At 34.4% G+C, this 87638-nt stretch carries 78 protein-coding genes, 1 tRNA gene and 4 pseudogenes; 51 read left to right on the forward strand and 32 right to left on the reverse strand.

Annotation, left to right across the window (positions count from 1 at the left end):
• Positions 1-328: 328 nt before the first annotated feature.
• Positions 329-772 carry a DUF6389 family protein gene (locus Q0K76_RS07115; protein WP_294613545.1) on the reverse strand — a complete coding sequence of 148 codons (444 nt, stop codon included), beginning with the start codon at positions 770-772 and terminating at the stop codon, positions 329-331.
• Between the two features lie 1135 nt (positions 773-1907).
• On the opposite strand from Q0K76_RS07115, the gene Q0K76_RS07120 reads away from it, so the two are divergent.
• From Q0K76_RS07120 to Q0K76_RS07170, 11 genes are all read left to right on the forward strand, one after another.
• Positions 1908-3074 (forward strand): EmrA/EmrK family multidrug efflux transporter periplasmic adaptor subunit, encoded by a 1167-nt coding sequence (locus Q0K76_RS07120; RefSeq protein ID WP_294613547.1) that lies wholly within the window; start codon positions 1908-1910, stop codon positions 3072-3074.
• Between the two features lie 3 nt (positions 3075-3077).
• On the forward strand, positions 3078-4586 hold the full coding sequence (locus tag Q0K76_RS07125; RefSeq protein WP_294613550.1) for a DHA2 family efflux MFS transporter permease subunit: 1509 nt from the start codon (positions 3078-3080) through the stop codon (positions 4584-4586).
• A gap of 683 nt (positions 4587-5269) precedes the next feature.
• Positions 5270-6883 (forward strand): ABC transporter substrate-binding protein, encoded by a 1614-nt coding sequence (locus Q0K76_RS07130; RefSeq protein ID WP_294613553.1) that lies wholly within the window; start codon positions 5270-5272, stop codon positions 6881-6883.
• 149 nt (positions 6884-7032) lie between these two features.
• On the forward strand, positions 7033-8049 hold the full coding sequence (dppB, locus tag Q0K76_RS07135; RefSeq protein ID WP_294613558.1) for a dipeptide ABC transporter permease DppB: 1017 nt from the start codon (positions 7033-7035) through the stop codon (positions 8047-8049).
• A gap of 14 nt (positions 8050-8063) precedes the next feature.
• Positions 8064-8987 carry a dipeptide ABC transporter permease DppC gene (gene dppC / locus Q0K76_RS07140; protein ID WP_294613561.1) on the forward strand — a complete coding sequence of 308 codons (924 nt, stop codon included), beginning with the start codon at positions 8064-8066 and terminating at the stop codon, positions 8985-8987.
• Between the two features lie 13 nt (positions 8988-9000).
• A complete protein-coding gene (dppD, locus tag Q0K76_RS07145) occupies positions 9001-9978 on the forward strand; it encodes a dipeptide ABC transporter ATP-binding protein (RefSeq protein ID WP_294613564.1) in 978 nt (325 codons plus the stop codon).
• On the forward strand, positions 9968-10981 hold the full coding sequence (locus Q0K76_RS07150) for a peptide ABC transporter ATP-binding protein (RefSeq protein WP_294613567.1): 1014 nt from the start codon (positions 9968-9970) through the stop codon (positions 10979-10981). The genes dppD and Q0K76_RS07150 overlap by 11 nt, the downstream gene beginning before the upstream one ends.
• A gap of 275 nt (positions 10982-11256) precedes the next feature.
• A complete protein-coding gene (locus tag Q0K76_RS07155; RefSeq protein WP_294613570.1) occupies positions 11257-12534 on the forward strand; it encodes an MFS transporter in 1278 nt (425 codons plus the stop codon).
• A 12-nt stretch (positions 12535-12546) separates the two neighbouring features.
• Entirely contained in the window at positions 12547-13413 is an 867-nt protein-coding gene (pdxY, locus tag Q0K76_RS07160) for a pyridoxal kinase PdxY (protein WP_294613573.1), read from the forward strand.
• A 179-nt stretch (positions 13414-13592) separates the two neighbouring features.
• On the forward strand, positions 13593-14588 hold the full coding sequence (locus tag Q0K76_RS07165) for a hypothetical protein (protein WP_294613576.1): 996 nt from the start codon (positions 13593-13595) through the stop codon (positions 14586-14588).
• A 617-nt stretch (positions 14589-15205) separates the two neighbouring features.
• On the forward strand, positions 15206-17104 hold the full coding sequence (locus Q0K76_RS07170) for a hypothetical protein (protein WP_294613579.1): 1899 nt from the start codon (positions 15206-15208) through the stop codon (positions 17102-17104).
• A gap of 36 nt (positions 17105-17140) precedes the next feature.
• Here the strand turns inward: Q0K76_RS07170 and Q0K76_RS07175 are convergent, their stop codons facing one another.
• The 4 genes from Q0K76_RS07175 to Q0K76_RS07190 form a co-directional block, all read right to left on the reverse strand.
• On the reverse strand, positions 17141-17836 hold the full coding sequence (locus Q0K76_RS07175; protein WP_294613582.1) for a JAB domain-containing protein: 696 nt from the start codon (positions 17834-17836) through the stop codon (positions 17141-17143).
• A 252-nt stretch (positions 17837-18088) separates the two neighbouring features.
• On the reverse strand, positions 18089-18529 hold the full coding sequence (locus Q0K76_RS07180) for a hypothetical protein (protein ID WP_294613584.1): 441 nt from the start codon (positions 18527-18529) through the stop codon (positions 18089-18091).
• Positions 18516-19349 carry a PAAR domain-containing protein gene (locus Q0K76_RS07185; RefSeq protein WP_294613587.1) on the reverse strand — a complete coding sequence of 278 codons (834 nt, stop codon included), beginning with the start codon at positions 19347-19349 and terminating at the stop codon, positions 18516-18518. The genes Q0K76_RS07180 and Q0K76_RS07185 overlap by 14 nt, the downstream gene beginning before the upstream one ends.
• A 178-nt stretch (positions 19350-19527) precedes the next feature.
• Positions 19528-19965: a hypothetical protein gene (locus Q0K76_RS07190; protein ID WP_294613590.1), complete on the reverse strand. Its 438-nt coding sequence runs from the start codon at positions 19963-19965 to the stop codon at positions 19528-19530.
• A 254-nt stretch (positions 19966-20219) separates the two neighbouring features.
• On the opposite strand from Q0K76_RS07190, the gene Q0K76_RS07195 reads away from it, so the two are divergent.
• Complete coding sequence (locus tag Q0K76_RS07195; protein ID WP_294613593.1) at positions 20220-20915, forward strand: hypothetical protein; 696 nt, start codon at positions 20220-20222, stop codon at positions 20913-20915.
• Between the two features lie 230 nt (positions 20916-21145).
• Here Q0K76_RS07195 and Q0K76_RS07200 read toward each other — a convergent pair whose 3' ends face one another.
• Positions 21146-21979 (reverse strand): enhanced serine sensitivity protein SseB, encoded by an 834-nt coding sequence (locus Q0K76_RS07200; RefSeq protein ID WP_294613596.1) that lies wholly within the window; start codon positions 21977-21979, stop codon positions 21146-21148.
• 290 nt (positions 21980-22269) lie between these two features.
• Positions 22270-23667 carry an RtcB family protein gene (locus tag Q0K76_RS07205; RefSeq protein ID WP_294613599.1) on the reverse strand — a complete coding sequence of 466 codons (1398 nt, stop codon included), beginning with the start codon at positions 23665-23667 and terminating at the stop codon, positions 22270-22272.
• A 366-nt stretch (positions 23668-24033) separates the two neighbouring features.
• Between Q0K76_RS07205 and Q0K76_RS07210 the strand changes: the two genes are divergently transcribed.
• Positions 24034-24723: a DUF6882 domain-containing protein gene (locus Q0K76_RS07210; protein ID WP_294613601.1), complete on the forward strand. Its 690-nt coding sequence runs from the start codon at positions 24034-24036 to the stop codon at positions 24721-24723.
• A gap of 56 nt (positions 24724-24779) precedes the next feature.
• Here Q0K76_RS07210 and rtcR read toward each other — a convergent pair whose 3' ends face one another.
• Complete coding sequence (rtcR, locus tag Q0K76_RS07215; protein WP_294613604.1) at positions 24780-26393, reverse strand: RNA repair transcriptional activator RtcR; 1614 nt, start codon at positions 26391-26393, stop codon at positions 24780-24782.
• A 314-nt stretch (positions 26394-26707) separates the two neighbouring features.
• Here rtcR and Q0K76_RS07220 point away from each other — a divergent pair.
• From Q0K76_RS07220 to Q0K76_RS07240, 5 genes and pseudogenes are all read left to right on the forward strand, one after another.
• Positions 26708-26783 (forward strand) — tRNA-Pro (locus Q0K76_RS07220).
• 872 nt (positions 26784-27655) lie between these two features.
• Positions 27656-28642 (forward strand): annotated as a pseudogene (locus Q0K76_RS13040) (slipin family protein); the annotation flags it as partial.
• Positions 28643-28695: 53 nt separating this feature from the next.
• Entirely contained in the window at positions 28696-29922 is a 1227-nt protein-coding gene (locus Q0K76_RS07230) for an RtcB family protein (RefSeq protein WP_294613608.1), read from the forward strand.
• A gap of 43 nt (positions 29923-29965) precedes the next feature.
• The gene (locus tag Q0K76_RS07235; RefSeq protein WP_294613611.1) at positions 29966-30424 is read left to right on the forward strand and encodes a hypothetical protein; all 459 of its coding nucleotides are present in this window, start codon (positions 29966-29968) and stop codon (positions 30422-30424) included.
• A 56-nt stretch (positions 30425-30480) separates the two neighbouring features.
• Positions 30481-32091, forward strand: a complete 1611-nt coding sequence (locus Q0K76_RS07240) for a hypothetical protein (protein ID WP_294613615.1) — start codon at positions 30481-30483, stop codon at positions 32089-32091.
• 266 nt (positions 32092-32357) lie between these two features.
• On the opposite strand, the gene vsr is transcribed toward Q0K76_RS07240, so the two are convergent.
• Genes vsr through Q0K76_RS07255 form a run of 3 tightly spaced genes read right to left on the reverse strand, consistent with a single transcriptional unit; the run spans position 32358 to position 35706 of the window.
• On the reverse strand, positions 32358-32828 hold the full coding sequence (vsr, locus tag Q0K76_RS07245) for a DNA mismatch endonuclease Vsr (protein ID WP_294613618.1): 471 nt from the start codon (positions 32826-32828) through the stop codon (positions 32358-32360).
• Between the two features lie 16 nt (positions 32829-32844).
• On the reverse strand, positions 32845-34119 hold the full coding sequence (locus Q0K76_RS07250; protein ID WP_294613621.1) for an LlaJI family restriction endonuclease: 1275 nt from the start codon (positions 34117-34119) through the stop codon (positions 32845-32847).
• Positions 34120-34146: 27 nt separating this feature from the next.
• Entirely contained in the window at positions 34147-35706 is a 1560-nt protein-coding gene (locus Q0K76_RS07255; RefSeq protein WP_294613624.1) for an AAA family ATPase, read from the reverse strand.
• Positions 35707-35823: 117 nt separating this feature from the next.
• On the opposite strand from Q0K76_RS07255, the gene dcm reads away from it, so the two are divergent.
• Entirely contained in the window at positions 35824-37188 is a 1365-nt protein-coding gene (gene dcm, locus Q0K76_RS07260) for a DNA (cytosine-5-)-methyltransferase (protein ID WP_294613627.1), read from the forward strand.
• A 232-nt stretch (positions 37189-37420) separates the two neighbouring features.
• Here the strand turns inward: dcm and Q0K76_RS07265 are convergent, their stop codons facing one another.
• Entirely contained in the window at positions 37421-38128 is a 708-nt protein-coding gene (locus Q0K76_RS07265; protein ID WP_294613630.1) for a JAB domain-containing protein, read from the reverse strand.
• Positions 38129-38349: 221 nt separating this feature from the next.
• Positions 38350-38910, reverse strand: a complete 561-nt coding sequence (locus Q0K76_RS07270) for a hypothetical protein (RefSeq protein WP_294613633.1) — start codon at positions 38908-38910, stop codon at positions 38350-38352.
• A gap of 635 nt (positions 38911-39545) precedes the next feature.
• Between Q0K76_RS07270 and Q0K76_RS07275 the strand changes: the two genes are divergently transcribed.
• The 5 genes from Q0K76_RS07275 to Q0K76_RS07295 all read left to right on the forward strand — a co-directional run bounded on the left by Q0K76_RS07275 (position 39546) and on the right by Q0K76_RS07295 (position 45309).
• Positions 39546-40400, forward strand: coding sequence for an RNA ligase family protein (locus Q0K76_RS07275; RefSeq protein WP_294613636.1), 855 nt, complete (start codon positions 39546-39548; stop codon positions 40398-40400).
• A 3-nt stretch (positions 40401-40403) separates the two neighbouring features.
• Entirely contained in the window at positions 40404-41552 is a 1149-nt protein-coding gene (locus tag Q0K76_RS07280) for an AAA family ATPase (protein ID WP_294613639.1), read from the forward strand.
• Positions 41553-41682: 130 nt separating this feature from the next.
• Positions 41683-42855, forward strand: a complete 1173-nt coding sequence (locus Q0K76_RS07285) for an efflux RND transporter periplasmic adaptor subunit (RefSeq protein WP_294613641.1) — start codon at positions 41683-41685, stop codon at positions 42853-42855.
• Positions 42856-42863: 8 nt separating this feature from the next.
• Positions 42864-44387: a DHA2 family efflux MFS transporter permease subunit gene (locus tag Q0K76_RS07290; protein ID WP_363322430.1), complete on the forward strand. Its 1524-nt coding sequence runs from the start codon at positions 42864-42866 to the stop codon at positions 44385-44387.
• Between the two features lie 106 nt (positions 44388-44493).
• A complete protein-coding gene (locus Q0K76_RS07295) occupies positions 44494-45309 on the forward strand; it encodes a helix-turn-helix domain-containing protein (protein ID WP_294613647.1) in 816 nt (271 codons plus the stop codon).
• Positions 45310-45367: 58 nt separating this feature from the next.
• On the opposite strand, the gene treC is transcribed toward Q0K76_RS07295, so the two are convergent.
• From treC to treR, 3 genes are all read right to left on the reverse strand, one after another.
• Positions 45368-47041: an alpha,alpha-phosphotrehalase gene (treC, locus tag Q0K76_RS07300; RefSeq protein ID WP_294613650.1), complete on the reverse strand. Its 1674-nt coding sequence runs from the start codon at positions 47039-47041 to the stop codon at positions 45368-45370.
• An 80-nt stretch (positions 47042-47121) separates the two neighbouring features.
• Positions 47122-48546 (reverse strand): PTS trehalose transporter subunit IIBC, encoded by a 1425-nt coding sequence (treB, locus tag Q0K76_RS07305; RefSeq protein ID WP_294613652.1) that lies wholly within the window; start codon positions 48544-48546, stop codon positions 47122-47124.
• A 185-nt stretch (positions 48547-48731) separates the two neighbouring features.
• Positions 48732-49694, reverse strand: coding sequence for a trehalose operon repressor TreR (treR, locus tag Q0K76_RS07310; RefSeq protein ID WP_294613655.1), 963 nt, complete (start codon positions 49692-49694; stop codon positions 48732-48734).
• 354 nt (positions 49695-50048) lie between these two features.
• Here treR and Q0K76_RS07315 point away from each other — a divergent pair, with 354 nt between their 5' ends.
• The gene (locus Q0K76_RS07315; RefSeq protein WP_294613658.1) at positions 50049-50570 is read left to right on the forward strand and encodes a hypothetical protein; all 522 of its coding nucleotides are present in this window, start codon (positions 50049-50051) and stop codon (positions 50568-50570) included.
• Positions 50571-50653: 83 nt separating this feature from the next.
• On the opposite strand, the gene Q0K76_RS07320 is transcribed toward Q0K76_RS07315, so the two are convergent.
• Positions 50654-50989: a helix-turn-helix domain-containing protein gene (locus Q0K76_RS07320; protein ID WP_294613661.1), complete on the reverse strand. Its 336-nt coding sequence runs from the start codon at positions 50987-50989 to the stop codon at positions 50654-50656.
• A gap of 187 nt (positions 50990-51176) precedes the next feature.
• Here Q0K76_RS07320 and Q0K76_RS07325 point away from each other — a divergent pair, with 187 nt between their 5' ends.
• Complete coding sequence (locus Q0K76_RS07325; protein ID WP_294613664.1) at positions 51177-51812, forward strand: NAD(P)-dependent oxidoreductase; 636 nt, start codon at positions 51177-51179, stop codon at positions 51810-51812.
• A 288-nt stretch (positions 51813-52100) separates the two neighbouring features.
• Here Q0K76_RS07325 and flhA read toward each other — a convergent pair whose 3' ends face one another.
• The 5 genes from flhA to flgA form a co-directional block, all read right to left on the reverse strand.
• Positions 52101-54188, reverse strand: coding sequence for a flagellar biosynthesis protein FlhA (gene flhA, locus Q0K76_RS07330; RefSeq protein WP_294613667.1), 2088 nt, complete (start codon positions 54186-54188; stop codon positions 52101-52103).
• Between the two features lie 4 nt (positions 54189-54192).
• A complete protein-coding gene (flhB, locus tag Q0K76_RS07335) occupies positions 54193-55335 on the reverse strand; it encodes a flagellar biosynthesis protein FlhB (RefSeq protein WP_294613669.1) in 1143 nt (380 codons plus the stop codon).
• A gap of 145 nt (positions 55336-55480) precedes the next feature.
• Positions 55481-55915, reverse strand: coding sequence for a flagellar export chaperone FlgN (gene flgN, locus Q0K76_RS07340; RefSeq protein ID WP_294613672.1), 435 nt, complete (start codon positions 55913-55915; stop codon positions 55481-55483).
• Between the two features lie 33 nt (positions 55916-55948).
• Positions 55949-56254 carry a flagellar biosynthesis anti-sigma factor FlgM gene (gene flgM, locus Q0K76_RS07345; RefSeq protein WP_294613675.1) on the reverse strand — a complete coding sequence of 102 codons (306 nt, stop codon included), beginning with the start codon at positions 56252-56254 and terminating at the stop codon, positions 55949-55951.
• 76 nt (positions 56255-56330) lie between these two features.
• A complete protein-coding gene (flgA, locus tag Q0K76_RS07350) occupies positions 56331-57005 on the reverse strand; it encodes a flagellar basal body P-ring formation chaperone FlgA (RefSeq protein ID WP_294613678.1) in 675 nt (224 codons plus the stop codon).
• 155 nt (positions 57006-57160) lie between these two features.
• Here flgA and flgB point away from each other — a divergent pair, with 155 nt between their 5' ends.
• Genes flgB through flgJ form a run of 9 tightly spaced genes read left to right on the forward strand, consistent with a single transcriptional unit; the run spans position 57161 to position 64411 of the window.
• Positions 57161-57571, forward strand: coding sequence for a flagellar basal body rod protein FlgB (flgB, locus tag Q0K76_RS07355; RefSeq protein WP_294613681.1), 411 nt, complete (start codon positions 57161-57163; stop codon positions 57569-57571).
• Between the two features lie 6 nt (positions 57572-57577).
• Positions 57578-57985, forward strand: coding sequence for a flagellar basal body rod protein FlgC (gene flgC / locus Q0K76_RS07360; protein WP_294613684.1), 408 nt, complete (start codon positions 57578-57580; stop codon positions 57983-57985).
• Positions 57986-57997: 12 nt separating this feature from the next.
• Complete coding sequence (flgD, locus tag Q0K76_RS07365) at positions 57998-58717, forward strand: flagellar hook assembly protein FlgD (protein ID WP_294613687.1); 720 nt, start codon at positions 57998-58000, stop codon at positions 58715-58717.
• Between the two features lie 16 nt (positions 58718-58733).
• Positions 58734-59945, forward strand: a complete 1212-nt coding sequence (gene flgE / locus Q0K76_RS07370; RefSeq protein WP_294613690.1) for a flagellar hook protein FlgE — start codon at positions 58734-58736, stop codon at positions 59943-59945.
• Between the two features lie 15 nt (positions 59946-59960).
• A complete protein-coding gene (locus Q0K76_RS07375; RefSeq protein ID WP_294613693.1) occupies positions 59961-60716 on the forward strand; it encodes a flagellar basal body rod protein FlgF in 756 nt (251 codons plus the stop codon).
• Positions 60717-60729: 13 nt separating this feature from the next.
• Positions 60730-61512 (forward strand): flagellar basal-body rod protein FlgG, encoded by a 783-nt coding sequence (gene flgG, locus Q0K76_RS07380; RefSeq protein WP_294613696.1) that lies wholly within the window; start codon positions 60730-60732, stop codon positions 61510-61512.
• Positions 61513-61525: 13 nt separating this feature from the next.
• Positions 61526-62212 carry a flagellar basal body L-ring protein FlgH gene (locus Q0K76_RS07385; RefSeq protein ID WP_363322431.1) on the forward strand — a complete coding sequence of 229 codons (687 nt, stop codon included), beginning with the start codon at positions 61526-61528 and terminating at the stop codon, positions 62210-62212.
• A 54-nt stretch (positions 62213-62266) separates the two neighbouring features.
• The gene (locus Q0K76_RS07390) at positions 62267-63334 is read left to right on the forward strand and encodes a flagellar basal body P-ring protein FlgI (RefSeq protein WP_363322432.1); all 1068 of its coding nucleotides are present in this window, start codon (positions 62267-62269) and stop codon (positions 63332-63334) included.
• A gap of 18 nt (positions 63335-63352) precedes the next feature.
• Positions 63353-64411 (forward strand): flagellar assembly peptidoglycan hydrolase FlgJ, encoded by a 1059-nt coding sequence (gene flgJ / locus Q0K76_RS07395; protein WP_294613705.1) that lies wholly within the window; start codon positions 63353-63355, stop codon positions 64409-64411.
• A 929-nt stretch (positions 64412-65340) separates the two neighbouring features.
• On the opposite strand, the gene flgL is transcribed toward flgJ, so the two are convergent.
• The 8 genes and pseudogenes from flgL to Q0K76_RS07435 form a co-directional block, all read right to left on the reverse strand.
• Positions 65341-66258, reverse strand: coding sequence for a flagellar hook-associated protein FlgL (gene flgL / locus Q0K76_RS07400; protein ID WP_294613707.1), 918 nt, complete (start codon positions 66256-66258; stop codon positions 65341-65343).
• Positions 66259-66272: 14 nt separating this feature from the next.
• Positions 66273-67922 (reverse strand): flagellar hook-associated protein FlgK, encoded by a 1650-nt coding sequence (gene flgK, locus Q0K76_RS07405; protein WP_294613709.1) that lies wholly within the window; start codon positions 67920-67922, stop codon positions 66273-66275.
• Positions 67923-68105: 183 nt separating this feature from the next.
• Positions 68106-68999, reverse strand: coding sequence for a flagellar motor protein MotB (gene motB, locus Q0K76_RS07410; RefSeq protein WP_294613711.1), 894 nt, complete (start codon positions 68997-68999; stop codon positions 68106-68108).
• The gene (motA, locus tag Q0K76_RS07415) at positions 68996-69907 is read right to left on the reverse strand and encodes a flagellar motor stator protein MotA (RefSeq protein ID WP_294613713.1); all 912 of its coding nucleotides are present in this window, start codon (positions 69905-69907) and stop codon (positions 68996-68998) included. The genes motB and motA overlap by 4 nt, the downstream gene beginning before the upstream one ends.
• A gap of 127 nt (positions 69908-70034) precedes the next feature.
• Positions 70035-70541, reverse strand: a pseudogene (flhC, locus tag Q0K76_RS07420) (flagellar transcriptional regulator FlhC); the annotation flags it as partial.
• A 51-nt stretch (positions 70542-70592) separates the two neighbouring features.
• Positions 70593-70922 (reverse strand): flagellar transcriptional regulator FlhD, encoded by a 330-nt coding sequence (gene flhD, locus Q0K76_RS07425; RefSeq protein ID WP_294613717.1) that lies wholly within the window; start codon positions 70920-70922, stop codon positions 70593-70595.
• A 142-nt stretch (positions 70923-71064) separates the two neighbouring features.
• A complete protein-coding gene (locus Q0K76_RS07430) occupies positions 71065-71778 on the reverse strand; it encodes an RNA polymerase sigma factor FliA (protein ID WP_294613719.1) in 714 nt (237 codons plus the stop codon).
• A 192-nt stretch (positions 71779-71970) separates the two neighbouring features.
• Entirely contained in the window at positions 71971-72798 is an 828-nt protein-coding gene (locus tag Q0K76_RS07435; protein WP_294613721.1) for a flagellin, read from the reverse strand.
• A 403-nt stretch (positions 72799-73201) separates the two neighbouring features.
• Here Q0K76_RS07435 and fliD point away from each other — a divergent pair, with 403 nt between their 5' ends.
• The 3 genes from fliD to Q0K76_RS07450 are packed head-to-tail and all read left to right on the forward strand — an operon-like array spanning position 73202 to position 75419.
• Positions 73202-74653, forward strand: coding sequence for a flagellar filament capping protein FliD (gene fliD / locus Q0K76_RS07440; RefSeq protein ID WP_294613723.1), 1452 nt, complete (start codon positions 73202-73204; stop codon positions 74651-74653).
• A 9-nt stretch (positions 74654-74662) separates the two neighbouring features.
• Positions 74663-75040: a flagellar export chaperone FliS gene (gene fliS, locus Q0K76_RS07445; protein ID WP_294613725.1), complete on the forward strand. Its 378-nt coding sequence runs from the start codon at positions 74663-74665 to the stop codon at positions 75038-75040.
• Between the two features lie 31 nt (positions 75041-75071).
• Positions 75072-75419, forward strand: coding sequence for a hypothetical protein (locus Q0K76_RS07450; RefSeq protein WP_294613727.1), 348 nt, complete (start codon positions 75072-75074; stop codon positions 75417-75419).
• Positions 75420-75546: 127 nt separating this feature from the next.
• On the opposite strand, the pseudogene fliE (Q0K76_RS07455) reads toward Q0K76_RS07450, so the two are convergent.
• Positions 75547-75738, reverse strand: a pseudogene (gene fliE / locus Q0K76_RS07455) (flagellar hook-basal body complex protein FliE); the annotation flags it as partial.
• 100 nt (positions 75739-75838) lie between these two features.
• A pseudogene (fliE, locus tag Q0K76_RS07460) lies at positions 75839-76081 on the reverse strand (flagellar hook-basal body complex protein FliE); the annotation flags it as partial.
• Positions 76082-76341: 260 nt separating this feature from the next.
• Here fliE (Q0K76_RS07460) and fliF point away from each other — a divergent pair.
• From fliF to fliR, 13 genes are all read left to right on the forward strand, one after another.
• Entirely contained in the window at positions 76342-78171 is a 1830-nt protein-coding gene (gene fliF, locus Q0K76_RS07465) for a flagellar basal-body MS-ring/collar protein FliF (protein WP_294613734.1), read from the forward strand.
• Positions 78168-79169, forward strand: coding sequence for a flagellar motor switch protein FliG (gene fliG, locus Q0K76_RS07470; protein WP_294613736.1), 1002 nt, complete (start codon positions 78168-78170; stop codon positions 79167-79169). Before fliF ends, fliG begins: the two co-directional genes overlap by 4 nt.
• Complete coding sequence (locus tag Q0K76_RS07475) at positions 79162-79920, forward strand: flagellar assembly protein FliH (protein ID WP_294613739.1); 759 nt, start codon at positions 79162-79164, stop codon at positions 79918-79920. Before fliG ends, Q0K76_RS07475 begins: the two co-directional genes overlap by 8 nt.
• Before the next feature lie 31 nt (positions 79921-79951).
• Positions 79952-81295, forward strand: a complete 1344-nt coding sequence (gene fliI, locus Q0K76_RS07480) for a flagellar protein export ATPase FliI (protein WP_363322433.1) — start codon at positions 79952-79954, stop codon at positions 81293-81295.
• A gap of 8 nt (positions 81296-81303) precedes the next feature.
• Positions 81304-81768, forward strand: coding sequence for a flagellar export protein FliJ (gene fliJ / locus Q0K76_RS07485; protein WP_294613743.1), 465 nt, complete (start codon positions 81304-81306; stop codon positions 81766-81768).
• Positions 81758-82969, forward strand: coding sequence for a flagellar hook-length control protein FliK (locus Q0K76_RS07490; protein ID WP_294613745.1), 1212 nt, complete (start codon positions 81758-81760; stop codon positions 82967-82969). Before fliJ ends, Q0K76_RS07490 begins: the two co-directional genes overlap by 11 nt.
• A gap of 301 nt (positions 82970-83270) precedes the next feature.
• The gene (locus Q0K76_RS07495) at positions 83271-83753 is read left to right on the forward strand and encodes a flagellar basal body-associated FliL family protein (protein ID WP_294613747.1); all 483 of its coding nucleotides are present in this window, start codon (positions 83271-83273) and stop codon (positions 83751-83753) included.
• Positions 83754-83758: 5 nt separating this feature from the next.
• The gene (gene fliM, locus Q0K76_RS07500; RefSeq protein WP_294613749.1) at positions 83759-84802 is read left to right on the forward strand and encodes a flagellar motor switch protein FliM; all 1044 of its coding nucleotides are present in this window, start codon (positions 83759-83761) and stop codon (positions 84800-84802) included.
• Complete coding sequence (gene fliN, locus Q0K76_RS07505; RefSeq protein WP_363322429.1) at positions 84795-85175, forward strand: flagellar motor switch protein FliN; 381 nt, start codon at positions 84795-84797, stop codon at positions 85173-85175. Before fliM ends, fliN begins: the two co-directional genes overlap by 8 nt.
• On the forward strand, positions 85175-85615 hold the full coding sequence (gene fliO, locus Q0K76_RS07510; protein WP_294613751.1) for a flagellar biosynthetic protein FliO: 441 nt from the start codon (positions 85175-85177) through the stop codon (positions 85613-85615). Before fliN ends, fliO begins: the two co-directional genes overlap by 1 nt.
• Before the next feature lie 24 nt (positions 85616-85639).
• Positions 85640-86362, forward strand: coding sequence for a flagellar type III secretion system pore protein FliP (gene fliP, locus Q0K76_RS07515; RefSeq protein ID WP_363322434.1), 723 nt, complete (start codon positions 85640-85642; stop codon positions 86360-86362).
• Positions 86363-86370: 8 nt separating this feature from the next.
• Positions 86371-86640, forward strand: a complete 270-nt coding sequence (fliQ, locus tag Q0K76_RS07520) for a flagellar biosynthesis protein FliQ (RefSeq protein ID WP_294613755.1) — start codon at positions 86371-86373, stop codon at positions 86638-86640.
• Between the two features lie 11 nt (positions 86641-86651).
• Positions 86652-87446, forward strand: coding sequence for a flagellar biosynthetic protein FliR (fliR, locus tag Q0K76_RS07525; protein WP_294613758.1), 795 nt, complete (start codon positions 86652-86654; stop codon positions 87444-87446).
• Positions 87447-87638: the final 192 nt, after the last annotated feature.

Genomic DNA, 87638 nt, shown 5'->3' on the forward strand with positions numbered 1-87638 from the left:
TTTTTATTGTCACCATTATTTTAGTTAAGATTCGCACTTAGTACTTGAATTCAAGCAGGTTGATATTTGTTATAGTTTAGGTTAGGTGCAGCTACTGAGTTTTAAATCATCAATCTCTCAGTGTTCATTACCAATCACCAAATTTTAAAGCCTGCTTCCAGCAGGTTTTTTTATGCTTAAAGCCTTTTCAAATAAGCCTTGCAATGAGTTTTTCTTATCAAATGATTTCAACCAAAATCAACCCAAATCAAGTTAAAAAATGGATATAAAAGTGGATACATTTGGTTCGATAATGGTGTGTATTCTTAAATTGCCTTTTGAGATTTATTCAGCAAATCAAGGGGACAATCCCTTCGGGTTTAGAGCACTCTTCTCCAAATGCATATGCCGGAATGCCTAGCCCCCCTGACAAATTCCATATCTGTTTAAGCCAGTCAATGCTAACTTCAACAATTAGATCATTGACTGAAAATGGAGTTTCATAAGGATCAAATAAAGGTACTTCTGGTTGTAATTTATTCTCAATAAATTTCACATCAAAAAGTTCACGATACGGTTCTATAGCTTTATTGAGCACGTATAGATCTGGTCCGATAAGGTGAATCATGATAGAAAACATACCCTCTTCATCCTGAGTCGGATGAATACCAACTTCAACCGATCTAGCTTTTTCGGGTAGAATAGGTTTAATACTATTAATCTTAGCAATAGCATCTTGCGTATGCATATTAAGGATACTTTGTAGTATTGTCGTATATTCAGTTTTCGTCATAACTTATTTCTCTTAAGTTAGTCGACCCTGCTTTATATTTGATAAATTACGGGGTTTTTAATGTCTGCTTCTTGTTTGAAGATTTACATAATATAGCTCATAAACGACATGATTGTCCGCTTAAATTTGAGCTAATATAATTAACTTGTACCAACTGCGACCGTATTTTACAAGCCTTGTTGATTAATTCTTTAATCTTTTTGTGTTAGATATTAGATATATTAATTTTATATTAGTTAAAAATTCTTGAGTTTTTAGCTGGATATAAGTGCTTTTTTATCTTATATTCAGAGATTAAATTTGGGATACAACCTCGGATACATCATCTACCTAAAATCCCCCCAACTTGATAACTTCAATACTTAACTCGTATTTTCGATTCTTCATCCATTATTAATCACCAAATTCTAAGGCCTGCTTCAACCAATTTTATGTCTAAAGCTTTTTTGGTAATAATTGTTGGACTAATTCGTCAAGTACGCTTGCAATTCATCAAATAATCGGACATTCTTGGTAGGTAAGTAAGTTACCTTTCAAATTTTGGAGATTATTTGCATCCAAATTGTTGCGTTTACTATCACTTAACATATCGTTAACTTGACAAATATTGACGGGTTAATTAAATTGTCGCCTCCATAATTTTTTTGAATTGAAGATTATGTATGACACCTCAGAAATTATTGCCAAACGGGGCATTTGAGGTCAATTGCTGCATTTTGCCAATAACTGTAAAGATAAAATCATTGATCAAAATGCCATGCCTTATGGACTGACATCCGCGTAGTATAAAACATTACTTCATATTGTTTTTAGAAATTTGATAACACCGATGGCACTTAGTCATGCATTACCTATTGATAATGCAGCAATAAGGCGTTGGCTCGATCGTAGAACAACCAGGGTTTTTAATTCACATCCGAGGTAAATAAGATAGACGGCAAATTAACATCATATTAACTCAACAAGGTGAACAAATAAGTAAAAAATCCTCCCAATTTTGGTCAATGCTTTAATCAATTAACCAGCCAATTAAGTCATGTAGAAATAATGCAATTACAAGCATTGCTTAAAAAAATGTTACTCACTAACGGCTATTTAGCCAACAACTTTGAACATAACAATATAGATGAACTAAATGACAACAGCACAAATAAAAGATAAACAAAAAATGACACAACAACGCAAAAAAACGCTCACTATTTTACTGGTGATTATTTTATTAAGTGGTTTAATCATCCTCGCGTGGTATTGGTTTTATGGACGATGGTATGAAAGCACTGACGATGCTTATGTAAATGGTAATATTGTGCAAATCACGCCGTTGATTGACGGTTCAGTAGTGAGTATAACTGCCGATGATGGTGATTTGGTAAAGCAAGGGCAACTCCTTGTGGCACTCGATCCTAATGATACCGAGATAGCGCTGCAACAAGCTAAAGCTAATTTAGCTAATAGTGTAAGAAAAGTACGGAGCTTATATCGCACAGTAGATAGCTATCAAGCGCAGCTTAATAGTAGTCAAGCAACCTTAGAGAAGGCGGAACAAGATTATGAACGCCGTAAAAAACTGATTGCACAAGGTGCCATATCTCATGAAGAGCTAACACATTCACGGGCGACACTCCAAGAAGCGCAGGCTAATTTTAATAGCATCTTACAACAACTGCAAAGTAATAAGGTGTTAATTGATAATACCAAGATTGACACCCATCCTGATATTCTTACCGCATCGGCGCAACTAGAACAGGCTTACTTAAACTGGTTAAGAAGTGATTTAATTGCGCCAGTTTCAGGTTATATCGCTAAACGTTCCGTTCAAGTTGGGCAACATGTCGAAAAAAGTAAACCGTTAATGGCGGTTATCCCACTTGATCAAGTATGGGTTGAAGCCAATTTTAAAGAAACCCAATTGCAATATATGCGTATTGGCCAACCGGTTACTTTAAAAGCCGATATCTATAGTGATGTGGTATATCACGGCAAAATTGCAAGTTTAGGTGCGGGTACAGGCAGTGCTTTTGCTTTACTTCCGGCTCAAAATGCCACGGGTAATTGGATTAAAATAGTACAACGCGTGCCAGTTAAAATCCAATTAGATCCTAAAGAACTGCAACAGCATCCGCTACGAATAGGCTTATCAATGGATGTAAAAGTTGATTTACACAACCAAGATGGAGCGGTTTTGGCACAGCAATCACCTGCTACACCGGTATTTTCAACCGACATTTATCATCAACAACTGGTTGCAGCCAAAAACATGATTAAGCAGATTATTGCCCAAAACGCAAATACAGATAAATAAACAATGATGAATTCACAACAAGCTTTATTTAGACCCGCGAACCTTGTTTTAGCCACAATTGCTATTTCGCTCGCCAGCTTTATGCAAGTGCTTGATACCACAATCGCGAATGTGGCATTACCCACTATTGCAGGAAATCTGGGCGTTAGTTCTGAACAAGGAACCTGGGTTATTACCTCGTTTGCGGTATGTAATGCCATCACTCTCCCACTTACTGGCTGGTTATCAAGACGAGTCGGCGAAGTTAAATTATTTATTGGTGTGGTACTGCTATTTGTTATTACTTCTTTCTTATGTGGTATTGCTACCAGTATGACAGAATTGATTGTTTTTCGTTGCATGCAAGGTGCTGTAGCGGGGCCACTCTATCCAATTGCACAATCTCTTTTATTAGCCATTTATCCCCCCGCTAAGCGAGGTATGGCACTGGCTATTTTAAGTATTGTCACCGTTGTTGCCCCTGTTGCCGGGCCAATATTGGGTGGTTGGATTTCGTATAATTATACTTGGCCATGGATATTTTTTATCAATATCCCCTTTGGTCTTTTTGCAGCTGTTTTTGCTTATCAACAGATGAAAGCTAAACCACAAATAACTTCGCGTTTACCCATTGATTATATTGGATTAATCAGTTTGGTAATTGGTGTTGGCGCGCTACAAATTGTGTTAGATAAAGGTAATGATCTGGATTGGTTTGAATCAAACTTTATTATATTTGGTTCTGTAATTGCCGTTATTGGTATTGCATTTTTTATCATTTGGGAATTAACCGATGTAAACCCTATTGTTAACTTAAAACTGTTTATTAATAGAAACTTTAGTATTGGTTGTTTTTTATTGATATGTGGTTATTCTGGCTTTTTTGGTATTAACTTGCTGTTACCGCAATGGTTGCAAACTCAAATGGGTTATACCGCCACTTGGGCAGGCTTGGCTGCAGCTCCGATTGGTTTTATTCCTATTTTATTAACGCCTTTTTTAGGGCGCTACGCACATTATTTTGATATGCGTTTATTGGCTAGTTTAGCGTTTATCGCCATTGGTATTAGTTGCTTTATGCGAGCGGGATTTAACACGCAAGTCAATTATCAGCATATCGCTTTTGTTCAGCTCTTTATGGGGCTTGGCGTGGCACTATTTTTTATGCCGGTAATGTCTATTATTTTATCCAATATTAAGCAGCATCAAATTGCTGAAGCCTCAGGCTTAGCGGCTTTTTTACGTACCTTAGGCGGTAGCTTTTCAGCGTCATTAACCTCATGGATTTGGACGAGGAATGCCAGTTTACATCATGCTTATCTTAGCGAAAGCATAACGCCTTATGATCCAACCACACAATATGCCCTAAATCAATTAGGTGGGCAATCAGTTGAAAGCTACGCAAAATTAGAAAATATAGTGAATACTCAAGCCTATATGTTATCAACCATTGATTATTTTAACATGCTAGGTATTGCTTTTATTCTGCTCATTATTGTTGCTTGGTTAGCATCACCAAGACAAAAACAATAGTGAACTTAACTTGCTTTTTTGCATTTTTATAAAGGCTACTACCATGCACTTTGCTAAAGAGTTGAGTGCATGATGATTATCAAAATTTAAGACCTGCTTTTAGCAGGTTTTTTTATGTCTAAAACTATCTATCTTGTTGTACAACGCAATAAAGTTTAACTGAAATCAACCATAATCAAGCAAAAAAGCTAATTTTACATGATTAATTTGATGATTATTTTATCTACACTAATTATAATACATTCTTTAAAAATCAATTAGTAAGTGACAAATACTGTAATAAGTTGAGATTCATACCTTAACTCAAAGAACATATAAGTATGTTCTTTTTTAACATTTTCGTTAATATGGATTTATGAATTAAAAGTGGCGTAATTTTTGCATATTTATCTGTTACATCGTACTTAACTGTTGTTATACTCATGTTAAGTTATGTTCAAAAAAATGGAATGTTATTGTAAATTCCTATGCCATAGCGTAGTTTTATTTATGGTGCATTTTTGCACTATATTTGTGCGATAGATGGTAAAAATATAGATTTAATCAAGGTAAAAGTTAATTGTTGTAAAAATTTAGATGTTTACTAAATCTGTCTTTTGAAAAATATCAGAAATACGACGTTCTCAGCTTTGTTTAAGTGTTACAAAATAGGTTTAATACAATTAAATAATTGGGGTGATTTTATGAGTAATCTAAGGAAATATAAACGTAAATTCTTGTTGGGCGCAGGGCTGGCAACTATGCTCGCTAGTGCACAACTTCATGCTGCAGGGACGCTAGTTTATTGTGCAGAGGCTTCACCTGAAACATTTAATCCACAGTTAGTGACAAGTGGTATTTCAATGGATGCGGGTGCAGTGCCTGTATATAATCGTTTGGTGGAATTTAAATTAGGTACTACTGAAATCGAACCTGCTTTAGCTAAATCTTGGGATATCAGCCCAGATGGGTTAACTTATACTTTCCATTTACGTGATGATGTTAAATGGCATGATAATAAAGAATTTAAACCAACACGCAATTTAAATGCTGATGATGTTCTTTTTACATTTATGCGACAAAAGGATAAAAATCATCCGTACAACAAAGTTTCTGGTGGTCAATATGTTTACTTTGATAGTATGGGATTACCAGATTTAATTAAAGAGATTAGAAAGGTTGATGATCATACGGTCGTATTTGAGTTGAGCAAACCAGAAGCGCCTTTCTTAGCTGATTTAGCAATGTCCTTCGCTTCAATTTTATCAGCTGAATATGCTGATGCCATGCTTAAAAATGGTACCCCCGAAAAGGTTGATTTAGTTCCTGTTGGTACTGGTCCGTTTACTTTTGTTCAATATCAAAAAGATTCAAGAATCCTTTATAAAGCAAATCCAGATTATTTTGGCCCTAAAGCTAAACTTGATCGTCTAGTTTTTTCAATTACGCCAGATGCTGCAATTCGTTATGCTAAGTTACAAAAGGGAGAATGTCATGCTATGCCATATCCAAATGTAGCAGATGTTGAACGAATGAAATCAGACAATAATATTGTTGTTCAAGAAATGGCAGGCGTGAACATTGGTTATTTAGCCTACAATATGGATAAGCCACCACTAGATAATTTAAAAGTTCGTCAAGCATTAAATTTGGCAGTGAACAAAGATGCAATTATTAAAGCGGTTTTCCAAGGTGCTGCTGAACCAGCTAAAAACTTCATTCCACCATCAATGTGGGGTTATAACGATGAAGTAAAAGATTACCCTTACGATCCAGCACAAGCAAAAGAATTATTAAAATCAGCAGGTTTAGATAAAGGGTTTACTATCAATTTATGGGCAATGCCAGTACAACGTCCATATAATCCAAATGCACGTCGTATGGCTGAAATGATTCAAGCGGATTGGGCTAAAATTGGTGTAACTGCTAAAATTGTTACTTATGAATGGGGCGAGTATTTATCTCGTATTCGTAATGGTGAACATGATGCAGTGTTAATGGGATGGTCCGGAGATAATGGCGATCCTGATAACTTTTATTCTGTTTTGATGAGTTGCGATGCGGTTAAATCAGGTCAAAACTATTCACATTGGTGTTATAAACCATTCGATGATTTATTACAACAAGCTCGAATTGAACCAAATCATGGAAAACGGGTTGAGCTCTATAAACAAGCACAAGTTGAGATGCATGACCAAGCACCTGCATTAATGATTGCTCACTCAATGGTTTATATGCCAGTACGTAAAGAGGTTAAAAACTATATTATGGATCCTTTAGCGTTACATAACTTTAACCAAGTTTCTATTGAAAAATAGCATTTCTAGTGATTAACCATACAATGTGTGGTTAATCACGGCGTTGGGTTTAACTGAATTTAGTATCATAAATATCTTATTTTAATAACAACATAAATTTTATCTATTTTATAAACTATAATTTAGAAGCAATACTTAAGAGCCACTACATGTTTCAATTTATTTTAAAGCGGTTAGGCGTACTTATTCCGACTTTTATTTGTATTACACTGCTGACTTTTATTTTTGTTCATCTTATTCCGGGTGATCCCATTACCGTTCTTGCTGGAGAGCGAGGTCTATCGCCAGAACGTCATGCCGAATTAATGACTCAATTAGGCTTAGATAAGCCGCTGTATGAGCAATATTTTCAATACATTATTGGAATGTTGCATGGTGATTTAGGGATTTCTTTTAAAAGCCAAATCCCGGTATGGGATGAATTTGTTCCCCGATTTAAAGCAACTTTTGAACTCGGATTTTGTGCGATGCTGTTTGCCATTAGTTTCGGGATCCCCATCGGGGTTCTCGCAGCAGTGAAACGCGGTTCAATATTTGATCACACAGCAATAGGCCTGTCTTTAACGGGTTATTCCATGCCAATTTTTTGGTGGGGAATGATGCTCATTATGTTAGTCTCTGTCCACTTAAATTTAACCCCAGTATCAGGTCGTGTTAGTGACATGCTTTTTTTAGATGACAGTCAACCTTTAACCGGATTTATGTTAATTGATACTTTTTTATGGGGTGAAAAGGAAGATTTTATTGATGCTGTTAGCCACTTAATTTTACCGTCAATTGTATTAGGTACTATCCCATTAGCAGTAATAGTGCGCATGACTCGCTCTTCTATGTTAGAAGTATTGAGTGAAGACTATATCCGAACGGCACGAGCTAAAGGCGTTAGCAGAATACGGATTGTCCTTATCCATGCATTACGTAATGCTATGATTCCGGTGATTACTGTCATCGGATTACAAGTTGGTTCAATGCTTGCAGGTGCAATACTGACCGAAACCGTCTTTTCATGGCCCGGGATTGGGCGTTGGTTAATCGAAGCGCTACAACGTCGAGATTACCCTGTTGTGCAAAGTGGCGTGTTAATTGTTGCAGGCATGATTATTTTGGTGAATTTATTGGTTGATATGTTGTACGGCGTTATCAATCCCCGTATTAGACATAAATAAGAGTGTGTTTACAGATGAATAAACAGGTTATTACTGAAGCAACCAATACGCAAGAAACCAGTACGGTTGCCCCTAAACCATTAACGCCTATGCGTGAGTTCTGGTTTTATTTTTCACAAAATAAAGGTGCGGTTGTTGGTTTAGCCTTTATTGTTATTGTGGTATTACTGGCTATTTTTGCTAATTTTGTTGCGCCACATTTACCTTCTGAACAATTTAGGGAAGCATTATTAGCGCCACCAGTTTGGATGGATGGTGGCAGTTGGCAATTTATATTAGGGACAGATGATGTAGGGCGAGATATCTTATCCAGACTCATTTATGGTGCTCGTTTGTCTTTATTAGTTGGTTGTTTGGTTGTTATTATCTCACTGATTTTAGGGATTACATTGGGTTTGATAGCAGGTTATGTAGGCGGTTTTTTAGACAACATAATTATGCGTGCTGTTGATATCATGCTTGCCTTACCCAGTTTATTACTTGCTCTGGTTTTAGTTGCAATATTTGGCCCGTCTATTGTTAATGCCTCAATAGCATTAGCTTTTGTTGCGTTACCACACTATGTCCGCTTAACTCGCGGCGCAACACTTGCTGAAATTAATAAAGATTATGTTATTGCTTCCAGAGTTGCTGGGGCTGGCGCCTTACGGCAGATGTTTATCAATATTTTACCAAACTGTTTAGCACCATTAATTGTTCAAGCTTCATTAGGATTTTCCAATGCAATATTAGACATGGCTGCATTAGGTTTTTTAGGCATGGGGGCTCAGCCACCAACACCAGAATGGGGAACCATGCTTGCTGATGTATTGCAATTTGCTCAATCAGCATGGTGGGTTGTTACCTTTCCTGGCTTAGTCATTTTAATGACAGTATTAGCCTTTAACTTAATGGGCGATGGTTTGCGAGATGCGCTTGATCCTAAATTGAAACAGTAATGGAGATTTAATTATGGCATTATTAGAAGTAAAAGAATTATCTGTTCAATTTTGTGGATTTAAAGCGGTAGATCACATTAGTTATGATGTTGAACAAGGACAAGTTGTTGGCATTGTTGGTGAATCAGGTTCAGGAAAATCAGTGAGTTCATTAGCCATAATGGGATTAATTGATTTTCCCGGTAAAGTCAGTGCAAATGCATTACATTTTGATGGCAAAGATTTGCAACAGATCTCAACCAAAATGCGGCGTAAAATCGTGGGTGCTGATGTCGCAATGATCTTTCAAGATCCAATGACTAGCTTAAATCCATGTTTTACCATAGGTTACCAAATCATTGAAACCTTGAAAATCCACCAAGGCGGTAGCAAAAAAGCACTCAAAGCCAGAGCGATTGAATTGCTTAAATTAGTAGGTATTCCTGATGCAGAAAATCGATTAAACGTTTATCCGCATCAGTTATCTGGCGGCATGAGCCAACGTGTCATGATCGCAATAGCAATTGCATGTAACCCAAAACTCTTAATTGCTGATGAACCAACAACCGCACTAGACGTAACAATTCAAGGGCAAATTATCGAGTTATTGCTTGAGTTACAACGTAAAAATAATATGGCCTTAGTGCTTATTACTCATGACTTAGCATTAGTGTCAGAGGCTGCACAAAAAATTATTGTAATGTATGCTGGGCAGGTCGTTGAAATAGGTGATGCTGAAATTATCTTTAAAATACCATTACACCCTTACACACAAGCATTATTACGCTCGTTGCCTGAATTTACTCAAGATAAAGCGCGGTTAGCATCATTATCGGGTGTCGTTCCGGGCAAATATGATAGGCCAACGGGGTGTTTACTCAATCCTCGTTGTCCTTATGCTACCGAACGTTGTTATACCGAGGAACCTGCATTAATTCATTATTCTGCAACTAGGCAAGTAAAATGTCATTATCCATTATCGAGCGAAGGGATACCACAGTATGAACAATAATATGGCAAACAATATTGGAAATAACGAATTACTGCTTGATGCCCGCAATTTGACCAAATATTATCCTGTTAAAACGGGTTTTTTTGCTGAACCAAAACAAGTTAAAGCCGTTGATGGGGTATCTTTTACATTAGGTAAAGCCAAAACGTTGGCAATTGTTGGTGAATCAGGCTGTGGTAAATCCTCATTAGCAAGATTATTGACCATGATTGAAAAGCCTACATCGGGGGAACTTTATTTTAAGGATCAAAATTTATTAGATGATGATCCACAAGCACAAAAATTGCGTCGTCAAAAAATCCAAATCGTTTTCCAAAATCCATATTCATCATTGAATCCACGCAAAAAAATTGGTTCTATTTTGGAAGAACCACTTATTATTAATACTGATTTAACAGCTAGTGACCGTAAAGCAAAAGTACTATCAATGATGCAAAAAGTGGGATTAAAAGAAGAGTTTTATAACCGTTATCCACATATGTTTTCGGGTGGGCAACGTCAACGTATTGCTATTGCAAGGGGATTAATGCTTGATCCTGAAATAGTGGTTGCTGATGAACCTGTTTCAGCATTAGATGTTTCTGTACGTGCACAAGTGCTAAATTTAATGATGGATCTACAACAAGAACTCGGTTTATCATATATTTTTATTTCTCATGATCTTTCAGTTGTTGAGCATATTGCTGATGACGTAATGGTGATGTATTTAGGTCGTTGTGTAGAACAAGGGCGGAAAGATGAAATCTATCACAATCCTAAACATCCATACACTCAGGCTCTATTATCCGCCACACCAAGATTAAATCCAGATCTTAGGCGAGATAGAATTAAATTAGAAGGGGAGTTACCAAGCCCGCTTAATCCTCCTTTGGGTTGTGCGTTTAATGCTCGGTGCCGTTTGGCTTTTCCACGTTGTACCATTGAACAACCTCAGCTTATTAATCATAACGAACATAAAATTGCGTGTTTCTGTGTAGAGGGGAATCATAACAGCGCAAGCTAATCTCTTATTCTTTTACGAATAAAGGTTAGTAAGGTAGTGGTATGTTTTATCATCTAATGCTTACTAGTTAGGTATAAAATGATAAAACATACCTCATAACGCTTTGTCATTATTATCAATTAAGTTGGTTCTATCTAAAATATCAGTACACCCCAACCCTTTTTATATAATTTTACTTCTCTTTGCAGTTAACAAATTGTGATATTGGTTGTTTTATGTTAGTTTCGTACTCCTTACTCACATAGAATACTTATTGGTTTAACCAAGGTTTGTTTATGTCTAATTCATCGGCTAAAAAAGTGGCTTTTGCTGCTTTTATTGGTACCACCATTGAGTGGTATGATTTTTATATCTATGCGTTGGCATCGGTATTGATTTTTGGGCAACTATTTTTCCCTGCGGATAATGAATTCGTGCAAATTTTAGGGGCTTTTGCTACCTTTGCGGTTGGTTTTTTATCGCGTCCTTTCGGCGCCTTGTTATTTGGGCATATTGGTGACCGTTTAGGGCGTAAAAAATCGCTGATTATTACCTTATTATTAATGGGGATTGCCACTACTTGTGTGGGATTATTACCGTCTTACCAAGAAGCGGGTATACTCGCGCCCATATTATTGGTAGCCTTGCGCATTTTACAAGGTGTTGCCGTTGGTGGTGAGTGGGGCGGTGCCGTCTTGATGGCCAATGAACATGCGCCAAAAGGCTTGAAAAATTTCTTTTCATCGTTTGCCCAGTGGGGCAGCCCGGCCGGAAATATTTTAGCCTTACTGGTTTTTTCTTATATCATTCGCTTACCCATTGCGGAGCTAATTAATAGTGGCTATTGGCGCATTCCTTTTTTAGCCAGTTTTATTCTGTTAATTATTGGTATTATTGCCAGAGTGACCTTAACTGAATCGCCTGTGTTTGTTGAATCATGCAAACAACAAGCAAACTTAAAGCAAGAATCTGCTCCAATTATTGAAGTCTTTAAGCGAGCCACACCGCTATTAATTTTATCGATTGGTGCCAATGTGCTGTCATTTAGTGGGATTTTTTCCAATACCTTAATGATAGGTTATACCACGCTGGCATTGGGTGTTGAGAAAGGCATGATTGTTGATGCGCTATTTTGGATTGCCATTGTCCATTTTGTTGCACAACCTTTTATCTCCTATTTTGCTGAAAAATACTCGGCAACACGCTTTTTAATTTGCTCTGCCATCTTGGCGATGGCATCGGTATTCTTATTATTCCCGATTATTCAGCAAGGCACAAAAACTAGTTTTATTATTGGTATTTCGTTAAATGTGATCTGTTACAGCGGCTTTTATGGTGTGATAGCGGGATATTTAAGCCGAATTTTCCCTACCCGAATGCGTTATACTGGGCTGTCAATGAGTTATCAAGGCTGTGCGGCGATTTTTGGTAGTCTAATCCCAATGATTGGTGGCTATATTATTTTTGCATACCAAACTTTTTGGTTACCGTTGGCCTTGTTTTATTGTGGTTTAGCACTGATATCAATTATCTGCATCTATCTTTTAAGTCACTATCACTATTATGATGAGTAATAAGGCAACTATATGAAAACCGTTTTATCCATTCAATCGAATGTTGTTTATGGTTATGCTGGTAATAAAGTATCGACACTGGCGATGCAATTACAAGGTGTCGAAGTGATGCCGATCCATACCGTGCAGTTATCAAGTAATACGGTGTATCCGGATTATGATGGCATTGTGCTGGGTGCTCAGCAAATCACTAGAATCGTCAATAGTTTAGAAAAAATTGGCGTATTGTCATCCATTGACGCCATTATTTCGGGGTATATCGGCCTTGCCGAACAGGGTGAAGAGATCCTTGAAGCGGTAAAAAAGATTAAATATTATAATCCTAATGCTATTTATGTTTGCGATCCGGTTATGGGCGGCGACATCAATAAAGGCAGTTCACTACCGCAAAATATTATTGATTTTTTCACTAAGCAAGCAATCAAACATGCTGACTACATCACGCCTAATTTATTAGAGTTACAAATATTATCAAATCTTGAAATCAAGACTTTTAACGATGTGCTTAAAGCCATAAAGATACTGCAAAACCAGCCGATTCAAGCCATATTAGTTAAAAATTTACTGCATGCTGGTAAAACAACTGAGTTATTTGAAATGATATTAGCCACGCCATCGCAAAGCTATCATCTGGCTCGACCATTGTATGACTTTCCACACCGTCCATTGGGGGTGGGGGATTTAATTTGTAGCCTGTTTACTGCGCATTTAGTTAATGGACAATCCCAATTAACCGCCTTTGAACTAGCCGCCAACGCCGCCAATCACGTCCTGGACATCACCAAACAACAAAATGCCCGAGAACTAGCGATTATTGACGCGCAAAAGTGGATCAAAAATCCTGATTTGCAGTATCGGGGCACGGAGTTGGTGTTGTAGGACTGAGATATTTAGAGGTGTTTACTTGTAATCCAATTTAGCCAAATACTTTTATAAGCAACAATATTTATCTGTTTTGTGCAAAAAATATAGTTTTTTATGGTTAGTTTAGTTAAGCGTTTTTATATGTAATTAAAGCTAATATAGTGCAACGAAAAATAAACTGAAAGGAAAAAACAATGAAAAAGTCATATAAATTAAAAGATTATATTTTAAAATATCCTGTTCTATTTTGGGTAGTAGCTCTAACCTATATTGTAAGCGTAATTATTCTTACTGTATGCAAGCGAGATGTTGAGGCTCTCTATTTTATTGTTTCTTATGCCATTATAGGTATAGTGTTTACAATTTATTATTTATTTTTTGCGAGTAAAGAACAGAAAGACTTTACAAAAAATTGGTTTAAAATTGTATTTATACCAACGAAAAAAATCTCCTCTCCAAAAACATTACATCGAATATTAACTTTATCTGGTTGGGGAGCTATATTTTGTATTTTAGCTTCCCTTTCATATTTATTTAAATTACCTGGGTTCTCTAGTTTAGTATTTTTTATATTACAAATTTTAGTAACTATACCGATATTAATAATTTATATAGGTAAAGAAAGAATTAATTCTTTTATTGATAAAATTAAATTTGGTACTTTTTTGGGAGTCATATTAAGTTTTACATATCTAGTAATAGATTTCATTAGTAAAACTCGTGGACGAAGTTTTGTCACCAATACAATATCGGTTTTACCTGAGCAAGTTCCTACTATAACACAAGGTTTACAATGGTTTTGCTTCATTTTAATAGCAAGTACAGCTTTACTTTTTATAGTCATTTTTTTGGTAGATTTAGTAAAAAATAAAAAACTTTTAAATAAAATATCTTTTATAACTTATTTTCTTGTATGTATAAGTGCTGTTTTACCTTGTCATTTAATTATTTTCAATGCAATAGTTATTATTGATGTAGTTATTTCTAAAACCTATGATGCAGATACAGTACTTTATTTTAAATGTGATAACAAGATTATAAAAAACGTGCCTAACGATACAGCCAGATATTTGAAAGTTGATGAACAAGAATTTCGAGCATTTTATTTTGAAAAAGATAAAAGTAATATTCAAATGACAACTTATTTTTGTAATGGCTCAGATTATATTAAGGTTGATATTCATAAATAATATTAAAAATAAACCGTCATTTTATAACCATAAATACTGAAATATTAATAATTAATTTTCAGTATTTATGATAGGTATATTACAAACTATATTAATTAAGAATATTATGCATGCCGGTAAACAACTGAGTTATTTGAAATAATATTAGCCACGTCATCGCAAAGCTATCATCTGGCTCGACTATTGTATGATTTTCCACATCGTCTATTGGGCGTGGGGGATTTAATTTGTAGCCTATTTACTGCGTATTTAGTTAATTGACAATTCCAATTAACCTCTTTTGAACTAGCCGCCAACGCCGTCAATCACATCCTCGACATTACCAAACAACAAAATGCCCGAGAACTAGCGATTATTGACGCTCAGCAGTGGATTAAAAGCCTGATTTGAAGTATCGGGGGGGGGACGGGAGTTGTTGATCATAATAAGCTGGTTAAGGTAGTGCACTAATTATGGCAATTGGTATGTAAAGGGATGAATTGTTTCTTTTTCATTCTATTAATGTATCTATTTTATTTAGTAATTCATATAAAATCTTATATAATTTATTTAATTAAACAGCATACATGTTATGTCGCTTTATAACTAGTTTATTAATTTAGTACGGAGGTTAAAGCATGGAACAAAAGGTCAAAAATAAAATTAAAGAAGCATTTGATTCATTGTTAAGAGCTGATTATTTATCTCTTGATAAAGTGAATGAGTTGACGGAGTTGAGTGATTATTATGTAGATATTTTTAATACCACTGCTAGTATTCTTCAAAAACAAGATAGTTATATATCTGGTAGGAGAGGGACAGGAAAAACTACAGCTCTTTTAAAAGGATATTACGAATGTTTAAAATCGCTTAAAAATAATTCTGATTTTTTAGAAAGAAAAATTTTACCTATATACATTGATCTTAGTAGCTGTGGTGATTTATTTGATAGTGACAATATTGAATTGTTTGAAGTTCATTTTGTAAGGCAAATTATCGATTCTTTAAAAAGACAACTTGAATCTTTTTATGACGAAAAAACACTTTTAGTTTTCAAAAAGGACAATCCAGCATTAGATGACCTTGAGTATATCGAAAAAATGCTTATTAATGGCAATTTGTTGTCACGCTCAAGAGATGAAAATATTACCTCTAAAAGTGCAACATCTGACACAAATTCATTTCAAGCAAACCTCTCCTTAAAAGATTTAAATATTTCTGGTAAAGCCGGCCAAAATAATTTGAATGAGTATAGTAAAACTTATATTCAAACTAGAGGTGTTAATGTTCAAGAATTTTTGAACAAAATTAATGATATTTTGAAAAAATCTAAGATAGATTATACATATCTATTTCTTGATGAATTCTCCGATCTAAATTCAGAATATCAAGCTAAATTTTCAAGACTTTTAAAAAGTTTTCTTGGTTCTAAAACAAATTTATTTATAAAAATAGGTGTCATTACAGATAGATTTGATTTTGGTGATAAAATCATAATTGGACGAGATATTTTCCCTATTCCACTTGACCTCAATGAACATGTTGAACGTTTAGGAGGATTGTCAATTGCATTAAAAAAATTGGAAGAAACAATCCCACTTTTGATTCAAAAACGATTAGATGCTTATCTTCCCCAAATTACATTTGATAGTCTTTTAAAGGGTAATAAGACAGAAATTATTGCTCGTATTGCCAGAGAGTCAATAGGAGTAACAAGAACTGTAGGAATGATTCTTCAAAATGCTTGGAAACAAGCTGAGAGTATTGATTGTAAAATAGGGCTTAATGAAATTAATTATGGAATACGTTCAGCTAGAAGAACATATCAGAAACAATATGAAGGTGCTCTTAAAAGAGGATTGATACCAGGATTTTACAACGACTTATGGAATGCCCTTACAGCAAAAGCTATTAAGGAAAAAGAAAAAAACCCGACCAGACCTGCAAGTCACATGTTAATTGATCCCAATAGAAAAGAATATTTTAATGTATTTAAAGAAAATTTTTTAATTCACCTATTAGAAGAAGGGCGTTCTTCAAAGTATGGTGGTAATTATAATTTATATGCTTTTGATTTTGATATCTGTTTAGACCTTAATATCAAATATGCAGAAAATAAAGATGAATATACTGCAATAAGATTCGTTTATGATACAGTTTTAGCAGACTATGATAGTTATTTTACCAGTACAAAACTAAAAAGTTATAAATGCCCAATATGTAATGCTATATATGCAGAACAAGATGTAGCTAAAGCAAAAGTAAAACGATGTTTTGAAGATGACAGTGTATTAGACGAAATTGTTCATCAATCATTTGAAATTGTTCAAGGTAATTTCGCGGAAGTAGAGGTCAAAATTTTAGGATTAATAGCTACTTTAAAACCAGATGAAGCAATGACAGCTGTAGAAATTGCCGATTCAGTTGGTTGTACAAGACAGAAAGTATCTGCTTGGTGCTCACGAGTCTTAGCTCCCAAAAAACAAATATTTATTAAAAAAGGTGATAAAAATTATTATTATGGCGAAGAAGAATAATTAACTCTCAGAAATAGAGAGCTCAAGAACTTTTAATTAGCTCTCTTTCCCCAATATCTTATTAACTTTTCTTACAGATATATCCATAATCTTAGCAATATCCTCAACCGAAACCCCTTTTTCCAACAATGCATTAATCAGTATTTTCTTTTCAGTCTCAGCTTTTTCTTTTATTTCTTTTGCTTTTTGTTGAGCCGTTTTCGTCTTATCCCTTTCAACCGCTAACTTCTCTTTAGCAATCAGTTTTTCTTCCCTGCGAATGCGTTCGATAACTTGGTACGTCGGGACGTATTTTAGGCTTTGTTCTAACTCGTCCATAAGCTTAGTACCACGAAAGCTGATATAGGTTTTTGGGGTGATAATGAGGTGGTCGACAAGGTCGATATTTAAAATGCGTCCAACTTGAATTAATCTGTCAGTGATATCTTTATCTGCTTCGGACGGAGTCAGCGATCCTGAAGGATGATTGTGAACTAAAATCACGCGTGAGGCGTTTTTCATCACTGCAACACGAAACACATTCATCGGTTCAACATCGACCGATTTAAACGTACCAAGCGCAATGAGTTCAATATACAGGATATAACCCGCTTGATTCATACCAATCATCCACAGGTGTTCCTTTTCTTGGTCGATCTTGTTTTCACGCAATAATACGCGCTGCATAATATTGTAAACATCATCCGTACCTTCAATATAGCGTTTGTCGTGTTTGGTCAGTTTAATATCCATCTTGTTACCTTATAAAATCGCCCGAAAAATAATATAGCATATTCTGTTTAGGCTTGGCAGTTGTTAATCAAAACGGATAATAGACGTTGATAACTATTTATTGATTTAATAACCATAAATTATTTAATATCAACAAGCTAACTTGAGGAATTATACTTATATAAAAATCGTTAGACGGGTTTTAGTTGGTAAGGTTTGGGCATTCTTCCTGGTGAGTTTATCGGTTTTTTATACCTGGCGAAGGGGCATAATTTATTGTTGCTTCAACGCAATCTTATTCCTTAGTTTTTGCATCGCAATAATCGAGTAATGACAACATAATAAAATTGCCGGATATATTATAAAATTGAGGGTTACCGCTGATGTGATACCCAACAATCCCATAATAAGATCTAGATTAAAAACCACTTTTTTAGTATCTTCCATAACTAATATTGAGACAATAAGTGGCATTGGGGGAATTATAATACCAATTGGCACGCCTAAAATGACTAATCCGAGTGGTCGTTTTATTTTATTTAAAAGAAAGATTGAAATCAGAATAAAACAGAAATAACACAAACCATAACATATCAAATAATATAATTCTGGTGTACGATGTTTTGCGATAATCGCTCGATAACACCACTCATAACTTAGATAGGCACCTATCAAATTAAATAACAATATAATCAATAAGTTAATTATTTTCATTAGGTTGTCCTTTTTTGTCTTCAATCTCTTTGACCGCTTCTTCCAAAGAGCCTGGCTTATAATAAAGTTCTTGTAGACCATATTCATCTAGAACAGATGAAACGGCATATGCGCAATATGGTAAATAAAAAGGAGCAATTGCATAATTACCATTAATAATTCTTTTTTCAATATTAAGCGCTTGATCTCGTGTTAAAGTAATTTCGCGTTGAGAAACGTAATCGCCAGCTTTTGCATGGTATTTTACAAACTCTGCTATTGAAAAAGGAATACTACCATCATCATAAAAAGCTTCCGCTTGTCCTCGATATTGCCGCATATAATCCCCATTGGGATCAAAAATTAAAGGTGTCTTGCCTTTAATATGAATGTATAGTGCAGAATGAGTACCATATCCTAAAATGTCATTTCTTACAGTAAATAAATATGCTTCTACTTCTTGTTGAGTATCTTTTACGGCTTTATTATTTAAATTATTATACATTTCATTTTTTACCGAGGTATGTGTCATATTGATAAAATTGCTGTTTTCTTTTTCCACATCAACAAAAATAGTACTTTTAGTTGCTATAATTTTATTACAACCTACCGGAGAACATCGACATGCAACAATACAACCGTCATAAGCAGCTGGTTTACCAGCAACAATATAATTATAAGTACCCTCAATAATTTTCCCGACACTTTCACATTTAGGACAGGACACATAATCGCCTATACAAGCTATACCTTGATTTGCGCAAAAACCTTGACTCGATGCTGAAATGACTCTGCCACCAGTAGTGGTATAATCACCAAGAATAGCTACCTGTTTACTCATAACAACATCTTGTTTAATATTGATTCAATTTCTTTTATGTTATATGAAACAGATAAAAAACAAGCTAGTTTGAGTGATTGCACTTATATAAAAATCGTTAGACGGGTTTTAGTTGGTAAGGTTTGGGGATTATTCTCGGTGAGTTTATCGGGTTTTTATATTTGGTGAGGTTCACTATTTATTCTTGCTTCAACGCAATCTTACTCCTTAGTTTTTGTATCGCAATAATTGAGTAATGACAACACAATAACACTGCCGGATATATTATAAAATTGAGGGTAGTAAGTGATGATAAAAACAAAAAAATAATAATAGTGAGAAAAATATTATTATGCATTTGTAAAAATGCGATAGGATGGAATAGGAGTGGACCAATAATTGAAAACACAAAGCTAATTAAAATACCAACACGCACACCTAAGAAGATTAATGCAAATGGTTGTTTTATTCTATTTAAAATAAAAATGGAGATGAGAATAAAACAGAAATAAAGCAAACCATAATATGTTATAGGCACCCCTTTTTCTCTGGGAATCCATTGATAATTGTAGCACAAACTTAGTAATGTCCCTATCAAATTAAATAGCAATACAATCAATAAATTAATGATTTTCATTGAGTTTTCCTTTTTTGTCTTCAATCTCTTTGACCACATTTTTAGAAAATTAGGTCAAAAATCAGGTCTGTATATGCCATATCTATCTCAAATTGATGAAATCGGATTTTGGTTTTATAGGTAAAGCAGTCTTTTCCAAGAAACTTGCTGATTTGCTGATTAATTCTACGCTAAAAATTCCAACGGTTCACGTTTTAGGTTATAATGTTTGTTAAAATTATTCAGGAGTCTATGCCGTTATAAGGAGTGTAACGATGTATCATGCTATTTTACCTAGTGAGCAACATCCTGCTGCCGAGCGATTTTTAGTGCTGCTGCCGGCGCTAGTTGAAACCAGTCCATTATGTCGCCGCCTTAAGCCGTTTTCATTACTGATTGATATTGCCCCATTCACCTTAACCGCTCAGCCCCACAGTTTTATTGCTGCTCAGTTCGACCTGTCACCGCGAGCAGCTCGCCGGCGGGATAATGTTATTCGGCAATTGCTGGCACAGCATGAACCTGAACTTTATCAAGCGGTACTCGACCTTGCACAAACCGTCCCTGACGAGGTTAGTCAGCAATCACAAGCATTTAAGTCATGGCTGACGGAGCTACTTAGTACATCGGTTATGCCTTGTGATTATTGTGGATCACTTAGCACTGTGCGTATTGGTCACCGCCTTAACTTTCGGTGCCGTAGCTGCCGACGGACGTTTAATCCGCTAAAAAAATATCAACTGCATCAGTTATCTCATTGCGAGTTGTGGTTGCCTTTTGTTGATTTATTGCTACAAGGCGAGACCTGTAAAACCGCTAACCAGCAATTGGGGATTAATACTGATACCGCCGCTAAATGGCAATCCTATTTTTTATGGATAATGGAGCAACAAGGATTTGCCCTGTTGGCGAATTATTGCCGAGTAAAGCGACGTCAACGTTGCCGGCAAATCTGGTTAGACAGGCATTAAGATTGGAGCAATGTCTTTACCTGCCGATGGTTAACACATTAAGCCATGTCACCTTTATCATTAATCTGTTGTAAAAATTATTCAGGAATCTATACCGTTTAGAGTTTGATTTTAAGGTGTTTGTTTTTCATTGCGTGTTATTTATCAATAAAACGCAATAATAAAATCATCTTGAATAATATTTAAATTGATTAATAAACCATAAGTTAAATAAGTACTAACCATATAAATTATTTGCCAAATAAGCGATTAAAAAAGCCTTTATTTTTCTTTTGGTAAAACGGTTTTTCTCCTTTAATGGCTTCTTGCCCAAAAGTGGTATCGGCTGGAATAAAATCAATAAATTTATCTTTAACGTGATACGGTTTAATAACTTCGCCCAATTCATTAAATATGGTTTTAGGATCAATGCCTTTATTTATATCCAGCACGATTAAAAAACTTTGTTGTTCGTTTTGAATCAGTAATCTCAAATAGGCACAGTTAACTTCAGCTTTAGTTTGTAAATATTTGTTGATTGTATCAACTAATTGGTGAGGATATTCTTTTGGGGTACCGATGAGGACTTTAGTACCTTCAGGAATAGAAACTTCGTTTTCTGTCAAAGTCGAGGCCGAACTATTGTTTGCTAGGATGGTTTCTAACATGGCGCGGTTAATTTGCATTCCTTTGCCAAAAGGATTAATAACAATACCATTACATTGTTCAGAGTCGTTTAGTAATGATTGATAATCGGTTAGATCTACTACTAAAGTTTGTTGATTTTCGTTGTTTTGCCATTTCCTTAACTCTTCCCAATCTGTAAATGCGGGAAAGAAGTTTTCATTATCAACATTAGTGATTGTAACAAATGAAAGGGTTGTGCCTTGTTGCAAGGTTATGCTGTTGTCATCATTCCTTTCAACATTGTCGGGTATTTGCATCATGATTGGCGCTAATAATTTAGCTTCTTTTAATTGTTCAAAAAGGTATTTTTGTTTTTCTACTGTTGGTTGTTGATCAAATGACTGCCATGCATCTATTAGTTTTGGGTTTGTTACTGGTTGGTTAATATCAAAACTCATAATTCATTCCTTATAATTTAAACATACCGGTATTTTGTTATGTAATAATCGTCTATTTTCTCACATTTTAATATTGTGTAATGTAGTTATTTTAAATTCAGTTAGTGTAAAGTTGATGTCCTTATTTTAGATATTGATATGCTTTAATTAACCTATTGGTTTATAAATAATATTGATGAAGATTATCAATAGACAAGATACCATTTTTATCTATCATTTTTTGATTAGGTATTCAATTAGGCATATCTAAATAACAGCACTAGCTTTGGCCGGTGCTGTTATCATTAACATTAACACTTAAATGTAATCCAAGGTTTGAGTTTTACAACCGATTGAATCAGATTCGCATTTTCTTGTGCTTTAATTACTGGGGTAATGGGTTTATAGGCTGCGGGTGCTTCTTCGCGCATACGTTCTTCTTTTAAAGTGATGCATTGCCATGGTAACTTAGCCTGATTTGATTCGGCTTTTTGGTTACGCATCGTTTGCCTTCTTTCTGCCCGTCCAGCACCATGCGAGCATGACCATAACCAATCAGGATTACCTTTACCCATTGCGAGATAAGAATAATCGCCCATTGAACCAGGAATTAAAGCGATTTGATCCGCGTAAGCTGGCGTTGCCCCTTTACGATGAATATGCATACCTTGCTCCGGTAAAATAATATTATGCGAAATATCAACCACTAATTGGCTATTATCTTGATGAAAGAGAGTTGATAACGATTTACGTATCAATTCGGTAATAACAATCCGATTAATCCAAGCATAACGCGCTGCAACGCCCATTGCTTGTAAATAATTTTCAGCATTATCATCCGCTAAACCAAATAGACCTGATTGAGGATATTTGTGGTCTGCTGGCCATAACGCTTTGGCTTTATCTTGCCAGCGTTTACCAATATAAAAACCGACATCACGCGATCCGGTATGGATCATCACCACAATTGCTTCCTTGTGTAATCCCATTTGATAAGCTAAATGCCGATCTAAAATTTCATCAACAATTTGTAACTCAACAAAATGGTTACCCGAACCTACTGTACCTAAGCTTGCCGGGCGGATAATGTCCCGCTTTTCAAAAAAAGCTTCGGGTGCATATTTGCTATCGGCTGTAATTAATTGATGACCAGATATTTTATCGAGCTCTGCTCGTAATCGCTCATAATTAACGCTATTCCATAAGCCTTGCTGTGGTAATGCTGTTAACCATGCTGCAATACCTTCATCAAATAAAGCATGAAAAGAGGTTGGGGTAACAGGCACATCACGTTCATCTTGCAATAATACCGATTTTAAATGCGCTATAATCGCGGCTTTTTGTTCACTAACTTGCTCATAGCTTAAACCAGTAGTAAAAAGTCGCATACCACAATTAATATCAGTACCAATTGCCGCAGGGATAATTAAATCTGGCGTTGTTGCAACAATACTGCCAACCGGCGCAATTGCACCGGGATGAAAATCCGGCGTAGCCCTTGCTGCGCAGACTTTACCTTGACTATTGGGCATGTTAACTGAAGCAAAATTCAGTAGTTGTTCAACAGCTTTTTCCTCTAATGGTAAAGGATTGGGTAATAAAACCTGAGCTGTGGTATTTTCTTTATTTAAAGTATAAACATCATCATTAAAATGACTTTCAATCCCGAGTCGGGATAAACGTTTTTGTAAACGGGTAAATGTAGACATAATCGCCACCTAGAAAACAATAAAAAGCTGTCTCCTCAAATTGAGAAGATAATTACTGTTTTCCTGCAGCAGCACTATTCAGGAAAGCGGCGGTATTGTATACAAGAGTTTATTGAATGTAAAGGATCAATAAATATTGTGTTTTAGACTAAATATCCCGTTTTTCAAAGAAACGATAATCATATGGAAATAAATCAGCACGCTTTTCGCTTTTTCAGCACTTATGTTTATTGTGTTATTTAAATAATTATTCATAAACAAGTTTAGTTATATTGGAACATATAGAAATATAAGTAATATAATATTTTTTATATGGGTGTTAAACTAAAAACACAAAAATTAAAGATGAAAATATAAGGAATGATGATGGGAATACAACAAGTTATGATAACACCATGCAAATCTGAACAAGAATTGTTAGAGCGTTTTGGCTGTTATGGTTTTGAAAAACAATTTACTTTCTATGATGTAATTGGTGATAGTAATTGGCAAATTGATATCGATCAAGGTGTTATTCATTTTGATGAAGATATTACCTTTTCAATTCAATTATTAGGTAGCTTTTCTTTATCTTCTGAAACATGGCTTTGGTCTTGGAATAATGAAGCATCGCAGTTACCCACACCAGTTATTGAGCAAGCATTGAGTTTAAAACACTATGGTGAAGAAAATAACATAGACTTATTCACGGTTGGTCAATTTGTTGCTACAGAGGCAGATTTATATAAAATAGGTGCAATTGCTGCTGGAATGTTTGATACAAATGGGTTTTATCTTGCTGATTTTGGTCAAGGAATTGCATTGGTGACGGTAAAAAGAGATCATATTGATCACAACACACGTAATCAAACGCAAATTTGTGAAACGTTTTCGGAATTTATTGCCAACTTTGATGTTAATCATTACCAGGCTCTTAAATACTATTTGATTGCAAAAGATTATCAAATTGAACCAAGCGATTTAACTGATCATAGCACACTTGTTGCGATAAAAGGGCAAGAACGTATTGTGGCTCAATTTGATCAACAATCTCGCTTAATCAGTTTAAATGGATAAATACGGTTATCAGTAAAATCTTTCCTGTTACTCATTTGATTTTACTGATAAATTTATCAAGGCTTATTAATCATCTCCCAACTTAATCCAAACTTAGCTAGATATTTTTTTAATCTATCGGCATCGTTACTGCGTTGTTTTTTGGTTCTTGATACGGCAAACAGTTGCCTACCAGCTTCAGATAGTGTTGGGTGTTTTCGACACACTTCGAGTACCTTTTCTAACTGATAACGATCAAATTCATCTATTTCGTTTGGGATTAACTCATCATAAATTTCGTTTTGATGCCAGTTCTGTTTAAGGCGTTTAATCTCTTGTTCGACTTGCCCAAAGCTAATATTGCCTTGGGGAGCAAGTGTTGCCATGCGAGTGATTGAGGCAGTGAGTTCCCGAAAATTGCCTTGCCATACTGCCTCATTGGCAGTGGCAAATTGTAAATAGGCCTTGCGTGACTCTTGATTAAAGCGTGGCATTAGGCCGTATTCTTTGGCATAACGCGCCAGTTCATAATCAATATTGGGTTCGATATCTTCTTTACGTTCAGCCAGTCCGGGTAATTTGTAACTCCATAAATTAATTCTCGCAAACAGATCTTCTCTAAATTCCCCTCGGTTGATTGCCAATTTAAGATCTTTATTGGTGCCAGCGATGAGTTGAAAATCACTTTGTATTGGGGCGTCACTACCAAATGGGTAAAACTGCTTTTCTTCAATGGCTTTTAATAGCATAGCTTGCTCATCAAGGCCAAGTTCACCGATTTCATCTAAAAACAGTAACCCTCCATCAGCACTTTTTAACAGACCGGTGCGAGCCAAATTAGCGCCAGTAAATGCGCCTTTAACATGACCAAATAGCGTCGACATGGCACTATCACCACGTAAGGTGGCACAATTTATTTCGACAAATTGACCGTTAATTTGATGATGACTTTGCTTAAGTAAATAAATTTGTTTGGCCAAAAATGATTTTCCGGCGCCGGTTGGACCACATAATAAAATAGGTGCATGCGACCTGCTTGCCACTTGCTCAATTTCAGCAATCATCTGATTAAATTGTTGATTGCGCGTTGCGATACCTGATTTTAAAAGGTCAGTTGCTTGATCAGCATATTGTTGAAAACGGGTCAGAATTTTATCATAACGATGTAAATTTAAATCGATAATATTCATTTTACCGCATGGCGTTAGCGCGATGAGATCCTTCTCTTTTAAATCTAGATTTTCATCGGCGAGTTCTTTTTTGGGTGGTGGTGACATTTGCAATAATTTAGCTGGGTAGTAGCGTGATTCAGCCAATAAAAACCAACAAATCTGTGCAACATGGGTACCGGTGGTGATATGCAAATAATACTCTTCTTGCTCAGGATTGAAGGTGTAATTTTTGGCAATATCAAACAGACAAGTATAAACTTGTTCAAAATCCCAAGGATCTTCAATGTTCACCGCTATGGGGCGTACTTCGGTTTGCGGTGATAACATTTTAATATCTTTAATGATTTCGCAAAGCAGATGATAATCGTTTTGATAATAGAGTAGCTCTAACCGAGTAAATGGTGTATTAGGTTGATGACATAAATCAATAGTCGGTCGCCATTGTCGCCAACGCCTTTTCCCTTTGCCGCGTTGATCCAGTACATTACCTAAAAAACCAAAAACTATATTCTTTTTCATTGCTTTATAAATATTTATAAATAAATAGATAAAATTATAAAAAATAAACAATTAAAAAGCCATCATCAATCTAACTCAATAACCAAATTATTTTTTATTCATATATAAATCAAATAATTATGTTTTTATTTTGATGTTTTTTATTTATTGGCACGCTTTTCGCAATATTTATTATACCTAAGCAAACAGATGCTGTTTTTTATAACAGCAAGGTGCATAGCGAATACTTTATGAATTTATCATGAGGATAAAAGTTCTGAAGATTATCAACATGTATGCCTTAACGTGTGATTAGGTTGCTGTGTAAAAGCATTTTTTGAATAGTTCATCAGGTAGAACAATCGACACGGGATCGATATGTAGTAGGTTCGAGTCCTACTTCAAAAACCAATAAATAAAAAGAAGCAATAAACACAGTCAGTGACCGTGTTGGATAAGTGAAGAGTAAAAAGCAGTCGCACTTCAAACTTATCCACCAGTTTAAACCGGTTAACTTGTTAAGTTATTTGAACTTAGCAAGGTAAAAAAACTGGATTATAGGCAGAATGTTAAATACCAATAAGCGTTGCGTTATTTGTCTTATTGCTTTTAACCTTCCCCCTACGATTTCGTTACTTAGCCCGTTTTAATTGTGCTAAATACGGTTGCTGATTGTGCTAGAAAGGAAAAGTAAAATGATAAAAACAATTAAAGTTAAAAAAAATGAGATCGCGGTACTGTATAAAAATAATGAAATTGAAAAAGTATTAACCGCGGGTATACACCGAATATTTAATCCATTAAATACTATTGGTTACCAATTGATAAATTTAGCATCGCCAAAAATTGAAGTTAATATGGCCGAACAGTTAATCAACTTCTATCCGGAAATCATTAACCAACATTGCTATTTAGTGGATGTGGCAGAAAACGAAATAGCCTTACGTTATGAAGAACAAAAGTTGGTGGAAGTGATTTTACCAGCCACTAAATGCCTATATTGGAAAAGTTACAAAGCGCACGCGATTAAAAAAGTGGCTCTACAACAGGGTTATGCATTGCCAACTGATATCGCGCAAGAATTGATAGAAGCTAAAAATAGTAATAACGCCATTGTAAATATTGAAAAATTGATACTACATTATTTTATACATGAGCAAATTGGTACCTTATTTGTGGATAATCAATTGATACAGATTATTGCACCAGAATCGATAGTCGGTTATTGCCAATTTAAACATACTATTGTATTAGGTAAATTTAACTTACGGGAAAACCACATTGATGAGCGTATTGCTGATGCGATTGAACAGCGTATACCAGAACAACTGACCCAGTTTTGTTTACAGATGGAAGTCGGTGCCAATCAGGCTGGTCTACGTTATGAAAACGATCTATTGGTCGAAATATTGTCACCAGGGACGAAACGCCTTTATTGGCAAAATAGCCATAAACAACATATGGTTACGGTTGATTTAAACCAAGGTTATACGTTAAGTGGTGAGATTGTTCAACAGTTACTACAACCAAAATTACGCCAAAAAGAAGTGGTTGGTGATAACAGTATATTGATTGCCCAAGTACCAGCGTACCATGTTGGCGTATTAAAAGTGAATGGTCACATTGAGCAACTATTAACCGCTGGAATCACTGCCTATTGGCGTTTTAACCGTGAAATATCGGTTGATATAGTCGATACTCGGCTACAAGCATTAGACGTTGCAGGACAAGAGATCTTAACCAAAGATAAAGTAAGCTTACGGATAAACTTAGTCGCCAATTGGCACTATACTAACGTATTAACCGCCTTTGAAAAAACGGCATGTCCAGCGGAGTTATTATATCGTGAATTACAGTTTGGATTACGTGAAGCCATTGGTACACGGACACTTGATGAGTTATTGGAGAATAAAAATATCATCGATGAAGTGGTGACCAAACATATTAAAGAACGTTTACAAGGCTTTGGTTTAGAAACGGTGTCACTTGGCGTAAAAGATATTATTTTACCAGGCGATATGAAAGCAATCTTATCGCAAGTTGTTGAGGCTGAAAAATCAGCTCAAGCAAATGTGATTCGCCGTCGGGAAGAAACATCCGCTACGCGCTCATTATTGAACACCGCCAAAGTGATGGAAAATAATCCAGTCGCATTACGTTTAAAAGAGATGGAAACCTTAGAACGTATCGCTGAACGTATCGATAAAATCTCGGTTGTGGGTGGACTTGATCAAGTGTTACATGGTCTAGTAAATATTCAAGCAAAATAGAAATAACAACCCGTGTAGATTAAATCTGCACGGGATTAAAAAGGAAAATAGAAATGATTCAGTATGAAGTATTAAAAACCGAAAATTCATTACCGGTAAAAATGTGGACAAAAGGTGTGCCGGTAGAGCCTGAAGCTAAAGAGCAATTATTAAAAACAGCGCAGTTGCCTTTTATTTTTAGTCATATTGCAGTTATGCCAGATGTTCATGTTGGTAAAGGTTCAACTATTGGTAGTGTGATTCCAACTATTGGCGCCATTATCCCTGCTGCGGTTGGGGTGGATATTGGATGCGGTATGATGGCAGTACAAACTTCATTAACGGCTAATGAGTTACCGCAAAATCTGGCACCATTACGCTTAGCAATTGAAAAAGCCGTACCAAATGGCTTAAGTCCAAAAGGTTCGAGCCGTGATAAAGGTAGCTGGCAAAATCCGCCTTCAATTGTTGAGCAATATTGGCAGCAACTTTTACCAGGTTTTGAAAAATTAACTGAAAAATATCCGCGGTTTTTAAATACTAATAACTACCGTCACTTAGGTACATTAGGAACCGGAAACCATTTTATTGAAATCTGTTTAGATGAAAATCAAATGGTATGGATCATGTTACATAGTGGATCGCGCGGAATTGGTAATGCTATTGGGGAATTCTTCATTAAAACCGCGAAACAAGAGATGGAAAAATACTTTATTGATACTTATTTACCAAGTAAAGATTTAGCCTACTTTGTTGAAGGAACCGAGCATTTTAATGATTACCTTATGGCGGTGAATTGGGCGCAAGAGTTTGCGCGTTTAAACCGTGAAGCAATGATGCATAACACCATTACCGCACTACGTAGTGTCATTGATGTGCCATTTGAAACTCATTTGCAAGCAGTAAACTGCCACCATAACTATGTGCAAAAAGAACATCACTTTGGGCATAATGTGTTTATCACCCGCAAAGGTGCGGTATCAGCGCGTAAAGGCGAATTAGGGATTATTCCTGGTTCAATGGGCGCTAAAAGTTTTATTGTGCGTGGACTGGGTAATGAAGAGAGTTTCTGCTCTTGTTCGCACGGTGCAGGGCGAGTAATGAGCCGAACCGCGGCGAAAAAACAATTTACTGTTGAAGATCAAATCAAAGCCACTGCGCATGTTGAATGCCGTAAAGATGCCAACGTGATTGACGAAATCCCAATGGCGTATAAAGATATTGATGCCGTTATGGCTGCGCAAAATGAACTGGTCGAGATCATGCATCAATTACGGCAAGTGGTGTGTGTAAAAGGCTAAAATTTATCGAGGAGCAATCCTCGATATTGATGGAGATTAAGGTATGCTAAATCTTGATTGCATAAATGGATATCTAACTGCAATACGTTGTTTAAATGCTGGGCTTAACCATTATTGTGATTATTCAATGAACTTACTGGATAATAAAGGGAATTTTACTGACACCTTAACCCATCACTTTCAATCCATTACCGATGGGCAAGGACAATGTTTCGACACTAAGTTATGGCAGATAAACCCCAAACCGATCACGATTGATGAATTTATACAGCAAATTGATAAATGGTTTTTTAAGCAAAACTATTCGCCAACCTTACATAAAGAAAACAATAATTGGGGCGTTTCAGGTTTTATTGATATATTGTCCCCCTTAGAATTAAATAAATGTTATCTATACGAAATCGAAACAACCCCACCAATATGGTATGCAACACAATGGTGTGATTTATTGTTGGTTTATCAAAATGACCATTATTTATTGCATTTTGATTTAGATGACTAAGTATTAACATAACAGTATTAACATAAAATATAAAAATAATAATGAAAGGAAAACAAATGAAAAATTGGATAAAAAACTTCTTTACTGACAAAAAAGCTGTTCATCAGGATAATGAACCGTTCCCAATTGTATGGGATAATTCATTGATAAGTATCTATCAGTTTTTACTGCCTTATAAAGATGCAGATAAACTACCTGAAACAGCCCAAACACTTCCTGATGAATCATCTAATGATTCAGAATTAAAATGGGCGGCAGGCGCGATGGATGGGGTCATGAATCATCATGGCGGCGCACCATCTGAGCAAAATTGTGTTGAACAAATTATAGCATTGCTTACAACCATATCGGCACAACCAAATAAACACGATATCGAACAACTTTATACTTTAATCAAAACGCAAGGAACCCTAAGTTTTATTGATGATTTAAACGATGCAATAATCAAAATTGAAGTTGATTTTGATAAGTTATATAAATTTATCTATTGGTTAGCGACTAATAGCCCTGATCGTGAAATCGTTAAATTTAGTATTGCCGTATTAGGCCGTTTTACTGCCGAACAGACAGAATTATTTCTGTTGTTGGGTATGCATGAGGAGTTTACGTTGTTTTCGGCTGTGGCTTTACAAAATACGTTATCTTCACCTGAAGAAGTTGAAAGTGCCTTACTTACCTTAGCCAAAAAAGTCCATAGCTGGGGGCGCATTCATTTAGTTGAGCGATTAGCAAGAAACCCATCTCAGGAGGTAAAAAACTGGTTACTAAGGGAAGGCTATCGAAATAGTGTGATGTATGAATACCTTGCTTATACCTGCGCAACCGCAGGCGAATTAAACCAGGTTTTAGAACATGATGTTGATGATCTGCCTTTACTCATTTGCATTGGGGATATTTTAGAAGCGCTAATAATGGGTGGACCAGCTGAAGATATGCATGATTATAATGAAGGTGCTACCGTTTGTTTAAATTATGTAAAACAATTAGTTAAACTACCGTCATTAGTTGATTTCTCTATTTTAAGCTCAGTACTGATTATTCGTGATTTTGTTAACAATATGGATGATGAAAGCTACCCGAATTGGGATGAAAAGACAAAAAACGAAATCATTGCAAAAGCGAATGACTTTATCCAACAAGATAAATGGTTAGCATTGGTTAAACAAGATTTAGTGACGTCTGATAGCAGTAAATTTTGGTTAGCAGCTGATCTCTACACCCAATTAGGCTTTGATGCATGGGATGCCCGTTTTGATCATCAAAAAAATCATCATAGTGACCAGTGGTTTTACCTGATGAAAACTGATGATAGATCTCGAATTGAACAAGTTATTACATTAGCAAAACAGCAAAATGATTTTTCATTAATAGCAACCGGGCCAGCGTTAGAACTTGGATTGGGTATGGAATATCAAGTGCATAGTGTATTGGATTTTATTTTGCAAGAACTTGATCGATTTCCGGGCATTGGTGAAGATTTAATATTAATTGGTTTAAACAGCCCAGTGATACGAAATCGAAATATGGCATTGAACGCTATTGAAGGTTGGGATCGGCAAATTTGGTCAACTGAACTCAAAAATGAGCTCAAAAAGTTAGCCAAAATTGAACCGAATGAAGAAATAAAACAACGCGTGATTGCGTTATTAAACGACCAAAATTCTTAAGGAAAATAGTTGGGGCATTGAGCGTTTACAACGATTTACACCAAATCGCCAAATACTCAATGCGCTATGATTGCATTCAACGCCGCCAATCACGTCCTGGACATCACCAAACAACAAAATGCCCGAGAGCTAGCGATTATTGACGCTAAAAATTGACTAATAAATATGCGAGTAATAATTATAAAATTAAATTCATAAATAATATTTGTAAAGTCAAAGATTTTTGAAATTTAATCCGGAGATATTTTGGGGATATTTGAGTAAATTTATCTGAAACTTTTCAGTCCATCGGTATCAATTTCAGCATTTTTTGTATGAGAGCATAACCATTCTTCAATCCTGTCTATAAGTTGTTCATCTGTTAATTTAAATTTTCCTCTTAAAGCACATTCCCAAATAATTAATATTTTCCAGCCTAACTTAGCTAATTCTTGTATATTTTTTGTATCACGTTTGCAATTATCATTAATTTTATTAAGCCAAAATTCAGATTTTGTTTTGGGTAATTTAAATTGATTACAGTCATGTTTATGCCAAAAGCAGCCATGAGCAAAAATAATAGCTTTATATTGCTCAATAACGAAATCGGGTTTTCCTGGTAATTCTTTGATTTGAACATCAAAAGGAATGTCTAAGTTTTTTAATAAATTGTTAATGCGAATCTCAATAAAGGTATTTTCTTTCTTTATTGCTTGCATATTTTTACGTCTAATCTCTTTAGAATGGACATCAACCATTAAAATTTATCTCTGTTTACTTATCTGACAATAAAATAGTTCTTAGGTTATCAAGATATTGATTATTAACATAAGCTTTAATAACATCTACAGGATTTAAATAAACGCATTTTATATGTGGAAATACCTTTAATATTTCTGATTGTGCAATTTGCTTGTGATTAAATTCTATGTGTGAAAAAGTATTATGAGTTCCGGGGAAAATAAAGATATTATCTATTTTAATTAAATTTCGATGCACTAACTGTACTGCATTAAGGTAGCAAATCTGTTTAAGTATATCACCCAAAGCAGGAAGCGATTCGCTGTTATTATCTTTAGCATCATAGTATTTTGCATCAATAACTGCGCCAGTTAGTAATTTATCATCTTTGATGAAAATATCTAATTTCATTCCTGGTCTTTTAATATCTGATAAATGATTAGTTGTATGCTTATAAACAGGAAATGGAAGCCGATTATCATTAGCTTGATTTGTTCCTCTTAATACAACGCGTAGCATATTTTCCCAAAGTTGTTCAAACTTTTTAATTCCTAAAACAAGTATAGTTGATGCAGTACCTGGCTCTTGACTTAAAAAAGTAATAAGGTTTTTTAGTAATTTTATTTCTCGATCTGAATAAGCTTGATTTAATTCTTTATTTAAAATGTAAATTTTTTCTTCGATGGTTAAAGTGGACTTTTCAAATTTAGCTAAATCAGGGGCAATTAATAAACCTACTTTTTTGTTCAACCACCAGCTTAAACTGTGATCTAATTTATGTACTATTTCTGCGTGAATTTTAGAAATTTCATGGGTATGAAAACTTGTAAATTTATAGCCATAATATTCAAGATAAAATGGAGTATGAGAATGTATAAAAATAGGAAGTTCTTTTTGAAATGTCCTTTTCCAGTTTATTTTACCTGCATTAATTAATTCTTTTTTAGATACTTTTTTGTACAAACCATAAGTTTGGTAATCGGAAAGTAGCTCTTTGGCAAGAGTAAGATAACACAAACCAACTTCAATGTTTTCTTCATCATCTGATGTTATGTGGGATTTATTTTGTGTTGCATACCGCTCTAGCATAGACATTAATAAACAAGCAAATTCCATTTTATTTATTTGGGAATAATCAGAACTTCTTGGAATAAACATATACACGGTGTCATAATTTATTATCATGCCACAAAAAGAAACATTATTGCTATTTTTTGCAGTAAACAAACCGCGTTGATTTATTTCTTTTCTTAAAACTGATGGTAAGTCAGAAATATCATCTCGATCAGTAATAAATTCAAATTTCATTGTAATTGTCAAAATATATTTTTATAACTAGAACAATTTTTGTTGTAATTCAGGACAAAATATATCATTTTTTTCTTGAAAACACTTAATAAGTTGCCCAAATGTTCTTATGCCTGAATCAAAAATGATTGTTTTGGCTTGATGTCTCAATAAATCATCCCATAAGTAAATAAAAAGCTTATTAGTTAAGCCTTTTTCATTTATTTCATTAGTTGATAAAAAAAATGGTCCAAGATGACGATCTTCCGGAATATTAAATTCTGACAAGCGTTCATTAATTTCTGTTGCTAATTTTCTCCAGGTAACACCAAATGTTTGATTATTATTTGGAATATTGATAATTTTATCTGATGCTTTATCCATATTGATTTGAATATATTCAAATTCCCAACGTCTTTTAAATGCAGTATCTAAAGGCATAACAGCTTGGTCACTACTGTTCATGGTAGCCAGAATAGATAAATTACCTGGCATTTGTAATTTAACTTTATTATCAGGATAACCACCAATTTGATTTATCAAATACTCCACTAAGCTTTGATCTGCCGATTCAATTTCGTAATAACCAACCCCATTTTCATCTCTGTCAAGAAGTTGAAATATTTCACCAAATACCATTGCTGCTTGAGCTCGGTTAATTTCTTCAATAACCAAATAATGGTGTATTTGAGGATTTTTCAATGCATTAACATAGGATTGAATAAACGGACCTGGCATGAAATGATAGCTACATTCATTATTATCATTCATCGTTGGTTTAAGCATGCCTAAAAAATCGCTATATTGAGTGTCAGCATGAAAAACAGTATGTATGCAATTTCCACCTTTAGTTAATTGATCTATTTGGTAACTTTTTCCAGTTCCGGGGGCACCATAAAAAATGATATTACGTCCAATATCAATTTCATTTTTATCAATTAAATTCTTTAGTGCCTCTTTGAGCTCAGGATTTAGGCAAATTTTCACAATCTCGTATATTTTATCTGAGCTGGCATGTATAACATTCATAGCACACAACAAGGCAGATTGAATAACATCACTTCTATTTAACTTTTTACCCTTAGATATTTTTGTTGATTTTATCCACCATTTAGGATTAGAAATGAAATAACTTAAATATTTTCTATCATTGTCATTTAAGCTATTAAACTCTTTATTGATATCATCAACCCAATCATTTGCTTCAGGTAGATTTTCCCAATTTTCACAAGGTAGTTTTCCTAAAAATTTATCTTTATTATTTTTATCTTCTGGAGTTAATTGTTTATTTTTAGAAATATTATTTATGATATTATCAAACTCGTTTTTATATTTTTCTAATTCTTCAAGAAAAGGGGCAAAAGCATATGCATAATAGAGGCAGGTTGTAGAGAAATTAGCTCGAAGGTTCTCATTGTTAGTATAGATAATAGAGTAATCATTAATACATAAATGTGTTTCCTTTTTATTAGTTTGTTTAAAATATTCTGTAGCATGCTTATTGAGCAGGGCTTTAAATAATTGATCTAATCTAATTTCTTTGTAGTTTGGGAGCGTACTCCATTTTTGTTGGCATTCCAGAATAACTTTATTAAGATCTTTTAACATATTTCATCTATCCCATTTTTACAGCAAAATATTGACTGTTTAAATATCCAGTGCTATTATCCGGGAATAAAACGGATAACTCACTTTTTAATTAATATTGTACTAGGATACCTACATATGAATGAAATTTCATCATTTATTGAACAAAAGCGAATGAAAATAGGACTAACCCGAAAAGATTTTGCCCGATTATTAGGTATGAATGAAAATGGAGAGAGAACCGTACGAGGTTGGGAAAAAGGTGAGCACACACCGTCTAAAGCAACTTTAGAATTGATTAGCCAATTACATGATAATTGCCCTTTTAAACAAAAAGAGTCGACTGTTCAAAAATTTACGTTTATTGACTTGTTTGCTGGGATAGGTGGTATACGGTTGCCATTTCAGGAACTAGGTGGAAAATGTTTGTTTACTTCAGAATGGGATAAGTTTGCTCAAAAAACTTACACTGCTAATTTTGGTGAGGTACCGAGTGGAGACATAACTAAAATAGCTGCAAAAGCCATTCCTGATCATGATATTTTATTAGCAGGTTTTCCTTGTCAGGCTTTTTCTCAGGCGGGATTAAGAAAAGGATTTAATGACACCAGAGGCACAATGTTTTTCGAAATTCAAAAGATTCTGGTTGAAAAAAGGCCGAAAGCATTTTTACTTGAGAATGTTAAACAACTAAAAGGCCATAATAAAGGTAACACATTAAAAACAATATTAAATATTTTAGAAGGTAATAATATCGGCCATATTCCTGATGATATCCCGTTGTCTGAGGAGGCGAAAGAAGCCTTATCGAGTAAATTGAATTATCAGGTTTTTTATAAAGTATTGCGAGCAGCTGATTTTGGAATACCACAAAATAGAGAAAGAATTTTCATTGTTGGTTTTGACCGGGATTATTTTGATCATATTGATTTTAATAATTTATTTAAATGGCCGCAACCTCCGTGTATTCCAACAAAGCTAGGAGACATTCTTCAAACTGATAATGAACTTGATGATAAATATACTATTTCTGAAAAACTATGGGATGGTCATCAACGAAGAAAAAAAGAACATGCCCAAAAAGGTAATGGATTTGGTTATAGTTTATTTAATTCAAACAGTGAATATACTAATACTCTAAGTGCTCGTTATTATAAAGATGGTAGTGAAATTTTAATTGACCAATCAGACTTAGGAAAAAGGCCTCGTAAATTAACACCGAGAGAATGTGCCAGATTACAAGGTTTTCCGGATAATTATATTATTAACGCTGTATCTGACGGCCAAATGTACAAACAGTTTGGAAATTCTGTTACCGTTCCTGTTGTGAGAGCTGTAGCAAAGCAACTATTAGCAGCGTTTACCTTAGCAAATCAGATGAAAGATTCTGAAGTTTTTACATCTGACCACTTAAAAGGTTTAGTTGATTCAGCGATAAAAAATAAAAATTGGACTGAGGCAGAGTTAGTTTTTAATAAAATTAAATTGCTCCATTCTTATTAAGAAAATGATTAGCATAATAATAACAACCGCACCAATCTAATTGGTACGGTTTTTACTTTATAGTTATCCTTTGAATGTAATCAAAAATTTAAATTTGACAAGGATTAACGAATCAATTTGGTGATTACAATACGATTAATCCAGGCATAAAGTGTGGTAGTAATATCTATTGTTTGTAAATAGACTTGATCTTTACTCTTTATTAAATAATTCTGATTTAGGTAGTTTTTTATTAGTTGTGTTGCTTGCCTAAAATCCTCTCAACTTTCTTCGGTGTGATTTCCATTATTTTAGCAATAGTTTCGATATCAACACCTTTATTAAGTAGTGCATTTGCTAATGCTTTGGCTTGTGCTAGTGCTGCTTCTTTTTGTGCTTTTTCCGCTTTTGCTTTGTCTTTAGCAGTTTTTGTTTTATCCCTCTCTACCGCTAACTTCTCTTTAGCAATTTGCTTTTCTTCCCGGCGGATGCGTTCAACTACTTGATAGGTCGGGACGTATTTTAGGCTTTGTTCGAGTTCTTCCATGAGTTTGATGCAAGCAAAGCTGATATAGGTTTTTGGGGTGATAATGAGGTGGTCGACAAGGTCGATATTTAAAATACGGCCGACTTGAATTAATCTGTCGGTGATATCTTTATCGGCATCTGACGGAGTCAGCGATCCTGACGGATGATTGTGAACTAAAATCACGCGTGAGGCGTTTTTCATTACCGCAACACGAAATACATTCATTGGCTCAACATCGACCGATTTATAGGTGCCAAGTGCAATGAGTTCAATATACAGGATATAACCAGCTTGATTCATACCAATCATCCAAAGGTGTTCCTTTTCTTGGTCGATCTTGTTTTCACGCAATAACACACGTTGCATAATGTTATACACATCATCCGTACCTTCGATATAGCGTTTGTCGTGCTTGGCTAGTTTAATATCCATCTTATTACCTTATAAAATCACTCGAAAAATAATATAGCATATTCTGTTTAGGCTGGGCAGTTGTTAAACAAACAATTCCGCAAGCTGACTTTTAGGTTGTATTGTTTGTTAAAATTATTCAGGAATCTATGCCGTTTAAATTATTGATTAAGATTTTTGTTAATTAAAACTGGTGATACAAATTGATAAATAATATTTAATTTAATTGATTCATTTAGTCGTTATTCTAAACGTCGCCAAATTGTCACATCACTTGAGGTTGCAATAGCAATAAATCTGCCATCCCATGAGAATCCATAACAAAGAACATGGTCAGAAAAAATACGACAACAGTTAGTTTGCAAATGTTCAATAAGAACTGATTTTCCGTTAGGGCAAAAATAAATATCATTTATAGGCCATTGTAAAGACGTTAATTCAAGGCATTCCCTATATTGATTACAAGTCGGTAAACCACCGCCATTCAAACCGGCAATCATAATAATTTCACTGGCAAGACAACCAATTCCTTGGCTAGTTAAATTAATCGCATCATACCAATCGCCATATTCGTCATAATCACGGGCTATTTTTTCGCCGTTAGAACAATTAACCAGGCTACGTCCACTATGCGAAATAATTAGTAATTGATTAGTAATTTTAGAAAAACCAATATCTGTTAAACCACCTACAGCTAAGGTTGTTACTTTTTTCCAATCTGGTGGATTTTCGTTATGAGGGATGTTATTTAATAAAATAGCTAAACGGCGGCGATTCTCATCTTGAATTTTAGTTAGATCCATAATTATTTTAATCTCTTAGGTAAAAAACAAAAACAACAGATAGGGCTAATATTGTTATTTTACTTTTTTGGTTATCAGGAATTATAATCGTAGCATTATTACTATAATAAAGACATGATTGAAAATGGAACAGCGAATAAAACAAAAACTCACCGAACTTGAACAATAATAATTGAAACCGCATCACTAACCTCAACATTACCCGAACAACCTGATTCAGATAAAGTTTTACGGATATTGGTTAATATGCGAAAGTCATTATATGGTTAATTTTTGTTGTAATTATTTTTCAAAAAAAGAAGTAGTCAATTAATTCTAACTTTATAAATACCATCAACGTTTTTAATTTAATTGGCAGATCGTTTTTTAATACCATGCGATGGTTGTTAAAATCTATCTCGTTAACTTTATACTTGACAATTTATAATCAACCCATAATAATGGCGCCGATTTTTTAAACATATAACTTTTAATGAGGTGGCAAAATGCCTGTAACTTACTTTTTATCTTAACGCCGACACGGTGATCTTCTATATTTCTTTTATGCTTATGTTTATTAAGCATGCTTAATTCCTCTCAATCTATAGATTTCTTTACCTTGTCGGTTTTCCTTTATTTTTTATGGAGAAAACATTATGACAACGGGATTATATACTCAAAATTTACAATTAATTAAATACCCACGAACACCACATTTACAAGGTTCTCGCTTGCAACCGGGTGATAGCGAACAAGGTCAGTTAGCTTATAAACAGTTAGCGAGTCAATATATTGTGGTTGAGGAAAAACTTGATGGGGCAAACTGTGCTATTAGCTTTTCTGCTGGTGGTGAATTGTTACTGCAATCAAGAGGACACTACTTAATGGGTGGTGGGCGAGAACGCCAGTTCAACTTGTTGAAGCACTGGGCAAAAGCACATGAACATTGGTTGTTAGATCATTTACAAGATCGCTATATTATGTATGGTGAATGGTTACATAAAAAGCACTCAATTTTTTATGATGCTTTACCACACTATTTTTGTGAGTTCGATATTTGGGATCGGCAACAACAGTGTTTTTTATCGACTCAAGCGCGACATGCTTTATTAGTTGACGGCCCGATATTATCGGTCCCTGTTTTATATGCAGGCATAGCGCCAGCCAAACAGAGTGATTTACTGGCATTAGTGACCTACTCTTTAGCTAAAAGTACCACATGGAAAAGCTGTTTTGAGCAAATTATCCAACGTGAAAAACTCGATCTAACTAAAGCATGGAAACAATGCGATAAATCTGATTTGATGGAAGGGTTATACCTCAAAATAGAAACAGATGAACATACAGTTGGACGACTAAAATGGGTTAGGCAAGATTTTGTGCAAGCAATTTTGGACGCGGGTCAGCATCATGCTGAGCAGCCATTTATTCCAAATCAATTAACCAGTGGGGCTGATATTTACTCGCCTACATTGATAGTCAATTGGAATAAATTAAATATAAGGGAATAACGTATGAATTATCAAGATTTAAAACAACTTGTTGTACACAGTATAGCACAAGATGATTTTAACCAATGGTTAACGGTTATTCCTGAACTTAACGCGCTTACAACCACGCCACAAGATCCGCTTTATCATGGTGAAGGTGATGTGTGGACGCATACCCAAATGGTATTAAGGGCGTTAATAAGCCAAACAGAATTTTCACAGCTAACTGAAGATGAACAGTTTGTGTTATTTATGACCGCGTTATTACATGATATTGCCAAACCAGAAACAACCGTAATTGATTCTGTAACGAGTAAAATAAGTCAACCACGGCATGCAAAAAAAGGTGAAATTCGTAGCCGAGTGCTTCTGTGGCGAATGGGGGTGCCATTTGTATTAAGAGAACAGATATGTCGCATTATTTGTGAGCACCAAGTTCCTTTTTTTGCCTTAGCTGAACTCAAACAAAATATGACGCCAGCGTTTTTAGTGCATCGGTTATCTTGGCAATTACCGATTTGGATGCTTTGTATGCAAGCGAAAGCAGATATACAAGGACGAATTTGTGCTGATAATAATAGACTGTTGGATGAAGTAGAATTATTCAAACAATTTGCTCAGGAAGAAGGGTGTCTACATCAACCAAGAGTTTTTGCTGATAATTATACTCGCGTTCAGTACTTTCGTGGTGCGAATGTATTGCCCGATTATACGTTGTATCCGCAAAGTGGCGCGAATGTGATTATGATGGCGGGATTACCCGCTGCGGGTAAAAATACTTGGGTAAGTGAGCATTATCCATTATTACCTGTTGCATCTTATGATGATGCAAGAATTGCGCTTAAATTAAAGCACGGTGAAAATGAAGGAAAGGTTATTCAATATGTATTAAAGCAAGTTAAACAGTGGTTAGGCGCTAAACAAGATTTTGTTTGGAATGCGACGCACTTATCACACGATATACGTCAAAAGGCTTTAGATTTATTGTATGCTTATCATGCCAATGTGAAAATTGTGTACATTGAACAACCCGAAAAAGAACTTTATCGTCGGAATACTAAACGAGATACCAGTTTAACTAATAAAAAGCTTCAGTCAATGTTCAATAAATGGGAAATCCCACAACAAACAGAAGCGAATCAAGTTAGCTATATCATTAATCAGGGCGAATAAATATCGCCCTTTACTGTCTATTGTATTAATCTAAAATCAGGTTAGCTACTTTATTCAAGACAAAGTCACTTATCTATCTAATACTACTGTTTAATCTCATTAATCATGTTGCAGTAAGATGGGTAAAAGTATGGATAGAGAAATAGATTCGTCACAGTTGCCAATTACACGTAGAAAGAAGCTGATTATATTAACGCTATTATTTATTTTATTCGCTTTGGCTTATGGTGTTTATTGGTTTATGTTTTGTCGATTTTCTGAGTCTACTGATAATGCCTATGTGATGGGTAATCAAATCCCGGTTGATGTGCAAATAAATGGTCGAATATTGGCGATTAATGTTGATGATAACGATTTTATTGAGCAAAATGCTGTGATAGCAACGATTGATGCTATTGATGCAGAAAATGATTTTGGTTATGCCAAAAATGCGTTAATCAAAGCGATTAGAGAGATGCATCAAATTCAGATCACAAATGAAAAACTCTCAGCCAGCATTCAGTTAAAACAAGTCACGTTAGACAAACTTAAGCAAGATCTTGAACGTCGAGAGAATCTTTGGTCACGAAAGATGATTTCACAAGAAGAGATTATTCATGCAAGGCAAGATGTCGATATTGCAATCAATGATTTAAATATATCTCAGCATGAATTAGCAATTAATAATGCATTACTAATGCAAACGCCGTTATTAAAACAACCCAGTATTCAACAAGCAATATTTAAGTTAAAGCAAGCGTGGCTTAATTTAAAACGAACCAAAATCACTGCACCAGTAACAGGGTATGTCGCAAGGCGAAGTGTCCAAGTTGGCACACAAGTGACCAAAGGGGAGCGATTAATGGCTATTGTTCCATTGGATCAAATATGGGTAGAAGCAAATTTCAAAGAGGTACAGTTAAACGATATTCGTATCGGTCAGCTGGTTACCTTAGAAAGTGATTACTATGGTGAAAAAGTTAAGTTTAAAGGAAAGATAAGTGGCATTGCGATGGGAACCGGTAGCGCTTTTTCATTACTACCAGCACAAAATGCGACAGGCAATTGGATCAAAGTGATTCAACGTTTACCGGTACGGATTGAATTAGACAAAGCGCAAATTAAACAATTCCCATTACGTATAGGCTTATCAATGCATGTTAATGTGGATACACATGATACTACGGGAAAACTTTTGACCGATATTCCGGCTAAGACGATAAAATATCAAACGGATTCACTTTCCTTTGATGAAAGTGAATTTGCGCAACTCATTGATGATATTGTAAAAACCAATTTTTACGCGACACAGGTTGTTCAATAATGCAGAGCATGCCGTCATTATCACCTCTAACCGGTATCAGATTTATCCTACTGATTATTTTATTAGCGGTTATTGCGTTTTTACAGATTTTGGATTTAACGATTACTAATGTGGCGTTATCTACCATTACGGGTAATCTTGGTGCTTCAAATTCGCAAGGAACGTGGGTTATCACCTCTTTTGCGGTAGCTAATGCCATTTCGATCCCGTTAACTGGATGGTTAGCTCAACGTTTTGGTGAAGTGAAATTGTTTACCTATTCTGTCTTATTTTTCGTAGTAACTTCTTGGCTTTGTGGTATTTCAGATAGTTTAGCCATGCTGATTTTTTCAAGATTATTGCAAGGTATGGTTTCAGGACCAATTATCCCGCTTTCGCAAAGCTTGCTATTAGCGTATTGTCTACCGGCTAAAAAAAATATGTCATTAGCTATATGGTCAATGACAATTATTATTGCGCCAATCTGTGGCCCTATTTTAGGTGGTTGGATTAGTGACAATTATTTTTGGGGTTGGATCTTTTTAATCAATATTCCTTTCGGAATCGTCATTTGGTTTGGTGTCCACATTTTATTAAAAGAGCGTGAAACAGCTACCACCAAATTACCCATTGATAAGCTTGGATTAGCTTTATTCATAGCTGGCGTGGGGTGCTTACAACTCGTTTTAGATAGAGGGAAAGAGCTTGATTGGTTTAATTCTAATCAAATTATTGTGCTTTCGGTGCTGGCTTTTGTGTTTATTAGTTACTTTATCGTTTGGGAACAGACAGCAGATTATCCAATTATTGATTTATCGGTGTTTAAATCAAGAAATTTTACCATAGGGACAATTTGTATTAGTTTGGCATTTTTACTCCATATTGGCACGCTGGTTGTTCAACCACAATTATTACAACGTGTTTTTGGTTATACGGCAACTTACGCAGGTTTGGTCTTAGCACCGATTGGCTTGGTTCCTATTTTTCTTGCGCCAATAATTGGTCGGTTTGCTTCAGATATCGATATGCGTAAAGTGGTGACGTTTAGCTTTATTGTGTTTGCACTTTGTTTTTTTTGGCGAGCATATACATTTGAACCCAGCATGACGTTTGCCGATGCAGCATGGCCTCAGTTTTATCAAGGGTTTGCGATAGCATGTTTTATTATGCCATTAAATATCATTATTTTATCGGATATTCCTATTCATAAATTAGCGGTTGCGGGGAGTGTCTTTAACTTTTTTAGAACCTTGTCGACATCAGTCGGTACCTCGATAACCGCTACTTTATGGGAACGTCGTGAGGCCATTCATCACAGTCAATTGACTGATATCATTTATCAGAATCCCCAAGCATTAAATTACACTTATCAACAATTCAATCAACAAGACATATCTAATATGCAAGTATCAGCTATATTGACGAAGCAGATTACCAATCAAGGATTATTAATTGCCATTAATGAAATATTTTGGCTATATGGTGTAATATTTTTAGGTTTAATTGGCATAGTATGGTTAGCAAAATCTTCGATTAGGATTAAAATAAATTGATACAGAGCTAATTAAATCAACGTGATGTTTATGTTATTTGGTGACAGGTGTAAAGTATCAATCAGCGGTATATTATTCAGATATAAAATAAGCAGGAGAGCGCATTTTGCATAATGATTCAGTGATTAAATTGTATGAACAAGACGCAGCGACGTTGTACCTTCTGCATAATGTTAGTACCGATTTTCACCGTCATCCTTGTTTGCAATTAACAATATCATTGCACGATATTGTTTTAAATTTAGACACAGAAGATAACAAGTATCGTGGATTTGGTTTTATTATTCGCTCCAATCTATCGCATAAATTAAATACTACAGCAACCTGTGCTATCAATTTTTTACTCGAACCCGACGCGCCTTATTTTCATTTGTTGTCACATTTTACCGAAAACGATCCCATTTATTGTTTATCCCGTAAAGAAGCCTCAATACTGGCACAATATTTTATACATACTATTGAAGATAAACAGTTATTCGACATCCAGCGTATTGTTAATTTATTATATCGCCCTAATACAAGTTGCTTTTGCCGGCAAGATAGTCGAATTGTTAAAGCGACCTCAATAATTTCGTTATTACCGGTAAAACAGATATCGTCAAAAGAAATTGCTGACAAAATTTATTTATCCGAAAGTCGTTTTTTACATTTATTTCGAGAAAATCTGGGAATTAATTTTCGAGGTTATCTGTTATGGAAAAGATTGCGCGATGTCATTAATACGCTTGGCCAGTCAGCAACGTTAACGACTTTAGCTAATGATATGGGCTTTGCCGATTCAGCCCACTTTAGCCGAACTTGTGTGGCAAGTTTTGGCTTAAGACCCTCAGAACTTAAACGAGCATTAGCCCATAACCAAAAATTTGCAAACGATAAACAGGGTAAACATATTTATTGTTTGCATCGGCAGGTAGACAAATAACTTGCTAGAACTAATATAGCCATTCAATTATGAGTTAATTTTAGTATTATAAAAATAGCTAATTATTTTCATGCAACAAATACATCGCCTCGTAAGGCTTTAATATTATTTCCTCTCCGATCGCTGTTTGATTTTGGTAATTACTTAACAATCTTTGCCAATTACTTGTTTGTAATGCTTGCGGTAATTGCCATTTAACGGCTTTATCGGTCAGGTTGATTATCACCAGTAATTTTTGATTGTTCCAACTGCGGAGATAGCACCAATAATCAGCAATATCCGGGGTGAGGTCTTGATAATCACCAAAAATAAAAATCGGATATTCTTTACGTAATCTAATTAGCGTTTGATAGCAGTAAAATATTGAATTAGGATCTTTAAGCGCTGATTCTACATTGATTTGCTGGTAATTATTTGATATTTCAATCCATGGTTTACCTTTGGTAAAACCGGCATTGGCGGAGCTATCCCATTGCATTGGAGTTCGACTATTATCCCGAGATTTGCTAGCTAGGATAGCCAATATTTCTGCTTTAGGCATGCCTTCGGCTATTTTTTCTTGATAAGCATTGATACTTTCTACGTCGCGATATTGCGAAATATCACTAAAATGCGGATTGGTCATACCGATCTCTTCACCTTGATAAAGATAAGGCGTGCCTTGTAAACCATAGAGTAACATGGCGAGCATTTTGGCGGACTGAGTATGATATTGGCCTTCATTACCAAGACGAGAGACAATACGTGGCTGATCATGGTTACACCAAAAAATCGCATTCCAAGCTTTATTATGCATGCCATTTTGCCAATAACCCATAATTTTTTTAAGCTCAATCAGATCAGGTTTGGCAAGCGTCCATTTATCACCATTCGGATAGTCTACTTTTAGGTGATGAAAATTGAATGTCATGGTCAGTTCTTTACCATCTAAGCTAGCGTATTTTTGACAATGTTCAAGGGTGGTTGATGACATTTCACCAACGGTTATCAATTGGTTCGGTTTAAAGACATCACGGCTAATTTCTTGCAAAAATTCATGTACTCTTGGGCCATCGGTATAAAATTGCCTACCATCACCGTTGATATCATCAGGAAAATCTTGTTGTTTAGAAATCAAATTCACCACATCCATTCTTAAAGCATCAACCCCTTTATCTGCCCAAAATTGACACACTTTTTTAAGCTCATTTCGAACAGTTGGATTTTCCCAGTTTAGATCTGCTTGTTGTTTAGCAAATAAATGCAAATAGTATTGCCCTGATTCTTCATGCCATTGCCATGCTTTACCCCCAAATTTTGAACGCCAGTTATTGGGTTCACTGCCATCTGCTTTCGCATCCTTCCAAATATAAAAAGATCGGTAAGGATTAGACTTATCTAAGGCCGATTTAAACCAAGGATGCTCGGTCGAGGTGTGATTAAGCACCATATCCATCATAATGCGGATGCCACGTTCATGAGCTTGTTGAATCAGTAATTCAAAATCACTCATGGTGCCGTAGGCAGGATCAATATCATAATAATCGGAAACATCATAACCATTATCGATTTGTGGCGATGGGTAAATAGGCGTTAACCAAATGGCGCAGATACCCAATTTTTTTAGATAATCCAATCGGCGAATAATGCCTAACAAGTCGCCGGTAGATCCCATGTCACTGGCTTGAAAGCTTTTGGGATAGATTTGATAAATGGTTCCATTTTGCCACCAAGGAATATTGATTTTATTCATTGCTTACTCTTTATTATTAATTAGTTGTTGGATTAACCGTTCAAGGATAAGAACGGTTAACTGTTATTCAATATTATTTACTAAATATCGAGCGTGCCTTTTTTCTGTTTTATTTTGTAAACAATCGATGTTAAAACAATTGGAACGACAACCGCCACAATCATAGCCAACGCATAGATTGACCAATAAATAGGCTTAATTGATAAAATGCCGGGTAGTCCTCCCACACCTATACCATTAGATAATACGCCAAATAATCCACAAATTAATCCGGCTAAAGCTGCACCGATCATGGCGCATAACATCGGGAATTTATAACGTAAATTGATGCCATACATGGCAGGCTCGGTTACACCTAAATATGCCGATATGGCTGCGGGTACTGAAACTTCACGTTCATTATGTTTTTTACTGACCAATATAATGCCGACAACGGCTGATGCTTGAGCGATATTGGATAGCGCAATAATTGGCCAAATAGGCGTTCCGCCCATACTTTCGGTCATCTGTAAGTCAATCGCAAGCGTGGTATGGTGAATGCCGGTAATAACTAGTGGTGAATAGAAAAAACCAAAAATGGCGGAGCCAATAAAGGCATAATCCCCCGTCATTAAATATTTAACAATAAAAGCAATACCATTACCTAACATACGGCCAAAAGGACCTAACAGGAAATGAGCTAAAAACACCGAAAGCAGTAGTGACACAATTGGTACAATCACCAAGTTAAGATAATCAGGTATAATTTTTCGTAAGCGGGTTTCGATCCAACCTAATGCTAAACCAGCAAAAATCGAAGGAATGACTTGAGCTTGATAACCGACTTTTTGGATACTAAACCAACCAAAATCCCAGACTTCAGGTATCTTGCTACCCAGATCATAGGCATTCATCAGTTGGGGTGAAACTAAGGTAATACCAAGTACAATTCCTAAAACAGGTGATCCCCCCATTTTTTTGACTGTAGACCAGCAAATTGCCACCGGTAAAAAATGGAAAATTGCTTCACAAGGTAACCAAAGGATATTATAGATAGGGACTAACCAAGGATAGCTTTCAATAAGTGGTTTATCGTCAATGGTTGGCATGTCACCGATAATATTGCGTAAACCTAATAATAAACCACCAGCAATTAAAGCCGGTAATAATGGTACAAAAATTTCGGCTAGGTTTGAAATTAATCGTTCAAAAAGTGACATATTCTGTTTGGCGGCTGCTTTAGTTTGTTCTTTTGTCGCTTCATTAAAGTTCAATTGCGCAATTAACAATTTGTAATAGCTTTCGACATCGGTACCAATAATGACTTGAAATTGGCCGGCATTATTAAAACAACCTTTTACAAAAGGTAATTCCTCGATGGCTTCGACGTTAGCTATCTTGGGATCGACCAAGGCAAATCTTAACCGGGTTAAACAATGAGTTACACTGGCAATATTATCTTTTCCACCAATGTAATTGATCAATTGTAGTATTGATTCGGTTGCTATTTTTGTTTCTTTAGCCATAACAAAGACTCCTTATCATGAAGAATTCCGCCTTTTTGCTTCTTCAATTATTCGGCTATTTTAAAATTAATAGTTTAAGCATAAATTGAATTCATTAAACAATAAATGGGAACGTTCCCTTTTTGTGATTGAATTCACAATTTTTAATGTAATTATTGGTGATATTGACATGTTACCGTCATTTTTTAATTGATTAACTGACAAGGAACCGTGATGGCTTTAATCGTGCTTTCATGTTTTAACATGCTGAGTAATTCTTGAGCGGCATAAATGCCTGCTTTATCAAAACCAAGTTCAATAAAGAGCGTTTTGGGAAATAGAAAATTAAGCAATTCACTGTGTCCGATACTAGCAACGACAATCTGATTAATCTGTTTTTCGTGTAAGTATTTATTTAAACCTAAAGCGATAGCATCAGTGGCACAGACGATAGCACTTGGCGATTGTTGCAATATTGATTCAGCTAGTTGATAACCAGAATGGTAACTCAATTTACCTAAACAAGCATTTGGTATTATTTGATGCTGTGCACAAAAATCTAAATAGGTTTGATAACGTAATGCGCCAGTGGTTTGGTCTTGTTGCTCAATGCCAATAAAACCAATTTTTTTATATTGCTGTGAGTAATATAAGTGGTTAAGTACTGTGGTTACGGCACCAATGTCATCATAACAAATGCAAGTATAATTTGAAAATGACCGTGCCATTATTACACTCTTATTTTGCCAAAATGAGAATAACGAACTATCTAACCCTGTAAAAGCAAAAATAATTACGCCGTCAGCTTGTTTTTCTTTTAACATGGATAGATGTTCTTTCACTTTATCGGCACTAAACTGACTTTCGATAATAATGGGGTCATAACCACACTGGTAAAAAATGGGTAGCATACTTCGAACGGCTTGATTTTCTGACATTGAATCAAGGCGCGTAACAATGATACCAATCACCTTGTTACCATATCCACGCATGGCTCTAGCTGATTTAGAAGGCGTAAATTGATATTGTTCAATGATGGACATCACCTTATTACGAGTGATTTCTTTAACCATTGGATCATGATTGATAACTCGTGATACAGTCGATTTACTTACACCACTAAGCTTGGCAATATCTTTAATCGTTAAGTTGCTTGATGACTTACTCATAATCATTTCACTGAATCAAAATCAATTTAATCATACTAATATAGATTCAAAAAAATAGCGATATTCATCTTGGTTATGCGGGATTATAGTCAGACAATAAAGCTAATAAATCAGCTTTGATGGTTTTATTGTCTTGCGTTAAATTAATATAGTTTAGTGTGGTTTTTAATTGGTAAAATAAATTATTTATTTAAAATGTGACGTTAATCTATATTTTAAAAAATTATTGTTTATTTTAATGTTAGTGTGATACGTTTTGAACGTTAAGTTTCGACTTGCATTAGGTGATTAAGCAATTTTATATAACTCACTAAATATTAATAATTTTAATTTATTACTTTATAAGGAAAATAGATGAAAACAATATATAAGCTTTTATGCAGTTCGCTGCTTATTTTCAGTTTTTCGGGATATGCTTCGGAACCCACTACCATTGAGTCACAATTTGAAGCTGCATTATTATGTCAAGCCGAGCCGATTGATGGTCGTGAACCAAAAGTCGTAAAATGGCTTAATGAACAAAACGTTGAAGTAAAAAACTTAGATGAAGAGCTGATTGAATTGGAATATTACTTTGCAAAACCACTTCAAATTTTGAATGTTACTGTACCTCGTGTTCGCTATTTAGGTGATAGTGGTTCATACTTTTATGCTACCGCTAAAGGCGACATGGATATGTTTGCAAAATCTATTGGTGCTAAGCCAGTACCTACAGATTTAAAAGAAGAACTTTCATGGGGAGATATTAGTAGCTATTATAAATATACAGCTCCAGCTACTGCTGAAAATCCTTTTCCAAAAACTATCATTATTGGTCGAGATGATGACTCAAAACCAGGTGAATTTTATTTTGGTTGTAGAGAATATGATGGCTAATTATGTTTGATTTAGGAATTGAAGCAAGTTCCCGTTTTTTTGATTTGCAATCGTTCCTTTTTCGTAATTTTCATGAATAGTGATTATTTATGGCCACTATTCATTGATTTATATGCTGTTCCCCATGCTAACATCGCATCGTGTACTTGTTTTAAGCTTTGACCAACCTCTGTAAGTGTATACTCAACTTTCGGAGGGACCTCGGCGTAGACCTTGCGATTAATTAAGCCATTTTTTTCCATTGCTCTTAAATGTTGGGTTAATACTTTTTGCGAAATCCCGTTGAGAGATTTTTTTAACTCGCCAAAGCGTTTAGTCCCTGTGAGTAAGTCACGGACAATAAGGACTTTCCATTTATCCCCCATTAGCATTAATGTTGTTTCAACTGGACAAAGTGGTAAATTTTCAATGGTTAACATGTTAAAAATCCTTTAAATTCAATAATAGTATCTTAATGGAAACTATATTACTATTAAGTACCTACTTTACAATAGAAACTTATCATATTAAGCTAAAAACATCAGATTAATGTTCAATATTTGAACACAAAAACCTTTATTGGAAGAAAATAGAATTTTAATTTAAACAATATTAAAGGAGTAAAAAATGAAAATTGCAGTTATTGGTGCTAATGGTAAATCAGGTAGTTTGATTGTTAAAGAAGCTCTTTCACGTGGACATGATGTTACTGCGATCATACGTAGAGCTGATGCTAAAGTTGATCCTAAAGCAAAAATGTTGGTCAAAGATTTATTTCAACTCACCTATGATGACTTAAAACCTTTTGACGTAATAGTTGATGCATTTGCTACATGGACATTAGAATCTCTTCCATTACATCAAACAAGTTTAAAATATCTTACTGATATTTTAAGTGGTAAACCAAATCGGTTATTGGTTGTTGGTGGTGCGGGTAGTTTATATGTGAATCCTGAACACACTCTTCGTTTAGTTGATACACCAGAGTTTCCTGATGAATTTAAACCATTAGCTACCAATATGGCAAAAGCGTTAGATGAACTTAAAAAATGTAACAATGTTAATTGGACATACTTAAGCCCTGCGATTGAATTTATAGCCGATGGTGTCAGAACCGGTCATTATTCCGCTGGTGGTGAACAGTTTATGGTTAACAGCCAAGGTAAAAGCCAAATTAGTTATGCTGATTATGCCATTGCGATGGTTGATGAAGCTGAGCATCCTAAACATATCAAACAACGTTTTACTGTTGCTAGTAAATAAGTTGTTTGAACGTTACCTTAGATGATAAATAAACATAGATATTTATTCATCTAAGGGGGATTATTTTATTTTGATAAAAAATGCTTCATACAGATTAATATTATCGTTCAAGATTTTTGATTAATTCATACCTAACTATTTTTCAATTGAAATACAGATGTTAGATCTAATTTTCATTTCTAAATTTGTGTTAGCACTCAGTAACTATCATAAAAATGGCATTATTGAAATGCCAATTTTTAATCTCTAGGGTTATTAAATTATCGAATTTTAATCTGTTAATATTAACTATTCTGCTCCAATTTGAAATGTTACTTTAATTTCTCGATTATCTGTAATTTCTAAGTTTGACAATACCACTAATTGAGGGAAAGAGTGTCGTAAAAACTCCGATAACATTGTTCTTAATGCATGATTAACTAATAATACCGGTGGCGCACCTATTGCATCTTGTTGGGTAATTGCTTGTTTTATTTGTTGAATAATATGTTCAGCTAAACCTGGTTCTAGATTGCTAGTATTTTGTAAAGCTTGTAATAACAGTCGTTCTAAACTAACATTTAAGCCTATTACATTTATTGGGTCATTACCTGGAAACCACTGTTGTGTAATCACTCTTCCTAGCGCTATTCTTACATAACTTAGTAATTGATAAGGATCATTTTGTACTGGGGCATGCTCACATATGGTTTCAATGATAGTTCGCATATCGCGTATTGAAACCTTTTCGGCAATCAAATTTTGCAGTATTTTATGAAAAGTGGTTAAAGTCACTACACCAGGAATAAAGTCCTCTACTAATTTAGGCATTTCTTGCTTAATTCGATCCAGTAATTCTTGTGTTTCTGAACGGCCTAATAAATCACTAGCAAACGTCTGTAATAAGTGATTGAAATGGGTTGCAATCATGGTACTGTTATCTACAACTGTGTAACCTAAAATTTGTGCATTTTCTTTATTACTTTCGTCTATCCATACTGCTGGTAATCCGAAAGCAGGTTCAGTTGTTGGTATGCCTTCAATTGTTTCGGTAACATTACCAGGATTAATGGCTAACCATTTATTATTGATGATTTCACCGTTACCGATTTCACCACCTTTTATAAAGAATTTATATTGATAAGGTGCTAATGAAAGATTGTCCCGAATATGTACCTGAGGCGGTAAAAAGCCTAGTGTTTGTGCAAATTTCTTACGTAGACTACGTATTCTACCAAGTAATTCACCATTTTGTGTTTGATCAACCATTGGTATAAGTCCATATCCAACTTCCATTGCAAGTATATCCTCGATACTAACATCTGACCAAGTTGCCTCAATGTTTGTTGGGGTAGTTGCTTTTACACTAGTTTTTTTAGTTGTGGTTTTTGGTTCGGTTTTTTTATGCTTAGCTAGCCACCAAGATAATATTATTAAAATTCCGGTAAAGGTTAAAAAAACTAAATTTGGCATACCTGGGATTAACCCAAGCAATCCAATTACTATAGCGGTTAAAATTAATACTTGTGGATTATTGAATAACTGCTTGAGCATTTGTTCACTGATATTATCTTGTGAGGTTACTCGTGTAACAATAACACCTGCCGCAGTAGAAATAATTAAGGATGGAATTTGAGCAACTAGACCATCGCCAATAGTCAATAACACGTATGTTTTACTTGCATCAGATAGTGCCATACCGTGTTGGCCAACGCCTACCAATAATCCACCAATAATAGTAATGGCCATTATCAGTAATCCCGCAATCGCATCTCCACGTACAAATTTACTAGCACCGTCCATTGAACCATAAAAATCAGCTTCTTGCGTGACTTCTGCTCGCCGTGCTTTTGCTTCATCTTCCCCAATTAAACCAGCATTAAGATCGGCATCAATTGCCATTTGTTTTCCTGGCATGCCGTCTAAAGCGAAGCGTGCGCCAACTTCAGCTATTCTTCCTGCACCTTTTGTTATTACCATAAAATTGATGATAATTAATATCACAAACACCACGATACCTATGGCAAAATTACCACCAACTAGGAAGTGACCAAATGCTTCAATGACTCGACCCGCAGCATCGCTACCGGTATGCCCTTTAAGTAGTACAATTCGAGTAGATGCAATATTTAATGATAATCTTAATAAAGTGGCAAATAACAAGACAGTAGGGAATGCGGCAAAATCAAGAACTCGCTTAGTAAATAATGCTACAATTAATATAATAATAGATAATGCAATATTAAACGTAAAAAAGAGATCCAAAATGAATGCCGGTAATGGCAATACCATCATTGAAAGAATTAATAAAATAAGCAGTGGTCCAGCTAAGATTTGATAATGACCATTTTTTAAGGTATTAATTGATAATAACGTAAGTAGTTTGGATTTAATCATGAGATTAGTTATTGCCTTTATTTATTTTAGATAATGACTCTGGAACGGGTAAATTACTCGGCGTTATTGGTTTATCGCCTCCATATTTATACCAATGTTTTAATTGATATACCCAAGCTAAAATTTGAGCGACAGCAGTATATAATTCTGTTGGAATTGTTTGACCTATTTCACCATAGCGATATAGAGCGCGAGCAAGTGGCGGCGCTTCTAATTGTGGAATATTATGTTCATTAGCGATTTCTCTAATACGTAGAGCTATTTTATCGGTACCTTTGGCTAATAATTTCGGTGCAATCATGGTTTTTTCATCATATTGTAAAGCTACAGCATAATGAGTAGGGTTGGTAACGATAACGTTTGCTTTGGTCACATCTTTCATCATTCGACGTCGTGAGATTGCTTGTTGCATTTGTCGAATACGCCCTTTAATTTGGGGATTTCCTTCCTCTTCTTTAAATTCATCTTTCACTTCCTGTTTGGTCATTTTTAATTTTTTCAAATTACTCCATATTTGATAAAAAATATCAAAACCAACCATTGGAATTAAAGATAACACACAAAATATTCCACATAAAATAATTAATTGCATCGATTTTGCTAATGCATTATTGAAGTACATATTAGGTAAAACGAGTATATTAGGAAAATAATTGATTATAAATACCATGCAAACTGAAGAAATTAAAACAACTTTCAGTATGCTTTTTAATAATTCTGCAAAAATTCTGACACTAAATATTCTACCAAAACCAGCAATTGGATTTAATTTCCCAAAATTCGGTTTAATTGATTGCATAGTAAAAAGTAAACCGCCTAAACAAAGCGGAGCTAAAATTGCAACAATAACTAACCCCAAAAAAATTGGAAATATAGACCAAAAACCTGCTGTGGTAAAATTAACCAAATTGAAGATTATTAATTTATCATCGTCATTTCTAAATGAAACATTCATAGCTGTTTTTATAATGGTAGTTAAATTAGTAACAAGATTAGCTCCCATAAACCAAAATAAAAAAATACCTATTAGTAAAATTACCAATGAAGTTAATTCTCGTGAACGAGGAATTTGTCCCTTTTCCCTTGCTTTTTTTATTTTACTTGGGGAGGGGCGTTCACTTTTATCTGCATCACTATCTTCAGCCATGAGGATTTAAATAAAATTCAACTATCAAATTAGGGTTTATCATATATAACAGTATGAACCCAACTATGAAAAGTTATTAGCTTGAAAAGACGATATTTTAAGTTGTATTTATCTCGTTTGCTGTGAAGCGAATTATAAACAGCAATTAAACTTTAGCTCTTTTAGATGAAATAACTTCTTTTTTCTGATAACCACTATTTGTATAGACGACTGGATCGTTTATTTTTTTGAAATAATTGATTGATTGCTGGGTTTTATCGATACGATTTTGGATTATCAAACCATTATCATGATTTATTTGGGTTAAGGATTTTGTTGTATCAGTTATTGATTCCCATTGTGTAGCTAACGATGGATTTTCGCTATAAGGTGCTTTAATATTGCATTGCTTACTTATCTCTATTCGTTTTTCATCAAGCAATTTCAATTCAATAAGTAATTGACTTTTTTTATTTATGACTTCATTCAATTGACTGATTGAACTTTTTTCAATTAATATTTGTTGTTCAGTATGTAGAATTTCTGAAAGAATGTGTAACATTGCTGATATTTTTTTTAAGATATTATCTAATTCTAACATTACTATTCCCCCTTTAAACTACGAATTATTTTGCTATTTAATATTTTTGAAATCTTGAATCATCTGTTCAATTAATTCATCTGCAATTTTATGAGGGTCAATAACTAATTTACCATTGGTGATGGCTTGTTTTATTTGCTCAATTTTTTCAATATCAATATCATTTTCGGTTGATTGTAAGAGTTGCATTGTGCCTTGACTCAAACTTACATTAGTTCCAACCGAAGAGTTGTTTTTTCTTGACATTGATGTAGTCTGGCTTTTTTGTCTTTCATTTATCGCATCTCGATTAAGTAACCTCGATATTGCAATAATGGATTTTGTGGGATCGATACTCATAAAAATTCCTTTGATCAATGTTGGATAGGGTTAAGTCTTTATTTAATTATCGGCAATATTAGGAAAATCATTAATATTATTTACTAAAAATTATTACTCCTTCGGTGGTAACGATACCTTCAATAATATTACCAGATTCGAGCCTAATATTAATATGATCGTCTAATATAGCGTTATTAAGTGTTTTACCATTAGTAATTATCTGATAACCATCGCCTTTAATTATTACTTTAATTATTTGCCCTGCTTTAACATGCCAATTTTTTTGTAGTGATGATGATTTTATTGGTTCATCACGATTAATATTACGTAAAGCAATATGATTGATTGCCTGTGTCTTATCTAAAATAACCGTTGCTGGTAAAGTATCTAAGCGACCGGATTTTTTCAGTAAATGTTGTTCTGTGATAATTGTTCCTGCACTAATAGGTTGGCTTGCAACAACATAACTTCCCATAATGACAACATTTATTTGTATAAACTTGGTTTTATTATCACATTGTGCACTTATAGTAACATTTCCCCAGAGTTTTTTTTTATTTAATAGTGTTAATATTGGTGTATCACAACTCAATTTTGGTTTTGGTGTGGTATAAGTAATAATAATATCTTCAACATTATTTGTTGCTTGCATCTGGGTTAATTGCTGTGAGATTAAATTATTAATTTGTTCATCTAGAGAATAAGCAAAAGCTGTACTCCAACTTGATAACATAAAAGTTAACAATATAAATCTACCGATTTTAATCATGCTTATTTACTTTTGAGATTATTTATGATTGGATTCTACTTTATGAGTTAATTCGTTAAATGTTGAAAGTAAGGACAATTTTTGTTGTTATTTATGCGATGAATTTTTTTTGATTAACTTAAAATCCTAGCATCTAAAAAAAGTAGGATAGTTTTATGTTAGATAAATTAGATACACTAATTAATTTTCATCAGCAGGCATTAAATATGCGTAATATACGGCAAAATATATTATCCGCAAATATTGCTAATAGTGATACACCTAATTATCAGGCAAGAGATATTGATTTTAATGCTGAACTAATTAAAGCGCTTAAAAAAGAAAACAACATTAATGATGTCAAACTTAGTGTTACCTCAGATCGTCATATTCAATTAAAAACACCATTGACGCTAAATCAAAATTTAATGTATCGCATTCCTTTTCAAGCCGCTGCTGATGGTAATACCGTGGAAATGGATCAAGAACGTACAGCCTTTATTGACAACACTATTCATTATCAAAGCAATTTAACGTTTTTAACTGAGCAATTTAAAAATGTTATGTCGGTATTACAACAAGGATAATTAACTATGACTTTTTCTATTTTTGCAATATCTGGTTCTGCATTGGTAGCTCAATCACAACGTATGAATGTGAGTGCTAGTAATTTAGCTAATGCTGATAGTGTGACAAGTACATCGGGTAAGGCTTATCGAGCAAAACAGGTCTTGTTTCAAGTTGATAATAATAATGGTTACCAAAATATGGTATCAGGTGTTAAGGTGACAAAAGTTATTGAAGATCCATCACCTATGAATTTGGTTTATGAACCTAATCACCCATTAGCAGATGAACGAGGTTATATACAAAAACCAAATGTTGATGTGGTTGCTGAAATGGTTAACACTATTTCAGCATCACGTAGTTATCAGGCAAATGTAGAAGTGATTAATACAGCAAAAAGCTTAATGTTAAAAACTCTTACTTTAGGGCAATAACAGGAGTCGATTGTGGGTATATCTAATGTGCAAGTTTCCGAACAATCAGGGGTAACAGCACCTCAATCTACTAAAAAAAAGAGTTCAGATGAGAATTCTAGTCAAGAATTACAAGATAATTTTTTGGCATTATTAATTGCACAAATGAAAAATCAGGATCCAACTAACCCAATGGATAATAGTCAGTTAACATCGCAACTTGCTCAGATTAATACTTTAGCAGGTATTGAAAAACTGAATACTACACTAGGTAAGGTTTCCGGACAAATTGACGACAGCATGTCTGTTAACGCTGGTAATCTAATTGGTCGAGGTGTAATGGTACCTGGCAATAAGATTTTAGTTGCGAAGGCAGAGCAAGAAGACCAAAACGCAACACCGGAAACGATTACAACTCCGTTTGGATTCGAATTAATGAGTGATGCAGATTCAGTAGTTGTTACTATCCAAGATGGAAACGGAAATGTAGTTCGAGAAGTAGATTTAGGTGCAATTCGAGCAGGTGTAAGTTCTTTCACGTGGGATGGCAAGACTAATGATGGTACGACAGCTCCGGATGGCAGTTATACCTTTACTGTTAAAGCTAGTAATGACGGGAAAAAAGTATCATCAACATCATTAGGTTACTCTGTGGTTTATGGTGTTATTAGTAATAAGGTTAACAATAAAGTATTACTTGATTTAGGAATACTTGGTTCAGTAAGCATTGACGAAGTCCGTCAAATTCTTTAAAGGAGATAGATTTTATATGGGATTTTCTCAGTCAGTTAGTGGTCTAAATGCATCATCGAAGCAATTAGATGTAATTGGTAATAATATTGCCAATTCAGCTACAGTCGGATTTAAAAGTGCAGGTATTGTTTTCGCTGACTTGTATGCTGGCTCAAAAGTTGGTATGGGCGTAAGAGTTGCTGCGGTTATGCAAGATTTTAATAATGGTACAACTACAGCTACCAATAACAGCTTAGATGTGGCTATTTCGGGAAATGGTTTCTTTCGTTTGAGTGATAATAAAGGCCAGATTTATTATACGCGTAATGGGCAATTTCAATTAGATGCTGACCGAAATATTCTTTCTGCCGATGGATACCATTTAACTGGATACCCAGCTACTGGTACCCCACCTAAAGTACAACAAGGTGCCGCACCGACGCCATTAAGAATTTCGCAAGAAATGTTAAATGCTCAAGCGACAACTAAAGTCTCTTTACAAACAAATTTGAATTCAAATAATCAAGTTCCTGTAAGATCTCCTGTTGACCCATCTGATGCAGACACATTTAATTATTCTACAACATTTACCACTTATGATTCTTTAGGTAATCAGCGTAATGTTCAATTATTTTATGCAAAAACCTCAGATAATCATTGGGATGTTTATTATCTTGATAGCAGTGATCCAGGAGCAAACTTAACAAATATGGGGCAGATGGAGTTTGACACTTCAGGTAGACTAATTAGTAACCCTAATATGACTATTACTGTAAATGCATTAAATGGTTCTGCACAAAATACCTTTTCTATATCATTAGCCCATAGTTCTCAACAAAATTTGGGTAAAGAAGCCGGTAGTGTTAAAACCCCTGTTGCAGATGGTTATGCGCCAGGTGATTTGATTGGTTATAATATTAATAATGATGGTACTATTTATGGTATTTATTCTAACCAGCAACAAATGTTGTTAGGTCAAATTGCAATGGCAGATTTTGCTAATGTTAATGGTTTAGAGCCATTAGGAAATAATAATTGGCGAGCAACTAGTGAATCCGGTTTAGAGTCATTAGGTACGGCTAATACTGGTACATTGGGTACGTTAACTAGTGGTGCGGTAGAATCATCGAATGTTGACTTAAGTCAAGAGTTAGTCGATATGATTGTTGCTCAGCGTAACTATCAATCAAATTCACAAATGATTAAAACTCAGGATCAAATTCTTAATACATTAGTTAATTTACGTTAACTTAAAGGGTAATCTATGGATCGCGTTATTTATACAGCTATGTCAGCAGCCAGTCAGGTGCTTAATAAGCAGGCAATTACCACTCATAATTTATCCAACGTTTCAACGGTAGGCTTTCGTGCACAATTGGCTGCTTTGAAAGCCGTTCCTATTTTGGGTAATGATATGCCTACTCGAACTATGGTAACAGCAACAACGCCAACTTTTGATTCAACTATGGGGGCATTTAATTATACAGGGCGTGAATTAGATGTTGCTTTAGCTGAAGATCACTGGCTAGCGGTACAGTTACCTGATGGTAGTGAAGCTTATACACGTAATGGCGCGATTCAGGTTGATGAAGATGGTACGCTTAATATTAAAGGTTATCCACTCATTGGTGACAATGGAATTTTAACTGTGCCACAACGCTCTCAAGTCAGTGTAAGTACTGATGGAACACTGACCGCTTTAGGGGCTGGAGATCAACCCACAACTATCGCTCAAGTAGGCAAAATAAAGCGAGTTCATCTTGAGCGCAATGAAGTTATTCGCGGTGATGATGGTTTTTTTCGTGTAACTAATGAAATACGTAATACTCGTGGTGAAGTATTGCCCGATAACCCTGATACATTACTAATGTCTGGGGTTTTAGAAGGTAGTAATGTTAATCCTGTCTCTGCGATGGTTGATTTAATCAGCCACGCTCGTCAATTCGAGATGCAGATGAAAGAAATTAGTAGCGCCGATGAAAATGCACAAAAAGCGAATCAAATTTTATCACTAACTTAATTAGGAAAGGACAATGATTAAATCATTATGGATTGCCAAGACAGGATTGTCTGCGCAACAAATGAATATGGATGTAATATCCAATAATTTAGCCAACGTAAGTACTAGTGGTTTCAAAAGGCAAAGAGCAATATTTGAAGATTTATTATATCAAACTATGCGCCAACCGGGGGCTCAGTCTTCAGAGCAAACGACACTGCCATCAGGGTTACAGATTGGTACAGGTGTTCGTCCAGTAGCTACTGAACGCCTTCATAGTCAAGGAAATTTGGAATTAACGGATAACAGTAGTGATGTAGCCATTAATGGGCAAGGTTTTTTTCAAGTGTTATTACCAGATGGAACGCAAGCCTATACACGAAATGGTTCTTTCCAAGTTAACCAAAATGGTCAATTAGTTACAGCTGCAGGTTATGAGCTTCAGCCAACTATTAATATTCCAAACAATGCAATAAAAATGACTATTGCACGTGATGGGATTGTTAGTGTGACTTTAGCTAATCAATCAACCCAAGTACAAGTAGGTCAATTGACGTTACATACTTTTATTAATGATACTGGATTGGAAAGTATGGGCGAAAATCTCTATTTAGAAACGGAAAGTTCCGGAGCGCCGACAGAAAATACTCCTGGATTAAATGGAGCCGGTTTGTTATATCAAGGTTATATTGAAACTTCTAATGTTAATGTTGCTGAAGAGCTGGTCAATATGATTCAGGTTCAGCGAGCATATGAAATCAATAGTAAAGCTATTTCGGCATCTGACCAAATGTTACAACGGCTATATCAAATCTAAATTTAACAAAATGATGAGTTTAATGAAATATTTATATATTTTACTTGCATTGTTTTTAAGTGGCTGTGCACAATTACCTAAAAAACCTTTAGTTAAAGGTCAAACTAGTGTTGTTCCGCAAATGCCAGCAATCATCAATTCAAGTGGTTCGATTTATCAAGCTACACAATTTAGTAGTTATGGATATCAACCAATGTTTGAAGATCGTCGTCCACGCAATATTGGTGATGTGTTAACTATAGTATTACAAGAAAATGTTAATGCTAGTAAAAGCTCATCAGTTAATGCTGGGCGCAATGGTTCAGCTAATGTTGGTGTAACAAGCGTACCAAATTTCTTAGATGGTTTGTTAGGTCGAGGAAAAGTTGATACTAATGTTTCTGGTGAAAATGATTTTAAAGGTTCTGGTGGCGCTAATGCTAAAAATACATTTAATGGAACGATAACTGTTACTGTAGAGGATGTTTTGATAAATGGTAATTTGAAAGTAATTGGCGAAAAACAAATAGCGATTAATCAAGGGACTGAATTTATCCGTTTTTCAGGAGTTGTTAATCCTAGAACTATCAGTGGTAGTAATACTGTAATCTCAACCCAAGTTGCTGATGCGCGTATTGAATATGTGGGCAACGGTTATATTGATGAAGCCCAAACAATGGGTTGGTTGCAACGTTTATTCTTAAATATTTCACCATTTTAAAGAGTTCATTTTATGATAATAAAATTGCGTACTATTACCTGCTTTATCTTTGCGATGATATTGGTTGTACCATTTAGCCATGCTGAGCGCATACGCGATTTAGTGACATTCCAAGGTGTAAGAGATAATGCTTTAGTTGGTTATGGTCTTGTTGTTGGTCTTGATGGCACAGGCGATCAAACATCACAGACTCCTTTTACTATTCAAAGTATCACCAATATGCTTTCTCAATTAGGTATTACGGTTCCATCAGGTACTAATATGCAGCTAAAAAATGTAGCTGCAGTTATGGTAACTGCTAAATTACCGTCTTTTTCTCGGGTTGGGCAACAAATTGATGTTGTGGTATCGTCGCTTGGTAATGCTAAAAGCTTACGTGGCGGGACGCTAATTATGACACCATTAAAAGGAACGGATAATCAAGTATATGCTATTGCTCAAGGTAATCTTTTTGTTGGTGGGATGGGAGCTAGCTCTAGAGGTAGTAGTGTCAGTGTAAATCAAGTAGCAGGAGCTGCTATTCCAAATGGAGCGACTATCGAACGAGAGTTAGCAACAAATTTAGATAAACAAGATGTTATACATTTGCATATTAATCAATTTGATTATACGCGTGCTTTAAAAATCACTGAGGCGATTAATAGAGTACGAAGGAATGCAGCTGTAGCATTAGATGGTATGACAATTGCGTTAAAAATGCCAAAAGATAGTAATGCACGAGTACAGTTTTTATCACGAATACAGAACCTTGAAATTGGTACAACTCCTATTTCAGCAAGAGTGGTAATAAATACCAGGACAGGGGTAGTAGTAATGAACCAAAAAGTTCAATTAGATAATTGTGCTGTGGCACAAGGTAATTTATCAATTGTTGTAAATAATAGATTGAATGTAAGTCAACCTAATACTCCATTTGCTGGCGGTCAAACGGCAGTAGTGCCAGAAGATCAGGTTGCTATTGAACAAGAAAATACCGCACTACAAAATGTACCAGCTAGTGCAAGCTTAAATGATGTTATTAAATCGTTAAATTTATTAGGATCGAATCCAACTGAATTAATGTCAGTACTTGAAGCTTTAAAAGCTGCGGGCTGTTTACATGCAGCGTTGGAAACTATTTAACCAAAAAGAACATATCATATGAGTAATATAATTGATCAACCTTTAAACCGTTTTGCTTATGATTTATCTGGGTTAAATCAGTTAAAAAATTATGCAGCTCAAGGTTCGGCTGACGCTATTGAACAAGTTGCCAAGCAATTTGAATCGTTATTTATTAATATGATGATGCAAAGTATGCGTAAAGCAGTGCCGGAAGGTGGGTTATTTAATCAATCAACTTCTCAATTGTTTACGGCCATGTTTGATCAGCAAGTGGCACAGCAAGCTGCTGGAAAGGGGTTTGGTTTAGCTCAAATCATCGCTAAACAATTGACGAATAATAAACAAACGTTGCCAACTATGGACGTTCAGTCGTCGTCACAACAGGTAAGTGCAAATAATACACAACAAAATCTCCAGTTAGCTCAATCTTTATTTAGTAGTAATACGTCTACTTCTAATTTAACACCTCAGGCATTAGGTCAAATGCTTTATCTAAGTAGTCTTAATAATAAAGAAAAAACATCAAATCAAGCTGAAAATATATCTGATAAAACACCATCTAATGTTGACACACTTGAAACCGATGATATTACTGCTTTTATTAAAGATTGGCTTGAACCAGCAAAACAGGCAGCTAAAAATTCAGGCATTCCTTACGAAGTGATTATTGCACAAGCTGCTTTAGAATCAGGTTGGGGACAGAAACAAATAAAAACAGCTGATAACAAGCCAAGTTATAATTATTTTGGCATAAAAGCCAATTCATCATGGCTAGGCGATTCAACTCGTTCAACGACTCATGAATTTATTAATGACAAAATGATTAAAATTCAAGATGATTTTCGAGTTTATAACAGCAAGCAACATGCATTAACAGATTATCTCAATTTGTTAACCAAAAATCCTCGTTATAGTTCTGTTGTAAAAGCGCCAGATGCTAGAACCGCTGCAAAAGAGTTGCAAGCGGCTAAATATGCAACTGATCCAGAATATAGTAATAAACTTATTCAAATTATTAGTCGCATAGAACAAATAGCCCAAAATACTCCTCAATTAACAGCAATATCTGGCTTCAAACAAATCGCATTTAAGTAAGATCAAAATTAATATTTAACATATTGATTTGTCTGATTATATAAAAAGGAGGTTATATTCCCTCCTTTTTTCCATTATAACTCATACTGAATTTATACATAGTAATTATCTTGATTAATATCTACTATTCTAAATAATTAAAAATGATCTGTTCGCATGATTTTGATAGTATATTTAAGGTTACTTTTAAATTAGATCATATTAGAGTACTAATTGAGTAATGATAGGTGGACCTTTTATAAATAACATTTATTCATACAGTGATGTATTGAATAGTTGGTTAAGCTTGTTTAAAGTGTTTGCCTTTCCAAAGCAATTGATTAATCAATCCTACATTCAACACCTAATGCAAATCGAGTTAATAAAAGGTTTGATAAAGTGTTTTATATTTGAGCTGTTTTTTTGGCAGTGATTTGGCTGTTTTCAACAGCTTTAATCTCTCTATCATTGCTCTATCAAAACAAGTAGCAACAGATAGCAATTATAATACGGTAATGCTAGTAGCTAAAAATAGGTTAGATAATCTACGATGAATAAAATTAGCTATATGTATTGATAATGGTAGCTGTGGGTGAATTAGGGATAGATATACATTGTTTATATTTGACCTTTATTCGTGCTAACTTATTGGCTTTAACAAATGAATACTAAATGGCACAACTATTTATTTGCAGGGTCAGCCTTTTAATGATAGTAATGTGTTATTGGACAATACCTAAATCATTCAATGCTTCATGAATCAATCAAGAACAGATAAGAATGAGGAAAGGAGAAGAACTTAATTTAGCAGTAAATTATTTGATTGGTAGTTAATAATAAATCACCGCTAGTTTTAGTTATGATAATAATGAAAAAGGAGGTACAATCCCTCCCGTTTCAATTGCTATTGTAGCTAATGTTAACTTTTAATACTTAGTCAGCTAAATTTGTTACATTTGAAAAAGTGACATACTTTGCATGGTTTTGAAGACATATTGAGCTGCTTGTAAATTAGCTTTTAGCATTACATAGTCAGAAATTGCCTCATACCAGTCAACTTCTTCAATCTGGCTAATTTGACCTTCAAATTCAACATCAACCGTTTTACCAAGTTCGGTTAATTCTTCAATTTCTGATAATAACGAACCGCCATTAGCTCTAACTATATTGAAATTGTCAAAAGAATCTTCAATTCCAAGATTAGCTTTTGATAATTCTGTTTGATATTGCGGATCATTGACACCATTATTTAAAGCGACAAGAGCATGATCAATACTAGCGAAAATATTATGATCTCCACTTGGATTCGATCCTGTCATAAACACTTGAATGCCAGTAAAACTCAATGGAACTTCACGCGTATTATCAACAAGAACATTAATTGTGGTGGTACCACCAACATAACTAACTACACCATTGTTATCCTTAACAAAAGGCGGAGTGTCATTTTTATTACCAGCAAAAATGTAATTGCCGTTACCATCTTGTGCGTTAGCTAATGAAAAAAGTTGATCTTTTAAACCTTGCAATTTATTGGCAAGATCTTTCAAATTATCGTCATTTAATGCTCCATTCCCTGCATATACTAAAGTCTCTTTAATATTCTGGATTACTGTATTGACGCTGCCTAAGATAGTATCTTGGTGACTAAGTGATTTATCAGCGTTATCACGAGCAACAAGGAATTGCTGATTTTTTTCTTTTTCCTGTTTGAGGATTAACGCTTGTGTTGTACCAATTGGATCATCAGATGGTGTCAAAATCCTCTTACCGGTTGATAAATGTAAACCAGATGTTTGATATTTGCTGTTGGTATTTAAAATACTTTGTAAATTTCTTTGATATAGTGAGTTTGTACTAACGCGCATTTTTTATTCCTTTATCATCTAGCTAAATCTAAAATGGAATCAAATATTATGGAAGCTGTATTTATGATTTTGGCATTGGCTTGGTAATATTGCATATATACTTGCATAGATACATATTCTTCTTCTAAATTTACTCCAGAGATAGATTGATTTTGTTCATCAATCTCTTGTAGAATATTTTTACTTGTTTCAGCAGAAACTTTAGCAGTTTGTGTTTCACTGCCAATATAACTAACTAAAGATGAATAAGCTTTACCTAATGTCAATGTACCATCATCGATGAGTTTTTCATTTTGGATTGCTAATAATTTAGCGACATTACGATTATCACCCGCACCGTTCTCTGCATCACCAATTCCAGTTGCAAGTTTGCTTGTATCGTTAACTAACAATTTTAGGGATGAAGCAACATCTGAAACAGGTTTAATAATAAAAGAGTCACCCGCTACAGGACTGCCACTTATTTCAATAGACAAACCATCAAACAACAACTTACCGTTTTGAATAGTAGGTGTAATTTGCTTATTATCAGAAAGGCGAGTAATAATCCAATCAGATCCATCAAATTCTAATTTATAATCAGAGGCTTTAACATCTGTATAATTTCTAAATTCTGTTTGAACTGAAGCATTACCTCGATTTTTTTCATTAGCTATATCAATAGGTATGTTATTAAAACCGAATAATTTGCCACCAGCATTGCCGTCACTATCTACACCAGAGGTATGCACCTCATTAAAACGATGTGCTAAGTTTAAGGCGATTAAACCTACCTGGTTTAGTGAATTAGTTAATGGCCCATCACGTAATGTTAATAATCCGTTTAACACACCAGAAGTAATATTTTGACCATTTAATTCTTGTGAAGCGCCGGAATTATGAGTATAAACAACAGCATTTAATGATGGATCACTTTTTGATGGCTGCACTGACAATAGATTAACAGATGTCCCTTGAACAAGGGTTAATCCGTTTGCTAATGATAGATTGTATTGCCCATTCTGTTCAGTAACGGTTATACCAATTAATTCACTTAATTCATTAACCAATTGATCTCGTTGATCAAGCAGTGAATTGGGTTCTTGACCGGCACTTAATGCTTCTAACCGAGATATTTTTTGATTAAGGTCAGCGATTTGCTCAATATAATTGTTAACTTTATCAACATTATTGCTTAAATCGGTATTTACATTAGCAATCTGATTTTTCAAATCAGTTTCAGTTCTATTAAACTGGTTAACTAAGGAATTTAGGTTATTAATAACTACCTGTTTAATAGTCGCATCACCTGCATTTGAAGATAATTTATTCAAATTAGAAAAGAGATTATTAATTTGTGACGAAATACTGCTATCATTTTCAGCTAATAAATTATCAACTTTTGATAGTCCATTGTAATAAGTTTTGGCAGCTCCATTTTGCGATTGAGATTGACGTAATTGACCAACAACAAATTCATCGAATACACGATTGACGGAGGTCACATTCACACCATTACCAATAAATCCAAAGCTATACTGATTACCATTTGCTTGACTTAAAACTTGTTGTTGGCGGTTGTAACCAGGCGTATGCGCATTACTAATGTTATTACTAATCACATTAAGCATATTTTGTGCTGCATTTAACCCACTAACACCCGTGTTCATTAATGAATTGGCCATAAAAAGCTCCTAATATATCTAGTCAATAACATCATTGTTATTGAACTCATGGTTATATTATTCTTATATCGGATCAAGTCGCCAAAACTTTAGCTTTTTTCCAAACGATATTGTTAATAAATATAATATGAGATTCAATTTTTTGAAAAAAAAGCAACTATCATAGTTGCTTTGTTGTTCACTCTATTCTTGTTTAGTCTGTTCTTGTTCAATTTGTTGTGTTTGTTTTAAAAAATCTATGCCAGTTAATTTATTTTCTTCTTCAATATATTGTTCTGCGGCTTTATTCAAGATTAAAATACTAATGCGACGATTAGCGTCTTCACTATATTTTGGATTGTTTAAACCAACAGTATCGGCTAAAGCAATAATCCGGATGATCTTTTTTGAATCTAAGCCACCAGCAATTAACTCTCTTCTTGACGAATTGGCTCTGTCTGCTGATAATTCCCAGTTACTATAACCGCGATCTCCCGACGCATACTGACGTTCATCAGTATGACCTGATAAAGTAATTTTGTTTGGTAATGAATTTATAATTGGTGCTAAAGCGTATAATATATCTTGCATGTCGGATTGAACTTCTGCACTACCAACTCCAAACATTGGTTGATCATCTGATGCCAAAATTTGAATTCGTAATCCTATTTCCGTTAATTCAACAATTAAATTAGGTTCTAATTTTTTTAAGCGGGGATCAATTTCGAAAGTATCATTAATCTTGCGTACCGCTTCGATAAACTTAGCATTTTCAATTTGTTTTGGTGCTAAATTTGCTTTTTTTTCTACTTCACCTTGTTTTTGGGTAAAGTCATTGCCTCCACCAGGAATTGGGCTATCGCTGTCGCTAATATTATTGCCTCCATTACTACTAGCAAATATTGGCGCTTTAAAATATTCAGCCACACCTTTTAATTCTTGAGGCGTAGCGGCATTAATTAACCACATTACCAAAAATAAAGCCATCATCGCAGTCATAAAATCGGCATAGGCAATCTTCCACGACCCTCCATGATGCCCATTACCATGATTGGATTTTTTCTTAGAAATTATTATTCTAACTAATTGATTTTTCATTGTTCGTTATTTTCTGTTTCTTCTGCATTATTAGTTTTATGTGCTTTATTATTACTTTTAATTTCTTGAATATATTGTTCTAATTCAAAGAAGGATGGCCGCTCATTAGAAAAAATAGTTTTTCGTCCAAATTCAATACAAATTTGAGGGACATAACCATGCATGCTGGCAATAAGTATTACCTTGGTGCATTCTAATGCTTTGATGGAATTGGCATTTTGTTGTCTTAACAATGCGGATAATGGTGTAACAAAGCCATAAGAAAGTAAAATACCTAAAAAAGTACCAACCATTGCATGTGCAATAAGTTCGCCAATTTCACCGGCTGGCCTGTCAGCATGAGCTAATGTAGTAATAACGCCCATTACCGCAGCTACAATCCCAAATGCAGGCAAACCATCACCCATACTTGCAAGGGCATCAGCTGGTTTGGTTAGTTCCTCAAGCGTGGTTTCAATTTCTTCATTCATTAATGCTTCAATTTCGTATACATTCATATTGCCACTAATCATAAGGCGAATATAATCGGTAATGAAATCACAAATTTTGGAATTAGCCAAAATGAGTGGATACTGTTTAAATAATTCGCTCTCATTAGGATTATCAATATCTGCTTCAATCGATAATCCACCATTTTGGCGAATTTTAGTTAAAATCGTATACATTAGGTTAATTAATGTTAAATAAAGGGTTTTATTATATTTAGATGTTTTAAATAATTGACCTATTGCTTTAAGTGTTGCTTTCATTACTTTTATTTCGTTACTAACGATGAAAGCACCTATAGCAGTACCACCAATAATAAGAAATTCTAACGGTTGGAACAGTGCTCCTAAGAACCCCCCACTAAAAACAAAACCTACTAAAGTAGATGCAATAACGACAACATATCCTATAATAATTGGCATTGGTTTTCCTTTTTTTATATAATAATAGCTATTATTTTTTTGATATATTTAATTATTCATTTTGCGAATTAAATATTGATAATAATTGCATACATTTTGCATAGTTTTCTTTCTGCGTTTTATTATTTTTTTCAGCTCTTGATGGTGGTTGGCATAAACTACAAACAAAACTATTTTGTGGTTGATATGCATGGGTAATGAAACGACCATTGCATTCTTTACAACTCGATTGCTGCATGACATTACTTTCAACAAATTTAACTAAAATCCAAGCTCGTGTTAATCCTAATATGGGGGCTTCATTATCAGCCGCAGGACATTGTTCTAAATATAATTGATAAGCTTTTAAAATAGATTGTATACCAGATTTTGTACCATGTTGTACTAGGAAGTGATAAGCATTATAAAATATACTGGAATGAATATTGGGTTCCCACGTCATGAACCAGGTTGTTGAAAAAGGTAATAACCCTTTAGGTGGTGGGCAACCTTGGATTTCTTTATAAAGTTTGATCAGTTTCCCTCGACTTAAATTGGTTTCACTTTCAAGCATTTGGATCCTTGCTCCAAGTGAAATTAATTTAATAGCTAGCTGAACTTCCTTATATGTTTGAACAATACTTGTACATTTCATCCTGATTTCCTATGCACCACTTACCACTTTGCTAGTTACTTATTCATTTACTCATTTATTGATTGAATCTAATAATAGGCTTGATAAAAGTATCCCTGTATGCATTTGTTTTATATCACTAACGCGCGACTCTTCTGTCAGTTTTTTTATCAATTCTGAATTCTTGAATCTTAATTGAAAAATTAATTGATTGGTTTCTGACAGAACTAACATCTGTGAGGTACTTAACTTGCTTAATATATCGGCGGCTTCTTCATCAATACCTAATCGAAACATTGCCATAACTTTGTCTTTTTCAAGCATGCGCTGACTAAGCAGTAGCGTTGAAAGATTTAAATGATGTATACATTTAAGAATATCGTTACCTAGTTCATTACTCAATTTAATCACCAATTTTTAGCTTGTTAAATCCGCGATAGAACAATATATTATTAATAATATTATGCAGATAATATACTCTCATATCTAAAATTACATTTTTAAAGACTAAAGGTCAACAAAAAATGCATTATTATTTTTATATTTATTCTAGTTTACTTTGTATTCTTTTTATTGCTTGGCTATGTAATTGGCTTACACGCGATTCACTAATGTTCATTACTTTACCGATCTCTTTTAAATTAAGATCTTCTTGATAATATAAGGCCAAGACTGTTTTTTCTTTTTCCGGTAGATTTTCAATCTCTCGGATAATAATATTGCGAACTTCATCATTTATAATTGTTGAAAAAGGATTATTGTCTTCTTCATGTTCAATCATGGTGTCGATGTTATCACCTAATTTTGTTTGCATCTCATCATATGAACATATTTGGCTATGATTCGAATCCAACAATATTTTGTGATATTCAGCAATGGTTAATTGCAAATATTCAGCAATTTGATAATCGTTGGGTGGTTCACCTAACTTTTGCTCTAACTCATTAATTGCTGTGGTAACAGCTTTTATTTTTTTACGAGTATGCCTTGGTAACCAGTCACGGTTACGTAATTCATCTAACATTGCTCCTTTAATTCTGGGTATAGCAAAAGTAGCAAAGGCATTACCTTGAGTTGCATCATAACGTTTTATGATATCTAATAAACCTATATAACCAACTTGTAATAAATCATCAAGCTCAATTGTAGCAGGTAAACGCACTGCTAATTTTAATGCTTCATTGCGAACTAAATGAACATATTGTTGCCAATTTGTTCGATTAATTACGCCTTGTGAGTTATATAAACTATCACTCATTTTTTGAAACCAGTATTAAAAATACCCATAAAATAACAATATTACTGTTATTATGACAGTATCTTATAAATTCAATTCAGGGAATAAGATAACAAAAAAAAGGTATTTATCATTATAACAACAACGATATTCACAAATATCGTTGTTGTTATGGTTTAAGTTAATGTAACCAAAAAATTGGTAACAATTACCTTATTGTAATAAACTTAGTACGTTTTGCGGAACTTGGTTAGCTTGTGCTAATACTGAAGTACCTGCTTGTTGTAAAATTTGTGCTCGAGTCATATTTGATACTTCTACCGCATAGTCAGCATCTTCAATACGACTACGTGAAGCTGAAAGATTGTTAGTTCTACCTTGAAGCTCAGCTACGGTTGATTCGAAACGGTTTTGAGTTGCACCAAGTTCTCCCCGTTGTTTGTCAACTATTTTTATTATGTCATCTACTGCCTGTAACACATTAGAACCGGCAGGATCTAGCACAGAAGCGTCGAATGCAGTTTCAATAGGAGTATAGAGCGAAGCTTTATCTTGTTTTTTTACATCCACTCCAATTATTTGTTTATCATCTGCTCCTACTTGGAAGTTAAATGTTTTATCTTCCGCAAACAAAGATTTACCATTGAAATTAACTTGCTTAGTAATACGCTCTATTTCATCTCCACGTTTTGTAATTTCAGATCTAATAGATGCTATATCTTCTGGACTGTTAGTAGCATTTAATGCTTGTACTGATAATTCACGGATACGTTGTAGATTATCATTAATTTGACTATAAGCGTCTTCAAGAGTTTGAGTCAATGAAATACCATCATTGGCATTACGAGCAGCTTGAGTTAAGCCACGAATTTGTGAAGTAAAACGATTAGCAATACCTTGACCTGCCGCATCATCTTTAGCACCATTAATGCGTAGACCAGTTGAAAGGCGTTGAATTGATGTACTCAAAGTATTTTGAGATTTGTTTAAACTATTTTGTGTCATTAAAGACATCATATTAGTATTAATTACTTGTGCCATTTTTATATCTCCTTTAAAAAATACAATTAATTATAATCAACAAAATATCGAAAAAATCTGAATAGTTTGTCGATGACTATATTATCGGTAGTGAATCAGGAAACTTTAATTTTTTTGTAAATATTTTTTTAGAAACTAAAATTAGTTCTAGCAACTTAACTATTTTTTTCGATAAATCAATCAACAATTGTATTAATTATGTTATTTTAGGCAACATTGAAAATATAGTAAATTAGATTGGAATTAATCACCTAATACAATAATATAAGGTTATTTGATGGTCACAATAAAATCAGAAATAATAAATTATGCAATAATTGCTAAACTTTTGGTTAAATTTGCCGATAACCTTATTAATAAGTAATTTCAATGTATATATACTATATGAAAGGAAGGTTAAATTATGGCGGGAATAAGTGCGTTAGGTGTAGGTTCTGGGCTTGATTTGAATGAAATTCTCAATCAATTAGAAAAAGTGGAAAAGCAACGCTTAGTTCCAATTCAAACCCAACAAAAAACCATTAACTCAAAAATTAGTGGCTTTGGTCAGTTAAAAAGTGCTTTAACTAAGTTCAATGATGCAACTAAAGTCCTTCAAAAAACCGAGTTATATAATAACCGAAGCGTGGTGACTAATGATAGCTATTTATCAGCTAAGGTAAATGGCAATGCGGCGTTAGGTGATTATAGCGTGAAGGTTGATCAGTTAGCGACTTCACATAGTGTAGCAACTGCTGCGATCGGTGATAAAACAGCAGCATTGGGTAGTAGTGCTGAAACACGAACAATTACCATTAAGCAAGATAATGGCAAAGAACTTAATGTGGTTTTGGGTAAGAATGATAATACCTCTTTAGAATCAATAGCTAATGCCATTAACCATGCTAAACTAAAGGACAGCAATGGCAATGTTATTGGTGATTCAACCGTCAATGCCGCAGTAATTCGTTCGGGATCCAATGGTTATCAATTAGTTATAACTTCTAAAGAAACCGGTGAACAGCAACGTATTACGTCAATTCAATCAGATGATCAAAATTTGAATAGCATTATTGGTTTTAATAGTAATGATCAAAACGATAATAGTAAGATGCATACAGTTACTACTGCCCAAGACGCCAAATGTTCAGTCAATGGAATTGCGATAACTAGTGCCTCAAATACTATTAAAGATGTGGTATCCGGTGTTGACCTTACCTTAAAGGCAACTACAGCAACACCTCAAAATGTCTCAATAACCACCGACAATGAAAAAACTAAGAGCGCGATTAAAGATTGGGTAGCCGAATTTAATCAATTGCAATCAACTATATCAACCTTAACTAAGTTCACTCAAGCTAAATCAGGTGAAGTTGATAGTAGTAATGGTCCACTAATTGGTAATTCGACTTTGCGTAATGTAGATCAGGGTATTCGTACAATATTTGCTAGAGGTCAAGAAACAGGGGAGTTTTCCGTTTTATCCCAAATTGGCATTAATATGGATAAAAGTGGCATATTAACTATTGACGAAAATAAATTAGATAAAGCCTTGAATGAAAAAAGCGATGCGGTAGCTCAATTATTTACTGGTGATGGAAAAGGGACCGGCGGCATTGCAAATCAAGTTGTAACAAAAGTTAACAGCTTTATTGAAAGTAAGGGGTTAATTGATGCGGCTACCGATGGTTTAAATTCAACTTTAAAATCATTAGAAAAGCGTAGTGAACAAGTAAGTGATTCGATTGATAAAACCATTGAACGGTATAGGGCTCAGTTTTCTCAATTAGATACTTTAATAAGCTCTATGAATAGCTTAAGTACTTATTTAACCAATCAATTTGATGCGATGGCTAACACAGGCAAAAAGAAATAGGTAAAACACATGTATAAAGTCGGTTCAAAGGCTTACCAGCAAGTTAATTTAGAAACGGACGTTAGTCTGGCGTCCCCTCATCAATTGATGGTGTTACTATTTGATGGTGCACTTAATGCCATTCGCTTAGCAGGCTTATACATGCAAAAAGGCAATATTGCTAGCAAAGGTAGTGAAATTTCTAAAGCAATCAATATTATTGATAGTGGCCTTAGGAGTTGCTTAGATTTTGAAAAAGGTGGTGATATTGCCGAAAACCTAGCGCGTTTATATGCATATATTAGCCAGCAATTGCTTCTTGCTAATTTGCATAATGACCAAGAAAAATTGCAAATGTGTTTTGATTTGCTTAATAATATTGCTGAAGCTTGGCGTGAAATTGCTTAGTGATAAGCAATGAGGTGAAAGGTTAATCTATATGAAGTTATTAAATCTGTATCAACAACTCAGTGATGTAATTGAACAGATGTTGAAGGTTGCTCAGGATCAGCAATGGGATGCATTACTTAATTGGCAGGAAAAGTATGAACAATTATCGACAGATTTAATTGAAACATTTGGTACAACCATGTTTGATGATGAGCAATTGGTTAAACAACATCAAGAAGTAATATCGATGTATATTGTCAATATACTCAATTATCAACAACAATTAGATCAATTAATACGTCAATATCATACTGAACTTAGTCTATTAATCGCTGAAAAGGTTAAAACGCGTTCGCAAATCCAAAACTATTGTCATGTTGCTAATTTAGTTAATTAAAAAATATGTTCATGTTGTTTAGATAGTTATCAGAATGTTATTCAATATTGATGGCGCCTAATGACTGATTTTAATAGAAGTCATTAGGTGCTATTTTTTTATTTTCAGCTAATTTGATATGAATAAACTAGCCATTGATATTCATGACTTCTTGGTATGCGGCGACAAGTTTACTTTGAACCTGAATACCAAATTGTAATGAAACGGAAGATTTTTGTAGATTAACCATGACTTCATTGAGAGAGACATTGGGTTCGCCCACTTCAAACGCTTTAGCTTGATTATTGGCTTGGATTTGAGTTTGACTGATGGTGTCAACTTTAATTAACTCAATATTCAATAACACCTAAAGCGACTGACTTTAAAAGCAGTTGATTAGGTGCTTTGTTGATATTTTTAGTTAATTTAGTATCAATTAATTAGACATTCATATTCATGACTTCTTGGTATGCGGCGACAAGTTTGTTGCGAACTTGAATACCAAATTGCAATGAAACGGAAGATTTTTGTAAATTAACCATGACTTCATTGAGAGAGACATTGGGTTCGCCCATTTCAAACGCTTTAGCTTGATTATTAGCTTGAATTTGAGTTTGACTGATGGTATCTAAAGCGGTTTTTAATTCAGTAAGAAAATTTTGTTCATTGTTTGCTGTGTATTGTTTTTTATCAATACTATCTGATTCACTTAACATCATTAATCCGGCAGGATTAAACGGATTGATTGTATTCATAGTTGTAAATGCCATTCTTATTTAGTTTCTTTGATTGCCACATAATCTAGCATAATGATAAAAATCTAAATGGTATGAGTAAAGGGGAAAAATGTGCTTTTTTAGAGCTATTGAAATTTTGATTTATACAGATAATAAGCGGCAGGAATAATCTAACCAGTTTCGAATCAATTAGAATCAGGATATTTATGGATAGCCAGACTGTCGATACTAATAGTAAAGGTAACTCAACATCAAACAATTTACCTTTTATTAATCAATTAAAGAAAAATTATAAAATGGCAATGCTAATTGCTGGTGTAGTGCTTATTGCTATTACTAGTATTGCATATTTATGGTTAAAAGATGAATCTTATGGCGTTTTATTTAGTAACTTAAATGATAAAGATGGCGGTGAAATTATTAGCCAGCTTGAAAAGATGAATATCCCTTACAAGTTTTCATCTTCGGGTTCGACAATATTAATTCCCGAAAATAAGGTTTATGATACGCGTTTACGTATTGCACAACAAGGTTTACCTAAAGGTGGAGCTGTAGGTTTTGAATTACTCGACAAAGATAACTTTGGTATGAGCCAATTCAATGAACAAATTAATTATCAGCGAGCTTTAGAAGGTGAATTATCAAGAACCATAGCTATTATTAGTAGTGTTGAAGATGCACGAGTACATTTAGCTATGCCTAAACCGTCATTATTTGTTCGAGAAAGGAAATTCCCTTCTGCTTCGGTCGCTTTAACGTTACTCCCAGGGCGCGCTTTATCACAAGGGCAAATTGATGGTATTGTGCACTTAATTTCGAGCAGTGTGCCAGAACTACAGGCAGATAAAGTAACCATTATTGACCAACGTGGTAATTTATTAACGGGTGAGAATTTTCGAGATAGAAATGCTAACGTAGCACAGTTAGAGTATAGCGAACGAATTGAAAGTAGTATTCGTGAGCGAGTAGAAAAAATCATTATGCCGATTATTGGTAAAAATAATGTCATTGTGCAAGTCAATGCCGAAGTAGATTTTAGTCGGCAAGAAACCACATCTGAAATTTATGATCCTAACAGTGATGAAGCTAATCAAACTATCCGCAGTAAACAACTAATTGATAATCGTCAATTAGCAAATAGCGAAAATACGGGTGGTATTGGCGGTGGTGTGCCAGGAGCGCTATCTAATCAACCGGTGCCAACGCCTAGTGCTCCGATTGATGGTGAATCGACATCAACCACAGATGAGGAAGAAAAAGAGAAAATTTATAATTTACAATCGAATAATACGTTAAATTATGAAGTTAATAAACAAGTTGTGCACAGTCAGATCCCAGAAGGGCGTATTAAGCGTTTATCTGTTGCTGTTTTAGTTAATTATAAATTTGTGGCAGCAGGGTCAGACGTTTCTGACGTTCAAGATGAGAATAATAATGAGAATGATGAGAGTGATGAGAATGCAGTTACCGCAACAGACCGTTGGATTAAGCTTAATCAGGATGAACTTAGTAATATTGAAGCCTTAGCTCGTCAAGCTATGGGCTTTTCTAATTTGCGTGGCGATACTATAACTGTTGCCAATTTGAAATTTACTGATCAAATCTCTGAAGAGGATGAAATACCATCATTCTGGCAAAAACCAGAATTTTATGATCTTATCAAATCTGTCATTAAATACCTGATTATAGTATTGGTTTTATGGTTGGTATGGCGTAAAGTATTAAAATCAATGTGGATAAAATTACAACCACAATTGTTAACATCGTTTGATAAATCAGCTGATAAATCAACTGACACGGCAACTGATAAATCAACTGATACAGCAACTACTACAACTACAACAGCAGAATCTCAATCTGAGTTAGATGATCAGTTTGATTATTTTGATTATAAAGCGCACAGTATGCAGCTACAAAGAATATTTGAAGATAATATGCAACAACAAGAATATATTCGAGAAATTGTTGATAAAGAGCCTCGTGTAATGGCGTTAATTATTCGTGGTTGGATGGATAAAGAGGGTTCTAATCAATGAAATTAAATGAAACTCAAAGAGCAGCGATGGTTTTAATGGTGCTAGGCGAGGATCTAGCTGCAAAAACATTGCAATACCTTACATCAGAAGAAGTACAGAAGATTAGTAGTTCTATGGTGTCGTTGCCATCAATTTCTCAAGAAGAATTTAAAAGCATATTAAATCAATGCCAAAAGGAACTTGAAGAATCTGCTATTTTAAGTATGAATACTAATGAGTATTTACGTTCAATATTAGAAAAATCGATGGGTACGGAGAAAGCTAACCGTTTACTCAATAAGTTGCTAGGAACAGATCAAGACAGAATAACCGATGGCATTGAAATGTTAAATCGTCTTGGTGCACCTCAAGTATTTGATCTAATCAAAAACGAGCATCCACAAATTATTGCTACTATTTTAATTCATCTCAATCGTGATTTAGCGGCTGATATTCTAAATTTATTTGATGATGAATTGCGTAATGATGTTGTATTACGAATTGCTACTTTTGGCGAAGTTGATTCTTCTGCTTTAGAAGTGCTATCGTCATCGTTATCTACTATATTGCATAATCAAAATAATATTAGATCAGGCGATCTTGGTGGTGTGCATACCGCAGCAGAAATTATTAATCTTCTTAAAACCCAGCAAGAAGAGTCAGTTATTAATGCATTACGCGATTATGATGATAATTTGGCGCAAAAAATTCTTAATGAAATGTTCTTGTTTGAAAATCTTGTTAATGTTGATAATAGAAGTATTCAACGTCTACTCAAAGACATTGATAATGAAACATTGATAATTGCATTAAAAGGTGCATCGGTTGAAGTACAAGATAAATTATTGGGTAATATGCCACAAAGGGCTGCAGCTATTGTACGTGATGATTTAGAAAATCGACAACCAGTTAAAGTTTCTCAAGTTGAAATTGAGCAGAAGAAGATTTTGGCTATTGTGCGTCGATTAGTAAAAAGTGGTGAAATGATTATAAATAATGGTGAAGAAGATTATGTATAATCAGTCGGATTTATATGATTGGAAACCATTAATGTTTGAGGATTTATCCTCAAATAGCCGATCTCGATCATCGACTAGCAAAATAAGTAAAGGGAAAAACTCTAATAAATCTAAATTACAATCGGAGATATCAGATGTTGATCCTGTAGCTAATGAATATGATTTTGAGCAACTAAAAGATGAAATAAAAGCACAAGCTTATCAGGAAGGATTTAATTTAGGTAAAGAAGAGGGTTTTGCTGCCGGTAAAGACCTAGGCTATGAACAAGGCTACCAGAAGGGGCAGCAAGAGGGACGTGAATATATTGAACAACAGTTAAATGAAGAAAAACTAAATACTGTTCAAGCTATTAAGGAATTGATAACTAATTTCAAGCAATCTATCGATGATATTGATGAATTAGTTGCACCTAAATTAATCGAATTAGCTTTATTAGCAGCACAAAAAACGGTTGGCTCAATACCAGAAGTAAAACAAAAGCAGTTAGAGCACATTTTAAAAATGTTAATTGAACATTGCTCGTTGTTATCTGGATCTATTTCATTACATGTTAATCCAGATGATTTTGTTTGGCTTGAACCAATGTTTGGTGAGGAAATAAAACAGCATAATTGGCAAGTCATTGCTGATTCGGATATTGAATCGGGTGGATGTAAAATGTTTACCGAAACAAATGAAATTGATGCTAGTACTGTAGATCATTGGCAGATAATGTCAGATAGCTTATTAGAAGGTGGGGATAATCATTAAGGTGAGTTTTTCTTCTAAGTGGTCAGTAAAAATAACTCAAGCTATTGAACAGTTGCGATCGGTATCGTTGATACGTCAATATGGTCGATTAATTAAAGCATCAGGATTGGTACTAGAAGCGACAGGGTTAAAATTACCATTAGGTTCAAATTGCTTTGTTGAAAGACAAACACAAGGCAAAATTGAAGCGGTGGAATGTGAAGTGGTCGGTTTTCGGGCACAAACACTTTTCCTTATGCCTTTTGGATCTACCGATGGTATTTTATTGGGTGCTAGAGTTTTTACGTCACAATATGATTTAGCTCATTTTAAATATAAGTTATTGCCAGTTGGAATAGCTTTACTCGGACGGGTAATTGATGCTGCGGGTAATCCATTAGATGGAAAGCCTTTGCCAGAGGATGTCGAATATCAAGGATTATCTAATAAAAACCTTAACCCTTTACAACGAACCCCGATTCATCAAGTACTTGATGTCGGCGTTAGAGCCATTAATGCCTTATTTACGATTGGTCGTGGGCAAAGAATGGGATTATTTGCTGGTTCAGGTATTGGGAAAAGTGTGTTACTTGGCATGATGGCCCGTTATACCGAAGCTGATATTATTGTGGTAGGCATGATCGGTGAACGAGGTCGAGAAGTTAAGGATTTTATTGAAAATATTTTAGGAAAAAAAGGGTTAGCTCGCGCGGTAGTGGTTGCAGCACCAGCTGATGTTTCTCCGTTATTGCGTTTACAAGGTGCTGCCTATGCGACCAAGATTGCTGAAAATTTTCGTGATCAAGGGTTTAATGTTTTACTAATTATGGATTCATTAACTCGTTATGCGATGGCACAACGTGAAATTGCTTTAGCTATAGGTGAACCCCCTGCAACTAAAGGATATCCACCTTCTGTATTTGCTAAATTACCAGCATTAGTTGAAAGGGCTGGTAATGATGCATCCGGGAAAGGTTCGATTACTGCTTTTTATACAGTATTGACAGAAGGGGATGATCAGCAAGATCCTATTGCCGATTCGGCTAGAGCAATTTTAGATGGACATATTGTTTTATCACGGTTACTTGCGGAGTCTGGACATTATCCAGCAATTGATATTGAAGCGTCAATTAGCCGTGTGATGACAGATTTGACTTTACCTGAAGATGAGAAAAAATCGCGTTTGTTTAAACAACTTTTTTCAATTTATCAACGAAATCGTGATCTGATTAATGTTGGTGCTTATGTAGCAGGTACTGATCCTTTACTCGATAATGCAATAGCTTTATTCCCAGCAATGCAGAACTTTTTGCAACAAGATATTAATGAGTATTGTAGCTATCAGGAAGCTAAGCAGCAATTAGAGAGTATTGTTGAACCAACACAAGTTAATTAGGAAAAATGATGGGCAGTAAAAATCCAGGGCAATCAGATTTTTTGACGTTAAAGAATATAGCCCAAAAATCGGTAGATAATACATTGATTAAGTTAAAAAAAGCAAATGACGATTATAACAATGCTAAAGCGCAATTGGATATGCTAAATGATTATTATACCGAGTATCAACAAAAATTAACTGATGCTTTAACACTTGGCATTAAAGGTAATGAATTAAACAATTTTAATGCCTTTTTGTTTACGATAGAAAAGGGAATTTTGCAGCAACAACAGTTATTGGCAACATTGAAAATGAAACAAAAACAGATTATTGATAAACTCAATGAATGCCAAAAAAAAGTAAAAGTTTATTCAAATTTATTAGAAAAGCAACAGCAACAATATCTGCAACAACAAAATCGGTTGCAACAAAAACTGACTGATGAATTTGCACAGCAACAAATAGCAAGGAGAATATTAAATGAGCATTAATAATATTACGGATATTAAAATTATTCATCAATCAGGACGCTATGCAACTAATGAAATTAATTTATCTAGTGATGAAGTTGGTTTGTTTCAACAATTATTACAATCTAACCAGAGAAATATAAACCATGATGGGAAGTTGTTGCATAACGGTACAAAAGAACAAATCGCTAAAGCCAGTGATTCTGATGAGTTAGAGCAAGAACTTGATATTGTAGCTGTACTATTTCCACCAACATTAGATAGATTAGCTGAAGCTCAAAATAAATTTGCACAGGAAGAAGGCACTGAAGATCATCATTTAAAAAATGGTTCATTAACAAAGACTATAACCAATCTCGTTAATTTAGCTGATATTAATCAAGAAAGTAAAGTTATCGTTCCTGATGGTGATGTTGTTGCAAACCAAGATGTAATAATTAGTAATCAGCAACCATCAATGCCTTTAACTAATACGGGGAGCCAATACCCAATAATCCAAACGGCCCAACCGGATATCGATAATAAAACATTTACTTTAGAAACACAAAAGACAACGTCTTTATCTGATATTGAAGCATTAATGCGTGAGAGTGAATCTAATCACCCTTTTACCTCTGATAATGTTAGTAATTTAATGCAAAAAAATAATATGTTTGATGCAAATATGTTAGCTAGTACTGCAAATAACGATACGGCTATAAATAATACCGGTTTGCTAGCTTCGCAAGCTAATATGCAAAATCAGTCATTAACTCCAACAACACAAGTGCAGACAACATTGAATTTATCAATGCCTATTAATATAGCACAGTGGCAAACATCGTTAACTCAACAGATTGTTATGTTTAGTCGGCAAAATATTCAAACGGCTGAAATTAAATTACATCCAGAAGAGTTAGGGTCATTGCATATTAAGTTAGCAATGGACGATGATAAAATGCATTTGCATATGATGGTTGCTCATACTGTAGTTAAAGGTGTAGTTGAATCAGCCATACCTCATTTGAGAACTTCGTTAGAAGAACAAGGTATTACACTTCAACAAACAGATATTAGTGATTTTTCTATGATGAATGATTCACAACAATCAGAAATGTTTAAACAACCAAATAATGACAAGCAACAAGTATCATTGTTAGGTACTGAAGATGAACAAGCGGCTGATCAATTATTATCTGTTGAAAAAAATTACGTTTCAGCCGGTTTGAGTATATTTGCATAAAAAATTAAAATTAACATCAATGTTTAAAAACAATAGGTTGAGAAAATTGAAATCGTTGAATAGATGATATTTTTATTGTCTATTCTTTAAATTAGTTTAATGGGTATGCTTTATTATTTGTAATATTTTTATGTATCCAATTATTACTCGTATGCTTGACCGAAATTTAAGCCGTTATGTTTTGTTTGATTTAAGAATCATCAATATTTAGGCATATTAAATGTTAATAATTTGTTTTTTCGATATTGCCAAGTTTAATTGGTTATGAGTTTTTTTAATTTCTATAGAGACTATAATAAATATGCCGATTACTATTAAAAATAAAAAAATGAGTGTTTATGATATAATACAGATCGTAATTACTCTATTAGCATTAATTGCAGCTGTTTATTTTTGGTATCAAAGTCAATCAAAAAGTACAACCAGGGCTCAACGTGATTCAGCTTCGCTTGCTTCATCACCGGTATTTTTTACGTTACAACCATTTACTATTTCATTATCTGTCTCGGAAGAGGGGGGTGAGATTAACCAAGTTTTATATGTAGGTATTGTGTTGCGTGTTGCGAATGAAAAACAAAAAAGCATATTAACTGAGTATTTGCCAGAAGTAAGAAGTGATATTTTATTGTTAGCATCTAAGCAAAATATTAATGAATTGAAAACTGAATCGGGAAAAATTGCATTACAAGAGCAAATTAAAGTTGCTTTGTCTCGGCAATATGGTGCTAGAAACAACGTAGTACGAATTGATGAAGTCTTATTTACCGATTTTATTATACGGTGATTACCATGTCTGATAAAAAGGAACTAAAAACAGATATCCACAAATCTAATAAAGCAGGGAAAATGTTAGATTCTGAATCAAAAACTGAAAATAATTCATATCAAGATTCTGCTTCTTCCTTATCTATAGATAAGAAAGCTGGAGTTCGACCATATGATTTGTCTGTAAAACATAATTTTATTCCCGAACGGTTAACGGCGTTAGAAATTATTAATGTACGTTTTGCTCGTCAGTTTAGAATTGGCTTATTTAATCTATTGCAACGTAATATTGATGTTACTGTATCACCTATTGTATTGCAAACGTTTGATGAATTTACGCATATTTCATCTTGGAGTCATTTAAATTTAATTCAGTTGAAACCTTTACTTGGGTCAAGCTTATTTTCATTCTCGTCTGAATTTGTGTTTCTTATTGTTGATACTCTATTTGGAGGTGAAGGCAATATTACAATGAAATCAAAACAACGTGAATTTACGCATACTGAACAACAAATCATAAAACGTGTATTAGATTTAGCTTTAACTATTTATCAAAATATATGGGCAAGTCTTTATACCATTGAAGTGGAATATATTCGATCTGAAATGCAAAGTAAGTTTACTAATATTACCAATTCCCCAGATGATATTGTCTTGACTTCAGTCTTTACGGTGGAAGTTGGTAAGAGTAAGGCTAATTTTTATATTTGTATTCCTTATTTAATGGTTGAACCAATTAAAGATTTATTGATTAAGCCGCCAAGTGAACAACCATTTTATCAAAATGATGGTGTATGGATGAGTTCATTAACTAGCGGAATTAAACAATCAACGGTAGAATTAGTCGCTAATTTTAGCCAGATTGATACAACTGTAGCTAAACTTTTAGCATTAAAAGTGAATGATATTTTATTGATAAATAAACCGACTTCTCTTGATGTCACTGTGGACGGTGTACCATTATTAAAAGGATGTTACGGTAAAGTTAATAAACAATATGCAATTCAAGTAGAACAGGTAATTGATCCTGTATTAGAGCAATTGAATGAGGGAATATTGAATGACTGATGTCAAACAAAACGGTGATAATAATAACCAAACTAATGTAAAAAGTGACGAATTGCCTACTAAGGAAGCAATTTTTGAAACACTATCACCACAACAAACTGACGATAAAAAACAAGATATTAATCTTATTTTAGATGTCCCTGTAAGTATGAGTGTTGAACTTGGTAGAACTAAAATGGCGATTAAGGATCTGTTAAATTTGACACAAGGTACTGTCATTGCATTGGAAGGCTTTGCCGGTGAACCTTTAGATATTTTAATTAATGGTTATTTAATTGCACAAGGCGAAATTGTGGTAGTTGGTGACAATTATGGCGTACGAATTACTGATATTATAACACCTTCAGAACGGGTACGTAGATTGAGTCGTTGATGAGTGATAGTCAATTAAATGATACTGAAAGTTCGGTTATAACAACAAAATCAATAGTAACTGATCCCGCACCCGCACCAGATATGGGCTTATACTCACAAGCAGTAACATCAATTGCAACATCCTTTATTGGGATTATTGGTTTGATTTTGCTATTGGGTTGGTTAGTAAAGCGTTTTGGATGGAAAAAAAATGCGGATAATTTAATTGATGTGAAAGCTAGCTATATTATTAACCCTAAAGAGCGCATTATTTTAGTTCATGTTGATAATCAGTTATTAGTAATTGGTGTTACAGCTCAACAGATGACATTATTACACACAATTAGCGAAGAACGTTCACAATTAATATTATCACAGGAAAAAAATATTAAGAGTGATGTGAAAAATAGTCTATTTCGACAAATATTACAATCAACTTTAAAAAGTAGAAAGGAATAACAGATCGTGCGGTTAAAATTTACAATTTTGGTAAGTTTATTGTTGCTTAGCCAATATAGTTATGCTGAAGTCTTTCCGTTCTCGATTGTAAGTCAACCAGCACAGAATGGTGGGCAAAGTTGGTCATTGCCAGTTGAAACGTTAGTTTTTATTACATCGCTAACCTTTATTCCAGCAATTTTGCTTTTGATGACCAGTTTTACTCGTATCATTATAGTATTAGGTCTATTGCGAAATGCACTTGGAACACAATCAGCACCGCCTAATCAAGTTATTTTAGGTATTGCTTTGTTTATGACATTTTTTATTATGTCGCCAGTGTTTGATAAAATTTATCAAGATGCTTATGTACCTTATTCGCAAAATAAAATTACTATGCAAGAGGGTTTGACAACAGCAGCAAAACCATTACATGAATTTATGTTAACGCAAACTCGAGAAGCGGATCTTGCCTTATTTGTTAATATGGCACATCTTGGTGAGATACCAACGCGTGAAGATATTCCATTGAAGGTACTTGTCCCGGCTTTTGCGGTAAGTGAATTAAAGACAGCTTTCCAAATTGGATTTACTATTTTTATTCCTTTTCTGGTTATAGATCTCGTTGTTGCTAGTACCTTAATGGCATTAGGGATGATGATGGTGCCGCCAGCAACAGTATCGCTACCTTTTAAATTAATGTTGTTTGTATTGGCTGATGGTTGGCACTTGTTGTTAGGTTCATTAGCCCAAAGTTTTTTTAGTTGAGGGAAAATATGCAAACAGAATATATTAGCAACCTTGCCATGCAGGCGATCAAGGTTGCAGCATCACTTGCAGGACCTTTGCTTTTAGCAGCATTAATTACTGGGTTAATTATTAGTTTACTCCAAGCTGCCACACAAATTAATGAAATGACATTATCTTTTATTCCTAAAATTCTAGCTGTTGTTATTGTATTAGTGATTTTAGGGCCATCAATGTTATTAATTATGACTGACTATATCAGAATAGTAATTACTGGTATTCCTAACTTAACTAATTAAGTTTAATAGTCATGGATTTTGACGTTAACAATTTATTTAATATCGATTATTTTCTATTAATTAGGAGTGGTTTTTTCCCTTTTGTTCGAATTTTATCCTTGATCATGGTGGCTCCAATCACCGGCGAAAGTGAAGTGCCTAGTCGTGTGCGAATAGGTTTGGCATTGCTTATTACTCTTTTACTTCCTCTCCCTTCACTTGATAGTAATATTACAATATTTTCTTTTGTTGGTATTTGGATCATTCTACAACAAATCATCATTGGTATTATGATTGGTTTAACTATGCAATTTGCATTTGGGGCAATGAGATTTTCTGGTGAATTAATTGGTATGCAAATGGGACTAGGGATGGCAACCTTTTATGATCCAATCGGAGGGCCATCAACTTCGGTATTATCACGCTTGATAAATATTGTAAGCTTATTGATTTTTTTAAGTTTGGACGGACATTTATGGTTACTCTACGGTTTATCATGTAGTTTTGATATTATTCCTGTCAGTATTATGCCATTAAAGGATAATGGTTATTTAGCTTTAATTGATGCAAGTGCATTAATCTTCGTTAATGGTATTATATTAGCATTACCTTTGATGACATTATTATTGATTGTTAATTTGTCATTAGGGCTGTTAAATCGAATCACCCCACAATTATCTATTTTTGTGGTCGGTTATCCTTTAACATTATTATTAGGATTAACCATGTTAACTTATTTAATATCCTCCTTGCCAACCTTTGATGAGTATATTTTTGAACAAATGTTTGCCAAAATTTCTTCTATATTATGGTATTTAGTTGATTAAATATAATAAAAAAATATAGCAATACTGATTTAAAATTTAATCATTATAATATGTTTATGTAGATTCAATTAATTACAAGTAGCATGATATTGTTGTAAAAATGTTTCAGGTTAGCTATACGTTTCAGTATAAATTTAAGCCTACATTCAACATCTAAGTGCGAATCCAGTCAGTAAAAGGCTTCATAAGGTG

Origin of the sequence: uncultured Gilliamella sp., from assembly GCA_945271295.1 — a bacterium.
Taxonomy (GTDB): domain Bacteria; phylum Pseudomonadota; class Gammaproteobacteria; order Enterobacterales; family Orbaceae; genus Gilliamella.

What these genes read in the sequence shown, in the direction of transcription:
- dppB (WP_294613558.1), top strand. Translation starts at nt 7,033, where the DNA reads ATGTTTCAATTTATTTTAAAGCGGTTAGGCGTACTTATTCCGACTTTT.
- treB (WP_294613652.1), bottom strand. Translation starts at nt 48,546, where the DNA reads ATGGCTAAAGAAACAAAAATAGCAACCGAATCAATACTACAATTGATC.
- Q0K76_RS07240 (WP_294613615.1), top strand. Translation starts at nt 30,481, where the DNA reads ATGAAAAATTGGATAAAAAACTTCTTTACTGACAAAAAAGCTGTTCAT.
- dppC (WP_294613561.1), top strand. Translation starts at nt 8,064, where the DNA reads ATGAATAAACAGGTTATTACTGAAGCAACCAATACGCAAGAAACCAGT.
- Q0K76_RS07125 (WP_294613550.1), top strand. Translation starts at nt 3,078, where the DNA reads ATGATGAATTCACAACAAGCTTTATTTAGACCCGCGAACCTTGTTTTA.
- fliG (WP_294613736.1), top strand. Translation starts at nt 78,168, where the DNA reads ATGAAATTAAATGAAACTCAAAGAGCAGCGATGGTTTTAATGGTGCTA.
- treC (WP_294613650.1), bottom strand. Translation starts at nt 47,041, where the DNA reads ATGAATAAAATCAATATTCCTTGGTGGCAAAATGGAACCATTTATCAA.
- Q0K76_RS07175 (WP_294613582.1), bottom strand. Translation starts at nt 17,836, where the DNA reads ATGGATATTAAACTGACCAAACACGACAAACGCTATATTGAAGGTACG.
- Q0K76_RS07185 (WP_294613587.1), bottom strand. Translation starts at nt 19,349, where the DNA reads ATGAGTAAACAGGTAGCTATTCTTGGTGATTATACCACTACTGGTGGC.
- dppD (WP_294613564.1), top strand. Translation starts at nt 9,001, where the DNA reads ATGGCATTATTAGAAGTAAAAGAATTATCTGTTCAATTTTGTGGATTT.
- Q0K76_RS07320 (WP_294613661.1), bottom strand. Translation starts at nt 50,989, where the DNA reads ATGTTAACCATTGAAAATTTACCACTTTGTCCAGTTGAAACAACATTA.
- Q0K76_RS07280 (WP_294613639.1), top strand. Translation starts at nt 40,404, where the DNA reads ATGAATTATCAAGATTTAAAACAACTTGTTGTACACAGTATAGCACAA.
- Q0K76_RS07475 (WP_294613739.1), top strand. Translation starts at nt 79,162, where the DNA reads ATGTATAATCAGTCGGATTTATATGATTGGAAACCATTAATGTTTGAG.
- flgK (WP_294613709.1), bottom strand. Translation starts at nt 67,922, where the DNA reads ATGGCCAATTCATTAATGAACACGGGTGTTAGTGGGTTAAATGCAGCA.
- rtcR (WP_294613604.1), bottom strand. Translation starts at nt 26,393, where the DNA reads ATGAAAAAGAATATAGTTTTTGGTTTTTTAGGTAATGTACTGGATCAA.
- Q0K76_RS07265 (WP_294613630.1), bottom strand. Translation starts at nt 38,128, where the DNA reads ATGGATATTAAACTAGCCAAGCACGACAAACGCTATATCGAAGGTACG.
- Q0K76_RS07150 (WP_294613567.1), top strand. Translation starts at nt 9,968, where the DNA reads ATGAACAATAATATGGCAAACAATATTGGAAATAACGAATTACTGCTT.
- Q0K76_RS07120 (WP_294613547.1), top strand. Translation starts at nt 1,908, where the DNA reads ATGACAACAGCACAAATAAAAGATAAACAAAAAATGACACAACAACGC.
- Q0K76_RS07375 (WP_294613693.1), top strand. Translation starts at nt 59,961, where the DNA reads ATGGATCGCGTTATTTATACAGCTATGTCAGCAGCCAGTCAGGTGCTT.
- flgA (WP_294613678.1), bottom strand. Translation starts at nt 57,005, where the DNA reads ATGATTAAAATCGGTAGATTTATATTGTTAACTTTTATGTTATCAAGT.
- Q0K76_RS07495 (WP_294613747.1), top strand. Translation starts at nt 83,271, where the DNA reads ATGCCGATTACTATTAAAAATAAAAAAATGAGTGTTTATGATATAATA.
- Q0K76_RS07190 (WP_294613590.1), bottom strand. Translation starts at nt 19,965, where the DNA reads ATGAAAATCATTAATTTATTGATTGTATTGCTATTTAATTTGATAGGG.
- flgM (WP_294613675.1), bottom strand. Translation starts at nt 56,254, where the DNA reads ATGAGTATCGATCCCACAAAATCCATTATTGCAATATCGAGGTTACTT.
- flgL (WP_294613707.1), bottom strand. Translation starts at nt 66,258, where the DNA reads ATGCGCGTTAGTACAAACTCACTATATCAAAGAAATTTACAAAGTATT.
- Q0K76_RS07435 (WP_294613721.1), bottom strand. Translation starts at nt 72,798, where the DNA reads ATGGCACAAGTAATTAATACTAATATGATGTCTTTAATGACACAAAAT.
- Q0K76_RS07270 (WP_294613633.1), bottom strand. Translation starts at nt 38,910, where the DNA reads ATGGATCTAACTAAAATTCAAGATGAGAATCGCCGCCGTTTAGCTATT.
- Q0K76_RS07450 (WP_294613727.1), top strand. Translation starts at nt 75,072, where the DNA reads ATGAAGTTATTAAATCTGTATCAACAACTCAGTGATGTAATTGAACAG.
- flgC (WP_294613684.1), top strand. Translation starts at nt 57,578, where the DNA reads ATGACTTTTTCTATTTTTGCAATATCTGGTTCTGCATTGGTAGCTCAA.
- fliN (WP_363322429.1), top strand. Translation starts at nt 84,795, where the DNA reads ATGACTGATGTCAAACAAAACGGTGATAATAATAACCAAACTAATGTA.
- treR (WP_294613655.1), bottom strand. Translation starts at nt 49,694, where the DNA reads ATGAGTAAGTCATCAAGCAACTTAACGATTAAAGATATTGCCAAGCTT.
- Q0K76_RS07390 (WP_363322432.1), top strand. Translation starts at nt 62,267, where the DNA reads ATGATATTGGTTGTACCATTTAGCCATGCTGAGCGCATACGCGATTTA.
- flgB (WP_294613681.1), top strand. Translation starts at nt 57,161, where the DNA reads ATGTTAGATAAATTAGATACACTAATTAATTTTCATCAGCAGGCATTA.
- vsr (WP_294613618.1), bottom strand. Translation starts at nt 32,828, where the DNA reads ATGGTTGATGTCCATTCTAAAGAGATTAGACGTAAAAATATGCAAGCA.
- Q0K76_RS07200 (WP_294613596.1), bottom strand. Translation starts at nt 21,979, where the DNA reads ATGAGTTTTGATATTAACCAACCAGTAACAAACCCAAAACTAATAGAT.
- Q0K76_RS07165 (WP_294613576.1), top strand. Translation starts at nt 13,593, where the DNA reads ATGAAAAAGTCATATAAATTAAAAGATTATATTTTAAAATATCCTGTT.
- fliF (WP_294613734.1), top strand. Translation starts at nt 76,342, where the DNA reads ATGGATAGCCAGACTGTCGATACTAATAGTAAAGGTAACTCAACATCA.
- Q0K76_RS07205 (WP_294613599.1), bottom strand. Translation starts at nt 23,667, where the DNA reads ATGTCTACATTTACCCGTTTACAAAAACGTTTATCCCGACTCGGGATT.
- Q0K76_RS07170 (WP_294613579.1), top strand. Translation starts at nt 15,206, where the DNA reads ATGGAACAAAAGGTCAAAAATAAAATTAAAGAAGCATTTGATTCATTG.
- flhA (WP_294613667.1), bottom strand. Translation starts at nt 54,188, where the DNA reads ATGATTAAATCCAAACTACTTACGTTATTATCAATTAATACCTTAAAA.
- pdxY (WP_294613573.1), top strand. Translation starts at nt 12,547, where the DNA reads ATGAAAACCGTTTTATCCATTCAATCGAATGTTGTTTATGGTTATGCT.
- Q0K76_RS07325 (WP_294613664.1), top strand. Translation starts at nt 51,177, where the DNA reads ATGAAAATTGCAGTTATTGGTGCTAATGGTAAATCAGGTAGTTTGATT.
- fliO (WP_294613751.1), top strand. Translation starts at nt 85,175, where the DNA reads ATGAGTGATAGTCAATTAAATGATACTGAAAGTTCGGTTATAACAACA.
- fliM (WP_294613749.1), top strand. Translation starts at nt 83,759, where the DNA reads ATGTCTGATAAAAAGGAACTAAAAACAGATATCCACAAATCTAATAAA.
- Q0K76_RS07255 (WP_294613624.1), bottom strand. Translation starts at nt 35,706, where the DNA reads ATGTTAAAAGATCTTAATAAAGTTATTCTGGAATGCCAACAAAAATGG.
- Q0K76_RS07180 (WP_294613584.1), bottom strand. Translation starts at nt 18,529, where the DNA reads ATGAAAATAATTAACTTATTGATTATATTGTTATTTAATTTGATAGGT.
- flhB (WP_294613669.1), bottom strand. Translation starts at nt 55,335, where the DNA reads ATGGCTGAAGATAGTGATGCAGATAAAAGTGAACGCCCCTCCCCAAGT.
- Q0K76_RS07230 (WP_294613608.1), top strand. Translation starts at nt 28,696, where the DNA reads ATGATTCAGTATGAAGTATTAAAAACCGAAAATTCATTACCGGTAAAA.
- Q0K76_RS07115 (WP_294613545.1), bottom strand. Translation starts at nt 772, where the DNA reads ATGACGAAAACTGAATATACGACAATACTACAAAGTATCCTTAATATG.
- Q0K76_RS07195 (WP_294613593.1), top strand. Translation starts at nt 20,220, where the DNA reads ATGTATCATGCTATTTTACCTAGTGAGCAACATCCTGCTGCCGAGCGA.
- Q0K76_RS07290 (WP_363322430.1), top strand. Translation starts at nt 42,864, where the DNA reads ATGCCGTCATTATCACCTCTAACCGGTATCAGATTTATCCTACTGATT.
- Q0K76_RS07285 (WP_294613641.1), top strand. Translation starts at nt 41,683, where the DNA reads ATGGATAGAGAAATAGATTCGTCACAGTTGCCAATTACACGTAGAAAG.
- Q0K76_RS07315 (WP_294613658.1), top strand. Translation starts at nt 50,049, where the DNA reads ATGAAAACAATATATAAGCTTTTATGCAGTTCGCTGCTTATTTTCAGT.
- flgG (WP_294613696.1), top strand. Translation starts at nt 60,730, where the DNA reads ATGATTAAATCATTATGGATTGCCAAGACAGGATTGTCTGCGCAACAA.
- Q0K76_RS07490 (WP_294613745.1), top strand. Translation starts at nt 81,758, where the DNA reads ATGAGCATTAATAATATTACGGATATTAAAATTATTCATCAATCAGGA.
- fliJ (WP_294613743.1), top strand. Translation starts at nt 81,304, where the DNA reads ATGGGCAGTAAAAATCCAGGGCAATCAGATTTTTTGACGTTAAAGAAT.
- dcm (WP_294613627.1), top strand. Translation starts at nt 35,824, where the DNA reads ATGAATGAAATTTCATCATTTATTGAACAAAAGCGAATGAAAATAGGA.
- Q0K76_RS07430 (WP_294613719.1), bottom strand. Translation starts at nt 71,778, where the DNA reads ATGAGTGATAGTTTATATAACTCACAAGGCGTAATTAATCGAACAAAT.
- Q0K76_RS07385 (WP_363322431.1), top strand. Translation starts at nt 61,526, where the DNA reads ATGAGTTTAATGAAATATTTATATATTTTACTTGCATTGTTTTTAAGT.
- Q0K76_RS07155 (WP_294613570.1), top strand. Translation starts at nt 11,257, where the DNA reads ATGTCTAATTCATCGGCTAAAAAAGTGGCTTTTGCTGCTTTTATTGGT.
- Q0K76_RS07235 (WP_294613611.1), top strand. Translation starts at nt 29,966, where the DNA reads ATGCTAAATCTTGATTGCATAAATGGATATCTAACTGCAATACGTTGT.
- fliD (WP_294613723.1), top strand. Translation starts at nt 73,202, where the DNA reads ATGGCGGGAATAAGTGCGTTAGGTGTAGGTTCTGGGCTTGATTTGAAT.
- flgJ (WP_294613705.1), top strand. Translation starts at nt 63,353, where the DNA reads ATGAGTAATATAATTGATCAACCTTTAAACCGTTTTGCTTATGATTTA.
- flgN (WP_294613672.1), bottom strand. Translation starts at nt 55,915, where the DNA reads ATGTTAGAATTAGATAATATCTTAAAAAAAATATCAGCAATGTTACAC.
- Q0K76_RS07250 (WP_294613621.1), bottom strand. Translation starts at nt 34,119, where the DNA reads ATGAAATTTGAATTTATTACTGATCGAGATGATATTTCTGACTTACCA.
- fliR (WP_294613758.1), top strand. Translation starts at nt 86,652, where the DNA reads ATGGATTTTGACGTTAACAATTTATTTAATATCGATTATTTTCTATTA.
- Q0K76_RS07130 (WP_294613553.1), top strand. Translation starts at nt 5,270, where the DNA reads ATGAGTAATCTAAGGAAATATAAACGTAAATTCTTGTTGGGCGCAGGG.
- motB (WP_294613711.1), bottom strand. Translation starts at nt 68,999, where the DNA reads ATGAAAAATCAATTAGTTAGAATAATAATTTCTAAGAAAAAATCCAAT.
- Q0K76_RS07210 (WP_294613601.1), top strand. Translation starts at nt 24,034, where the DNA reads ATGGGAATACAACAAGTTATGATAACACCATGCAAATCTGAACAAGAA.
- Q0K76_RS07275 (WP_294613636.1), top strand. Translation starts at nt 39,546, where the DNA reads ATGACAACGGGATTATATACTCAAAATTTACAATTAATTAAATACCCA.
- fliQ (WP_294613755.1), top strand. Translation starts at nt 86,371, where the DNA reads ATGCAAACAGAATATATTAGCAACCTTGCCATGCAGGCGATCAAGGTT.
- flgE (WP_294613690.1), top strand. Translation starts at nt 58,734, where the DNA reads ATGGGATTTTCTCAGTCAGTTAGTGGTCTAAATGCATCATCGAAGCAA.
- fliS (WP_294613725.1), top strand. Translation starts at nt 74,663, where the DNA reads ATGTATAAAGTCGGTTCAAAGGCTTACCAGCAAGTTAATTTAGAAACG.
- motA (WP_294613713.1), bottom strand. Translation starts at nt 69,907, where the DNA reads ATGCCAATTATTATAGGATATGTTGTCGTTATTGCATCTACTTTAGTA.